This is a genomic window from Bacillus thuringiensis (assembly GCF_001182785.1).
In the GTDB taxonomy this organism is placed as follows: domain Bacteria; phylum Bacillota; class Bacilli; order Bacillales; family Bacillaceae_G; genus Bacillus_A; species Bacillus_A thuringiensis_S.
Window position 1 is genome coordinate 1 of sequence record NZ_CP012101.1, and the last position, 115,343, is coordinate 115,343.

The following is a 115,343-nucleotide window of genomic DNA, read 5'->3' on the forward strand; positions in this document are numbered from 1 at the left end:
TTTTTTCCGTACCCCATAACTACTGGAGATAGTAATTGGGAGTAGGAAAAACTAAATTACAACCATAAAGCAGTAAAATCAATAACCAGTTCCTTGACTTACAAGGAACTGGTTATTTTGTGTCCAAATTGTGTCTAAACGTACGATTTTCCCGAAATGGTATGGTGAGGCCATGCCCATCAACTTAAGGCTTTTTACTACCCCCAAGTACAAAAAAACGTTATTCTTTCTTACATAATATAAATGAGAAAGGGTGACGTTTTTTTATGAATCTCTCGATTCAAGAGGAGTTACAACCATTTGCGGAAGAATTACAGCGCTATATCACACCCTAATTTTTGGAAGAACTAGCAAGAGATATGAAGTTTATAAAGCGAAAACGCAAGTTTTCAGGATCAGATCTAGCTACCATTTGTATTTGGATCAGCCAAAGGGTAGCCAGTGATCCTTTAGTCAGATTATGTAGCAGGCTTCACGCAGTTACAGTTACAGTTACAGGTACTGTACTTAGCCCAGAGGGCTTAAATAAACGATTTAATGAAAAATCAGTGTTGTTTTTAAAGCATATCTTCTCTTTGTTGTTACAACAAAAAATCTGTGAACAAACTCACATTTCTAGCCAACTTTTTGCGCATTTTAAATGTATTCGCATCATGGATGCCACTATGTTTCAAGTACCCCATACTTTGGAACATATATATCCTGGTTCAGGTGGCTTTGCGCAAACAGCTGGGATCAAAATTCAATTAGGATATGATTTGCATAGTGGGCAATTTCTTAATTTTCAAGTGGGACCTGGAAAAAATAATGATAAAACATTCGGAACAGAATGTTTAGATACGTTACGGCCAGGCGATTTATGTATTCGTGATTTAGGGTATTTTTCATTAGCGGATTTAGATCAAATGGATCAACGGGGTACGTATTATATTTCGCGGTTAAAGTTAAATACAAACGTATATGTAAAAAATCCAGATCCGGAATATTTTAAAAATGGTTCCATTAAAAAACAATCAGAATACATACCAATCAATGTCATACAGATTTTGAATCAACTCCAACCAGGGGAAACGATAGAATATCAGCAAGCTTATATTGGAGATAAACAGCAGTTATTTTCACGTCTCGTTTTTCATCGTTTAACAGCGGCACAATTACAAAAACGCCTAGAGAAAATTGCAGAAAAAGAAAAGTCAAAACACAGAACCTATTCAGAGAAAAGTAAATTAGTAGCGGGATTAAATGTATATGTGACAAATGCACCTTGGGAGTGGGTTCCGATGGAACAAGTACATGAATTGTACACATTACGCTGGCAGATAGAAATTGTTTTTAAAACGTGGAAATCATTATTTGATATAGATCATTGTCGCACTGTCAAACAAGAAAGAATAGAGTGCCATTTATACGGAAAACTGATCGCTATTTTCTTATGTTCTTCTACCATGTTTAAAATGCGTCAACTTTTATTACAGAAGAAGCAAAAAGAATTAAGTGAATATAAAGCAATTGGGATGATTCAAGACCATCTATTTCTCCTCTATCAATCCATACAAAACACCCAAGAGATAACAAAGCTTCTAACCCGCCTGTTCCACCTTCTACAACAAAACGGACGGAAATCTCATCGATATGAGAAGAAAACGGTCTTTGATATGAAGTGAACCCGAATAGTGGTACATGAAAAAAACACCTCCTGAATTCGCATACTAAGTATGCAAATTCAATGGAGGTGTTTTTGGTTTGAAGACAAGAGTTCATTACCCAGAAGAAATAAAGTGGAAAGTGATTGAAATGAAAAAGGATGGATATTCCAATCGGACCATTATGGAGAAGTTTGGAATTAAAAATGTTTCCCAAATTAAGACATGGATGAAGTCGTATCGTACTGGTCAAACGTACCGTTTTCAACAACCTGTAGGAAAGCAATATTCTTATGGAAAAGGGCCAAAAGAGTTAAATGAATTGGAACAGCTACGTTTAGAAAATAAACAGTTAAAAACAAAATTACTGATATGGGGAAAGTATCTGGAAATCGAAAGGAGTTGAACCTGTAAACTGTAGTTACTTTATGGACCGATTTCAAAACAAAACTAACGGTAAAAGAATTGTGTAATGTATTAGAATTACCCCGGTCTACATTTTATCGTTGGTTACAACGAACAGTGGACCTAAGAGATGAGATAGAAGAGAAAATAAAAGATGTTTGTCTTCGGCATAAATTACGATATGGATATCGAAGAGTGACCGCAACTCTTCGGAAAATGGGACTGTGTGTGAATCATAAAAAAGTATTACGAATTATGAGACAAAATCAGATTCTCTCAAAAGTTCGTCGAAAGAAAAAGAAATATATCAGTGGTGCGGAGCCAGTAGTAGCCCCTCATCGATTGGAACGCCAATTCGATGCATCCGCACCAAATGAAAAGTGGTTTACGGATGTGACGTATCTATTATTTGGAGAGCGTACCTTGTATTTATCAACGATTATGGATGCCTTTAATCGTGAAATTATTAGTTATGTCATCAGCGAGTCCCAAGCACTGCCATTAGCAATGAAGACATTAAAACAAGCAATGAGAGGGCGAGAAGTAAAAGATGTCCTTCTTCACTCAGATCAAGGAAGTATTTATACAGCGAAGGAATTTCAAGCATATGCCAAAGAAAATGGCATTATCACCAGCATGTCCCGGAGAGGAAATTGCCATGATAATGCCGTCATGGAAAGCTTCTTTGGTCATTTGAAAAGTGAAGCCTTCTATTCACAAGAGATAACAAAAGTATCCAACACAACTGTGCGAAAGATTGTGCTAGAATACATTCATTACTACAATTGTGTGCGAATTCAAGAAAAATTAAACCACCTATCCCCTAAAGAATTTAGGGAACAAGTGGTTTAGGTGTTTTGATAGGTGTCCCGTTTTCAGGGTTCACTTCAATATCATGGGTGTTATCTATGAGTATAGTGATGCAGCAAGCAAAAGAAAGCTGCATAGTGAAAAAATGAAACCCGTTAGGGTTTATTTTGCATGCTTATTTTTAATAAATCCCCCCATTTGGAGAGATTTCAGGGTTCTGGTGCACAGAATGAACAGAGATTACATAAGACATGGCTTCCTAACGGAATCAGCTCTTATACGTTCAATCCAAACAAGTGCTGGATAAATATATTCTGATTTTTGACAGACTGCTCCCTTAATTTGAGTTGTCCTTTTTTGACCATATGCATGGCCTCTATTCCAGCAATCATTTTTGTAGCGGTTCGTAATGATTTTAATCCAAGCATGTTCCAGATTCGTTTTTTGATAAACCGATGGTCTTGCTCAATCATATTATTTAAATATTTTTTCACTCGAAGTGGCATACCATGTGGTATGCTTTTTTCATTTTTTAATTCCCGTATCGCAAAGGGATAGGCTTTATCACCATCCACAGTTATTACACGAGGTTTTGTGACATGATAAGAAGCCAATGTTTTCTTTAGAAAACGCTTGGCAGCCTGCGCATCTCGTTTATTACTCAAATAAAAATCAAGCGTGCCTCCCTTGGAATCAACAGCACGGTATAAGTACATGTTTTCACCTTTGATTTTGATATATGTTTCATCTACTCTCCAGGAATCATTTGTTCGTTTCAAATGTTTTCGAATACGCTCATTTAATTCAGGTCCATATTGATGAACCCATCGCATAATCGTTGTATGGACCAAGGATAATCCTCTTTCTTCGAACATTTCCACTAAATCACGAAGACTGAGGTTGTACCGTAGGTACCAACGTACCGCTAATACAATGATATCAGGCTGATAATGTTTCCATTTGAATATATTTTCTTTTTCCATACTGATCACACCTCTTTTTAAGTAGTAGTACCAGTATGGCCAAGTTTGAAAGAACATTTTCAAACCGTTTAGCTTTTTTGCACCAGAACCAACAAGACCATAGACATGTAAAAAGACGTTTTGCCAAATCCGTAGGATTTCAAAGCATTCGTCATGATTCACGTACTTTGAAAGGCATTGTAAAACCGTTCATGCTCTATATAATCGAACACGAAGTTTGCAACAACCAAGCTTCGTTTTTTCGACGTACAATGAGTTGCATCAATTACTAACGATTGCATAAAATCCATCTGCAACATACCAACTTTTTATCTCTTAAGAAACTTTGCAACAAAACCAAAAAACTAAACCTTCGTGAATGGACCTGTGCAGAATGCAACAACCATCATGATAGAGATATAAGAGAGTATAAACTTACTAAAATTAGCCGTGTCAGAGGCGGATATTTCCCCATCAGCCCCCGTTTCAAGCGAAGTTAGGTGGCTGCGGTTCGCTCTATTTAATCCAAGTCAAAGGCGGAAGGTGCTATTCTAATTCAAATAGTACGTGAACTATTTTTTCATTAACTTTAATTTTTAAAATTTTTAAGTGGATATTAGAATATTTTTTTAAAACTAGAATAATATATAGGAGAATTATAAAATACGAATGATACAACTAGAAATTATGAACTGTGTTTTGATGACAACTTAGAATCGAAATTTCGAATTTTTATAGAATTAATTGAAAAATTTATATTTGTAACAGGTGAAGTAATAACCTTAAATGACTAAAAGCCGAAAGGGAGGAGAATATTTCATGTTAAGTAAATTAAATAAGGGCGATTTCATTAAAGTATATTCCGCAGGAACATTAGAGGGACAAGGGAATTACATATACACTTTCCAAGATGAAAATTCATCATTTTTATCTTGGAAAAATGATCAAGGTAACGAAGTATTTACCAATATAAGCTCAATTAGTGTAGAAATACTAAAAAGAAGTAACAGCCATAAAATAAGTTTTCATCCTAACCATGATTCAAACTATCCTGATAATTACAACGCTCATCCTAACCATGATTCAAACTATCCTAATAATTACAACGCTCATCCTAACCATGATTCAAACTATCCTGACAATTACAACGCTCATCCTAACCATGATTCAAACTATCCTAATAATTACAACGCTCATCCTAACCATGATTCAAACTATCCTAATAATTACAACGCTCATCCTAACCATGATTCAAACTATCCTAATAATTACAACGCTCATCCTAACTATAATTCAAACTATCCTGATAATAAAAATTCTCACCCTAACCATGATTCAAGATATCCTGACAATTCCAATTCCAACTATCCTGAACAAATATAATCTTAAACAATAATATCAAATGTTACTATCGTCGACTCTGTTGCAAAATTTCTTAACAGATAAAAATTTAGGTTGAATACGATTAAAACGTATGCAATTGTAAGTGATTTTTGTAATTCATTGTAAGTTGAAAAACCGCGGTTTGTTCACAAATTGCGGTTTTGTTTTTAGATAGCATGAATAGTTTCGATTCCTTTCAATGTTCGTGAAGCATGGCGAAGACTTTGAAATCCTGCGGATTTGGAAAACGTCGCTTGAAATGTCTGTGATCCTGTTCTATAAGATTATTCAAGTGCTTGATTGTACAAATGAGTGACATGCTTATAAAAGCTTTGTTCTCTCAATTTATTGAGCGCGCAAAGTAACGCGGGAGCCTTGTCTGTTGTGAGAACCGTTAGTTCTCCAAATGTTTTCATTCGTCTTTTCATAAAGGCATATGCCACTTGATGATCTCATTTTTTGCGGAGGTGAATATCCAATGTGTGTCCATCTTTATCGATTGCTCTATAGAGATAACGCCATTCGCCTTTCATTATGATATAGTATTCTGATTTTGGACAGACTAATCCCGTAAATCAATTTGTTCTTTTTTGACCATAGGCATCGCTTCTACATCACTCAATATAGAGGCCGATGTTTTGTATGATGTAAATCCCAACATAGAGCGTATACGTTTTTTAATAAAACGATGATCTTGTTCTACTATATTGTTTAAATATTTTATCCTTCGGATTTGGGTACCTATGGGTATCTTTTTTTCTTTCTTCAACTGTTCGATGGAAATTGGATAAGCAGGGTTCTTATCAACCGTGATAATACGATGCTTTGAGACATGAAAAGACTGCAAAGCCTTCTTAAAAAAACGATTCGCAGTCTTTTTATCTCTTTTTTTACTATAGATAAAATCAATAATTTTTTCCTGCACAATCAGTATTTCGGAATAAGTACGCCCATTGTCCCTTCACTTTGATATATGTTTCACCGTCTCGCCAAGACTCAATGTTTTTTTAAAATAACTACGCGATTTTCTTATCTCATTCGGATCCATGTTGAAGCACCCAGTGCAAAATAGTTTGCATAAATTTCTAAGAGGTCAAAAGAGCTCAAGCCGTACCGCAGATAGGCAAATTACCGTTAGTAAAATAATATCTGGTTAATAATGTTTACGCTTTAATAGATTTAATTTTTTTATAATGATTGCATCTTTTTAGAGTATTAATACGTTCCAGTTTATAAGGTTTCTTACAGATATTTTGAAGTTTTTACATCGAAACCAATTTTATTGTGTTATTAAAAGATGTCCCTAGATTTCCCTTATCCTTAAATGACCATTTAAGTAAAAAAATATATATTTACTATGTTTCATTAATTTAACAAAACTAATTATCAATGATGATTGCATCAATTTGATCGCAACCGACAATAAATACTGCACCATTATCTTTCACAAATGTTATGATACCGGTCTTCTCATCAAAACTTACAAAGGCATCCACAGAATGGGATTTTCCACTAATAATTAGAGTATCTACATCATCGCCAGATTTTAATTTCTTAAAAAGATTACCTATAGGTGAAGAAAAACTATAATCATCCCTTCTATTACTTTCCTTTTTACGCCTTTCACCATAATCATAAAAGTAATCACGTTTTTCGTCATGTTCATTATCATAAAAGTAATTGCGCTTTTCGCCATGTTCAAAATTACCGTAAAAATAGCTGCCCATTTACGTATCCCACCTTTTCCATTTCCTAAACTTACTATATTCACAGATGAAAAAAATGAGAGTGTATTTATTCATAATATAAAAAATCCACTAATCTCACGGTTTTGAAACGGATTTTTTTAACTAATAAAGAAGTGAAGGAATTACGGATACAGGTTCTGTTGCAAAATTTTCAAAATCAAGATGAATATTCAAAAAATATGGTACAGGGTTTACCGAATGGAGAATTTAAAAAATTCAAACCAGAGAGCAATGTGGTAGCTGTGGACCGTTAATATTATTTCTACTTAGACTAACTTGAATTTTCTAACCTCCTAAAAGGGCGGGGGTATGGTATTCAGCCAAAACGATTATGCTTTGAGTTTATTTATGGATATAGCGATTGGAGTTATTGAATAAACATAAATTTCAAGTGTACTTTTGAAACCAGACGAGATTATATTAAAAGCGGAATGAAGTATATTACACAATAATGCTACAGGGTTTCAGGATCTTCGTCATGCTTCACGTACCTTACAAGAGATAGAAACTATTCATAATTTATACAAAGATACTTAATTAAACTCTTTCCATTTCGATAAAATCTCGGCTAGATCTTTCTATATAAAAAACTATTATCTAGGCGACTAACTAGATCGATAGTTAATCTTTAGCATATAAAAGACTAAGGGATGTAAAAAGGAGGTCGTTTATGAAAATCCGAAGGGCGATTATCCCGGCCGCAGGCCTCGGGACTAGATTTTTGCCTGCAACAAAAGCTCAGGCCAAGGAGATGCTGCCAATTGTTGATAAACCTACGATTCAATATATTGTAGAAGAAGCCGTAGCTTCAGGGATAGAGGAAATTATTATCATAATAGGTAGAGGGAAAAGATCAATAGAGGATCACTTTGATAAATCATATGAGTTAGAAGATGCACTTTTAAAAAAAGAAAAACTAGATGTTTTAAAGGAAGTTCAGCAAATATCTAGTTTAGCAACAATTTATTATGTTCGTCAAAAGGAACCGAAAGGGCTAGGGCACGCAATACTCTGCGCGCAAAGCTTTATTGGAAATGAACCTTTTGCTGTTTTATTAGGGGATGACATCGTTATGTCTGAAACGCCCTGTCTGAAGCAGATTATCGATGTTTTTGAGTATTGCAATAGCTCCGTCGTGGCCGTTCAGAGCGTACCAGAAAAGGATGTCAGTAAATATGGAATTGTTAAGCCAAAAGGGACGATGATTCAACCTAACCTTTTTAGTGTCGATTGTTTAGTGGAAAAACCCAAAAAGGAAATGGCTCCTTCCAGATATGCAATAATGGGGCGTTATGTCCTAAGACCTGAAATTTTTAAAATTCTAACAAAACTCCCAGTAGATCAAGCTAGTAATGAATTACAATTAACAGATGCTATAAATGAGTTGAATAAGGAGCAAGCTGTATTAGCATATAATTTTGAGGGGAATCGATATGATATTGGTGATAAAGTTGGATTTATAAAGGCAACAATAGACTTTGCTTTGCATAGGGATGATATAAGAAATGAAGTTCTTGCATATTTAAAGGACATAAACACACAAGAAAAACTTTAAATTACAAAGGAAGAGTTTGAATAATATGAAAATAACTATTTTGGGTACAGGGTATGTCGGTCTATCTACGGGGATTTGTTTGTCAGAAATAGGGCATAGTGTCATTTGTATCGATACAGATGAGCAAAAAATTAAGAGCTTGAATCAAGGGATTTCTCCAATATATGAACCAGGTCTGGAGATTTTACTTACTCAAAATGCTGCAGCTGGAAGATTGCAATTTACAACATCTCATCGAGAAGCATTAAATGGTGCTGAGATTATCATCATTGCCGTAGGAACACCACAAATGGAAGACGGGAGAGCAGATTTATCTTATCTTGAGCAAGCTGCAAAGGATATTGCTGCAAACCTAGTACAGAATGCTGTAATTGTATTAAAAAGTACAGTACCTGTGGGTACGAATGAGCTTATTAAAAAAATTATGGTGGATATATGTAACGAAAATGTGACCCTTGAAATGGTTTCAAACCCTGAGTTCTTAAGGCAAGGATCCGCCATTATGGATACGCTGAAACCAGATCGAATTATAATTGGATCTGAAAATGAAGAAGTGGCAAAAAGAGTACAAGAAATGTATCTTCCATTGAATGCCCCATTTTTATTAACAAGTATTAAAAGCGCAGAGATGATTAAGTACGCATCTAATGCTTATTTAGCTACTAAGATTAGTTTTATCAATGAAATTGCCAATTTATGCGAGGTAATAGGAGCAGATGTTAAAGACGTAGTAAAGGGAATGGGAAAAGATAAAAGGATTGGAGAAGCCTTTTTACAACCTGGTATTGGTTATGGCGGATCTTGTTTTCCAAAGGATGTTAAAGCTTTGCTTCATACCGCTAAGTTACACGGAATATCTTTTTCCCTGTTAAAAGAAACAGTAGCCATTAATGATTTTCAGCAGGAGCTTCTTGTAACGAAAGCAATAAATCGCTTGAAGGATTTAAAAGGGAAAAAGATTACGATACTGGGGCTTGCTTTCAAACCAGAGACAGACGATATGAGGGAAGCACCATCAATCAAAATTGCACATTTATTAGTCAAACTAGGGGCAGAAGTAGTAGCTTATGATCCAGCTGCAATTGATAATGCAAAAAAAATACTAGGGGATACAATCAAGTTTGCCACTTCAATTCTTGAAGCGACAGTCGATGCAGATGCAATATTTATTGTCACGGAATGGAATGAGTTTAGATGTTTAGAATTTGAGGAATTGATAAAAATAATGAGACAACCGATTATTTTTGATGGAAGAAATTGTATTGAAGAAAATCTAATCCGTGCCTGTAAAAAGATTGAATATTATCCAATAGGAAGACCAGCAATACTTATTTAAATGAATTGAACTACTCACCACTAAACGTCCTAACGGTGGCAGATTCCTAAGTATATAAACCTGACGATCTCTAATTGATTAGGCTATCCCTGTAGTTCCTATGGTTAGAGGGCGAATCACTTCGTTTCTAAACTTCATTCCTACGTTAATATCCCAATTATGATGTATGTCGAAAGAAAAGCCTTTCCACTCACAAAGCTTGAGATTTTTAACATATATATTTTGGTGACCACAATCCGAGCATAGCTGATTGGCAGCAAACATTTCAGATACAACCACAACTTGCTATATATTCCAATAGATTACGGAATCTCTACCGATATATCCCACTAATCATTTTGGGGGATTTACCATTTTGAGCATATTACTTATAGATTCTCAATACCAATTACATCTTGATTTTTAATGATTTCGGTAGAGATTTTATCCAGTAATTCTTTCTTGCATTTGTAATATAATCATAGATTCTTGCTACCTTTATACGTTGTTTATTCCAGTTCGAAGGGCCTTTCTTTCTTCTGCAAAGGATATTAACTTTTTTAATTTCTGGAATAATGTAGGTTCTTTATATGGAGTTCTATATAAAATAATAGCAAAATCCTTTCATTCCATATTAAGCTCAACAAAAAATTCTGTTTTCGGTAGCTTTTTCTTCTATCTCATTAACTAAGAGACAAAGTATTTACCATTTGAATTCCGTCTAGTAGTAGCACTTAAAATACAGTACCTTTACCTCAAGGTCCTTTGCAGACTTAACAAGTCCAATTTTAGGTAGTTTTATTCGATTGCCTATCACAGCAAGATCTCCATATGTTTATTGTGCTTGGACTTGGATCCTGGGGGATTGTTCTATTTCTTAAAAAAGTGTGAAAAAACATCAGCTAGTTGTTTTAATGTGGGTTAAAGCGCAATATTATCTAAATTTTTTAGCCACATCTTATTATCCTTTTTTTAATCTGATGAGATTGGAAGAGTAATAATGATAGGTTAATCCATTCCCTGTTTCTTTGTAAGTATTGTTCCACGTAGCGAGAGAGTGATTTATACAAGACGACTGCACCCATTCGTTTTCGCAAGCAAAGCATGTTGTTCTTGATACGGGTAGCTACGCAATTTATACGCTTCTTTGATTAACATGAATTGTACCTTACTCTATTGTATGGTCTCTATATCATACAAAGAATGTAGTCTTACGCCTACCGACATTCATATCCCACCTAAAATGATCATTTGATACCGCCGCCTTTTTGAAGATGGAGTCTTCTGTCGGCAAACATGTAAATGAAAGCATTCTGACTAAAGTTGATTGAAGAAATTTTCTATACAAGTATAATCCAACAGTTTCCCTCTAATACTTTGCAACAGAACCAGAAATTTATTGCCATTTAGTCCAGGTACGCATAAAAAATCGTACATAATATACATGAAAAGACTCAAAAATTTGCTTACTATAATTGAAGGGAGAACATTTGATTGCATACAACTTTACATTTGAATTTAAGGGTCGATCCGACCCAATACATCTCGCAGATTAGAGAAATTCCTAATTATAATTACATCCATATGGTACGACAACCACAATATATGGTAGATCTTTCTCTTTTGAATGAGAAAGTTCATTATTTTAGTGATATTTTCTCTCCAAAAGAATATGTAAAAAAAAATAATATCTCACTCTTACATGCTCATCATGGTCAATTAGGGATGTTATTATTTCCTTTTAAAATTGAAACAAACCTTCCATTGGTAACAAGTATTCGAGGAAGAGATGCGACGCTAGCTAATCAGCCTATTGGTTATCTTGAGAACATGAAAATGCTTTTTGATCAAGGGGAACGTTTTTTTCCAGTATGCCAGTATTTAGCTGATAGGCTAATTGCTTGGGGCTGTCCTCCAGAAAAAATTAGGGTGTTGTATGGTGGTGTTGACCTTAACCAATACAATTATCAAACTCTCCAGAAAGAGGGATCCCAAAACATTTTATCTGTTGGTAGATTAGTAGAAAAAAAAGGACACCACATCTTAATGAAAGCGTTTAAAAAGATCCAAGGTGAATTTCCAAAAGCTACCCTTACAATTATTGGGAGAGGAGAACTAGAAGAATATATAAAGTCCTTGGCAATTCAACTTAACTTAGGAAACTCTTTTCGTTTATTAAATCACCTACCTAAAGATCAAGTACGAGAACAAATGACCAATGCAGATATATTTTGCGCAGCTAGCTTAGAAGCCTCTAATGGAGATATAGAAGGTATACCTAATACATTAAAAGAAGCTATGGCGCTTGGGGTACCCGTGATCTCGACTGATCATGCTGGCATCCCTGAATTAATAACAAATAATAAAGAAGGCGTATTAGTACAAGAAAATAATGTAGATAAGTTGGCAAATGGTCTTGAATTTATGCTAAATAATAGAGATATATGGAAATCATATACATTAGCGGCTCGTAAAAAAATCGAACAAAGCTTTAGCCTCGTTCAACAGCTTCAACAGCAAGCTGACTTTTATGATGAACTAGTAGGTCCTTATAAAAAGTATAAAAAAGATTCAATATTACCTCGTAAAAAAAACAAAAAAATAACTAGCAATTATATTCAGCAGCTTCAACATCAGCCTAGAGATGAAGAAACAGTAGTTTCTCGTAAAAAAGATAAAGAACCACAAAAAATCCAAAACGTGAAAAAAGCTCTTAATTATATTCAGCAGCTTCAACATCAGCCTAGAGATGAAGAAACAGTAGTCTCTCGTAAAAAAGATAAAAAACCACAAAGAGCCCAAAATGTGAAAAAAGCTATTGGTTATATCCAACAGCTTCAATAGCAAGTGAAAGATGCGAGATTAGGAGGATAATCATGAAGGATTTCAAAGCAATTACTGTAGCCAAAGGTAAAAAAACTTTAGAAATTCACAATCCCACTACCTATCCACTGATAGGTATGGGAACTCAAGGTGCTGTATTTAAAATTGCAGAGGATAAATGTGTGAAAGTTTATTCAGACCCAGCACAAGCAAAAATAGAGGGGAAGGTCATTAAAGATGGAAAAAATTTCCCCTTTATGCCTGTAGTATATGATACTGGATCAAACTATATAGTCATGGAATATTTTAATGCTCCAACCTTAAAAGAATACCTTAAAGATTGTATGTATATGCCCAGTTTTATAGTAGAGAAACTTCTATCTATATTAAAGGAATTAAAACAAACAAAATTCACCATGGTAGACGCCTCTCTACACAATATTTTTGTAGTTGACAATGATGAACTTAAGGTGATTGGCCATGAGAATTCCTTCAAAAAAAAATACCCTGTGCCACAAAAATTATTAAGAGATTTAAAAACAATCCTGTTAAAGGACTCATTCTTAGCTCAGGTGAAAAATCTTGAACCGGATACTTTTAATGAGTGGAATAAATATTTAAATCGTAAAAATTTGGACTTTAGAAACATTGACGTCCTCCACGGAGGTCCAGGGAATGGTGTGAAAATAGATAGTACAATTACACAAGCACTAATTGGGAAAGGGCATCAAGGAGCTGTTTATAGGGTGTCTGAAGACCAATGCGTAAAGATATACGGGAAAACTGAACATGCAAATCGAGAAAAAAATGTTCTTTTATCAAGTCAACATTTGTCTTTTATCCCAAAAGTATTTGAAACCGGACCAAATTATGTTTTAATGGAATATCTTTCAGGACCAGATTTAAATACTTTTCTGAAAAAACAATCTGTATTTTCTGAAGACATAACAAGGCGATTACTCTATATATTAAAAAAGATGAAAAAATCAGGTTTCAAAAAAATCGATGCCCCATTACGACATATTATTGTAACCAATAATGGTTTTAAATTAGTCGATCATGTGTATTCATTTTCACATGATCAAAAAATACCCCTCGAATTATTTAGAAACCTAGGCGAAAGAAACTTTTTAGATACTTTTCTAGAACAAGTGAAAGCAATAGATCCTAAAATATACGCTAAATGGACGAAAGACAAAACTATCTATTAAATGATAATACACTTATAGAGCTAAGAATAGTTATAATTTTCTTGCAAATAAATAAAAAAATCAATCTTCTCAGAGAGAATGAAATTTCTGGTTGTTTTTTTCTAAAGTCCAACATAATGAACATGCTTTGTTTCTGTAAAATATTGAGAATAGCAGTGTGTGAATACAACTGAATATTCGGTATTTCAGAGAGCCTAAAAATTCTATTGAATAGAAAGGATCGGAATTAATACTATGAAAATCTTGGTGACAGGGGCGGGAGGTTTTATTGGTTTCCACCTATCAAAACGTTTGTTGGCTCAAGATATCAATGTTATAGGTGTAGATAGTTTAAATGATTATTATGATATTTTTTTAAAGAAAGATCGTCTTAAGATATTGAAAGAAAACGATAATTTCGAATTCCATAAAATGGATATATCAAATAAAAAAAAATTAAATAAAATATTTACAGAAAGAAAGATTAATATAGTCATTAATTTAGCCGCTCAAGCGGGAGTGCGTTATAGTATTGATAACCCAGATTCTTACATTAATGCCAATTTAGTTGGGTTTGTAAACATTTTAGAGGCATGCCGAAAATATAATGTAGAGCACTTAATTTATGCATCCTCAAGTTCTGTTTACGGAGCTAATACTAATATTCCTTTTTCAACAAAAGACTCAGTAAATCATCCAGTAAGTTTATATGCTGCTACAAAAAAGTCTAATGAACTGTTGGCTCATACTTATAGTCATTTATTTAATATACCAACCACTGGACTTAGATTCTTTACTGTATATGGTCCGTGGGGGAGACCTGATATGGCTTATTACTCATTTACTCGAAATATTATTGAAGAGAATACAATTAAGGTTTTTAATAACGGAGATATGAAAAGAGATTTTACTTATATTGATGATATTGTTGAGGCAATAATTCGATTACTTGATAATGCACCAATATATAACGGAAGATGGGATACAGCTAATCCTGATCCAAGTTCAAGCTTTGCCCCGTACAAAATCTATAACATTGGTAACAATAATCCTATTAAATTAATGGATTTTATTAACATATTAGAAAAATTAATTGGAAAAAAGGCGAAAATAGAGTTTTTACCTCTACAACCGGGCGATGTTAAGGAGACATATGCAGATATCTCCGATTTGCAGGCTGATGTAGGCTTCTATCCTTCAACAACAATAACAGATGGTTTAACTCAGTTTGTAAATTGGTACAATAAGTACTATGTAAAATGAAGTTCTGTTGAAAAGTTTGTTCATGTTTAACCACGAACAAACTAAAAAATGGAGCTGCCAGAGACAGCCTCCTTTTAAAAGTTATTCATTTTTATGATTACATTATTTTTTGAATTTGAAGTGATTGCAAACTTGTAAAATGTAGATTTTTCTCTCCATCTATCCATTTGACAAATGAATAATCCATCGCTAAAAAATTTCCCCATTTTTTTAACAAATAACCATATGAATACACTTTAATGGGATCTCCAACTTTTACTTTCCATTTTTGATATACGGCATGCCGTTTACAACGATTACATTCACATACCCTTTGTTGTATCACCTTTAAAAACCTCCTTACGAAGATTATATTCATTATATTTAACATTAATCATCGTGTCTATATTCTCCTTTACAATCATCATCGTGATGATGTTGTTCATCACGATGACTATATCCATAACGAATTTTTTCAATATTAATGGCATCTAAACTGGTATAACAATCGTTTCCATTTCGTTTAATCCAATAAATAAAATCCTCACATTTTTCTTCTGTAAACCGAATAAAGATTCCCTCTCCTTCATATCTTCCAGCAGAATACACCTTTATTCGATCTCCCTCACATAAATCAAAAAACGTTTTCTTGTCATATTAGCTGTCTCCCTTTTCTAAAATTATTCATTTCACAAATAGCATATGCTGTACATTAGCCTATTGATTGGGCGATTAATAAATTGGTTCTGTTGCAAAGTTCCTTAAACCAAGTAACACTCCTGAAAAAAGGAGCGAGGATAATCATAAATGCGATATTTTAAAGAAAAACAGTTCAAGAAAGGAATTATTTTAATAGCCGTCGGCTACTACTTTCGTCTTTTTTTAAGTTATCGCGACGTTTTTCCAAATGCGCAGGATTTCAAATCCTTAGCCACGCTTCACGTACTATAAAGGGGATTAAAACCATTTATACTATATTATAAACAAAACCGCAGTTTGCGACAAAACCGCGGTTTTTAAACGTACAATAAATTGAAAAAATTACTTGCAATTGCGTAAGGTTTAATCGTACGCAACCTAAATTTTTATATATGAAGAAGCTTTGCAACAAAACCATAAATATATCTTTTCGAATTTGGCCATACTAATACTTTAAAAAGGTGTGTGATCATTATGAAAATGAAAATATATTCTAATGAAAATATATTCTAATGGAAACATTATCAGCCAGATATTATTGTATTAACGGTACAACTTAAGTTTTCATGATTTAGTGGAACTGATAGAGGAACGAGTGCTATTTTTGTCCGGTACAGCCATCATGCGTTGTGTTCATTAATATGGGCCAGAATTAAATCAGCGGATTCGAAAGCATTTGAAGCCAACGAATGATTCTTGGAGAGTCGATAAAACGTACATCAAAATCAAAGGAGAGAAAATGTATTTATATCGTGCTAGTGATTCTGAAGGAAACACGATTAATTTTTCTTTGATTAGTAAAAAGGCTGCTAAGTATTTCTAAAAAATTCTTGTCTTCTTATCATGCAACAAAACCTCGTGTAATAATAGTCTATCCCGTTACGATAAGGGAATAGAAAGATGAAAAGCGCATACCACATGGTATGCTACTTCGTATAAAAAATATTTAAACAACATTATTGAACAGGACCATCGTTTTATCAAAAAACGAATCCAAAATATGCTTGGATTGAGATCATTGCAAACTGCTACCAAATGATTGCTGGAATAGAAGTCATGCATATAATCAATAAAGGATAAATCTAATTAAGGATGAAGTCTGTCAAAAATCAAATATATTTACCCATTAGCTGTTTGGATTGACTGCCTAAGAGTTGATTTTGCGAGAAGCGTACTGCTTTTTTACTTCTCGCTATCTTTTAGCATTATAATCCTTTTTTATCGGAGGAGATATAGGAGATATAGAAAATTATGAATATTTAGATTATAGTCAGTCATATATATGTTTAGGGACCTTTGTATCAAAAGTTGTGAGTATAAGGGAGGAATAAAAATGAATTTATATCAAAATGAAAATGAATATAAAATATTGGATGTTTTACCAAATTATTCGAACATGGTCAATGCTTATTCAAGTATCCATTAGCAAATAATCCACAAGTTCCCTTACAAAATACGAGTTATAAAGATTGGCTTAATATGTGTCAAACTATTACTCCACTTTGTACCACTATAGACTCTGACATTAATTCAGTCGCTGCCGCTATAGGGGTAATAGCTTCTATAATAGGTCTTATTCGTGGTCCAGGAGAAGCTATAGGATTAATTTTAGGAACTTTTTCATCAATAATACCTTTTCTTTGGCCAGAGAACAAAACTATTATATGGGAAGAGTTTACACATAGAGGGTTAAACCTTATTAGACCAGAACTGACACCAGCAGAAATAGAAATAATATTAAACCCTCTCAAAGGATCTTACAATGCATTACGTGAACAGCTGGTGAATTTTGAGAGAGAGTTTGCAATATGGGCCGGTGCAAAAAATCAAGCTACTACAGGGGATTTATTAAGAAGAATTTCAGCTATTGAAGGTGCTATTATACAACTTAAAAATCAATTAACAGTAAGCGAAGCTAATAAGCCTGCATTACTCAGTCTCTATGCACAAACCGCAAATATTGATTTAATATTATTCCAAAGAGGCGCCAAATATGGAGATGAATGGGCAAAATACGCTCGCAATCAACCCATACCTTTTAAAACATCACGAGAATATTATGCATCATTAATAGAAAAAATAAAAACTTATACTAATGATATTGCAGGAACATATAGAAATGGTTTAAATAAAATCAAAAATATACAAAATATCTCATGGGATACTTTCAATGAATATCGTAGAGAGATGACTCTAAGTGCATTAGATTTAGTTGCATTATTCCCAAATTACGATATATGTATTTATCCAATACAAACAAAAACAGAACTTACTAGAAAAATTTATATGCCATCATTCTATTTACAAGCACTTCAACAAAGCGGAAATCTAGAATCATTGGAAAACCAACTTACACATCCCCCATCATTATTTACTTGGTTAAACGAATTAAACCTTTATACAATAAGTGAAAATTTCAATCCGGCTATACTTCCTAATCCGGCTCAAGGAATTACAGGTGGCACACCAATACCAATAGGGTTAAATAACTTGTTTATTTATAAATTATCAATGTCACAATATCATGATCCAAATGGTTGTTATCCAATAGCTGGAATTTCTGATATGACCTTTTATAAAAGTGACTATAATGGTAATGCGTCCACAACTCAACCTTATCATGCAGGTAGAAACTCAAATAATGTCATAGATACATTTATGAATGGCCCACAAAATGCATCAAGCTCAAATAATATTTCTATTAAAGAAACAAAACATATACTATCTGATATTAAAATGGTATATTCGCGATCTGGCGTCTATAGTTTTGGATATTCATTTGCCTGGACATATACTAGTGTAGATCCTGATAATCTAATTGTTCCAAATAGAATTACACAAATTCCTGCTGTTAAAGCTAATCTTTTGAATTCGCCAGCTAGAGTAATTGCGGGCCCTGGTCATACAGGTGGAGACTTAGTTGCTCTTCTGAACAGTGGTACTCAATCCGGTAGAATGGAAATTAAATGTAAAACAGGTAGCTTTACTGAAACTTCCAGACGTTATGGTATACGCATGCGTTATGCTGCAAATAATGCATTTACAGTGAGTCTATCATATACATTACAGGGTGGGAATCCAATAGGTATAACATTTGGTACAGAACGTACATTTTTAAGAACTAATAATATAATACCAACAGATTTAAAATACGAGGAGTTTAAATATAAAGAATATAATCAAATTATTACAATGACTGCACCTCAAAATACAATAGTAACTATAGCTGTTTACCAATCAACTCCGAGTTTAAATAATCAATTAATTATTGACAGGATCGAATTCTATCCAATGGATCAAGGTGTAGAAGCTTGTAAAATGAACTAAAGTTTAGAAAGATCACAGACATTAGTTAATGATTTATGTATCGATTAACACAAAGTACTTACTAAATTAGATGGAATCGTTATTCAAAAAAGCGAAAAGGTTGTGAATTCTATGTTTACAAGTGGTACGAAAAATACGTTAAAAATAGAAACGACAGATTATGAAATAGATCAAGTGGCTATTTCTATAGAGTGTATGCCAGATGAAAATTCTCCCAAAGAAAAAATGATGTTATGGGATGAAGTGAAACATGCAAAATACCTCAGTCATTCTCGTAATTTACTTCAAAATGGTGACTTTGAAGATTCATTTAATGGGTGGAGTACAAGTAATAATATTTCCATTCAGAACAATAATTCAACTTTTAAAGGACAATATTTAAATATGTATGGGGCGAGGGATATTGACGGAACCTTATTCCCAACATATATATACCAGAAAATTGACGAATCCAAATTAAAACCGTATACACGTTATCAAATACGAGGATTTGTGGGAAGTAGTAAAGATCTAAAATTAATGGTAATTCGTTATGGAAAAGAAATAGATGCCATCATGAATGTACCAAATGATATATCATACGTACCTTCTATGCCTTCCTGTAATGAATTATACAACAGTGAACAATCACTGTACCAGAATAGAAATGTTGGCTATTACAATCTGATGCCAGAGTATACATCTAACACTTATCAGTGTATATCAGACCAAAAACAAGTAATCTGTCATGATTCTCATCAATTCAAGTTTCATATTGATACAGGTGAACTGGATTACAATACAAATTTAGGAATGTTGATTTTATTTAAAATTTCTTCTCCAGATGGTTACGCGACATTAGATAATTTAGAAGTGATTGAAGCAGGCCCACTAACAGACGAAGTATTGACACATGTGAAACGAAAGGAAAAGAAATGGAACCAACAAATGGAGAAAAAACGATTGGAAACACAACAAGCCTATGCCCCAGCAAAACAGGCAGTAGATGCATTATTCACAAATGCACAAGGAGAAGAGTTACACTATCATACTACTTTAGGTCATATTCAAAACGCCGATCAGTTGGCACAGTTGATTCCGTATGTACACCATGGGTGGTTACCTGATGTTCCAGGTATGAACTATGATGTATATACAGACTTAAATACGCGTATAACGCAAGCTAATTATTTATATAATGCACGAAATAGCATAACAAATGGTGACTTTACACAGGGACTAACGGGATGGCACGCAACAGGTAAAGTAGACGTACAACAAATAGATGGAGCTTCTATATTAGTTCTATCAAACTGGAGTGCGGGGGTATCTCAGAATCTGCATGCCCAAGATCATCATGGATATATGTTACGTGTGATTGCCAAAAAAGAAGGTCCTGGAAAAGGGTATGTAACGATGATGGATTGTAATGGAAAGCAAGAAACACTTAAGTTCACTTCTTGTGAAGAAGAATATATGACAAAAACAGTAGAGGTATTCCCGGAAAGCGATCGTGTACGAATAGAGATTGGAGAAACCGAGGGTACATTTTATATACAAAGCATCGAGTTGCTTTGTATCAAATGATAAATATTCTAAATATATAAAAAATATAGGGTGTAAAGGTTTTAAAAATAGGTTTGTTTAGTGTTTGTAATTGTAAATTTCAAATTGAGCCATTTACAATTGAAAACCCAGACATTCTTTTAAAACAAAACGTCATCATCATAAATGGCGTCTTTTTTTTATTCCAACAGAACCTTTTAAATAATAAAACAAATATATGCTTGTAAACCGCCCAATCAATAGGCTTATGTACAGCATATGCTATTTGTGAAATGAATAATTTTAGAAAAGGGAGACAGCTAATATGACAAGAAAACGTTTTTTTGATTTATGTGAGGGAGATCGAATAAAGGTGTATTCTGCTGGAAGATATGAAGGAGAGGGAATCTTTATTCGGTTTACAGAAGAAAAATGTGAGGATTTTATTTATTGGATTAAACGAAATGGAAACGATTGTTATACCAGTTTAGATGCCATTAATATTGAAAAAATTCGTTATGGATATAGTCATCGTGATGAAGACCATCATCATGATGGTGATCGTAAAGGGGAATATAGGCAAGACGATTAATGTTAAATATAATGAAAATATTCTTCTAAAGAAAAGTTTTTAAAGGTGACACAACAAGGGGTATGTGACTGTAATCGTTACAAACGACATACTGTATATCAAAGATAGAAAAGAAAAGTCGGGGGTTCCATTAAAGTGTATTCATATGGTTGTTTGTTAAAAAATGGGGAAATTTTTTAACAATGGATTATTCATTTGCAAAATGGATAGATAGGAAAAATCTACATGTTGCAAGTTTACAATTATTTTAATTTCAAAAATAATGTGAAGAGATTTTAAAAAAAAAGGGCCGAATATTAATTTAGACCCTTTGTAAAGGACATTTTGAAAAAAATCAGAAACATCAAGAAGGTGGTTTCTTTATCCTGATATGATCCCCTTATAGTAGACAGTTGAAAGAAAGTTACTTTACTGTTTATTATGGAGGGGATTTTTTATGGGGAAAATTAGAAGAACTTTTTCAATTGATTTTAAAATGAAAGCTATTGAATTGTACTTACATAGAGGAATTGGAAGCAAGTTAATTGGAAAGGAATTAGGAGTTACATATTCAGTTATAGATAGATGGATTAAAAAATATAAAAATGAGGGTATTCTGGGCCTACAAGAAAAACGTGGAAGATCCAAACAAACAAATGAAATAAGTCAAGATGCTAGAATACAACGATTAGAAGCGGAAAACGCATACTTAAAAAAGCTATTAGCTACGAAAAGGGGGATGAGTTCAAAAAAAGTAAATCAGTAGAATATGAGGTCATTCATACCTTAAAACAGAATTTTTCAATTGTATTGCTTTGTGAAATTGCAGGTGTTTCAAGAAGTGGATATTATAAGTGGGAAAAAAGAATCAACGATTCCACTGAAAAGATGAAAGAGGACCAATTTATCATGTCTAAAATAGGAGAATGCGAACGAGATCCAGATATAAATGGTAGCTATGGTTACCGAAGAATTTGTATATGGCTCAAAAAGTATTATGGTTTACAGGTAAATCACAAAAGAGTATATCGTTTAATGAGGAGAATGGGGCTACAAGCTAAGATTCGAAAGAAAAAGTGGAGGCATTTTGGTTTAAAAGAACAATGCGTCGTGTCGGAAAATCTGTTAAACAGAGAGTTTTCAACTACAAGACCAAATGAAAAATGGGTTACAGATATAACCTATCTTACCTTTAATACTAAGTGCATATATCTTTCAGTGATACTAGACCTTTACAATAACGAAGTTGTGGCCTATCGAATGAGCGAATACAACAATTTAAAATTAGTTACGGATACAGTCAATAAAGCCTTGAGAAAAAGAAAAGTCCACGAAACAGTATTACATAGCGACCGAGGTTATCAGTATACGTCAAAAAAATATAACCAATTACTTAAAAAGAATAAAATAACTGTAAGTATGTCTAGGAAGGGAAATTGTTACGATAATGCATGTAAGAGAGCTTTTTTAGTCATTTTAAGGCAGAATGCTTTTATAGACATACGTTTCATGAAAAGGCAGAAGTTTTTAAGGCTACTAAAAGATATATGAGCTATTACAATAACAAAAGATTTCAAAAAAGATTAAACAACCTTAGTCCTATTGAATTTGGAACTAAGGCTGCTTAATGAAAAGGCACCTAATCTATTACTGTCTACTTGACAGGGGTAAGACCATCCAACAGAAGTCATCTTCTTTAAATTCCATTGATATCTATAATAATTATAGTACATCATATATTTCTTAATCTCTTGTTTCAACTCAGTAAAAAAGTCGTGTGGTTCTCTTTTATCAAGAAACGGAGTTATAACTATTTACTCGTCAGGGAAACGTATGTTGACTTCACTAGAAGCAATGAGAGTGATTAAAAAAGGACAGACTTTAAGAAGATAGAAGTTTGTCAAAAACAAATTCATCTAATCAATAAACGCTTGGGTATCACTACTAGTTCTAATCTAAACATTATTTATACCAGAACCTAAAAGTTCATGGGAAATTCATAGTTTTTTAATTATTATTCATATTCAAAATAAAACTCCCCAGAAACTTTTACCATATTGCAATTTTCATCAAATACTTTTATTTCTAAGTGGTGTATTTGAACATGTTCATCATCAATAACATAATAGGGTAATTGTCCCACACTATATTTTACTACGTGGTCAACATGCAATGTTTCTTTATGAGATAAAGCGATAGAATCATCCCTAGAATTTTTTTTGTAGATTTTACTATCATGGATTGGTTCAATATATAGATTAAGTAAAAAAGATAAACAGCCCTTTATCTTTAACGCATGTAAGTCAACATCAACGTATCCACAATTATCCACTTCAACGGATTTTTTACATGTTTCTTTTATCATAGATAGATGATTTAAATCATACATTACTTTGGGGTTCTTATCCTTTTGTACCTGAAATCCATTTGGAATATTTAACACAATACTAAATGGTAATCGATGATTCTTATCTTTTACATTTGGATGTTGTTGTATTTTAGATTCAAAATTAGTTGCAAGGGGATTATCTTGTGATTCACTTTGGGTGTGGTCTTGATGCTTGTTGTCCATGACATACGCCTCCCTTTTGTTCTAAAAATTCGTTTTTATAGTTAGAAAAGCAAATTTACTCTCCTATATGTTTATGTCAAAATCTTTTCAATATGTTTTTTATTTATCTAATAGATATGTATACTAAATAGAATATCTATATGCAGAAGGAACTAAAGCAAAATAACCGAGGACAATTCTAATGTCAAGAAGGTATTTTTTGAGGCTCTGTTGCAAAGTTTCTTAACAGATAAAAAGTTGGTATGTTGCATATGGATTTTACGCAATCGTTAGTAATTGTTGTAATTCATTGTACGTCGAAAAAACGAAGCTTGGTTGTTGCAAACTTTGTTTTCATTTATATAGTGCATGAACGGTTTCAATGCCTTTCAAGGTACGTGAAGCATGACGAATGCTTTGACTTTGACGTAAGTCGCATCTAAATGCCAAGTACAATGTGCAAATTTATTTTTCTTCTTCCAAATTTGATTACCATATTCGTGACCCAACGCATGATTGTTGTTGGATGAGCTGAAATTCTTCGTTCTTTCATTATTTCAGATACATCACGATAACTTAAAGAAAAACAACAGTAATAGCCAACGGATACCAAAATAATATCTTTCTTGAATTGTTTTCCTTTAAAATACCTCATTTGTCATTCCCCCGCTCTATTTTTGAAAAATTTCAGCTTACTTTTAACAACTTTGCAACAGAACCATATGTAGGAACTGTCCACTTAACAAATCATACTCAAGTTGAATTTTTATCCCAGCAGTATGGCTACATCCTCCTGCACCTGGATAAACCGATGAAAATACATCCGGGAGTTGAAATGCAGTTGAATCTAAAATACGAATACGCTTGAAAACAAAAGTGTATGGAGAAGAAATCGGCATAGATGCGGCCATTTTTTTGCGTAGTAGTTCGGCTAGTAGCTGTTGTAAGAGTAGGACGGCCGACTTATTAAACCGTTGATTCAGTCCCTCAGGACTGATGAGTACTTCTGTTGATGCTTCTAAACAGCTAGATAACTGAGTTAAAGAAGTCATAGCTACATTTTGGTTCACCCATACACATAAAGCGACTAAATCTTTTGCTTGGTACTTACTGGTTCGTTGTACAAAGCCAACATCTCTAGCAAGATCTCGTAAGGCATTTGGAGATAGGGCACTTTGAATCTCTTGAGCAAATAGTTGTAATTCGTTAGACACAGAAACAGACATAAAAAACGCCATCCTTTCTCATCTAGCTTGTTAAGAAAGAATAACGTTTTTTTGCACTTGGAGGTATGAAAATTTTTAAGTTGATGGGCATGGGATATCAATACAAACTACTCCAAATTAGTAGTAGTTAACGTTTTAGATTATCTGGACCATTTGATGATGGTAAAACAACTTTATGTATGATAACAACGAGTTTTCTTAGTCCAATTGAAGGATTAACCTTACTAATCGATTTTGTAACATAAACATTCATTTTTGTTACATTTTCGCCGGAGGAAAAATTATTGATGGGCATGCGGTACTACCCATATGTTTATCAAATGTATAATTCACTTTAAGGATGTTCAATATAGCGCTATCATTATAAAATTAATACAATAATGTAACTAAATGATTCAAATTAATCTAATCAGGAAGGAGAATAGATGCGTAAACTCAAAGAATATGATTTAGCTTATATTTTCTATTATTCGGAGAGAATAGAGTTAGCACATATTGCAACTGGTTTTTCTCCTAAATTTACACAAAAAGAACTAACCAAGTTGATTCAAGATTTAAAAGGTCAGGAACTATTTAATTTTTACAAGAGTACCTACGAAGAAATGTTCGAAGAATGAAGAGGAGGATACTTATATGTTAATGAAATAGGAGTATGAACGCTTTGCATCAGATAAAGAATGTATCGAACTTGCGTTATCCATATGGAAAGAGTGGATGAGTAAACGGACTACATATACGTATGATCTAGCAGCTAAAGGTACGATGTACGTCGTCAACCACATGAAATTACATAATCCTCAAGTTTCTGTCATCTTTGATTTTTTTGATGAATATTTAAATTTATTAGATCCCGGAGAAGAACAAGCTGAAGCTTTTTATAAAACCATTATGAGGATGTAATAGTTATACCTATCACAGCATATACTGAAACATACACCGAGAGAAGTTTATATAAACCAGACGCTTTCAACTTAAGAAGGCGTCTTTTTATTTTTTAGTCATATAATATTTTTTGGCGCATATATTAAGAATGTCATCGGAGAATCCGCATGGGAGAAGACATCTTAGGGAGAAGGTGTCTTTTTTCTATTTTTGCGGAATGTTATATGTAAGGATCTCATAATTCAGTATGTTAACACATAAAATAAAATTACACGATGTCCTCTTATATAGTAATCACCCTATGTAACCAGAGCACTCATCAAGGGTACTCTGGTTTTTGTTATCAATTTTAATCAAACTATTCTTTTGTACTTTTTAAGAATTAATAAATGACATACACACTTACAGTAAATGGTTCCGATGCATTATTAGGATTCGCAATATACAATGATCTCGCTGATACTACACTTGTTCTATTACCGCTTAATACATCGTGAAAAACAACAGGATCTGTACCAGCAGATACATCTTTCATAACATTAAAGCTAACAAGATCTGGATTTCCTCCCCCTTCAACTTCCCACTTTAAATATTGTGTACCTGAAGGAAGGCTCTCCGTACTAAAATTCCCACTTGAGCGGTTTTTTTGTCAATCTAAAGGTTTCGGTTGAGATAATATCGTTGCTACTAATTGTTGTGCTTGTGTTCCATTAAAATTCCCCTTTTCTCAATTAAAATTTTTTAAGAAGGTTACACTAGTAACCCCCTGCCTAAAATATATCATTTGTGTAAATTAAAGGTATTGAGAAAATTCTTATTGATTTTTATTTCGTTAAATAACAATAGCATATACACTTACCTGAAGAAGAATCATAGAAACGAAGGTCGTCTACTATTAGAAAAAACACGTTTACCTTCCACAGAAAGACACTCCCATTTTTTCTGTTTGGGGTGTCTTATTTTCCTTAGCTTGATGAGCCGAAAATTCTCTCGTCTACAGGAGTGGGAGTGCTTTATTCACACTTGTTACAATTGGGAAGAAATATTGAACCTTTAATTGGAATAAGTGTATTTCCACAATCATCGGTCTTATAAGTACTGGTATATGCAGTAAAAGTAGATTCGCTTAAATCTGGACATGGATCTGAATTATCTAAATCTGTATAACAAATTACACGATCTACACAAAGAACTTCAGAGCCATTTACAGAACCTAGACCAGAGGATAAAAAAGGAGGACTTCCAGCAGGATTTGGAATATACCCGCCCTGTGGAATATCTCTACTTACCAGTGGGAAAAGCCCTGCGAATATTTGGATACAACCAACGATTCTTATCTGGTTTATTAGAGCTTTTGATGGAATACATTCTTTCGTATCACAGGGATCATCGACATGAACGGGAATTGAAATCGGCTCTATTATACATTGTAAGCAACTAACATCAAAAGTGAAATCTAAATATTCAATTTTAGAAGTATCTAGTTTCGAAGGCACCAAAATAGAAAAACAAAAAGGGATTTCAATGTTACACGGTTTTGGAACTTGTTTTGATATTTTCTTGTTTGATTTAGACATTTTGAACCATCCTATCTGTTATTGACTCCCAGGAGTTTTGAGGGAGAATTATAACCTTTTTGGTTATATTCTATGATTAATAAAACTCTAATGTTACTTCAAAATACTAATTCTTTCAAAATAAGTGACTGCCAATATGTGAAGTAGAAAAATCCATTTTCCCTACTTTACATACACATAGGCTTCATTTGCAGTTACATAGTATGTTGTGCCTTGACTGTTGTGTACCTTGTATTGCGGTGAACCATTAACGGATACTTTAGCATCAATAGTAAATCCAAGTCCTTCATCTACCGTTCCTGCTACATCTTTATCAGACTAAGAAGAGTTATAGAAACGAAGGTCGTCCACTTTAGAAAAAACACGTTTTCCTACTACAGAATTTGAAGTATTAATTTGTTCTCTTTTATATCGAATGTAAGAAGATTTGTTATAAATCCATTGGTTACCTCCAAGATTTAACCAATTACCTTGTTTTCCCCATACTTAATATGATTCTCCTTTATTTAATTGACGGATAGTACCATAAGCAACATATTTTGTATCAGCAATTTGAATTGTTTCATTCCAATATACAGCATAATGTACGAATGCATTTTTTCATGTTCTGGCTTCATAAATTCTAATGTTAATTGCTGGTGCTTCTGGTGTTAAAGTACTATGTGCAACAACGCCCTCATAAGCATCCACACCGTAGCGGTATGCTTGTTTTCGTAAATCTTAGATAATCTAAGTACTCTATCGGCAAAAGAAGCCGTAACAAACGAAAATAAGAGTAATAGAGTCATTAATAATGAGCTAAATAGTTTTTTTAGTGTGTATTTTCCCCTGTTTGCCTGGATTTCGAATGTTCCCTTAATTTGAGTTGTCCTTTTTTGACCATATGTATGGCTGCTATTCCAGCAATCATTTTTGTAGCGGTTCGTAATGATTTTAATCCAAGCATATTTCAGGTTCGTTTTTTGATAAACCGATGGTCTTGCTCAATCATATTATTTAAATATTTTTTCACTCGAAGTGGTATACTTTTTTCATTTTTTAATTCCCGTATCGCAACGGGATAGACTTTATCACCATCCACAGTTATTACACGAGGTTTTGTTACATAATAAGAAGCCAGGGTTTTCTTTAGAAAACGCTTGGCAGCCTTCGCATCTCGTTTATTACTCGAATAAAAATCAAGCGTGCTTCCCTTGGAATCAACAGCACGGTATAAGTACATTTTTTCGCCTTAAATTTTGATGTAGGTTTCATACACTCTCCAGGAAACATTTGTTTGTTTCAAATGTTTTCGAATCCGCTCATTTAATTCAGATTCATATTGGTGAACCCAGCGCATAATGGTTGTATGTGACAAAGACAACCCTCGTTCCTCCATCATTTCTACCAAATTATGAAAACTTAAGTTGTACCGCAGGTACCAACGTACTGTTAATAAAATGATATCTGATTGATAATGTTTCCACTTAAACAAGTTTTTTCAATACTGATCACACACCTTTTAAAGTAGTAGTACCAGTATGGCCAAGTTTGAAAAACACATTTCAAGCAATTGGGGATTTTTGCACCAGAACCCTATTACTCCATTTTTGCAAGTGAAATCAATATTTTGTTTGTTGATGCGCATAGATGTGTTTAACATTAAGAATATTCAGTATTAATAATATCAATTCACTATAGTTTACAATTATGTAAAACTATAACCAATACGAACTTTTCTTTAAAACTTACCCCTAATAAAGATTTAAAGAGATTTTTGTTGCAGTCATCATTAAGAAGGAAGCCATACTCTTTTTCATTTATAATTTCACCTAATTAACAATATTTGTATAATCATTAATTCCTAAAATTTGTACTAATTGACTCATTTTGATGAGGGGAACTGTAGGATTATTTGGGTGTAGGTTCAAAAAAGGATAGAATAATTCAAATCTATCAATTTTCGAAAACGCTGTCATTAACGGTATAATAAAGACAAATGTATATACCGAGGAGATTGGAATTATGAACAAAAGAGAAACGAGAATTCGCATTTTAGATTTGCAAGATCAGCATTGTATGGGGGGCTATTACCATAATAGTGTGCGCACATATTGTATTGATGATTGTAGGATTGGAAAAGAAATATATCAATTAGGAACTGGATTAATTTTTGATGAAAAGGAACCGAAAAGAAAAGTAAAAAGGAAGTGGGATCATATTTGCCAGCAAGCGCTCGATTTAAGAAGCAAAGGATATACATATAAAAAAATTGCACACCAATTAGGGTGTCATGTAAGTAGTTTGCGTAAACAGCTAAATCAGCGCGGCTTGTAAGTAGTAGGATAAAAGCTGTCATAGAAGGGATAAGAAATGGGAGCATCAATGGCCTTCTTTTAAGAATTATCTGAGAAACTAGCAGGGGTTGCAGATAATTCAGTAGGATGCGAACACATGTGGAATTTATTAAACGAAATGAGGTGAATGTAGCATGAGGGCAATTGCGAAAAGAGTACAAATGATGCGCTTACAGGAGGAGCATTTTGAGCGGCAAGTAAACGCAGAACAGTATGGTGCCGAGCAGTTTAAAATAGAAAGAGAGTGTATCAAACTAGAAAAAAATATAGCTAAAAAACGAACCAAAAAAGTACAAACGCCAGAAGAAAAATGGGATGAAAAATGCCAACAAGCAGTACAATTATTTAATCAAGGAATGGAATACCCAACTATTGCAAAAATAGTTGGGTGTAATGTGAGTAGCTTGTATAGAGAGCTCAAGAAACGTGGTGTTTTACAAATGCCAAAGCAAGTAGCGCCATCTAAATCAGTAAAGTCACCCATAATACCACCACAAACAAAAAAAACAAAGTTCGAACGATATAAAGAATATTATATGTATAAATAGGAGAATCAATGGCTATAAGATGATTTATCTAAATTGGGAATACTACTACTAGATACATACTCTGCCTATGACCAAAGGGGTTTAAACAAACGTTTTTTTTTAAAATACACTTAAATAGTAATTACATCTACAATGCGGCTTTTCTAAATGTACAACAAAATACACTTTTGAATATTATATTTATATTTTTTATGAATTAAGCTTATTCTCTTTTTGTGAGGCTGAGTAAAGATACCGAAATACCCAAAAATAAATTTGAAAAAAATCTTAAGAGATTTGTTAACATTTACTTCTTATTGTCCGCTAATTTTTAGTGATATAAAGCCTTTGAAATGTGTTATTCAAGCTATACAAGAAAAAGAGAAGTTTCAACTCCAAACTTCTCTTTTTCGACGTACAAGGAATTACAGCAATTATACATAGCTATTTAAAACTATAAGGCCTCACCATATATGCCCATCAACTTAAGAACGGAAATAAAATGAATATTTTTCATATAAACTAAAAAGCTCTTAAAATATTTGATTTTCTTAAAAATAGACATACTAAATAAACCCTAACGGGTTTCATTTTTTCACTATGCAGCTTTCTTTTGTTTTCTCAATCCATTATACTCATAGACAACACCCATAATATCAAAGACTGTCTTTTTCTCGTATCGATGAGATTTCCGTCCATTTTTCTGTAGTAGGGTAAACAGGCGGATTAGAACCTTTATTATCTCTTGGGTGTCTTTCTGCATGGCTTGATATAACAGAGATAGATGATCTTGGATCATTCCAATTGCTTTGTATTCACTTAATTCTTTTTTTCTTTTTTTGTAGAAGTAATTGCCGCATTTTAAACATAGTAGAGGAACATAAGAAAATGGTAATGAGTTTCCCATATAATTGGCACTCTAATCGTTCTTGCTTTACCGTAGAATAATGATTTCCACGTTTTAAAAATAATCTCTATTTGCCAACGTAATGTATATAATTCATGTACTTGTTCCATCGGAACCCATTCCCAAGGTGTATTCGTCACGTACACGTTTAACCCCGCTATCAATTTACTTTTTTCTGAGTACGTTCTATTTTTTGATTTTTCTTTTTCAGCTATCTTATCTCGTCGTTTTTGAAGTTGTTTTTCTGCTAATCGATTAAAAATGACGCGTGCAAACAGTTGTTGTTTATCACCGACATAAGCATTTTTTTATTCAAATGTTTCTCCTGGTTGTAATTGCTTCAAAATCTGTTTTACATCGATTTGTATGTATTCCGATTGTTTCTTAATTGCACCATTTTTAAAGTATTCTGGGTTTAGATTTTTCACATATACATTTGTGTTTAATTTCAATCGAGAAATATAATAGGTGCCACGTTGATCCATTTGATCTAAATCCTCTAATGAAAAATAGCCTAAATGACGAATACATAAATCTCCTGGTCGTAAGGTAGCTAAGCACTCCGTACCAAATGTTTTATCATTATTTTTTCCTGGTCCTATTTGAAAGTTTAAAAACTGTCCGCTATGTAGGTCATATTCTAATTAAATTTTGATTCCAGCTTTTTGGGCACATCCTCCAGAGCCGGGATATACATTCTCTAAAGCATTTGGTACTTGGAATACAGTAGCATCCAGGATACGAATGCGTTTAAAATAAGAAAAAAGTTGGTTAGAGATTTGAGTTTGTTCACATATTTTTTGTTGTAACAATAAAGAGAAAATATGTTGTAAAAACAAAACTGCCTTTGTATTTAAACGTTTATTTAAGCCCTCAGGGCTAAGAAGAGTACCAGTGACTGCATGAAGTCTACTACATAATCGGACTAAGGGATTGCTAACCACTCGATGACTAATCCAAATACAAATTGTAGCTAAATCTGAGCCAGAAAACTTACGTTTTCGTTTTATAAATCCAATTTCTCTTGCCAGTTCTTCTAAAAATACAGGTGTAATGTATCGTTTTAGTTCTTCCGCAAATGGTTGTAATTCATCTTGAATCGAGAGATTCATAAAAAACGTCATCCTTTCTTATCTAGCTTGTTAAGAAAGAATAACGTTTTTTTGTACTTGGGGGTAGTGGAAATTTTTAAGTTGATGGGCATGTATGGTGAGGCATGCCCATCAACTTAAGGATGGATACAAAACAAAATTTTGTTCATTTGAACTGAAATCTCCCCAAATGGGGGGGGGATTAAAAATAAGCACGCAAAATAAACCCTAACTTGCTTTCACTTTCGTACAGGCTGTCTTCTTCGGGGTAATGAGAACAAAGTATCTACTCTTATTTTGATTCAGTACTCGCCTCAAATCAAATCCTAAGAACCCGAAGGATTCTCCTTTTAAAACATTAACCACTCGAGTTTTCTCCAGATTCAGTTCAACTCCCAAAGGTTTTAATTGTTCCCACAGTCGGCGCAATGCCAATTCATTCCATCCCCGTTTACTAGAGTGTCCGCTTACAGTGATAACTATATCATCAGCAAAACGATGATAGTTTACAGCCTCGTAGTGATTTTCTGTTGTCCTACGTCGAATGGCATCAAATGTCCAATCTACTTCATTGAGATAGATGTTTGCGGCTAGGGGTGAAAATGGTCCCCCTTGCGGGACACCGATTTTTCCTGTCACCTTGATGACCTGTTTTACGAGATGCATAACTTGCTAATCTTGGACACGTTTTGCGATTTTCTCCAAAAGTATATGGTGTCGAATTGTAACAAAGTAGCGTGACAAGTCAACATCGATTACTACAGTCATCCGGCGCAATATGCTACGTCGTACTTCTGCCAGTGCTTGATGTGGGGAACATTTTGGTCGGAATCCATATGAATTTGGGCAAAAATCAGCTTCAAAGATGGCTTCCAATATGAGTTTTAGCGCTCCTTGGACCACACTGTCCCGTATACACGGGATTTGTAGTGTCCGCATTTTTCCATTTGCTTTTGGGATTTCTACTTTACGATTAGCTTGTGGTTGATATGTCCCAGCCTGTAGTTCTGCTTGGATATTCTTTAAAAACGGCATAACTCCCTCTAGCTCTATATCAGCGAAACTTTTCCCGTCGATGCCTGGGGCACCGTTGTTTTTCCTCGCTTGCTGATATGCTTCATGAAGGGTTGTTAGTTTGGTAATGTGGGAAAATAGTCCCCAAAACCGATGCGTAGGTTCAGACTTCGCCTTTTGATAGATTCGTCGCCTTAGTTCCTGCAAAGTAATAGGTGTTTTTATCATGGCCCCCTTGCCTCCTTTGGTCGTACGAAATATTTACAGGTTCGGACCCTTTCCTCCCCGCGTGTTTTGCTGCACACAGATCTCAGGTACTACAATCCGTTCCGCCACCCTGACACCTACCAAACTCACTTCCCGATCACGGTTATAAAGATGGTCTCTTCGATGAGATTTCTTCATCGGGTGTCGAGGGCTTCTCCAGTTTCCACATCATCTTTCCCTCCATGTCGCCGCTGATACCCCGCCGGTGAGAACTGCCGTTCCAGACTCGTTTCGGTCAGTTCTTGCTGCTTTCGCGCGTTATAGACCGTCTCAGCCACCGGAATTGCGTGTAACGAGGCTACGTCTACGTTCACTGTACGTTACAACCTGGAGTTTTGCCCATGCGCCTTTTGCGTATGATGTCAGAGGGCTTCACCATGTTACTTTCGCTTCATAGTGCCTCTCAGGCTACAGGAGTTGAGCCTTTTCTCCCGGTCGGACTTTCACCGACTAGATGATGTGTCCTTATCTGGACACGCCTATCTGCCAGCGTAATGTATACAATTCATGTACTTGTTCCATCGGAACCCACTCCCAAGGTGCATTTGTCACATATACATTTAATCCCGCTACTAATTTACTTTTCTCTGAATAGGTTCTTTGTTTTGACTTTTCTTTTTCTGCAATTTTCTCTAGACGTTTTTGTAATTGTGCCGCTGTTAAACGATGAAAAACGAGACGTGAAAATAACTGCTGTTTATCTCCAAGATAAGCTTGCTGATATTCTATCGTTTCCCCTAGTTGGAGTTGATTCAAAATCTGTATGACATTGATTTGTATGTATTCTGATTGTTTTTTAATGGAACCATTTTTAAAATATTCCGGATCTGGATTTTTTACATATACGTTTGTATTTAACTTTAACCGCGAAATATAATACGTACCCCGTTGATCCATTTGATCTAAATCCGCTAATGAAAAATACCCTAAATCACGAATACATAAATCGCCTGGCCGTAACGTATCTAAACATTCTGTTCCGAATGTTTTATCATTATTTTTTCCAGGTCCCACTTGAAAATTAAGAAATTGTCCACTATGCAAATCATATTCTAATTGAATTTTGATCCCAGCTGTTTGCGCACAGCCACCTGAACCAGGATATATATGTTCCAAAGTATGGGGTACTTGAAACATAGTGGCATCCATGATGCGAATACGTTTAAAATACGCAAAAAGTTGGCTAGAAATGTGAGTTTGTTCACAGATTTTTTGTTGTAACAACAAAGAAAAGATATGTTTTAAAAATAACACTGATTTTTCATTAAATCGTTTATTTAAGCCCTCCGGGCTAAGTACAGTACCTGTAACTGCGTGAAGTCTACTACATAATCGTACTAAAGGATCACTGGCCACCCTTTGACTAATCCAAATACAAATGGTAGCTAAATCTGATCCCGAAAATTTGCGTTTTCTCTTTACAAACTTCATCTCTCTTGCTAGTTCTTCCAAAAATTCAGGTGTGATATAGCGCTGTAATTCTTCTGCAAATGGTTGTAACTCCTCTTGAATCGAGAGATTCATAAAAAAACGTCACCCTTTCTCATTTATATTATGTAAGAAAGAATAACGTTTTTTTGTACTTGGGGGTAGTAAAAAGCCTTAAGTTGATGGGTATGGGATTTTTGCACCAGAACCAAAATAATGGGTTTATTTGTACAAACATTGTTACAGGAATACATTGGGGTACTACGAATATATAAAAAGAAATCGGTCAAAAAAAAATAAAAACCACATAAGGAGTGAAAAATATGAATTCATATCAAAGTGAAAATGAATATAAAATATTGGATACTTCAAAAAATACCTCTACTATGTCTAATCGTTATCCAAGATACCCACAAGCTTCTATAAAAAATACAACTTATAAAGATTGGTTAAATATGTGTACAAAAAACCAATCAAATGCTTTGCAAATTCCTGAGGCTACTCAGATATCACAAGGAGCAATTTCTGCTGCAATTTCTATTAGTACTTCAATTTTAGGTTTGTTAGGTGTTCCATTTGCATCACAGATAGGGCAACTTTGGCAATTTACACTCGAGAAGCTATGGCCTGCAGATAATAGTCAATGGGAAGAATTTATGAGACATGTAGAAGAACTCATTGATACTAAAATAGAAACATATGCAAGAGATACAGCAATTAGTGAATTAAAAGGTTTAGTTAATATTTTAAGACCATATGAACGCTCACTCGAAAATTGGAAAAAACACCCAACAGACACTGGACTGCAAAAAAGCGTAAGAGACGCCTTTAACCTTGTTAATGGTTTTTTTAAAGCAACCATGCCTAAATTTGCTATAAGAAACTATGAAGTACCGTTATTAACAGTGTATGCACTTGCAGCCAATATGCATTTACTTTTATTACGAGATTCCTCTATTTTTGGGAGAGAATGGGGGCTTCCTCAAAAGGATGTTGACGACAATTACTGTGATCAAAGAGCATTTGCAAACGAGTATGCAAATCATTGTACAAATTGGTTTAATAGTGGTTTACAAAGATTAAGAGGAACAAATGCTTCTAGTTGGATACGGTATAATAGATTCCGTAGAGAAATGACGTTGACTGTATTAGATATCTGCTCATTGTTTTCCAATTATGATTATTATCAATATCCAATTAAAGTAAAGTCAGAACTTACCAGAGAAATTTATACTGATCCAGTAGGTGTGGCAACGAGCACGATTCCTGGTCTCATTCCTAACTGGTTTGATTATGCACCATCATTTAATGAGTTAGAACTTGCACTCATTCCGAGTCCTCGTACAGTTACTTGGTTAAATAAAATAACAATTTCAACTGGTAGATTAAACGGCTGGAGCACATCACAGAACTATTGGCAAGGTCATAGACTAGAATATTCGGAAACAAGTGCAGGTAATAATATAATAAGTCCGACTTATGGGGATTTTAACGAATCAGTTGCTCTCCATAGAGATTTTAGTGTATTGAATAGGGATGTCTACACAATGGATTCATATGCAGTATCACAATTTTTTGGTATTAGTACAGCTACCCTTTTTGGAGTTTCTGATAATGATTTCCAATACCAAGACCTTAATAGTAATCGGCCAGGGGAAATAAGCTATACAAATCCACCTAGTTGGGGTGGCCTTCACATTTATTCTGAATTACCTGCGAAACCAACAATACCTGGGATAGAACCAGGAAGGCCAACTGCTAACGATTATAGTCACAGACTAACGTATTTGACAGCTTCTCGTGCAGGGACTGCTGGACATGTTTTATGTTACGGCTGGACATCTTCAACTGTTGACCGTAACAATAGAATTGATTACGATAAAATAACACAAATACCGGCTGTGAAAGGGCATTCTCTTCAAAATCATCGTCCTCATGCATATACCTATGTAATAAAAGGCAATCATACAGGTGGGAATTTAATCCGTTTTTTAAAAACAAGAGAGGCTTATAACGAATCAACCATTGGTGGTGGAATTCGATTGCATTTTTATAATTCAACTGCGGGACAAAGTTACCGCATTCGTTTTCGATATGCGGCAGATAAAGCTGCTTATTTTAGTGTATTTCTTCAAAAAAGCGGCTGGAATTCAAATCAGTTTGTAGAGCTTGAAAAAACTTTTTCTGGAAGTTATAACGATTTAAATTACAAAGATTTCCAATACGCTACACTCTCAATTATCACACCTCCATTACCCGGTGGTGAAAATCAGTTATATCTGGACATAGAGGCGAATAGTTTTCAATCCGATGTAAATGTGATTCTCGACAAAATTGAATTCATTCCAAGTAATATCCCAATTAAAAAATGTACATGTACATGCGACGGAATAAATTGTGAATTAGAATGTACAGAATTACAATCCGTAGCAACAGAAAAAGAGATTGTAAATAGTTTATTTAAAACAAAGTAGGTAATGAAGTAGGAGGTAAGGATGCTCGAAAAATAAGTAGAAAAGGTAGTGAATCATATGTATACCAATACTATGAAAAATACATTAAAACTAGAAACGACAGATTATGAAATAGATCAAGCGGCCATTTCTATAGAATGTATGTCAGATGAACAAAATCCCCAGGAAAAAAAGATGTTATGGGATGAAGTAAAACATGCCAAACAACTCAGTCAATCTCGTAATTTACTCTACAATGGTGACTTTGAAGATACATCAAACGGCTGGAAAACAAGCTATACGATTGAAATTCGAGAGAATAGTCCCATTTTTAAAGGGCATTATCTGCATATGTTTGGGGCAAGAGATATTAATGGAACGCTATTTCCAACCTATATCTATCAAAAAATAGATGAATCAAAATTAAAACCCTATACACGTTATCGAGTAAGAGGGTTTGTAGAAAGTAGTAAAGATTTAACATTAGTGGTAACACGTTATGGGAAAGATATTGATGCCCACATGGATGTCCCAAATGATTTGTCCTATATGCAGCCTAACCCTTCATGTGGAGATTATCGCTGTGAATCATCCCCCCAGTATGTGAGCCAAGGGTATTATACACCAACAGATGTATATGCTCCTGATAGGTATGCATGCCCGTCAAGTTCAGATAAAAAACATGTTATGTGTCACGATCGTCATCCCTTTGATTTTCATATTGACACCGGAGAAGTAGATACGAATACAAACGTAGGTATTGATGTCTTGTTTAAAATTTCTAATCCAGATGGATACGCTACATTAGGGAATCTAGAAGTGATTGAAGAAGGCCCACTAACAGATGAAGCATTAGCGCATGTGAAGCAAAAGGAAAAGAAATGGAAACAACACATGGAGAAAAAACGTTGGGAAACACAACAAGCCTATGACCCAGCAAAACAGGCGATAGATGCATTATTTACAAATGAACAAGAGTTACACTATCATATTACTTTAGATCATATTCAAAACGCCGATCAGTTGTTACAGGAAATCCCCTATGTATACCATGATTGGTTACCGAATGCTCCAGGTATGAACTATGATTTATTTAACAATTTAAAGGTACGTATAGAACAAGCACGCTATTTATATGATGCACGAAATGTCATAACAAATGGTGACTTTACACAGGGGTTAACGGGATGGCACGCAACAGGGAAGGCAACGGTACAACAGATGAATGGCGCTTCTGTATTAGTTCTATCAAATTGGAGTGCGGGGGTATCTCAAAACTTGCATGTCCAAGACCATCATGGATATGTGCTACGTGTGATTGCCAAAAAAGAAGGACCTGGAAAAGGGTATGTAACGATGATGGATTGTAATGGAAATCAGGAAACACTGAAGTTCACTTCTTGTGAAGAAGGATATATGACAAAAACAGTAGAGGTATTCCCAGAAAGTGATCGTGTACGAATAGAGATGGGAGAAACCGAAGGTACGTTTTATATAGATAGCATCGAGTTGCTTTGTATGCAAGGATATGCTACCAATAATAACTCGCACTCGGGTAATATGTATGAGCAAAGTTATAATGGGAATTATAATCAGAATATGAGCGATGTGTATCACCAAGGATATACAAACAACTATAACCAAGGGCATAACTCTGGCTGTACATGTAGTCAAGGATATAAACGTTAACGATGCTAAATAAGGATCAACATCATTGCGAAAAATAAAAACCTACTCACAAAATCTATTGCATATCATAACATAAGCTTTACAAATAACTGATATATTCTGGAAGAGGTCTCCTTAATTCTAAAATAAGGAGATCCTTTTCGTTTCCCAAATATTGATTAATGAAAATACTCCTTTACAGAACGATTTAGACTGATTGGATTTGAATGTTGTTGAATCTTGAATAGAAATTCGGTATTCAAATTTCTGAAGAGATATCTGTTCATACGATTCAAATTCAGATTGATTATATAAGTGAAAGTACAAATCAAATAAAAAAAAGAGTCCCGTTCTAGTACTAGAACGGGACTCTTTTTCCAGGCTGTGGAGAAAGTCTTCTCTACAGCCTGTTTTTGTGTCTGAACCTCTTTTTATGTGTCAACACTGATAAAAAAGAGGAAAAGGAGAGAGTTTTTATGATGGGTGCTTTAAAAAATCATCGTGATGAACGTGTATCTGTTTCTGTAGAAGAGTTGGTTCCACAAGATCATTTCCTTCGTGCGATTGAAGCGACAATTAGTTTTGATTTTATTGAAGAGAAATTACGCCCTTATTACTGTGAAAACAATGGACGTCCGTCAATCCATCCTATCGTTTTATTTAAAATGATGTTTATTGGATATTTTTACGGTATTCGTTCGGAGCGTCAATTGGAAAAAGAGATTAAAACGAATATCGCCTACCGTTGGTTTTTAGGGTTTTCTCTATCAGATACTATTCCAGATCATTCTACAATCAGTTGGAATCGCCGTACCCGCTTTATTCATACAAATATTTTCGAAGAAATTTTTGATGAGATCGTGAGGCAAGCGACAGAGCACCGGATGGTGGGAGGACGTGCGCTAATGACAGATTCTACGCACATTAAGGCCAATGCCAATAAGAATAAATTTGTACATAAATATAAAAAAGAAAAAGCAAAGTTTTATATAGATGAGCTAGAAGCTGCGGTAATCGAAGATCGTAAGGTACATGGAAAAAAGAATTAAAACCTAGAGAGGAAAGTGATACCCCTACCAAAAAAACTCGTATAAGTACCACGGATCCAGATAGTGGATTTTTAATGAGAGATGGAAAACCGAACGGTTTTCATTTCTTAGACCATCGTACGACTGATGCGAAGTACAATATTATTACAGATACCTATGTAACGGCTGGAAATATGGCAGATTCCGAGCCATATTTAGCACGCCTCCAAGCTCAAATTGATAAATTCGGGTTCAAAGTAGAAGCTGTAGCTCTTGATGCAGGCTATTTTACGAGCTATATCTGTAAGAAATTATCGGAGAGAAATATATTTATGGTGATGGGGTATCGCCGATTTGGAAAAAGAAATAAAGAAGTACCAAAAAGCCAATTTAAATATGTAGAAGAAATGAATACATTCGTTTGTCCGATGGGGTGTATTTTAGAGTATGCGACAACGGATCGTGAAGGATATCGTAAATATAAATCGAAGCCAGAAGACTGCGCTGTTTGTCCGCTACGTGAGGTATGTTTTTCAAAGAAACAAAAACAAAAAGTTATCACTCATCATATATGGGAGAAATATAAGGATATCGCTAGAAAAAACAAACTAACAGTTACAGGGAAAAAGTTGTACAAAGTACGCTGTTCAACTATAGAGCGAAGCTTTGCAGACGCCAAAGAACTACATGGCTATCGATATGCTCGATTTCGAGGGCTGAAGTCTGTCCAAATGCAGGCTTATCTCACCGCAGCTTGTCAAAACATGAAAAAAATAGCCCTCCATCTGACCAAAAAAGGTCTGGTGGAGGGCTATTTTTGGTTCTGGTGCAACAAAGCTAAACGATTTGAAAATGTTCTTTCAAACTTGGCCATACTGGTACTACTACTTAAAAAGGTGTGTGATCAGTATGGAAAAAGAAAATATATTCAAATGGAAACATTATCAGCCTGATATCATTGTATTAGCGGTACGTTGGTACCTACGGTACAACCTCAGTCTTCGTGATTTGGTGGAAATGATGGAAGAAAGAGGATTACCCTTGGTCCATACAACGATTATGCGATGGGTTCATCAATATGGACCTGAATTGAATGAGCGTATTCGAAAACATTTGAAACGAACAAATGATTCCTGGAGAGTAGATGAGATATACATCAAAATCAAAGGCGAAAAAATGTACTTATATCGTGCGATTGATTCCGAAGGAAACACAATTGATTTTTATTTGAGTAGTAAACGAGATGCCAAAGCCGCCAAGCGATTTCTAAAGAAAGCCTTGATTTCTTGTCATGCCACAGGACCTCGTTCTATAACTGTTGATGGAGATAAAGCCTATCCTGTTGCGATAAGGGATCTAAAAGACGAACAGTGCATACCACACGGTATGCCACTTCGTGTGAAAAAATATTTAAACAATATCATTGAACAAGACCACCGGTTTATCAAAAAACGGATTCGGAATATGCTTGGATTGAAATCATTGCATACAGCTACAAAAATGATTGCTGGAATAGAAGCTATGCATGTGGTCAAAAAAGGACAAACTATCCAAGGGGAGAAGTCTGTCCAAAGGCAGATATATCTTATCAATGAACTCTTTGGTTTAACAAACAGCATAACGTTCAATTCCGCTAGGAATCTTTTACTCTTCTTTCATATCCCACTATTTTTGCACCAGAACCTAAAAACGTGGTATATTTACATATATACAGTTTATGTGTGTAAAATGGTTGCTTTACTAGTTATCCATTCAGGAAAAAGAGGCCCGTTCTGATACTAGAACGGGTCTCTTCTTTTAGTAACTCACTTTTTTTAACTTGATTTGTATTTTCGCTTATATAATCAATTAGAGTTGGAATTGTATGAACAGATACCTCGTCAGGAATTTGAATACCAAATTCCTGTTCAAAATTCATAATGGATTCAACAACATCGAAATCCAATAAGCCTAAATCGTTCTGTAAAGGAGTTTGTTCATTAATCAATATCGGGGAAACAAAAAAATATCCTTATTTTAGAATTAAGGATATCCTTTTCCATAATATTTCAGTTATTTGTGAAGTTAATTGTATGATATGCAATAGACCTTGTGAGTAGTTTTTTATTTTTTTCGTAAATATGCTGATTCTTATTTAAAATCGTTAACGGCTGTATCCTTGATTACACGAACAATCGGCATGCTGGTCATAATTGTTGGTATCATTTTGATTATAGTTGCTATTATATCCTTGATTATACATATTGCTCGTATTCTGACTATAATCGCTAGTATAACTTTGCCCATACATAGTACCCGTATTTTGGTTGTAATTGCTAGTATAACCTTTCATACAGATCAATTCGATGCTTTCTACATAAAACGTACCTTCGGCTTCTCCAATTTCAATTCGTACACGATCGCTTTCCGGGAATATCTCTACTGTTTTTGTCATATATCCTTCTTCACAAGAAGTGAACTTCAGGGTTTCCTGATGTCCATTACAATCCATCATCGTTACATACCCTTTTCCAGGTCCTTCTTTTTTGGCAATCACACGTAACACATATCCATGATGATCTTGGGCATGCAGATTTTGAGATACCCCGGCACTCCAGTTTGATAGAACTAATACAGAAGCGCCATCCATTTGTTGTACCGCTACCTTTCCAGTTGCGTGCCATCCCAGTAATCCTTGTGTAAAGTCACCATTTTTTATGACATTTCGTGCATCATATAAATAGCGTGCTTGCACTATACGTACCTTTAAATTGGTATATAAATCATAGTTCATACCTGGAATATCTGATAACCACTCATGGTGTACATATGGAATCGACTGTACCAGCCGATCAGCGTTTTGAATATGATCTAAAGTAATATGATGGTGTAACTCTTGCTCATTTGTAAATAATGCATCTACTGCCAGTTTTGCTGGATCATAGGCTTCTTGTGTTTCCATTCGCTTTTTTTCCATGTGTTGATTCCATTTCTTTTCCTTATGTTTCACATGTGCCAATGCTTCGCCTGTTAGTGGTCCTTCTTCAATGACTTCTAAATTCCCTAATGTAGCGTATCCATCTGGATTGGAAATTTTAAATAAGATACAGATACCTAAGTTTGTATTTATATCTAATTCTCCAGTGTCAATATGGAAATCAAATGGATGACGATCGTGACACTTCACATGCTTTTTACCTTGATTGGACTGGCATGCATACCTATCAGGAGCATATCCATCTGTTGGTGTAGGATACCCTTGGGACGGTGATTCACAGCGATGAGCATCTCCACATGAAGGGCTAGGCTGCATATAGGCCAAATCATTTGGAACATCCATAATGGCATCAATTTCTTTCCCATAACGTGTTACCACTAATGTTAAATCTTTGCTACTTCCCACAAACCCTCTTACTCGATAACGTGTATATGGTTTTAATTTGGATTCATCTATTTTTTGATAGATATAAGTTGGGAATATGCTTCCATATATGTCTCGTGCTCCAAGTAACTGAAGAAAGTTCCCTTTAAAAATAGGATTATTGGATCCTATGATAATATCATTATTGAATGTCCAATCCTTTCCAGCTAAGTCCCCAAAGTCACCATTTTGGAGTAAATTTCGAGACTGACTAAGTTGTTTTGCATGTTTTACTTCATCCCATAACATCGTTTTTTCCTGTGGATTTTGTTCATCTGACATACATTCTATAGAATTTGCCACTTGATCTATTTCATAATCTGTCGTTTCTATTTTCAACGTATTTTTCGTGCCACTTGTAAACATATGATTCACTACCTTTTCTACTTATTTTTCGAACAGCCTTACCACCTAATTCAGTATATATTTTGTTTTATTTGACAAATAAACTATTTACAATCTCTTTTTCCAAGGATTGTACTTTTTCACATTTACATTCACATACGCCTGCGCTTGGGTTGTATTGACAATCAGTACATTTTTTAAGTTGGACATCACTTGGGATGAATTCAATTTTGTCGAGAATCACATTTACATCTGATTGAAAACTATTCGCTACCATGTCCAGATATAACTGATTTTCACCACCGGGTAATGGAGGTGTGATAATTGAGAGTACAGCAAATTGGAAATCATTATATTTTAAATCGTTATAATTTCCAGAGTAAGTTTTTTCAAGCTCTACAAACTGATTTGAATTCCAGCCGCTTTTTTGAAGAAATACACTAAAATAAGCAGCTTTATCTGCCGCATATCGAAAACGAATGCGGTAACTTTGTCCCTCAGTTGAATTATAAATATTCAATCGAATTCCGCCACCTGCACTTTCTCCGTTATAAGCCTCTCTTGGTTTTAAAAAATGGATTAAATCCCCACCGGTATTAGTGCCTTTTATTACATGGGAGCTATAAGTAGAAGAATTGCTAAGGTAATAACCTTTCACCGCCGGTATTTGTGAAATTCGATTGGCTTGAATTTCATTTCGAAACTGTGAACTTTTATGTCTCCAACCATATACGTTAATTCTGGAGCTGTCACTGTCAAATCGCACACATGCCGCATTAGATAATTCATGAGAGTAATCCAGAGGATTAGGTACTTGAGAACGAAAACCGGGTAACATAGATTCAAATGTCGTTAAGCCCTGCCCAACAGGACTATTTGCATTATACACATCAATAAAACGACTAGTCCCGTGAAATTCTGCACGTGAAACACGATACCGCCGAATTCCAGGGCCTACACCCGGACCCGCGTCTATTACCGCAACCCTTGCATCTGATTTAATTCTAAATGTATGACTGATTGAATTAAAATCATGTACATCATTACTCGTTGTTCCAGATATACGTTGCAAAATATCGGAACTCCCTGTATACCTTTCATAATGACGAGTTCCTCCCCAGCCGCTAAGATAATTCACAGGAGTCGCGCCTGTGTACGTTATCAAAGCATCACTAAATATATCTATATTATGGGAAAGATTAGTAACTAAACCAGGTCCCCGTGTTCCAGTAGCTTCTAGAGTATTAAAATAACTTGTAAAATTCCGATCCCAACCCGTATGTCCCACTGGATCTGTATAAATTTCCCTAGTTAACTCTGCATTTACTTTTTCAGGATATAAACGCGGATCATAGAATGGGAATAACATGACTAAATCTAATGCATTTATTGTTAAATTTGTACGGTAACTATTAAACTTTATCCACTGGCTAGAAGTTGAACCCCTAAGATTGTTTAAGCCCTCATGATATGTCGTTGCACAATAATCCGAATAATTCGCAATCCCAACTCGTAACCTTGCGTAATTACATTCAATAAGCTCTTGGCTATACCCCCACTCCTTCCCGTATATAATAGAATCTCTTAACAGACTTAAATGTAAAGTCGCTGCATAAACATATGACGGTAACAATATAGGTCTAACATTTGCTTGTTTAAACAACGATAAACTATCTATTAAAAAATTATCAGTTGTAGTAAACTGTGATGTTAATTCCCTTAGATCATCAGCATCACGAGTTTTCTCCCACGTCTTCAATCTCGTTATATATAAATCAAAAATGTTCTTCAAACTGTCTAATTTGGCCGCAGCTTGATTCCTTGTATTTGCATCTAATGTTTGATTTATAAGCTCTTCAACCATATCCCTCGAAGCATCCCATTGATTCCCAAATTCTCCCCATAAAAGACTTACTACTGGACCTCCAATAGCAGATATTATGCTTCCTATAGGTCCTCCCAGAGCTCCTATTAGTGCGAACCCTAATTCCAAAGAAATTTGCATAACAGATTCTATATTTGATGGCGATATGAGTGAATGACATTCATTATTAGTTCCTTCGCACTCATTTAGCCAATCTTTATAGTTCGTATTTCGCATAGGTATTTGTGGATTATTTGCTATTGGATACCGTGGATAACGATTAGACATATTAAAGTTTTTTTGTGAAGCATTCAATATTTTATATTCATTTTTATTTTCATATGAATTCACCTTTTTCACTCCTCATGTATTTTCTATTTTTAAGATACCTAGTAAGTGTATTCCAGATGTCTATTTATATGTTCGTTGCCCCTATGTATTCCTATAATAATGTTTCTACAAATAAACCCATTATATTTGGTGAGGTATTGAAATATAAAAAAGACGAAAAATTCCTAGACAGGGCTTAGCAATTAAAGGTGCATTTAATTAAAAGGATTCGCTATTTATAGCGAATCCTTCTGTTTTTGTGCAAATAATGACGAATCAAACGTTTGTTTAAAAATTAGGTTCTGGTGCAAAAATAGTGGGATATGAAAGAAGAGTAAAAGATTCCTAGCGGAATTGAACGTTATGCTGTTAAACCAAAGAGTTCATTGATAAGATATATCTGCCTTTGGGCAGACTTCTCCCCTTGGATAGTTTGTCCTTTTTTGACCATATGCATAGCTTCTATTCCAGCAATCATTTTTGTAGCTGTATGCAATGATTTTAATCCAAGCATATTCCGAATCCGTTTTTTGATAAACCGGTGGTCTTGTTCAATGATATTGTTTAAATATTTTTTCACACGAAGTGGCATACCGTGTGGGGTTCTGTTGCAAAGTTTTCTAAACGAAATTAAAATGTAAGAAAAATGATTCGAGGAGCATGATGCATGAGATATTTTAAAGGAAAACAGTTCAAGAAAGATATTATTTTGGTAGCCGTCGGCTACTACTGTCGTTTTTCTTTAAGTTATCGAGATGTATCTGAACTTTTGAGAGAACGTGGAATATCGGTTCATCCTACAACCATTATGCGTTGGGTGCATGAATATGGCAATTTGATCTATCAAATTTGGAAGAAGAAAAATAAATCAGCACATTTCGCATGGCATTTAGATGAAACCTACATCAAAGTCAAAGGAGAGTGGTGTTATCTTTATCGTGCGATTGATCGAAAAGGATACACCTTGGATATTCAACTTCGTAAAACAAGGGAACATCAAGCCGCTTATATGTTTATGAAAAGGTTAGTGAAAGCTTTTGGAGAACCAACAGTTCTCACAACAGACAAGGCTCCAGCTCTACTTTGTGCGCTCAAAAAACTGAAAAATAATGGTTTTTATGTGCATACGAAACATTGTACTGTTAAGCATTTCAATAATCTCATCGAACAAGATCATAGACATATCAAGCGACGTTTTGTCAAATCCGCAGGATTTCAAAACCTCCGCCATGCTTCACGTACAATCAAAGGAATCGAAACCATTCATGCCCTTTACAAACGAAGGCGAAGTTTTTCACAAGACTTCGCCTTTTCGGCATACCAGGAATTACAACAGTTAATGATGATGGCTTAAATTCTATCCCTAATGTATCGACCTATGTATACTTTTTTTAAACTTTGCAGCAGAACCCGGATGTTTATATCTGTAATTTTGTAATGTATGATATCAAAAAGTGAAGTAATAAGTTTTATCAATACTTGACAAGTTAAAAAATAGTGGATATGCTTTAACACGAAACGAACAAAAAATTTAAAATATTAATAACCTGTTAGGTGAGGCTCCTATACAAACACAGGCTATTGCCCAAAAATATCGAAAGATGCCAATGGGTAGAACAGGAATTGTCGGATTAAGGCTCTTCTTAAGATAGCTAAGTGATGAATGATTCATTCATCCTTTACGTTGTATAGTGCCAAAACTCAACTAGGGGGAATGAGCTTTATTTAGCTATGTCTTTTTTAAATCTACCTCCTTTAGTTGAATCACTAGAGGAGGTTTTTTATATACAAAATTTTATTTGTAATAAGTCTCTTATAAAAGGGGGGAAAACTAATGATTGATGATATTGATCCCATATTTATTAAGAAATATGTTTTCCCTGAAGTGGGAAATGATAACAAGTACCATTGTCCTTAAGGAGGATTTACGATGAAAAAATGTTTAAAACAATTATTAACGACAAAAGACATACACTTAGTGCAGGAGCTTATAAAAAACCAATCCTATGATATTGCAATGGAAATGAAAGGTTTTCAACATAAAGATCAGATATCTTTAATGAAATGTTTTCCTACTGAAAAAGGTGCGAAAATTCTCAGTTACCTTACACCAGAGGAGCAATATAATATTTGTACCAATTTGCCTGTGGATAAAGGAGAAGAGCTATTAGCTAGGCAATCTATTGATGACCTTGTTGATGTAATTCTTTCAATTCATCCACTTCAGGCTGAAAAACTTATACAACTTTTGTCTGAAGAATCTCAACAAAGAATTAGAAGTCTGCTGGTTTTTCAATCTGGAACAGCAGGCAGTTTGATGACAATTGACTATATTGCTGCTAGGGAAAATTGGAAAGTAAAAGATACGCTGTCGCATATTAGAAAAATTGGGGCAGGGGTTGAATCAATTTCGTATATTTATGTTCTGGATACACGTGGTCAGCTTAATGGAATTGTTTCTATTCGTGAATTATTGCTAGCTTCCGATGATAAGACTTTATCATCGATAATGGCATCAGATGTTATTTCAGTTTCAGTGAGCCTAGACCAACAGGAAGCCGTACAAAAACTAATGGATTATGATTTATCCGCTATACCTGTAACAACGATGGATAATCGGATGATAGGTATTATAACCTTCGATGATGCAATGGATGTTTTCGAAGAAGAAGCAACTGAAGATATTCAAAAATTAGGTGGGAGCACCCCCTTAGATAAGCCATATTTCGAAACCTCTATTTGGCAAATATACCGTAAACGTATAGGTTGGTTATTACTTCTGTTTGTAGCAGAAGCATATACTGGTTCTGTACTTCGACATTATGAAGAAACATTGACTCATGTAGTTGCACTGGCTTTCTTTATTCCGTTGTTAATTGGAACTGGTGGAAATACAGGTACACAGGTCGTAACTACATTGGTTCGAGCTGTAGCTCTAAATGAGGTAAAATTTAAAGATATATTTCGTGTTATGAAAAAAGAAGCATTAGTAGGCCTTTTACTAGGGCTTACATTAGCCGTGGCAGCATTAATTCGTGCGTACACTTTAGGAGTAGGTACAGAAGTCGCGCAAGTTGTAGCTATTACTGGATTGTTCATTGTTATTTGGTCGTCCATTGTTTCATCTGTATTACCCTTGATTTTAAATAAGTTAAAGTTGGATCCAGCTGTTATCTCAGGTCCGTTCATAACGACATTAGTCGATGGAACGGGGTTAATTCTGTACTTTACCATTGCAAAAATGTTACTAGGGTTATAAGAAATTTATATTAAGTTTTCTATACCTAAGTTCGTTCCCGCAAAGTTTGTAGACAAACTCGTTGGAAGTATAGAGAAAGAGAGAATAGAAATGAAAATAGTATTCAAGTTATTGGAATATCCGTTGGTGTTTTCGCTTATCATTACAATTGTATTTGGAATTTTGATGATGTATAGTGCTAGCTCAATTGTTGCGGTTAAAAATTATGGCTATAGTAGTTTTTGGTTGCTAATAAGAGGGAACTTATAAATAAAAATTACTGATTATGGTGAAAATAATACTATTTAAGTGCTATTGAACTTCTAAAAATTTGAAAATTGAGATTTATTATAAAGATGTAGTTTTAAAATTATTTTTTAAAAACAGGGGGATTCTATTTATTAGGATAGGGGGTAAATTTGTTGAGATCTAATAAAAAATATTTTTATAATCAGGAAATATTAAGCAAAAATTATAAAATGCTAATTGAAATTGCAAAAAGTGATGTTGAATCAACGTTAGATTTTTTTAAAACAACGTCTCAAGGGCTGTCTTACGAGGAAGCTACTAAGAGGCTTGAAGTGTATGGAGAAAATAAAGTAGTTTCTCAAAAAAGAATAAAATGGTATATAACATTATTTAATTCTTTTAGAAGTCCGTTTATTTCTCTTCTAATTATATTAGGGATGTTATCTTTTTTTACCAATGATATAAAAGGTACTATTATTGTGGGAATCATGGTGACGTTAAGCGTATTAATTCGGTTCATACAAGAAATTCATTCTCAGAAGTCTATAGAAAGATTAAAAAATCTTGTATATGAAAAGGTAACTGTTCTCAGGAAGGGAAATATTCCTTATAAAGAAAATAAGAGAACTTTATTGGAGGAAAGTGGAAAGGTACAAATTGGTCTTGAGGATCTTGTACCAGGGGATATTATAGAATTATCTGCTGGAAATATTGTGCCTGCAGATGTACGAATTATCTCATCAGAAAATTTACTGGTAAATCAATCATCCCTAACAGGAGAAGCATTGCCCGTTGAAAAATCAAATCAGTATTTCCATATGTACAAAAAACGTAAAATTAGAAAAATCCAAAATCTAATTGAATTAGAAAATCTCTGTTTTATGGGAACTCATATTATAAGTGGTACAGCAAAAGTAATAGTTGTAGGTACTGGAACAGATACTTACTTTGGTTCAATAGCAAAGAATCAGGTTAAGCTGAACAAGAAATCTGATTCTAAATTCGATAAAGGGGTAAGCAAAGTTAGTTGGCTATTAATTAAATTTATGATCATCATGCCTCCTATTGTCATGATAATCCATGGGGGTATTAATGGGAATTGGTATGAGGCTTTTTTATTTGCAATTGCTATAGCAATTGGACTCACTCCAGAAATGCTTCCAATGATTGTAACAGCTAATTTAGCTAAAGGCTCTATTAATATGAGTAAAAAAAAGGTACTGGTAAAACAACTATCTTCTATTCATAATCTTGGAGCTATGGATATTCTCTGTACTGACAAAACAGGCACGTTGACAGAAAATAAGATGGATTTGGTACGCCATACAGATACAAATGGAGAGAAGTCGGATGAGGTTTTAAGATTAGCGTATATAAATAGTTACTTCCATACAAATTATAAAAATGAAATTGATTTATCAGTTATACGTTATGTAAAAGATAGTAGTAAATATGATCTGTCTCAACACTCCAAAATAGATGAATGTCTATTTGATTTTGATAGAAGAAGAGTTTCAGTTGTTATAGAAAAAAAAGCTAACGAACGAATAATGCTTTGTAAAGGTGCAGTTAGAGAAGTTGTATCAATTTGTAGTTTTATAAAAGAAAATAATAAGATAATTCCTATTACAGATGAAATCCAGCGTAGAAATAAACATCTAATTGAACTCTGGCAAGAGCAGGGGATGCGAGTTGTTGCAGTTGCATATAAGCAATTAAATAATGATAAAGTGGGAAGTTATTCTATAAATGATGAATTAGATATGATACTCGTTGGATATGTAGGTTTTTTAAATCCACCCAAACAATCGGCTATCGCTGCACTTCATACTCTACAAAAGAAAGGAGTACAAGTGAAAATTTTAACAGGTGATAACGAGTCCGTGACAAGAAATGTATGTAGGAAAATGGGCTTGTATATAGGAGAACCAGTACTGGGTTATGAAATTGATAGTCTTCCTGATAAGGTATTAGGAAAACTTGCAAGTAAAACAAGTGTGTTCGCAAAACTAAATCCTAGTCAAAAATTCCGTATTATAAAGGCACTTCAAATGAATGGTCATACAGTTGGGTTTATGGGGGATGGAATTAACGATGTGTTTGCCTTAAAACAGTCTGACGTTGGTGTATCTATCCATACAGCAGATGATATTGTTAAAGAGAGTTCAGATATTATACTTATAGAAAAAGACTTACATGTTTTAGAAGATGCTATAGTGGAAGGACGGACAACGTTTGGAAATATACTGAAGTATATTAAGATGACAGCAAGTTCAAATTTTGGAAATGTATTAAGTTTATTAATTGCTAGTGCATTTCTTCCTTTTCTTCCAATGCTACCAATTCAAATATTATGTCAAAACTTACTATATAATCTATCCCAACTTTCAATTCCGTGGGATAAAGTAGACAATGAATTTTTAGTAAAACCAAGAAGTTGGGATACAAAAGATTTATTTCGTTTTATTATTTTTATTGGGCCGGTAAGTAGTGTTTTTGATATAATCATTTTTATCGTAATGTGGAATGTATTTGGTGCAAATATTCCTGAGATGCAATCCTTATTCCAAACGGGTTGGTTCGTAGTAGGGTTATTAACACAATTATTAATTGTGCATATGATTCGTACTCAACATATCCCTTTCCTACAAAGTACGGCTGCTAGGCCAGTTTTGATACTTACAGGCTTAGTTATGTTTATAGGGATTTCCCTTCCATTTACCAGTTTAAGTAATCAAATTGGTTTAACTCCACTTCCATTTTATTATTTTCTGTGGTTATTGGGAATTTTAACAATGTATGCTCTAGTTACTCAATTTATAAAGAGAATATACATTAGGAAGTTTAATCGGTGGCTATAAAACTAAAAAAGTCAATCAAAAACAAGTGTTACTAAATACTACATCTTTTATGGAAAAAGAGTTAAAGGTTAATTCTAATAGGGGTCAAAACTTAGAAGTTGTAATTATTATGTAAACAATTTAAAGGAATTATAAAAATCAAATTTCTCAGAATATAGAAATTTGATTTTTATTGACAAGATTTAATTGTAGAGTCTGTTTAGTCGTTGATTATTTTATCCCGAATTATCTGTATAAATTCGCTAAGATTTTTGCTTTGAATATTTCTGATGCCCACTCTTTCGTTTTTATTCCAAAAAAGTATACTGGGTACACTAAATAAATTCTTTTTTTCCTTCAGTTTTGATATATTTTCATAAAAATATTCATTAACCCATGGATCACCAACTAAATCAGGACCGTAAAAAAATAATCTTTTATTTGTAGCAATTAATACTCCAGGGCGTACAGGATGCCTAAATTCAAAAACGTCTAAAAATCCATGTAAAAAATCTAGAACTTTTTCATCTGAAGATAATATTGTCTGGGCTTGGTCTAAAATATTTTGCATTGTAGGACTCCTTTATTATCTAATATAAATTGATTATATCGGAAAATTTATAGGATTTAAATTAATTATCCATAATATGAAATTTTGTATTTTTTGAATATTTTTAACAAAAACAATTGATTGAATATTCGTCATAATTACATAATTCGAAATTAATCAATGAATAAATAGACTCTACAATTTAAAGTTAACGAAGAGGTCAATTTAGTTATTCAAAAAATAGTTCAATAACTATATGAAAATTTGTTGTGGTAAAAATCCTTGTTATTGTAGTAAATATGTTCATCTATCCTGTCCTTTTTACCTTATAAAATGTATGACATTATATTCAATCTTATAAATATAGGATTTCATTACTATTTCCTTGACTTTTAATAAAACGATAGGGTTTATTTGCTATGTGTATTATTAAGAGTATGCTTCTATTTTAGGAATGCTTTACCCCACAAAATGAAAGTACACTTTGTTTCCATTCTTAAGTTGATAGATGTGTGGTGCCCCCCTGTAAGAACGTAATTGTATTGTAGAAAAATAAAATAGAAGGATTACTTACCTTTAGTAAATATGAGAACTTTATATTATTTACGATTATGCAATATCAGACCTCAGATATACATTCGTTAAGTTGTACATTAGGATATATAATAATCACGCAAACTCCAGATGAACTCCACACTCGAATAGAAAATCCATTATATAATAACTATAGAATTTATTAATGTTACATTAATTTTTATCTATTGAGATATATAAAGTATAAAATTTTAATACGGAATACTAGGGTAAATAACTTCTTATAAGAAAGTAAAAAAGGAGAATAGCTATGACAAGCACCGTACTGGAATCAAAAAAAACTAATATTACTGAAGAAGATGTTGAAATTTTAAAAATAATGGCGCATCCAATTCGTTTACGTATTGTAAACGAGCTAAGCAAACATAATACTTTTAATGTTTCACAGCTAACAAAAATTTTAGAGATACCCCAATCATCTGTTTCACAACATTTATCGAAAATGAAGGGTAAAGTACTAAAAGCTGAACGTAAAGGCTTAGAAATTTATTATTCCATTCGTAATAACAAAGCAACTCAAATTGTCGGCATACTTGGATATTAAGCCATATATACAATTGCGTAAAGATAGAGTAGTACCTGAAAAGGGTGCTACTCTTTTTGGACTCTATAAACACAACATGACAAATGTTACTTTTCCATAAAAGAACAAGAACAAACTAGGAATTTAGGAATTATGTTTTCCTACATCGAATTTAAATGTACATGTCACTTAAAATAGATGCCAGACACCTGGATGTACATAGCTAAAAGCAACTCATCAAAAGCTGGAGGGGTACAATGTCTTATAAAACGATTCATACCGATTTTCGAAATGACTATACAAATGCTCGAGATGCCTTGTTAAATGAAGGGATCGTTGAAATTGGCCATGTCCAATATGAAAGTCAAAAAGGACTAATCATACGTCCTGCTTACGAAATAGAAGGAGCAATTTATTTTTTCTCGAGAATGAAATCATTGGGAAATACGATATACAGTGTACACTTACGCCCTTTTAATGAGCTAAAAGAGGCGGATTACATTCCACTAGAAGAAAAATCTTGTATCATTGTGTAAATGATATATATAGCTATCAGCTAGAAAGAGGGGGAGAGATGGATCAAGATGAGCAGTATTATATTTTACAAAAACGTGTAAGTTTGCAAACATACTTAGATTCCTTAAATCCGAACGTTTTTGACAACTACAACAAAGAACGAAGTATGAACGAGCTGCAAAATTAAAGCCTCAGTTGATAACATAAAACTGGTTTTGGTAAAATACTACCTAATCAGTATTCAGAAGGGAAGTAGCATGTATCTTGAGATAATGACCTCAAAAGAATATCAAAAATATTAGATACGTAAACTACATGATATATCAATTTAATTCTTTATATATAAGAAATACAATGTGAAATACTTGTACAAATATCAAAATTCCGTCTCATATCTCAAAACTCAAGAATACTTTTTATTTTGAGATATGAGAATTTTTTTTAATAGATTACTAAAAGTGTAGAGCTTAGCCTGATACATAGATAACTCTCGTGATAAGCGAAACATACTGTATTAACTCATATAATATGTAATATCTATTTGGGCTTATTACTGTTTAATTTTCGTCTCAATAACATAACATTACTTTTTAATTTGAGACGAAATATTTTCGTTTTAAATGACTACCTATAATAAAGGTTATGTAAACTAACTGAAAGTAAGTTGATATTATAGCTCTTATATCCTCTTTTTTGTCTGGCAACACAAACTTGGAAACTTTTTTATACTTGTGGGTAAAATACGCGATATGTTAAATAATATTTAATGATTCAGCACTATCCTTTAAATTTAATATGTTTTTTGATATATAGATTGGTGATTTTCTCTCATATATTAAGCGGTTAGTTTAAGATAGATTTCTAAAATTCTATTTAACATTAAGGAATGTCGAAGTAATAAATAGTAAAACAATAAAACACACACTTTTAAAAGTGTGTGTTTTATTGTTAGGAGTAATATTCATCGGGATCAATGTTTTCAATCGTTTTAGTGATTCTAGTAGTTTCAGGTTCACAGTAGTGTTCATCAGTATCATTATTCTCTACTGTAAATGTACGAATAGTTGTATCAGGCCCTAAGAGATATTCATCTGCATCTAGGTTTTCCACAATTGCTGTTTTCATAGTTGTATCAGGGACCAAGTATATTTCGTCTGGATCTCCGTTCTCGATGGTTTCGATGGTTTCGGTAAGACTAGTTTTGTCAGGTCCTAAATTAATTTTTTTTACGTTTTTTTCTTTGTTAATAAACGAAATTTGAGTAATGTCATCATAAACTAAGTTAGTAATAGGTTGTAAAGTTTGTTCTTCAACATATTTAGCTATATAAGGTTTATACATTATTTATTATCCCCTTTCAAAAGAATAATTTGTACTTCATTATTTTTGTTACTTTCTAATTTTATAATATCAGTATCTTTAGAACTATAAGTATTAATTAGATTTAAGATACGTTGATAATTATCATTCATAGTAGATTTATTATAGACAATAATAACTTTAGTAACATTATTTTTTAACAATTTATTTTCTATTTTTTCAAATACGTCTTTGTTAATATATATAAATTGTTTTGGATTACTAGATGTATCAAGAGTTAATATTTCAGAATGATTATCTTTACTTTTTTCTACAACACTATTTTTTACTGTAGATTTTTTAGTGTATTCAACTATATTAAAAGTCACTAAAAATAATATACTGATACTAATTATAGTAAGCATATACTTTTCGATGTTTTTAATAATAGTAACCTGAACTGTACTTTCTTCATCTGAAACTAACCAATCATAGTACAATCCTAGGGTTAGTGCCTTAGCAGGTGCCGATGAATTTCGAATAGAACTAAATGTTACTCTTGGTGCATTTTTAATTTTAATAAAACTACTTATAAAAAGTAATAGGTTAAAAGATGAATAGAGTAAAATAATTGTAAAAATAACTGTGTAATAATCTTTTAAATCATATAGTTTATTAAAAAAAGATGCATATAAGGGCAAGATAAGTGCAACTATGGCAATATATGCTAGATATTTATTAAAAGCTTTATTTTTGCGAGCCTCTATTTGTGATAGTTTATACTGAAGAGCATCTTTATGAATAACACAATCTTCATCTGAAAGAGTATTTACATGAATTTCATAATTATTATATTTTGTGTTTATGGCATTTATATTAGGTAAATTTTGAACCTCTTTTAACTTTAAAATTTTAATATAATTGAATGTTCGAGTATTATTATCTTTTATCGTGGTAAAAAAGTGAAAAATCCATTGACCGGTATTGAAACTAATAAAAGAAAACCTTAGCTTTGTACTACTTTCAGTAATTTCCCCAAATGTAGTATCATCTGTGAATCTCAATAAGGGGCTATAGGATAATAATTTAATTGAAAAATATTTAAGCTTAGAAATTAAGGGATTCATTAGACAGGTTCCCCTAACAAATAATTTATAATTTTATTCGATATATCGAATTCCAATATATCCTCTAGCCAAAGCCATTGACCATTGGCATTTAATTCAAGAAAAATACAGTCTCCATTTCGTATAATAAAATCGAAAGCTGCAAATTTTATTTCTAACTTTCCCATCATTTCTAAACACATTTTTGCGATTTTATCTGGTATATCGATTGGTTTATATTCTAATAAGGCATCATTTTTTCGCCAGTCAACTTGATTAGTTGATTTAATGTTTGCCCCAAATAATTTATTTCCAACTATAGTTAATCTTATTTCTGTATCTTTTGGTATATAATCTTGAAAATATGCTGGTGACAATTCTAAACCTTGAATATTTTCATTTGCTTCTACTAAGTTTGTTTGAATGATGCCGATTTTATTTTTTTCAATTATCCTTCCAGCAGATAAGGGTTTAACAATAGATGTATTATTTTCCTTACAAAAGGAGGTTGCTGCTTGATTTGAATTTGTAATCAAGGATTGAGGTAGTGTAAATCCAATTTCTTCTGCTAATTTCATTTGAACTATTTTATTATCTGCTTTACGTAATACTGAAGGTCTAGTCAAAGCGAAATTACCAGCTGTTTCTGCGATTCCTTCTACAATACTCAGCATTTCACGCTGCATTAGAGTCCAATACTTGCTTTCGTAGCTATCTAAATTAGGTAGAGTTATTTTTCTGTAATACAATGAATGAATTTCTTTAATATTTATAATTAGGTTGCTTTTTCTATTTCTAATCGAGGTGCCCCTATTTGTAATATTTATATCATAGTCAAAAAATCTATCTGTATTTAATCTGAAAATTGGATTCATAACAATATCCCCTTTGTTATTTTTTAATGTAACAATAACTTTAGACTTTATTAGCCCTCTTTTTACTTTAATTCCCTCTACATCTTCAATATCAATTATTATCTTTTTGCCATTAAACTTACCAGTTAACGGATTCAATTCAAGCATCATTATCCTCTTATTAGTAAAGCAAATCACTTGGTGTTGATTTTCTAAAAATGCACCAGGACCAAATTTAATATATTCTGATGTTGCCGCCATTTTCATAGTGTAAAAATAATAAAAATACGATTCATCTTCATATGCTACCTCATTAAATAGTTCATCTAATACATTATTGTTTAACATTTTTTATTCCCCCGATATGCTAATAATCCATTACCATTTCCCCTTTTTCTTCCTATCCGCATTTTGATTTTACCATAAATTAGAATTAGGTTAGAATTTGGTTCTGGTGCAAAAAAGCTAAACGGTTTGAAAATGTTCTTTCAAACTTGGCCATACTGGTACTACTACTTAAAAAGAGGTGTGATCAGTATGGAAAAAGAAAATATATTCAAATGGAAACATTATCAGCCTGATATCATTGTATTAGCGGTACGTTGGTACCTACGGGACAACCTCAGTCTTCGTGATTTAGTGGAAATGTTCGAAGAAAGAGGATTATCCTTGGTCCATACAACGATTATGCGATGGGTTCATCAATATGGACCTGAATTAAATGAGCGTATTCGAAAACATTTGAAACGAACAAATGATTCCTGGAGAGTAGATGAAACATATATCAAAATCAAAGGTGAAAACATGTACTTATACCGTGCTGTTGATTCCAAGGGAGGCACGCTTAATTTTTATTTGAGTAATAAACGAGATGCGCAGGCTACCAAGCGTTTTCTAAAGAAAACATTGGCTTCTTATCATGTCACAAAACCTCGTGTAATAACTGTGGATGGTGATAAAGCCTATCCCGTTGCGATACGGGAATTAAAAAATGAAAAAAGCATACCACATGGTATGCCACTTCGAGTGAAAAAATATTTAAATAATATGATTGAGCAAGACCATCGGTTTATCAAAAAACGAATCTGGAACATGCTTGGATTAAAATCATTACGAACCGCTACAAAAATGATTGCTGGAATAGAGGCCATGCATATGGTCAAAAAAGGACAACTCAAATTAAGGGAGCAGTCTGTCAAAAATCAGAATATATTTATCCAGCACTTGTTTGGATTGAACGTATAAGAGCTGATTCCGTTAGGAAGCCATGTCTTATGTAATCTCTGTTCATTCTTTGCACTAGAACCCTTTTTAGCCACTTCATTGTGTATTGCTGTAATAATTGATTATCTGTCAGCTTTTCTTTTTGATCGGATAACTTGTTCTTTGAAAAAGTTTTCACCAGACCCCATAAAAGTTTAGCCTTTCTTTATACCTATAACTTGAACATCATCAAATAATACATTAGATGTTCCATTTGAAGTTAGAATCCCAACATGGGTGTTTGCTAAATCATTGTTTGTAATAAATTCTAGTTTTATTTCTTGATAATCAGTCTTCCCTTTAAGCTCGACTGTTTTTGTTATTCGTTCATGCTTTAAGTTGTCTGTGAATATTGTTACCTTTTGTTTCTCATTTTCATTATTGGAATCTAATTTCACTTTCATACTCAAAGTATATTTAGAGTATGGCAGTAATTGGTCTTGAATATAAGTCCAAGTATCTCCACTTTTATCAATCATACCTGCTTTACCCATGAAACCTCCATTCACAATACCACCTATATTAATCCAATTTAACCTTTTGTTATCAAAATCATCTTGTGCTATCACTTCATTCTTCCCGAGCGGTTCTAACTCAATTCTATCAATTGCAAATTTTCCTTGTGTATTTTCTAGCTTTATTTCATTCTGTCCTTGGTTTAATTTAATGATAGGTCCTTCTATAACTTTATAATAACCGTATTCCCCCTTGACTGTATCTTTAGCATCTACTGTCTTTGAAATATTTGTGTCACCTATTTTTTCAAAATTGGTTCCTGATTTTTTGGAGAGACTGATTTTACTATTCTCGTTAGCAGCAACCCTGTATCTAATTTTGTATTCCTGCGTTTTATAAGAATTTACTTTATAAGTTAAGTAAGAATTAGTGTTATCTGTTTTCATAGCTTTTTGCTGTGCATTAATAGGCTCCATTTGAGGTTTGAAGTTACTCTTTTCCTGATACATCTCAGCTGGGATTGAACTTAGCATATTCCCCATCAAATCGTGCTTAGAGTCCAGATTTCTGTCGACAAATCCAAAGACCACTGCATCAATACCATCAAGTCCAGGTGTTGTACTTTTCCCAAATGCTTGAATATCAGAAATTTTTTGATTAGGAAACTCGAAAGTGCGCTTCTTCAATCTAGGATCGTCTTGACCAAATTGTGGGATAGCGCTTCCATTTTCATGTGTTAATTGGAAGTAGAAAGGTGTACGTTGATCGCCTATATTAACTTTCGTAAGTGGATTATTGTAATCAGCTGTAATTTTTCTCAATACTCCTCCACTCGTATTTCCAATCCAGCCAGTATTATAAGTGGTGCCACTATTTCTGTCGAACCACGGTGCAAGAGCGTCAATTCGGGCGTAAGATCTTATCTCGGCAGCTACTAGCTCGCCTTTATATTCCTGTGATGTTAAGCGATTATTAATGTCCTTCCATGTTTGGGTGCTTGGTGTTACTGTTCCACTAATAGAAGAATAAATTTGTCTAGAATTCTTTTGCATTGCCCCTGTAGAATAAGTGCTAGGATCCGTTGATGGGAATAATGCTACAAAATCTAAAACACTTAATGTATATTCCCTTATATATTCATTGATATAATTCCATCTATGTGTATTCGTGTAAGCTTCCCCTGGTCCCGGCTTAGCTGGAATGCCATAACCATCTTCAGGGCCATTAATTTTATCTGCTTCATTAATTCTTTTTTGCAACCCATCATTATATACCTTCATGGCATAATCAGTGTATGCTTTAATTAATTCTTTCTGTTGCTCCTTGTAGCCCTGCAATTGATTTTTATCAATTCCCCACTCATCACCAAATTGAATAATGTCTCTCAGTAGTAGAAGATGAACATTAGCAGCTTGTACAAAAATTGGAGCTGTTATCTGTTGGTATATAGAATCTGTTTCCTTTTCAGGTGTCTGAATAATCGTAATAAATTTCTTTAAATCTCGATCTGCTGCTCGAACAGCCTCTATTACAGGCGTTCCAGGTTCTTCAATCCTTGACATTTTTTTACTGTCGTTGTATATTTTTAAAACCCTCTGATATTCTTGTAACATTGCCATGGAACCCTTATATTCGGCACCCATAAGATATTGATGATAATCATTTATCTTACTATCTATTCTTTCATCAACGTATTTTTCAATCTGTAACCAGATATCGTTTTGAACGCTAGTCCCTGGAATAAATACATCCCAAATACTCGCTAATAGACTACCTGGTGGTGGTAATAAAGATAGTCCTGTTGTCATCATGCCTTTCAAAAAAGCTATAGTTCCTGATCCAGCATCCCCTTTATTATGAATATGTGTCAATAGAGGTTTCCATATATTACCATTGAATGCATCGAGAAACTGCCCTGTGCTTACACCTTGATAAGGGTTATAGATCCAAGCACGTGAATCTATCTGAGGATTTGTTTCTATGCTACCTCTGTTAATTGGTTCTTGCTCAGTTTCGGCCAACGCTGTTGAGGTAATAGGGATATATGTTCCAGTAAGGATCCCTACAGCTAATGTCATAGACAATATTTTTTTTGGTTTTTTATCCATAAAAGCACTCCTTTTAAATCTATTTTCAGGTTAGAAAAAAATCCAAAGCGCATATTAAATTCTGTAAAATCGGACTATCTATAAAACCTAACCTTCACTTTTATTATAAAACATGACACAATATTTAGTTAATTTATAATGAAAGTTATTTTTCAACTTTTATTATGTTTAAATAAATGTATATTGCGTTAGAAATTTAGTCTTAAACATATTAAAAATATGATAAATATATATAATTTATTAAAAATCATGAGTATAATCGATTGAAATTTCTTTTAATAGACATATTTACAGATTTATGTTTTTTAGATTCTATCAATGAGATTTTCGCCCGTTTTTCTGTAGGAGGTGGAATAGGCGGATTAGAATCTTTGTTAGTTCTTGGGTGTTTTGCTGTATAGCTTGATACAAAATGTATAAATGATCTTGAATCATTTCAATCGCTTTATATTCACTTAATTCTTTTTGTTTCTTTTGTAAAATGAGCTGTCGCATTTTAAACATGCTAGAGGACCATAGAAAAATGGTGATTAGTTTTCCATATACTTGGCACTCTAATCGTTCCTGTTTGACATCCCGACATTTCTCGATTTCAAAAAGGGACTTCCACGTCTTAAATAAAATTTGTCAGGTAAAGGACTGGCGCGGTATCAGTTATGGCCCATTTCCAGCCCCTCCCTATAAGAACTGCTCGTGAGGTTTTCCCCCCCCACAAACTTCATCAAAAGGGTTATAAGACCTATCAAATGGCAAATACTTTTATCAATATCTTCCTGAGCTTTCAAGAGAATGGACTTTCCAATCCCAATAGAGCCCTAGTACACCATAGAGATATTCATTACTCCATCTCTGCCATCCAATACTACGCTTTTGGCGCCGTTTCCTTCTCGTCAATAACGTACGGACTTTCATCTCTGTATAATCCCGCACTTGACTAAAGGATCGACTTGAATTCCCAACCCGGAAATAATTCACCCACCCAGTCAGTACTGTATTGATTTGTTTTACTAAATCCTGTGCAGGTTTGGCGCCTGCATTTCTGATTAATTCTCGAATTTTCGCTTTCACTTTCGTACAGGCTGTCTTCTTCGGGGTAATAGGAACAAAGTGTCTGCTCTTATTTCGATTCAGTATTTGCCTCAAATCAAACCCTAAAAACCCGAAGGGTTCTCCTTTTAAGACATTAACCATCCGAGTTTTCTCCAGATTCAGTTTAACTCCCAAAGGCTTTAATTGTTCCCACAGTCGTCGCAATGCCAATTCAACCCATCCTCGTTTACTAGAATGTCCGCTTACGGTGATAACTATATCATCAGCAAAACGGTGATAGTTTACAGCCTCGTAATGGTTTTCTTCTGTCTTACGTCGAATGGCATCAAATGTCCAATCTACTTCATTGAGGTAGATGTTTGCGGCTAGGGGAGAAAATAGCCCCCCTTGCAGGACACCGATTTTTCCTGTCACCTTGATAACCTGTTTTACGAGATGCATAACTTGCGAATCTTGGACATGTTTTGCGATTTTCTCCAAAAGTATGTGGTGTCGAATTGTATCAAAGCAGCGTGACAAGTCAACATGGATTACTACAGTCATCCGGCGCAAGGTTCTGTTGCAAAGTTAAAGAAATATAAAAAGAGGACGACAGATTCTTAAAACAGCCTAACAATTAAAGATGCATTCAATTAGAAGGATCCGCTATTTATAGCGAATCCTTTTGTTTTTGTGCAAATAATGACGAATTAAATGTTTGTTTAAAAATTACGGCATGGATGTATCCTGTTTGGCATTTATAATAATAACCCCGACCTATCAAGGGAATCCCCTTAACAGGTATCACGTCTTCGCCAAATTTTGTAGAACACGGCGATGGATGATAAGGTGCTAAATATGGTTCTTATATAAATTAGGAAGAAACTCAATCTTATCCTTTCTCAACATCATTCATTTTTCGCCATATGGTTTGTTTTTTCGTGCGCTTCGTACCCTTTTACTAGTTTATAAAAAGAAGAACGCTTTATATCATATTTTCTCATCGCTCCGACCTCTGTAATCTTTCCAGATTGCCATTCATCATATACCTCAATGAATTGCTTCGTAATTTGTGCCGGTAGTCTTCCTAAATGCTTTTCTTGTTTCTTTGCTAATGTAATCCCTTCTGCTTGTCGTTGTTTGATATCACTCCATTCTTTTTCTGCAAAGGCAAAAAAATGGTAAGGGGTCCTTTTTGTACAGCCTGCTGAATGACATCATTTGTACTTTCATCATTATAATTCACATTAATAAATGCTTCCTTAATAAATTATAAGTTAATTCGCTGTTGTTCGTAATATCTAAATTCTTCTAGCGCGTCATTCATACTACGCCCCAGCCTTGTTAAAGAATCAAAAGCAATTGTATCCTCTGTTCTAGCTAATCGTTTTAACATTTGATAATTTTCTCTTTTTATATTTTTCCCAGATTGTTTATGAATAAAATATCTCGATCTTCTATTCCTAGATACTTCATATTCTCAATCTGGCGTTCTTCGTTTTGGTCTTTACTGGAAACCCTGACATATCAAAATATTTTACGTTGCATTTTTTCACCTCATACATAATTATATCCCATTTCCACCTGTAAAAGTGTACGTTTACGAACGGGAGATTGATCATTTTCTCCCGAATCCCCGAAAAAGAAAGAATCGTTGCCAAGGGCAATGCATGGTGATGTCTATTAATATGTCTTTCATTATATACATAACTCATATAACAACTTCAACACTCTCCCTTCTTTTATAGAGCGTGATTATTGCATATATTTTTAAAATATCCATTCTTAATCAGCAATAATAAAGCAGGAAAAAATACACCCTATAAAAAATATATACATATACCTATACTAAGGAGTGAGATGCCTTTGAAAAACTTTAAAGAGACTTTAGAAAAAGGGGCAATACCTATCGGTCAATCTGACACATTAGGAAAATCGTTGCGGCAATTTGATGAAATACAATATGAAAATGAAACGTATCTCATTGTTTGGCATCCCATTAATAATGAATTTGTCGGTTCTCATGAATCAGGGAATTGGATTTCCCATACTGATTTACATAAATCTCTTTGGATAAAAAATTTAAAAGACTCTTTTGCTTCGAAAAAATAAGAGAAGGTTCTAACAAAAGAGTTAGAACCTTCTCCACATACTTTTTAGGGATTTCGTAAAATCGATAGAAAAGTGTATACTGTTTGATTTTCAAAATAGCACCTCCAAGATTTTTTAGATTTCTCTGTTGTTCTGGTGTAAAGAATGAACAGAGATTACATAAGACATGGCTTCCTAACGGAATCAGCTCTTATACGTTCAATCCAAACAAGTGCTGGATAAATATATTCTGATTTTTGACAGACTGCTCCCTTAATTTGAGTTGTCCTTTTTTGACCATATGCATGGCCTCTATTCCAGCAATCATTTTTGTAGCGGTTCGTAATGATTTTAATCCAAGCATGTTCCAGATTCGTTTTTTGATAAACCGATGGTCTTGCTCAATCATATTATTTAAATATTTTTTCACTCGAAGTGGCATACCATGTGGTATGCTTTTTTCATTTTTTAATTCCCGTATCGCAAAGGGATAGGCTTTATCACCATCCACAGTTATTACACGAGGTTTTGTGACATGATAAGAACCCAATGTTTTCTTTAGAAAACGCTTGGCAGCCTGCGCATCTCGTTTATTACTCAAATAAAAATCAAGCGTGCCTCCCTTGGAATCAACAGCACGGTATAAATACATGTTTTCACCTTTGATTTTGATATATGTTTCATCTACTCTCCAGGAATCATTTGTTCGTTTCAAATGTTTTCGAATACGCTCATTTAATTCAGGTCCATATTGATGAACCCATCGCATAATCGTTGTATGGACCAAGGATAATCCTCAGTCTTCGAGCATTTCCACTAAATCACGAAGACTGAGGTTGTACCGTAGGTACCAACGTACCGCTAATACAATGATATCAGGCTGATAATGTTTCCATTTGAATATATTTTCTTTTTCCATACTGATCACACCTCTTTTTAAGTAGTAGTACCAGTATGGCCAAGTTTGAAAGAACATTTTCAAACCGTTTAGCTTTTTTGCACCAGAACCGGCTGATAATGCTTCCAGTTGAACAAATTTTCCTTTTTCATACTGATCAACCACCTTTTCTAGAGTAGAAATATCAGTATGTCCAAGTTTTATAGTTTTTTTGCATCAAAACCCGTATTCTATATAGATTACTATATATATTCTATGTAATTGGTTCCTCTTTTTATGTTACAAATTCAAAAACATACATTAGTCATTGATAACATATAATAATTTATCTTTAAAATATAAAATGATAAACAAAATTACTTTATGTATCATCATTAGAAAAATCCAAGGGGGTTTTTAGTAAATGGGAACTCATAGTAATCGGGAAAGTTTCATTGATTCACCAGCTATTCGATCAGCATATCCTAATTACGTGGATATTAATGGACGATTAACAATAGATAGAAGTGGATTTAATGTGAATCAATCTGTTCAGTATACAAATAAAAATTGGATGAACTATATTGATAATTCGCGTACAATAAGTGAATTATCAATTCCAGGAACACATGGTTCAATGGCACTTTATGGTAGTGTATTAGGAGATATTCTTATTAATCAAACAATGAATCTTGATATTCAATTAAACTCAGGAATCCGATATATTGATATTCGCTGCAGACATTATTATAATACCTTCCCTATCCATCATGACCTTGCATTCCAAGATGCATATTTTGATGATGTTTTAGATTCAGTGATAAGTTTTTTAAATCAAAATCCCAGAGAAACTATTTTAATGAAAGTACAAGAAGAAACTGGATTCCAAACACCCCCAGTAGGTAATACAAGAACTTTTGGTGAAACTTTTAACTCCTATTTGAGAGGAAGGGAACATTATTTTTGGACTCCTACTAATAGTTCAAATCCAATAAATCCAACATTAGGGGAAGTTCGAGGGAAAATTATTCTACTGCAAAATTTTCCAGGTAGCAGACAATTTGGTATTGATTGGGGCTGGTTACATGTACATGATATGTGGGAGTTAGACGGTAGTAGTCAAATATACGCTAAATGGGAAAAAGTTAGAGAGCATTTTTTTAGTGCCATGCGAAATAGAAATCTAATATTTCTTACTCATTTAAGTGCCAATGGTCGTATTGATACTCTAGGGGATCCAAAGCCTTGGTTTGTAGCAAGTGGTTTTGCGGATCGAGAAAACAATAGTCTTGCATATCAATTAAGTAGCAATCCTTCTTCTAATTGGCCAGATAACCCACGTTATCATTCCACATCAGGTCCTATATTTTACGGAGGAACGAACGTTCTTACTACTAGAAGAATTAGAGATGGTAGATTTACTCATACAGGAATTATTGCAGCCGATTTTCCTGGGAAAGGATTAATTGATGGCACAATTGCGTTAAACTTCCCTGGAACTCTTTCTGGTGATTTTCAAATTGTAACAGCTTTAAATAATAGTAGTGTACTAGATTTAAATGGGATTAATAATGTTACACTATGGTCGAATAATGAAGGAAATCATCAAAGGTGGAATTTTACGTATGACCGATCAGAAAATGCATATGTAATACGTAGTGTAAGTAATTCAAATTTAGCCTTAGCTTGGGATACTTCAAGTTCTAATAGAAATGTATTTGCTACAACAATTGATTCACTAAGACAGAATGAATATTATTGGATTTTAGAAAAAAATGGGGATGGTTATGTATTTAAAAATAAATACAATTCCAATTCTAATATGGTGTTAACCGTTGTTGGAGGAAGTCATGAAGGTGCAAATATTCAGATGTCTGAAAGAGTCAGTGGAAATGCTCAAACATTTTTTAACAGACTTATTTAATTTATTGTTTTATGTAATCATTAAACTAACATATTCTTAAAGGTTCTGCTGCAAAGTTTAAAAAAAGTATACATAGGTCGATACATTAGGGATAGAATTTAAGCCATCATCATTAACTGTTGTAATTCCTGGTATGCCGAAAAGGCGAAGTCTTGTGAAAAACTTCGCCTTCGTTTGTAAAGGGCATGAATGGTTTCGATTCCTTTGATTGTACGTGAAGCATGGCGGAGGTTTTGAAATCCTGCGGATTTGACAAAACGTCGCTTGATATGTCTATGATCTTGTTCGATGAGATTATTGAAATGCTTAACAGTACAATGTTTCGTATGCACATAAAAACCATTATTTTTCAGTTTTTTGAGCGCACAAAGTAGAGCTGGAGCCTTGTCTGTTGTGAGAACTGTTGGTTCTCCAAAAGCTTTCACTAACCTTTTCATAAACATATAAGCGGCTTGATGTTCCCTTGTTTTACGAAGTTGAATATCCAAGGTGTATCCTTTTCGATCAATCGCACGATAAAGATAACACCACTCTCCTTTGACTTTGATGTAGGTTTCATCTAAATGCCATGCGAAATGTGCTGATTTATTTTTCTTCTTCCAAATTTGATAGATCAAATTGCCATATTCATGCACCCAACGCATAATGGTTGTAGGATGAACCGATATTCCACGTTCTCTCAAAAGTTCAGATACATCTCGATAACTTAAAGAAAAACGACAGTAGTAGCCGACGGCTACCAAAATAATATCTTTCTTGAACTGTTTTCCTTTAAAATATCTCATGCATCATGCTCCTCGAATCATTTTTCTTACATTTTAATTTCGTTTAGAAAACTTTGCAACAGAACCAACATCCGTATAATAATTTATATTTATACAACGAATTTTATAAGCTATTATGTTAATTTTTTTATTATTACACGTGTCCTGACGCTTTATTATTGAAGATTATTGTGGTGGGAAATTTTAAAAAGTATAAAAAGCCCGATAGATAACAAAAATTTCAACTTGCTTTCCTCTTACAGCTCGATATAACCTGTATCTTGAAAGAGATACTGAAAATTTAGAGGACAGAATTGAAATTGTTAGAAAGCTTCTTCATGCTTTCTCATGATTAAATTGATATTTCTAGAAGGGGTAGCTCCATAATCGATCATTTTTGTAATGGTGATTTGCATTTTACAATGAGTTATCTTTAAATGAACCAAATCTGTATATAGGGGGAATATGATTGAACTTATCTGAGAGAAAAAACTAAAATTAATGATGCATACTATTACTTTATTATCCTTCACCATTCTCATTTTATATAGCATTACAATTTTTTATGTATCATTTATTTTTTATTTCATATTTAAAGGAAAAGAGCTTCGTATAATTGCTATTGAAACAGCTTTTTATCAGCTATTTACTTGGATTATTGTATTGATTTACAACACTTTTGTTATTAGAATTTTAATATTTTCGGTGTTCCATTTCGATATGAATGCGAGTAATATGTCAATCATATTGTGGACAGCTCCATTATATATAATCCTAAATATTTTATTAGTTTTCGGGCCTCTTAAAGAAATTTTATATGTATTACAAACAAAAAAATTTCATATTATCGGTTATTTCTAAAAGGAATAACCAGTAAAAAATCACTATACTTCACACAAATTAATTAGCCCCTTTTAATCAGGTTCTAATTAATTTGTGTTAAAACGAAAAACTTATAATATATATATATAAAGATAAATAATTTTTATATACTTGAAGCAATACATATAGAGTTACCTACCAAATCGTATCCTCCAAAATAATTAGGTATTATAAAGTGGTCTCCTTTTTTAAATAAATAATGCTTACCTTCCTTAACTAGCGCACCTTCCCCCTTTATTACACTAACAAGAAGGAAGTCTTTTTGTTGTTCCAAACTAGCTGATCCATCTAACTCCCATTTTTCCACTGAAAAATACGGGCATTTAATAAAATTAGTTATACACAAATCATCTACTTTTTCATGTTTAATTGTTAACTGATTCGAAATATATGGAGTTTCTATTACATCAATACTCCTTTCAAGATGAAGATCACGTAAATTACCTTCTGAATCCCTTCTATCATAATCATACAATCTATAGGTTGTATCAGAGTTTTGTTGTGTTTCTAATACTAAAATCCCTTTACCAATTGCATGAACAGTTCCACTCGGCACATAGAAGAAATCTCCAGGTTTCACCTTCACACGATGTAACAGTTGGTTCCACTCTTTCTGTTCAATCATAGACATAAATTCTTCTTTTGTTTTCGCATGATGCCCATAGATAATCTCTGCGTCTTTTGTGGAATCGATTACATACCAACACTCTGTTTTTCCTAGCTCTCCATTCTCATGCACGCTAGCATACTCATCGTTGGGATGAACTTGAACAGATAGGTCTTGATTGGCATCCAAAATTTTTGTAAGAAGAGGGAAACGATCTCCCTCAACATTACCAAACAACCCTCGATGTTCTTCCCACAACTCCCCTAAAGATAATCCTTTATATTTCCCATTCTTAACAATACTTTGTCCATGTTGATGCGCTGCAAAAGCCCAACACTCTCCAGTTTGATTTGATGGAATCTCATATCCAAAAGCAGTTAAATGTGTCCCACCCCAAATTCTTTCTTTAAAAACAGGTGCAAAAAATAATGGTTCAGTCATGATTTGAATCCTCCGTTCTATGCAATTTCACCTAGTAATTTGTATGCTTCTTCTTTGGTTTGGACAGATAATAACCGCTCTCTATAACTGTCATCCATTAGTTTTCGAGAAAGCATTTGAAGGATTTTTAAATGTTGATTTCCCTCATTTTCTTTTGGTACGGCAATCATAAATATTAATTTCGCTTTAGTTCCATCAAGGCTCTTCCAATCTACCCCTGATTGTTTAATTCCAAATACCACGCTCGGTTTCCTAACAGCATCTGATTTTCCATGCGGAATCGCAATATTCACACCAATCCCTGTAGTACTTTCTTGTTCACGGTTCATAATAGCTTGTTTAAATTCTGTCACTGAATGCAATGCACCTACATGCTTTAATTTTTGAATCATCTCATCAATGATGTCATCTCGTGTTCCTCCTTTTAAATCCGTTTCAATTAATTCTAAATTTGTAATATCTGTTAGCTTTTTAATTTTCATCTTCTCTACTTGTGAGCTTTTGCTTTGTGCTTCTTGTTCCAGTTGTTGCACTTCTATTGTTGCTGATACTTCTTTTATTTGTTCAATTTCTTGTTTTTCTATCTTTGAAACGTCTTTTTTCAATACATTCACTAAAACAGCTGTCACAGTAGAACCTACTATTACAGCCACAAAAAACATAAATACATTATCTACTGCCCCTAATACAGCCACAATCGGACCACCATGTGCCACTCTGTCACCTACATGACCGATCATAGCAATCACAGCACCCGTCATCGAACCAGCCATTATACTCGGAATAACACGAAGTGGATCTTGTGCTGCAAAGGGAATTGCACCTTCCGTAATACCAAATAGCCCCATTGTGAATGATGCTTTACCCATTTCTCTCTCTGAATCTTGGAATTTCCCCTTACCTATGAAAGTAGCAAGTCCCATCCCGATTGGTGGAATACAAATTGCTGCAGCAATTGGACCCATAATTTCATAGTTTCCTTCTCCAATCATTGCTGAACCAAATAAGAATGCTACTTTATTGACCGGACCACCCATATCAAATGAAATCATTGCCCCTAAAATTAATGCTAAGAGAATTGAACTTGACCCTTGCATACCTGCTAACCAAGCTGTTAATGATACGAAAACTTGCGCGACAGGGGCACCAATAATAAATACAAATGCTAAACCTACAATAAGGGAAGTAAATACCGGAATAATAATAATCGGCATAATTGGTTGAATCGCTTTTGGAACTTTTAATTTTTTGATTCCTAACGCTATGTAACCAGCTAAGAAACCAGCGATAATTCCACCAAGAAAACCGGCACCACTTTCACTTCCGTAAAAGCTTCCTGTTGCTGCAATATATCCACCAATCATACCAGGAACAAGTCCAGGTTTATCCGCTATACTATATGCAATATATCCAGCCAGTATTGGAACCATGAACGTAAATGATGCACCACCAATTTGTTCAATGGTTTTCCAGAAAGAACCCTCCGGAATCACTAGACCCCCAGGTGTTTTTTCTCCCCCAAGTGTTAACGCAATTGCTATTAATAATCCCCCGACTACGATAAATGGGACCATAAATGATACACCATTCATTAAATGACGATATATCGGATTTTGCTTTCTTTCCTGTTGGTTACTTTCTACTATTTTTGACTGTGAATGATAAATAGGTACATTACCACTGATTACTTTCTGAATTAATTCTCCTGGTTTACGAATACCATCTTGTACTCCAACAACCAACAATTTTTTTCCTACAAATCTATCTTTATTTACGACTCTATCTGCAGCTATAATAATGCCGTCTGCTTCGCGAATATCTTGTTCAGTCAACTCATTTTCAACCCCTATTCCACCTTGGGTTTCAATTTTCATTTGGACTCCTAATTTATCCGCTGTTTTTTGCAAATTTTCAGCTGCCATATAAGTATGGGCAATCCCATTTGGACACGATGTAACCGCTAACAACTTCATTCTTAATCCTCCTCACACTTTTACTAACCGCCTACACTTACTATAAATCAATATTACGACGTCAAAAGTTTCATTTTTTACCGTAACTTCCGGAAAAATAAACCTTTTACCCAAGCAAACAACGGGTTATTTGATCTTCCACTTTTCGGTTAAGTATGTAAAAGGGACAAAAATTTCATTACGTTTGTTTCTTTCGCAAGCTTTTGAATAAAGGATGGTTGCTCACTTATAAAGGATAGTTCCTGAAACAATTGTTTCGTTACCTCTTGTCCATCACTTTTAACTGCTAGCATAAATACAAGTGATACCTTCTCTGCTCCCCAATCAATTGGTTCCTTTAATGTAGCAATTGCAATTACTGACTCTTGAATAAATTTCGGATTTCCATGAGGAATTGCGATTCCTGCCCCAATCGTTGTCGCTGACATTTTTTCTCTTATAATTGCGTTTTCTGCATACTCTTTATCTACATACCCCTTACTATGCAAAGCATACGCTAGCTTTTCAATTAGCTCATATGGGTGCTGTATATCCTGTTGTAAAAAAACTAAAAATGGAGATGTATAATTGAGCATAACAAAGTCTTTTTGTTCTTTATAACTTGTCTCATCACAATTTTGTATAAAGTCTCCTAACTTCTTTTCTTCCGGCCCCTCTAATAATGGGGATACTACTATATGAGGAATGTTTAATTTTGAAAGAGTAGTAGTTGAAATAACGAGATCTACATCACGATGTTTCATCATATAACTTTGTAAATCAGCTTTTGAAATACAGTCCATCACATGGATATGACGAAATTTACGCTCAATTTTTGTACGTAACAACTGAGACGTGCCAATTCCCATATGACAAACAATAATTACATTTTTAGATTTTCCCTGGTGATCTAACCGTTCAACAGATGCTTCAAAGTGTAGAGTAAGATAAGCCGCTTCTTCTTCCGGAATATATATATTGAGAGAATCATTTATTTCTTCTAATACTTGTATCAATACATTAAACACATAGGGATACATTCTTTTTATATCGTGTAACATTGGATTTGAGACGGAAAGATCATAGTTTAAGCGATTCAATGCAGTATATAGATGAATAGTTAACCCTTCAATTAAAATTTCGTCTTTACTGAAATCAATTTCATACAACTGCGACATACGTTTAACTAATTGCTGTATAACCATAGAAAGAATTGGATTACTTTCAGTAAGTGTGCTACCCTGCATTGGCTTATCTTGATAACGAATTTTCCCACCTAAAATATGAGCTGTTAAATACGTAACTTCTTCTTCTGTAAAATGAACAGAAAAAACACATTCCAACTGTTTTAAAAATTCCAATGTCCATATATATTCTTTTGTTTCTTTCAGTATTTTAATTTCATTTTCAGCATTTAAAATAGGTTGCTTAAGTTTCATTCTCCGTACCATAAGTAACGTATGCACTAATAAACTTTCAAATGTATCATCTGTAAAAAATAATGCATTTCGTTTTTGTAACGCTTTTAATTCGTTCGTAACAAATTCAACCTCATGATATTGAAATTGTTCTTTAATAAATTGATTCGTAAGATCAGAATTACGAATCAAATCTGATAATCTAGCCAATGCTCTTCTTTTTTTCTTTTCATTTCCATCAATAATAAGTCCAACTCGCTGTTTTGAAACAATGGTTAAATCAAAATGATGTAACCATTTTTCAATTCTATCTAGATCTTTTTTTATAGTCGTTCGACTTACAAAATGTTGGGATGCCATATCCTGTGCAGTAACTGCCTTTACATTCATTAATAAGTTGTATGCAATTTGTAGAATTCTTTCTTCATCTGATTCATACTTTGTGCGATTATTAATACAATAAAGTTTATTAAACAAGTCCACCTTCTCATATTCATCAATCTCTAAGTACACACCTAATCCCGGTTTCCTAACAAGAATCGCACTTGAATAATTCGCAAGGTGCTCCTCAATTATTTTAAAGTCATTACGAATTGTTTTTTCAGAGCAATTCACCTTATCAGCAAGGTCTTGTACTAATGAATAGTCGTTAGATTCAGATAATAGTAGAAATAAAATTTCTTTTTGTCTTGTATTCATAAATTTCACCTATCTCTTATATCTTTCTATGTTATATGCATTACTTTACAAGATACTTTTACCCTCTCTTATAACTAGCAATTTCAATTAATTATACTCATTTTCAAATTTTAGTTACCTTACGTTAAAAATTCTTATTTAAAATTAATTATTTTTCTCGATACTCCAACATCATTTCTATATTAAGTATCTTCAGCAACTAAGAAGACAATTAATTTCAATATACCGTAAAATATCCCAATTAAAAGTTTAATTTATTACCAAGGCTCCGGAAAAGCTGCTTTATTTCTGTACCGAAATAAAATCCTGTATTAGTAGTTTTTTTATCTACATAATTAATTTTAATCTCTCTTCTAGAATCTCCCTATCTGATTGTGATTTTGAAATTACAAGACATGTATCATTTCCACAAATACACCCTACTTTTTCTTTCCATTCTACAGAGTCTAATAACACACCTATAACATGTACATTACCCGGTAAAGTTTTGATAATGGTTAATTGATTTATATAATCAATCTTTACGACAACTTCTCCCAACTTTTTCTTTAACATCATATCAGTTTGTATATTATCTCCTGTGAAGTTTTTATATATTGTTAAACCGTTTGAAGAAACTGTCTTTATTATATTTAATTCGCGAATATCTCGCGAAATAGTAGCTTGTGTTACAATTTCCCCCTTTTTTGCTAACAGCTCTACTAACTTTTCTTGTGTATCTATTTCATGCTCTCTCACCGCTTGTTTAATTAGCCTTTGTCTTTTCTCTTTTCTCATAAAAGACGCCCCTTATATCGTTATACTTTTATTATATCTTGGCATAAATTTTATTCGAAAGAGGCGAAGGAGAATGTTGCGGAAACGTTCATAGTTTTGAGTACTTTACGCCCCTATAGAAGCACACCACACATCCATCAACTTAAGGATGTGAACTGCTTTTTATGAATCTGGATAACAAAAGAAATATCTTTATTCGCTGAAGAGCTATATTGATATATAAGTACTAACCTTCAATTACCAATCTATCCACTGCAATAAAATATGATAGGTTGTAACATCTACCAGTATTTAATTAACGAACATTGCTTAAATCATTTCAACTAATATTTAAGAGGAACATACAATGAATAAAATAAAAAGGTTACTAAAACGTAAAACGACTTGGATAATTCTTATTCTATTTGTAATTGTTTATGTAAATAACAGTTCTTTTTTTGCTGAGAGGGCCGATGGGACTCCTCTTCTTCTTGCTCACCGAGGGCTTTCGCAAACATTTAGCATGGAAGGGATTGAGGGTGATACATGTACAGCTGAACGTATAAATAAACCTGAATATCCTTATTTAAAAAATACAATTCCATCTATGGAAGCAGCATTTAAAGCTGGGGCTGATCTAGTAGAGTTTGATGTTCAACCAACTAAAGATAATAATTTTGTTATTTTTCATGACTGGACTCTTGATTGCCGTACTAATGGTAAAGGTGTCTAAGGCTTCATTATATAGAAAGCTATCAGAAGGGAAACAATAATCATTCCTTATTCCGTTAAAGGACTATATAACAGAATAAATTATTGTCAAAATTAGAATTTTTTGAAATAATCGTTATTAAGTTGAAGGTGAGCGATTGCAGAAAAAAGTGATACGACTTTCTCTTACTTAAGAATTGTGGAATAATTAAAAAATCCGATTAATTATATTCCGAAAGGGTGTGTGTAAAATCTTATCAACTAATGTTTTTACTTATAAATCTAAGGATGGAAAAACAATAATAATTAGAGAAGCTAAAGAACAGGATGCGGAAAGAATGCTAGATTCTGCTTCAAAAGCTTTAATAAACGCTCCATATATGCTAAGTACGGTTGAGGATATAAAAAAGGTGAGTATTGATGTTATTCAAAAAACGTTAAAAACTTATCATGAAAATCCAAATTATGTACAGTTTATTGCTGAAGTTGATGGTAAGTTAGTCGGTGCAATAGATTTTAAGAACGGAAACAAAGAAAAAATTAGTTATCAAGGGGCTTTTGCGATGAACATACTACCTAAATATCGAAATTATGGTATTGGAAGATCTCTTCTAGAAACGTTAATCAATTGGGCTAAAAATAACAGTAAGATTGAGAAAGTCTGTCTTGAGGTAATGGAAGATAATCTAGGTGCAATCCAGTTATATAAGAATCTAGGCTTTTTTGAAGAGGGTAGAAAAGCAAAGGGTGTAAAATTGGATGGCGGCTATCAAGATTTAATATTAATGGCTTTATTTGTTTGAAATTGAACATTATTCAACAATAGGGAGCTTTAATTGAGTAAGAAAAAAAGCCTAATTTCTTCACATTAAATTGAGAAATTAGGCTTTTTAATATTGAAATTTCCTTAACGTTGTAAATCCGCATTTTCCTGACGCTACCCCATGCCCATCAACTTAAGATTTTTATAATACCCCAAAACAAAAAAATTGCCCATTTTCGCCTGAAGATGTCAATTTTCTCGTTTTGGGGTATTTGTTTGTCTTATCTTGATGGATGTGTGGCTGTACCCCTTAAGAGTATCCTGATATTACAAAAAAGAACTAAGATGTTTCATCCTAGCTCTTTTTTAGCAATATCAACTTATTATATACATTCCTCAATCATTATTTTACTTCATTGGCAATAAAGAAATGCTCACATACACTTGAAATACGTTTTAAATCCACATTGCCACCTGAAATAACCGCTACTACTTTTTTACCCTGTACATATTTATCAACTTTGCCTGCAAGAAGAGCGGCTGTAGCTAACGCTCCTGCTCCTTCTACGACAGCCTTTCCGCGTTGCAATAAGTCTTTCATCGCTACTTCTAATTCTTCTTCCGATACAGTTACAATGTCATCTACTAGGTTTTTTACAATTTCAAAGGTTAAATTTCCAGGTATTTTAACTGCACAACCATCCGCTATTGTTGGAGCTTTATAATGTGATACAATTTCTCCAGCATCATAAGAAGCTTTCATACCGTGTACGTTTTCAGCTTGAACTCCAATAATATTAATGGAGGGATTAAATGATTTCAGTGCTACAGCAATCCCTGAAATAATTCCTCCTCCACCAATAGGTACAATAACAGTATCAACATCCCACATATTATCCAGAATATCTAACCCAATTGTCCCTTGGCCAGCCATTACTTCTACATCATCATATGGATGTAGGTATGTTTCGCCTATTTCTTTTATAATCTCTTCACATTTTGCTTTTGCATCATCAAATGTATCACCGTATAAAATAACTTCAGAACCATATCCTCTCGTCGCATCCACTTTAGCTTGCGGTGCAGAGGTTGGCATCACAATTTTACTTTTGATACCAAGTAAATGAGAAGATAATGCGACACCTTGTGCATGGTTTCCAGCTGAGCAGGCGATTACACCACGTTCTTTTTCTTCATTTGTAAGTTGAGAAATTTTATTAAATGCACCACGAAACTTGAATGAACCTGTTAACTGCATGTTTTCCAACTTTAAATAAATTTCTCCACCGGTTTTACTGGTTAAATAGAAAGATTTAACCAAAGGCGTTTTTCTAGCATTTCCATCTAAAATTTTTTGTGCATTTTTTATATTCCCAATGTTGAGTGGTAAAATTTCATTACTCATATTAACACTTCTTTCAATGGCTTATAATCTAACTCTAGTGTTGCGCCTAAATTCTCATAAGTTATCGTACCCTTGTAAATATTTATCCCCGTTGCTAAAGCCGGTTTATTTTGGATTGCATTCTCTAATCCATTTTTAGCTATTTCTAGTAAATACTCAATATTTCCATTTGCTAAGGCCATAGTAGAAGTACGTGGAGTAGCACCAGGCATATTTGGTACTGCATAATGGATTACATCATGTTTAATAAATACAGGATTATCATGAGTTGTATAATGATCGACTGTCTCTACCGTACCACCTTGATCTATTGCAATATCCACAATGACACTTCCTGGCTTCATAGATTGAACCATATACTCTTTAACAATTTTAGGAGGGCGAGATCCTGGTATTAAAATTGTTGAAATAAATAAATCTGCTTCTTTAATCGTTCGCTCTAGATTTTCAATATTAGATTCAATTATATTTACTTCTTCTGTTGTGTATTGCTTTCTTAAATATGCAATTCTTTCTTGATTAACCTCTAGGATTGTAACACTACATCCAATTCCAATTGCCATATCACAGGCATTAGTTGCAGCATTTCCTCCACCTAAAATAACTACATTTCCGGCAAGGATTCCCTCAATACCTGATAATAAGATCCCTTCTCCTTGATGTTGTTTTTCTAAATAATATGCTCCCATAAATACAGCACGACGCCCAGCAATTGCACTCATTGGCTTTAATAATGTCAAAACACCATCTTCGCTAATTGTTTCTCCTGCAATTGCAGTAGTACCAGCATTTCTCATTGCTTCTACGCATTCTTTCGACGCAGCCAAATGTAAAAAACCTCAGATTATAAGATTTTTTTTAAAGTAACGATATTCTTCAGGTAATGGTTCTTTTACTTTAACTACCATATCAACTTCCCAAGCTTCTCCTTGTGCTACTAAATTTGCACCTGCGCCTGTATATTCATCATTTGTATATCCTGATCCAATACCTGCATCTTTTTCTACTAAGATTTGATGCCCTTCTTCAACTAACTTCCGAACATTTTCAGGGGTCATTCCTACACGTGCTTCTCCCTTTTTTATCTCTTTAACTACTCCAATTCTCACTTCTAACACATCCTTTTATAAGCAATATAATACCTAGGATTAAAAAAGTAATACGCGAATTTACCAAACTTATTATGTCCATTCATGTTATTTTTATCGCCTAACTAGCTTTTAAGGTAGAAAACATTCAATATCAATTATTGTTATATGGATATGTAAACATTTTTGAAATCCTAGGTAATATTCCCCCTTCCAAAAATATGTGGAATTGATTCGGCGACTAAAGAGACGATGCACTGAAAGAATGTATGTACTGAAATTGTTGCGAAAACAGCATTGCTACTTGTATTAATAACAGAAACTGTATTAGAATTCACATTGGCAAAATAATATATTAACTAATTCAGTCAATGATGACCTCATAAACGTAGATTTAAATTAAGAAACCTCTTTAGAGAAAAAACCCTAATTAGGGGCTGTTACTGTGCTTTTACGACAAGGCTATTCAAGAAATTACTAATTGAAGAAGCTTGAAAAATACGTAGGCTAAAAGAGCTGATATTATAATACTTTTCAGTAATTATAAGTATTGATGGAAAGTATTTAGATTCTTTTGGCTGCCAAGATTCGTTATGCCATTCCTGACTGTGGAAGTATAATTCATACCTATTTATTTTATCTTGCATAACTTTTTTGCTGCAAACTGACCTCTGGACTTCAATGAAGAATGGAGATCTACGCCAAATTGTAAATGCATCAGGTTCCATGAATTCTTTACCGTACTTTGGCTCCACTTTAAACAGTTTAGGTTTTTCATAATAGATAAGCTGTTTATATACATCTAATATGCCTAGAAAGTGGGGAATCTTTTGGCTAGTTTTGCGAAGTGTGCTGGATTGAGGGAAGTAAATGTATGGCTGTTGCGAGATATTGGCATCCACATGACCATCTCTTCTTAATCGCTTCATCACCGTATTACAGCATGTAACCGCGTTCTTTAATCCTTGAAAATGCAAATCAATAATGTCATCACGAGACATACATCTAAAACGCTTCAAATTGTTTAGTATGGCTTTGTCTCTATTCCTCATAATCCAACACCCCGAATAATTGATTTTCTTCTTGTGGTAGGTTTTGCAACTTTATATTCTCTTTCGGAACGCGATAAGGTTCAACTATCTTCTTGGCTTTACTTAATTCTAAATAAGGAGATTGTACTTTCTTTAATCCATTTAACTTTAATATCATTTGGCCAGATTGCTCCAAGCGTTCTGAACCAGGAGTACCCATAATATTACTGTTAATTGTACTATCACATTTAAAGCCCATTCTAACCGTCATATTGAGCTTTAACTTACCATCCAGTACTTTTGCATCAGGGCGTTGCATACTTAGCATTAAAAAAACTCCAAGTGCCCTTCCGACTGCCGATATTTTTTCAACTATAGACATACATTCTTTTTCGTCTTGCAACATGACCACTTCGTCGATAGCAAGTAAGATATATGGTTTCTGATTATCAGGATTTAATTTGTTGTATTCGTCAATATGATCTACTTCATACTCTTCCATCAATTTTCTACGTTCGCGTATTTCCTTCCACACTTTCTGCAGCATAATCTTCATTTCTATTTCTTCCATGCAAACCTCTTTTACATGTTTCACCCTTCGCAAGAAATGAAATTCGGAATTCTTCAAATCACCCAGGTACAAATGTAATTTATCAGGAGACATATATTGAATGAGTGTGGACAGTACAACGCGTACCATACTACTTTTTCCGCTCCCTGTCTCTCCTGCAATTAGAAGATGCGGCGTGTTTGAAGCAATCATGTCATACGTAATCATATTTCCAAATTGGTCACGCCCTACAATTACGGGAAGATGATGTTGTATAAGTAATGGTTGCCACTTCTTATAACTGTAATTGTATGCTTGTAGCCCAGCATCCGAATGAAACACATTAAGAACAAACCTTTTAATATCACCTTCAATTGCTACATTACGCCCTAATATTTGTTGAAAGCAAAACCACTTCTTTTCAATGTTTTTCGGATCTAATCCGTTTGAAATGGTAAATATGTATCGAACCTTTTCTTTCGAGGAAAAAATGTCATGTATCTTCGGGTAAATGGGTACTTTTCCACCTCTTGTTTGATGGTCTACATATAAACCTGCCTTTACAAATACCTCTATAAGCCGATTCTTCAAACTTTGTTTATGAAGCCAATCCTTTAAAATCCCCATGTAATTTCCTCCCTAAAACATCTCCACAATTTGAATGAATACATAACCAATGAAACAAACTCCACCTATCCTCATTCCATAATATATTCCATCACTTAAAAGTTTCGCTGCTGCAACATGATCATTTTTCACAAGATGCTTTTCTAACAACGCCCCTCCAATTGTCGTTACTCCTAAAGCTCCTAAAGAGATAAATGTAGTTAACATATAAATCTCCCCTTTATAAACAGAATTTTGAATGTTGATGATACATGGGCTTACAAACTTAGAAATTTGGTAGAGTTACCTTGATAGCTAATTTGGTAGCAACCTTGATACATCTTATTGTGAATAGCTTGTACAATATGCAAATTTTTCTTTGCAATTGCGTATAGTTTTTTGCATTTTGGACAAGGATGATTAAAAAAGATTATGGAGGAGATTAGCGTGTGGGGTAGAGGTATTGGGAGACATAGAACAAAGCTAGCTAAATTTTTAGCTAGCTACGATTACTCAATTCAGGATTTTTCTAAAGCTAGTAAAGTAAACAGAAATACATTAGGCCAACTGTGTAATGACAAGGATTATGTACCATCACCAAATACAATGCAAAAAATAATGAAGATTGTTAGAAAACATGATTCTCGAAAACAAGTAACTGACTTTTGGCATATATAAAGAGAATAAACTCTTTATATATCATTCCTTATGCAAGCTTGATATTAATTTTTATAGGGATACGGTAACGATTCCTTATAGGCATTTCCTTACTGCCCTCTCGTTCTCGCACTAAGCCTTAATTAATTTTTTAGTAGTGGAAGATTGTTTTCTTTTATTAAATCATAAATGAATTTTTCTAATACACTTTCAGCTGCTTCTCGCATTTGATCCGGTGTTGAATCATTAAACACCTTTTCTATCTCCCTAAGTAGTTGTTTTAAAGAATGGTTTTCCTTGCTATTTTCCAGGAATTCTTCACCTAACCCTTGAACAAATGTACTAATAACAATTACCTTTTCCAATTTAGTTAGTTCCACCTCTATTCCTCCTAATCAGATTATCATTCTCATCAAACATGACCTCTCCCCTAATTAAAAAAGAGTTACAAAAAGTCTTGTTGTTATGACAAGATATGCATAGATATTGTCGATTCTCATGATTTAAGTATTATATATATCCTGCGGTCTAGTCTTAACGAAATGCTCAGGAACTTCCCTAAATCGTATAATTTTCATAATAGACCAGTAAAAGTCTCTAAAGGTATTACTTTAAATTCGAATCACACGTTTGTTAGGATCTATAAATCCACACTAGAGGTAAAAAGTGGATTTATAGATCCGTATTTTTGGACAAATTTACCGGATGAATTAGCAGAAACTTTGTGTTATTCTGAATTTGTTGGATATCCCAATACATTCAACAATGCTCAAAATTGCATATTTATTATGCAACCATCCATCCTGATACCTTAGCTAATACTTCTCCCTAATTGTCGTTATTGCTAAGGTATCTTTTTAGATGTCCTGTGTGCAGTGCGTTTTATCACAGTGATAAATCTATTTTCCCCATCATGTTATCAATACTTTTAGTACATATTCTTAATAAAATTAAATTCCATATTTTTACTTTGTGTATATAATTTTTACGTCTTTAAGATTTGTCCTTACCATTTTGAAATCTTATGTTAAAATCTAAACATATTTTTGGACCACTAAACTAATATATAAAGTTTAAGTAACAAACTTTATATATTAAATGGTTGCCATAAAGACAAGGCAAATATCCAAGTAGGATCTCCATTTCCTTGATAGCTTTGAACCGCTTCATAAAATTTCCCTTGATACTCTACTTTATCTCCTTTTGTATATGCCTTTTTGGGATCCCATTTTTCATACGTTACATTTTGACTCTTTGTTGTTACTGTAAGGATGTTGCTTTGAACCGAGATATTTCCAGCCGTATCTACAGCCTTTACAGTATATTTATATTCTTTATTAGCTGTAAGGTTTTGATCAGTAAACTTTGTTTCTTGTACAGTTTGAATTAATTGTCCATCACGTAACACTTGATACTCTTTTACACCCACATTGTCTGTAGAAGGATTCCATTTTAGCTCTACACTGTCTGATGCAACATTGCTTGCATATAATCCTTGTGGTTGTGTTGGAGCTTCTGTGTCCGGTTTCGGATTAACAATTTGATTTACTTTCTTCAGGCCATCCTTTGTAACTTCATATATTACTTTTTTATCAAAGCTTTCGCGTTTAATATTATCCAGATTTGTTAATGTCGCTCTCTCTCCACCTTCTAGGTGTATAAGTTCAATAAAATTGCCTACTTTTACTGGGACTGTTTTTGATTCAGCATTTTGTTGATTATTCCCATAAATCTCTTTGTTATATACCACTTTACCTGATGTATCCTGTACTTTAATACTTGCATACGTACTATCAAAATAATTGTGTGGTGTACCTGCTATTAAACTAACTTGCAATTCTTCTGTTGATTTATTTAAATCAAGTTTTGCAAATTCAAAATCTCCTATACCCTTCATCGACCATGCAAACCGATCCCCTTCTAAAATGTTTGGAGATTCATTTTTGATTTTCACCTTTTTTTCCACAGTTTGATCAAATATATCTGTTAATACAATTTTTGCATAAGTATTTGTTGGTAATGATATAGATTGACTGATTCCATTTTGGTAAGATTTAATATCATTAATTACGTTAATCGGTTGGCCCGTCATATTTTCATTATTATAAATTTCAATTTTCCCCTTAAATTGAGGTGTACTACTATCTTTTAATTGCCAAGTTATATTTAATTTTTCATTTTCATAATACATAGACTTTACATCATAATCTAGTTTTCCTATTTCAGGTTGGCTAGGTTGATTTAACGTAAATGTTTTTCCTGTTCCAATAGTTGATCGAGAGTCTCCCCCAGCCTTAAACCAAAGATATTCTGAAGTAGCTCCCCCATCCCAATTATTATTCAATGGCTCTTGCCCCTCTATTGATTGAGTATTCCAAGATGTCCATTTTTTATCTGAGATATTTCTTCCATATCCATTTTTTACACGTGCCTCTCTTACATCTTGTCCATTACCAAGCCAGTCTTCTTGAAACAGCGTTTGTCCATAGTTAAATGTAACGTTAGGAACTGGAAAGTCCATAATCCCAATAAGCTTCCATTGGTTTTTTGAAACATCTTTTAACCACTGTCCAAATTTTGTGTGTCCATTCTCTTGCCAAGAACGCATTGTCATGCGATACCAATTATAATTCTTCCAATCATATGTCGTCTGAATTTTAAGACCTGTTCCTTCTCCACCAAAATTACTTGCAACTGATGTAGGGGATACATATTCTGCTTTTATTGCCTCCTTAGAAGAAATAGGGTCCCAAACTGCAAAGTGTAAAGTACGCTTTCCATTTTCATCAAAACCGCTTTGTTGTTGGAATCCAGCATACCCACCAGCTTCTCCCCCCTGGTTCCAGTTATGTACAGCCCAATATGTATAAGGTGCTGTTTGAACAGGAGACCAGTCTATACTAATAATATCTGAAGAAACACTATTTTTAGGTGTAACATAAACTCCTGGAGCAGACGCCGCCTCTATGATAGAAATTGATGTTCCAAACATCGAAAACACCGTACTAGCTGCTGTAATTGCTAGGATTTTTTTGACGCCATTTCTTGTTCTTTGATTGAACATAATTTTCCCTCTCCTCTTTCGTTATTAATAACTATTTAAAATAATATCTCTCTATATGCAATTGAACAAATTTTCCATGAATGTAGTACTATTTTAATAAAATGGATATATTTGACGTTATTTTCACTGTTATTCAATAAGCATTTATAGTATTTCGTTATAAATTTAAGTTATATATCGCTGAATTTATCCTATTAACAATAGAAAAATTCATAAAAATAAAAATATTTCAGAACTTTTTAAGCACTTATTAATTAAAAACCCCCCATTTTTCTACAAATGAGGGCGTAATGCGTTGAAAATCTTATAGTTTACTTTCTACATCTTACTTATCTAAAAAATATTGAATTCATTTTTAAGTATTTGATGATATTGTTTCTCTGTTATTTCTTTTTTAATTTTCTTTCCATGCCGGGTTTCTGTAAAACTTCGCTTAGTAAGTGCAATATGCCCGTGTTCAATTAATTTGCAAATAATATTCGCCTTATTTACTGGTGATTCTGGATGCTCTATAACCATGTTTTGTATAGCATTCACTTTCTTTTCATTAATTGCATTTAAATAAAAAGCATAACCGATAGACCAGGTATCACTAAGATCAGAATCAAAAAAATGTGAAGTTTCTCCATTTTCCCCTTTTTTCATTTCTAATACATGCGTTCCTTTCTCCGTATTTTGTTTGCGAACACGATATTCGCCCGTTACAGAAGTCACGCTGTCACCGTGAAAAGGAACAGGATGTAAAGGGAGATAGGATGCAAAACCGGCGTCTATAATATAGTTTTCATATTTGTGTTGTAAAACGATAAGGGCATGGCCATCATCAGGGTTCCACTTTCTTGTTTTTGGATCATATAGAGTTCCAGCTATTCGATACACATTAAATCCACAATCACACAAAAAATAATATAATAAAGAATTAATTTCATAGCATAATCCGCCACGATTCTTTAAAAGCAGCTTTTCTTCAATATTTTCTCTAGAAAATTCTTTCGTATTTCCTTCCATGATGTCTATGTTTTCATAAGGTAATAAGTGCCCCATCTGCAAAAGAATTCTATGTAAATCTTCGAATTTCACATTTTCTCTTGGGGGAATTTTTAATTTTGAGAAAAACTTTTTTTGTAATTCAGTTAACATTATATATCTCCTCCATTTGCAGAAATTATATTTATTTACCTATATATTAAGACTACTAATTATATATGGTGTACAGCATGATTAATACATTTCATAAAAGTGTGTAGCACTAACCCTATTAGCGACAATTAAGGAGCAAGTGCTCAAAAATTCCTTAATATTTATTCAAATGTATGTTTTTGATATCTTTGCTAATTCCCCAAAACTGAGTTGATAAGAATTTTAAATGTAACGTATAAAAGTGTACTTTATGAAAAATCAAAAATAGAGAATCTAAGATGCAGTTATTATTCAGATAAATAACTATATAACCTTTAATCCTTCTACTTATACATATAATACTCTTTATATCGTTCAAACTTAGATTTTTTTGTTTTTGCTGGTATTATGGGTGACCTTAATGTTTTAGAGGGTGCCGCTTGCTTTGGCATTTCTAATACTCCACGTTTCTTGAGCTCTCTATACAAACTACTCACTTTGCACCCTACTATTTTCGCAATGTCTGGATATTCGGTCCCTTGATTAAATAATTGAACTGCTTGTTTGCATCTTTCATCCCATTTTTCTTCTGTCGTTCGATTTTTAACTGATTTTTTTTCTAGCTTGAAATACTCTCTTTCTATATTACACTTCTCCGCATTATACTGTTCTGCGTCCGCTTGAAGATTACAAAACTCCTCCCCCTCTAAGGGTATCATTTGTGCTTTTTTCGTAATTACTTTCATGTTTCATTCACCTCATTTTATTTGATAAATTCTCGCATCCTACTACGTTATCTACAATTCTTGCTAGTTTCTCAGATAATACTTATAATAAGGCCATTAATACTTCTATCCTTATCACTTCTATTACAACTTTTAATTAATTATTTACAAGCCACATTGATTTTGCTGTTTACGTAAACTACTTATTTGACATTCAAATTGATGTACATTTCTTATACATATCCATTCCTTCTTAACACCAGCGCATGCTAGCAAATGTAATCCCACTTCAGTTTTATTTTTCTTTTATCAGCCTTTTCATCAAAAATCAATTCCGTTCCTATTTGACATACTGCTTTTCCAATTTTTTAATCATCAATACAATATTTATGTACACTACTAGTATGATGATCTTGCAAATCTAAAATACAAATTCTCATTTCTCTATTATTCATAATTCCAATCTCTGCGGTATAATAGTTGCCAATATTACACCACTAATGACAGCGCTTTCTAATTCTAATAGATTTGATTCATCCCATTTGAACAAGTCTATCCATTTTTGAATCCAACTCCAAACAAGCCTACAATTCCATTCAAAACAACGGGTATTTTAGTCTGAATTTTAAAATTATTTTTCTGTACAAATGTTGCCGATGTGGTAAAATTATAAATGAAAAAGAGTATGGATTTAAAAGAAGCCAATGAATATAAAAATTGGCTTTTTTCTTGATGGAAAATGAAACAAAAACTTCTTTAAATCTTTATTAGTGATAAGTTTTAAAGAAAATCCATCCTGGCTATAGTTTTACACAATTGTAAACTATAGTAAATTGATATTATTAATATTGAATATTCTTAACATTAATCCCACCTATACACATCCACAAACAAAATATTACTATTAATTTCTACTAATTTTTTGTAAACATACTAAATTATCACCTTTCTATTAGATTTATTTATCATTAAATTTATATATTATTTTTTAATATAATTAATCCCTTTTTACATTTAATATTTACCTTACAAATAAAGGTAATCTATCACGTATAGTGAATCTGAATAAGGGATATGAAGTTTACACATCTTCTGTACCTACTACACCACTCACAAATAATCCTGTTCTTAAAAGTGTTGCTGCTAATAATGTTTTAATCATTTTTCATTACCTCCTTGTTTTGTTTGAGCATGCATTTAGCATAAAACAAGAATCTATAGTTGATATGGACTGTATCTGGAAATTATGTAAAGAAAAATAAGTGGTTTCTCGGTGCGTAGGCAAGAACATATTATTAAAATCTTTTTCAAGTTAAGACCCTAATAGGGATTCTACCACATCGTTATCAACTTAAGAAATTAAATGTACCTCGAATCTCCCTATACGTCGCTCAAAAAGGTAGATGTAGTGTAACTCGGGAGAAACTTCTCCCCTGCGGGACATCCATTGTTGTCACAAGCAATTATGGAATGAAACATAGGACGATAGCTACAAAAACCTTACAATTGTTAAATCGAGTATTCACAGATTAATTCAGGCAACCAAAGTGGAAATCATTAACCAACTACTCTTTGAGCTACAACTTAACGAGGAACAGTTAAACAAACTCAACAAATTGCGAAAACTAGTTAAAAACGAGGAAATCTGTATGAAATCACAAACTGAAGTGGAAACAAATAACGAAAAACTAGCGTTGTTTACTTAGAACTTATGATTATTGGTTGAGAAGAAAACTACAATATAGATAGAGCGCGGTATGCCATGAAAGTGGGACGTACTGTGCGGATCGGTGGAAAAGTTAGAAATAACCTTAAAGACTTACCTATCGACAATCATGCAGTTATGCAAGAGCAAAATTACTGGAAAGGTCAAAAACAGAAGTTTCGAAAAAAAATAAAAAGTTATTTATTACATTAGAACCGCATTTGTATGAAAGACTGGAAGAGTTCGCATTGTATAACGAAGATCTAAATCAAATCGCATCGGAGTTAGTAATAGAGGGCTTAGACTATATCTATAAAGAGGGCATACCTGTAATGTAATCTCATGCTTTTCAGCATTTTGTAAAAATTGAATTATCACCATTTCAACAAAAACTCTTACAACAATTAGCGCTCAAACGAGGATGTTCAACAAGAAAAACGGCATATCCAGTATTAAAATTCATGTTACAGACAAAGTAAAAGAATCCAACGTTTAACGAAGGATTCTTTTACCTGGTGTTCGTTGGCAAATAGCTTCACCAAAGGAATTGAGTCTAGCCACTCAATTCCTTTTTTATGTTATAAAAAAGTGTGTAATTTGTCAAAAAGCATTTGCTATAGAATAACAAATGCTTTTTGTTGAACTTGAATTGATCACTTTCAGAAAGTATTTATATTGTTTGCCTTTTTCTCTTGAAAAATTGTACCCTCAATCACTAATTTTACCATAAAATATAGAAAATGTAGCGTTTTAATATAGAAAAACTTATTAGTTTTATATGGATTTTTTCTTTATAATAATGAAAGGTAGTTCCCGATTATAGATAGGCTCGCATACTTTTCTTGTATGAGAGCCTATCTATATAAAAAAATTGGATATTTATGAGTTTTGCAACACCCTCAGTAGTAATATCGTAAAAAATTATTGTAAAAATATTTTTGAGTAGATTAATTTATGTAGCAACACTTAATGATCAATGGAGGTATTAAATGAGAGATTTTTTTGAGGAGAAATACTTAGATATAGAGCTACAAAGAGAACTGTTAAGTTTAATAAGTGAAATTAGTGAATACAAAGGAAAAATATCCGCTTATCAAGACAGAAACCCTGATATATTCAATAATTTGGAGAAAACCATCCCCCTTCGTTATATAAAAAACTTTAATACTGTTTTTATGGATATAAACATTCCGAATAAGAGGTTAAAAGAACTGATGTTGAACGAAATGTTACCCAAAACAATAGAAGAAGATGCCGTATATTGTTATTATCAATCAATGTCTCTTGTGCAAAAAAAGTTCCATAATTTACCCGTTAACTCAGAGACAATACAAGAATTACATTTTCAATTAATCCATTATATTACTTCTGACTGTGCAATGTGGCGTAAAAAACAATTTATTGTCCCAGGTGTTCCTGAATATGGGATGCATTCCAGTAGCTATCGTCCAGTAGCTCGGGAACTTATCCCCCAATCTGTAAAACAATTATGTGAGCAGTATAATACATTAGTGGAGAATAAGGAGTTTCATTCACTTATATTAATAGCTCAATTTATATTGAATTTTTATTGTATTCTCCCTTTTGACCAGGGAAATCGAAGACTCGCATTCATATTGATACAATTACTATTAATGAAGAGTGAACATACATTTATAAAGTATGTATGTTTAGATAAATATATAAAGAAACATGAATCAAAATACTATGATTCAATCTTTAAATCTTCAGTTAATTGGTACTGTCATGGGCACAATACCAGTTTTTGGATAAAAATATTCTTAACAATTATATTAGAAGCATATCAGGATTTGCATCTAACAGTTCAGGATTCTATATGTAGGGATACTAAAATTGAACGAATTAAAAATTATATAATTAGGCAAAAAAAACCTTTTACTAAAGAAAATATTCGTGACGTTTATCCAGATATTGCCGAAAGTACAATTAGTAAAGCATTAGCTTCCTTCCAGTCTCTTGGTCTTATAAAGCTAGCTTCACGAGGAAGAAATGCTCAATGGACACGGGTTTAATTCCTTTTTTTACGATTATCAAAAATTTATCGGCCAAAGAAAAATGTAATTCATTTATGACCATATAGGTCAAAGAAGGCTTAAATCCTGAGTAATAGATCACTTTTAGAAAAGAAAATGAGAAAAATCACAGATAGGATATTTGAAAGGTACTACAATTCAAGAAAGATAATTTTGTGATAGCCGTTGGCTATTACTTTTGTTTTTTTAGTTATCGAGGTGTATCTGAGGTCCTCAAAGAATCTGAAGATTTCATATTCATCCAAAAACGATTATGCGTTGGGTCCATGAATGTGATAATTTGGTCTATCAAATCTGGAAGAAGAAAAATAGAAAGATTCAATCAATCTAGAAATTAGATGCGATTTATATAAAAGCAAAAGAAAAATGTTGTTATTTATATCGTAAAATTTTTAATAATGGATGTGCGTTGGATATTCAACTTCAAAGAAATAGAGTTCATTAGACAGCCTATGCCTTTATGAAAAGATTGGTGAAGGCTTTTGGAGAGCCAACGGATCTCCAAACAGACAAGGCGCTAGCACTACTTTGCGCATTTAACAAATTAAAAGTACAAGTTTTTTATAAACAACTCATTATACAGTCAAACATTTGAACAATCTCGTCGGAAAAAACGAAGTTTGCAACAACCAAACTTCGTTTTTTTCGACGTATAATGAACTATATTAATTACAAACGATTGTTTGAACTACTCACCACTTAACGTCCTTACGGACTTTTTTGAAGTGGTAGAGCCTACGGTGAGAACACCAGTATCTTGTACGTTGACGCACCACACTCCTTACTTTAGCTTGTTTTTCGCAACTTCGGCAAGCATGGAGCGATAGAACGTTGAAGATTTTACGGTTGTAACGTTTTTCTGCAACCAACCTCATATCTTCAGTTTTCAAAGAGCAAACTGTACAAGTAAATGATAGCAAACATGTTTGCTTATGCCAACCTACATTCATCTCCCACCTAGGTTGGTCCAATTTAACCGTTGATTGTCAAAGTTATCCTGTACTATCCCCTGATCCTGTTCCACCGGTTCTAATTCAATTTAATCTAAGAAGAATTTACCTTGTGAATTTTCCAATTTCAAATCATGTGTACCTTTTGTTAACTTAACAGTAGGTCCTTCTACAATCTTATAAGAACCATATTCTCCTTTAACAGCATCTGCGAAATTTCCAGTAAGAGGAATGGTGGTGTCAGCTATTTTTGCATAGTTACCACCAGGCTTTCTATGTGAAAGACTGATTTTAGAATTATCATTAGCTGCAATCTTATATCTAATTTTATATTCCTGTTCTTTGGAAATTTCGACGCCATATGCTAAATAAGAATTAGTAGTATCAGTTTTCATAGCTTTTTGCTTAGCATGTATAGATTCCACTTGTGGTTGAAAATTGCTCATACCACGGTTATACTTCGCAGCTGGGATTGCTGTTATCAATCATATAATTAATATTACTTCTACTTCATAAAAAAAGATGCCCCATTCTTATAGATCATCTTTTGTGTTCTTTATATTATTTTATATGCAATCAGCTTTGTATATTTTTATTCTCAATTTTCCCAATATAGCATGAGGTATAAGCTTAGATACGTGTAAAAATCGGTCACAGGTTAAATTTTATTCCCCAACATAATTTAAGAGTATTTATTTTTACATTTTGGAAAAATAAGCACATTCAAAAATATTGTAGAATTTATGACAATTAACGTTGGATTTCTTAATTCATATATACCTTTTTATTATAAATATGACATTACCAAAAAAAATATATATATTTCAAATGGTATATATATAACAAAACATAAAAAAACTAGTCACTATTGTCTTATAGTGGCATATTAATCATAATATTGCGTATTTTCTGACGTTTATATATTCTAATAGGGGGTATCTTTTTCCATCGCCCGAAAAAGGAGAATAAGAAAGGATCTAGTCAATATCTATTGCTATTTTCTTTATAAAAATAGTAATTGTAACAGACTTAATCTAGAATCTCTCTTTAAAAAATAAGAAAAGGAGGAGTTCAAGTGAAAAAAACTTTAGTTACAGGATTAATGGTTACAGCAATATTAGCAAGTCCTTCCAACTATGTAAGTGCTTACACGGAGGGGGTGCAGTCTAAATCAGAGTCAACATATGTACAAAATGTCAAAAATGCGAATACATTATCACATTCGATTAGAACGTTAGGTTCACAATCACCTTTAGCGCAAGCATATGGATTAATTATTTTACAGCAACCAACCATTAAAGGGACTGGTATGAGCAGTTTAACGAATCACCAAGAATTTGTAAAAAATCATGTTCGCGAATGGTTAGATGAATATAATCCTAAGTTAGTTGATTTAAATCAAGATATGCAGCGTTTTAGTACAAGATTCAATGGTTATTATGGTACATTATATGATTTAGCGGGAACGGTAAATACAGATACGGAAACAAAAGTGAGTTTTGTAAATGCTTTTAATAGACTACAACAGGACGTACAAACTATCCAAGATAGTATGAACCAAACCTTATTGCAGCTAAATCGTTTTAATGATTTATTGCTTCAAGATAACAAAGGATTTTCTGAAAAAGCAAAAATAGCAATTCAATCCTTAGAGGGGTCAGATGGAACTGTTACACAGCTAAGAGCTGATATTAAAAGACTTCAAGAAGAGATACTGGTAGAACTCGCAAAAATTTTAAATAGACCAAATGAAGTTCGTAACGGCGTTATAAATATTGGGAAGCAAGTCTTTACGATTGCGGGCGGAGCAGCTCAGACTCAAACTATAGATTTTATCTCTATTTCATCTCTTGGTGGTGGAATTTTAGATCTTTTCGACAGCCAAACAGCTGCTTCTGCTAGGATTATTGAGCAGAAACAAAAAGAATTACTACCACTAATTCAGCAGTTAGCAGAAACCCAAATTCAAGTGACTGAAATGACTTTTATTGAGGATCAAATGAATGGGTTTACTGAGATGATTAAGAGGCAAATTATTACTTTTGAATATTTGATGAATGATTGGAAAGCGCTAAATGATACAATGATCCAAATCCAACTCAATCTGAGTGCAGGGGCACACATGGATAGTGTTGGATTGCAAAATCAATTAATTCAGCTCAAAGAATTCAGTGATGAACTGTATTTGCAAACAAAAAAGTTTGAAAATTTCATTTCAAATGTAACAATAAATTAAGTTTAAGCAAAGAGTGAAATATGATTATACTGAAAGTTAAAGGAGAAGACAAAAATGACAAAAAAGCCTTATAAAGTAATGGCTTTATCCGCATTAATAACGGTAATGGCAGCAGGTAGTATTATGCCAACATATGCTTCTGCAGCGGAAAGCACGGCAAAATCAACTCCTATTCACGCTAAAACAGGTACAACGGGAGATTACCCGGATTATTCATTAGGACCAGAGGGTCTTAAAGAGGCAATAACAAATACAGGGTCAAATGCTTTAGTAATGGACCTTTATGCTTTAACAATCATTAAACAAGCAAATGCTGATTTCAATGGGCTCAATTCAATTGATACATCTTTACGAACGAAAATAATTAATGATCAAAACATTGCCAGAATAAATGCAGGGCAATGGTTAGATAAACTTAAACCGCAAATGATTTCAACGAATCAAAATATTATTAATTATAATACTAAATTTCAAAATTACTATGATACGTTAATAACAGCTGTAAACAATAAGGACAAGGAAACATTATCAAATGGACTTACAAGGCTAAATAATGATGTTGTAGCAAATAAGGCGGAAGTGGACGAATTATTAGGAGAACTGCGAGAATTCCGAAAGAAAATGGCAACAGATACGCAAAACTTTAAACAAGATGCAACTCAAATAACGTCTATTTTAGCAAGTCAAGATGCTGGAATTCCGCTGCTGCAAAATCAACTCACAACGTATCATGCTACAATTGCTGAATATAATAAACTGCTTATTGCCTCAGCAGTTGCAACGGCTTTAGGCCCACTTGCTATTATAGGCGGAGCAGTTCTAATTGGTACTGGTTTAGGAGCTAAACTAGGAGTGGTGTTCATTGTAGGTGGTTTAGGAGCAACAGCAGGTGGTATAGCGGGAATTGTTATAGCAAAGCAAGAGATGGATAAGGCTCAGGAAGAGATTAAGAATATAACAGGACAAATAACCCAGGCTCAATTAGAAGTAGCTGGTTTAACCAATCTAAAAGAGCAAACTGAATCCTTAACAGAGACTATCGATATAGCAATTACTGCACTACAAAATCTTTCAACCAAATGGGATGTAGTTGGATCAAAATATAAATCTTTACTTAAAAATATTGCAGTTATGGACCCTAACGATCTATTTTTCATAAAAGAGGATCTCGATGTGGCTAAAGATAGTTGGAAAGAAGTTAGAGATACTGCTGCAAATCTTTATGAAACTGATATTAAATTAGTAGATACAAAATAATCAATTGATTTTATGTGATAAGGGTTCCCTGTTCAAACTTGAGCAGGGAACTTCCTCAATGCTCACTAAAAGATACGAATTCTTAAAAAGCGTAGGTGGGATAATATGAATAAGAAATTGTACAAGAAAATCCTATTATCAATGATGATTGCTGGAATGGTAACAAGTAATATAGTCCCACTTCATACTTTTGCGGCAGAACAAAAAATCCATACAACTATATCGCAAGAAACCATTCATAATTATTCACTTGGTCCTGAGGGCTTTCAAGATGTACTAGCACCAGCAATGTCTAATGTACTTGTTATGGATTCATATGCCAAAACAATACGCAATCAACAAGAGACAGACCTTAGTGGTATAAGTTCTCTTAATAGTTATTTACGAGCAAACATGTTGAAGCACCAGGACGATGCAAAAAAAAACGCGACCTATTGGTTAGATAATCTTAAACCACGTATTATGAATACGAATCAAAACATTGTAAATTATAATGATACATTTCAAACACACTATAGTATTTTACTAGATGCAATAGATCAAAAAGATACTGAAAAATTGAAAACTGAACTCGAAAAATTGTATCAAAGTATATTGACTAATAAAAGTGAAGTTAACGAGCTATTGGAACAGCTGAAAACATTCCGAAATAAAATGTCAGCAGATACGCAAAACTTTAAACAAGATACAAATCAATTAACGACTATTTTAGCTAGTACAACTGCAGGTATTCCATATTTAGAACAGCGAATTAATGGGTATAATGAGTCTATCAAAAAAAGCAATGATCAAATTATTGCAGGTTCAGTACTTTGCGCAACGTTAATAACGTGTATCATTGGTGGACCGCTGATCGCAACAGCAAAAAGTAATATTGCATCTGCTGAGCGAGAAATAGAAATTTTAAAAGCACAAATTTCTGGGGCACAAGCAGAAATAGCTATTATAACTGATGCAAAAAATAAGACTACGAATATGGCGGAAACAATTGACACAGCTATTACTTCTATACAGAAAATGTCTAATAGTTGGGATACTGTAGCAGCAAAATATAATAATTTAGTAAAAAATATCACATTTATTACCCCAGAAGAATTTGCTTTTATAAAAGCAGATCTTAATACAGCAAAAGATAGCTGGCAAGATCTTAAGAATTATGCTGATAAATTATATGAATCGGTGAAAATTGCGGAGAAAGAAGAGCAGGATCTTATGGATCGACTTCGTCCGTCAAGTGTTCAATATTTCTACAAACCGATACACAATGCCTATACATTTGAAATAAAAACGGGTGCAAACGCACCAAATGCGTCCTATAAAGTTATGAATTTAACAAAACGGACTACTCATAATATGTGGAGCGGAGGACCAAATGCAAGCATGTGGATTGACCAGCTTCCATTAAACTTAAAAGACCAATATGCGGTAATAGCAACGGTCAATGGAATGGATTATGTCATATATAAAGAAGTAGGAGAAAACATTCCTGGAGCTAATTTGAATGGTACCTATCAACTATTTTCTGCGTTAAATAATAGTAGCGTTATAGATATGGATCGATCAACGAATAATGTTACCTTATGGAGCAATAACGGCGGTAATCATCAAAAATGGAAGTTAGTATATGATTCAAATAAAAAGGCCTATCAACTTAAAAGTGGAACAAATCAAAATTTAATATTAGCTTGGAATGACTATCAAGGTTCTAACAATGTTTTTGCTACACCTAATCAATACTATGAAGAGCATTATTGGATAGTTGAAGATGCAGGAAATGGATATTTTTATTTAAAAAATAAGAAAAACTCCAGGTATTTAGATGTAACTGGTTCTGGTACTAAAGATGGAACAAATGTTATAGTATATCCATTTACAGCTAGTAATAATCAAAAATTTAAATTACAGAGACTAAATTAAATTATAAGATTCCGGTAGAAAAAATTTCATCTTGAATTTCAATTGTTGTAAAATAGGGCATCTCTCCTGCTTCGGAAAGATGCCTCTTTTCTATTCTAACGAATGTTGGGGTACAGCCGCATGCCCATCAACTTAAGAATTTTTAAAAAAGGCGTTATTCTTTCTTAATAATATAAAGGAGAAAGGGTACCGTTTTTTAGGTTCTGTTGCAAAAATAGTGGAATATGAAAGAAGGGTAATAGATTCCTAGCGGTATTGAACGTTATGTTGTTAAACCAAAGAGTTCATTGATAAGATATATCTGCCTTTGGACAGACTTCTCCCCCTGGAGAGTTTGTCCTTTTTTGACCATATTTGTGAAATTACCAATGTTTCAAGAGCTGCTTTATATAGAATACTACAAGACAAAACATAATAAAAAATACCCGCCCAAATTGAAAAATTTTCAGATGTGGCGGGTTATTCCTTGAATCGTTTCTATACCCAGTTTAACATTTTGTATGTTTTGTAAAACTATTTTTCTTTCGGAAGTACAATTCTTTTATACAATTGAATTGTAATCAAGTAGTAAATTAAGTAAATCACTACGAAAATGACAAGTGGCAACCAAATTCGGAAATACGGATCAATCAAAAGCGGACCGAACATGTTCATACCAACTAATATATGAGCAATACCCACAATTGCCGGTACTAAGAATATGAAGAACAACTCTTTATAAATCGATTGTGTTAATAACCCCTGGCGGACACCGATTTTACGAAGCATTTGATAACGTGTGCTGTCTTTCGATGCGCCAGATAGAATTTTAAACATAAGGCAACTTGCCATCATTGCTAAGAACGCAATTCCAACGAAGAAGCCCATAAACATGAATCCACTGGCCATACCATGACTAAAGTTATACATTTGATACGTACTATCTAATTCTTCCGCTTTCACATTTTTATATTTCGCTACCTGTAATTCATCAAGTTTTTTCCATTCTTTTAAGTGTGCTCCAAAATCATCTGTTTTCCCAATAAACACAGTATTTTCTTTATTCTTCATACTATCGTATATGTTTGGGTCTATAATTTTTATTTCATGATCAGGATACATATAAGTTGGCTGGATTGTGAAGAAAGCTTCTTTCCATTTTTTTGTTTTCGTATCATCGTTATACAGTTTATACAGTTGTTTTGGCAATGAAAATGCATCCTTAGGAAATTCCTCTGAAACTTTCATCTTCTTCCCATTTTCACTATCTTGTGCTAAAGGACGATTTTTCTCTATATCTTCTTTTATATAATACACATACTCATCATCTACTTTGTAGCGATATTCAAACTTCTCTTTAAATAAGATGCCACTTAAAATTTTCTTTTCTTCCGCTGTTGGATTATGAACGACTGAATCGTAAACTTTTTCTTTATCAGTCGTCTTTAGAACGTTATTTTTAAATGCCATACCACACGCAATTCCACCAGCGCCAAGAGCCACTAGGATTGCTACCGTTGCAAGTACCCGTGTTAGGCTATTAATTCGGAAATTCAATTGTGCAAAAGTAAAAGCATTCAGCCCTTTTTCACGACGTTTTTTATTACTCTTTATCTTGTTAAGCATAACTGGGAGAAGTGATCCAAATAACATGTAAGTACCAACTGTCGCTGTGATTAATCCAATACCCATGAATTTAGGTACGGCTATTAACTCTTTTTCCTGTAAATGCGCTATATGAATCAGTGATGCATACCCAATACCTAGCAAAATCAGACCAAGGAATGCAACTACACCTGTCATTTTTCCTTTTACAGCGATACGCTCTGTTTTTGCATCGGCATGTACAAGTTGTAATACAGAAATACGAGATATTTTCATACTATTCATGATTGCTGATACTATAAATAGTGCAAAGAAAAAGAGGCAAGTAACAGCCATAGATGGAATATAAAATGCTTTATAATTTTCACCAGAGAATTCCAACTGCTTCATTAATAACTGACCAATACCTTCTGCAAGCCCTATACCAACTGCGATTCCAATTGTAAGAGATGCAGTGCCTAATACGATTGTTTCGATAAACATAAGTGAGGTAACTTTATACCTTTTTGCCCCTAATATCATGTACATGCCAAATTCTTTTTGGCGAAGAGATAATAAGAAAGAATTTGCATATAAAACATAGAAAAACGTTACAATCGCTAATAAAACGGAACCGATTTGGAATGCAATTGCAACCGTATCAGCATGTGGATTGGATTCAAGGAACGCTTTATTTAGTGATAACGTTTGAAACATGTAAAAAGTTGAAATAGATACAATCAAACCAACAAGTAAAACAATGTAATCTTGCAACTTACTTTTTAGGCCTGACATAGAAAGCTTAAATAACATGATTGAACTTCCTTCCTTACGCTTTTTGTGTGCCTAAGTTTGCAAGCACGTCTAAAATTTCTTTATAGAATTCTTCACGGGTACCACCGCGATGAATTTCTTTATACAACTCACCATCTTGAATGAATAAAATACGCTGACAGTAACTTGCGCTGTAAGGATCATGCGTAACCATCATAATGGATACACCTTGTTCTTTATTTAAGCTTGTCATGGCATTAAGTAAACTCGTTGCATTTTTAGAATCTAGAGCTCCAGTCGGCTCGTCTCCCAAAATAATTGCTGGTTCATGAACTAACGCACGTGCTGCTGCGGACCGTTGCTTTTGTCCCCCAGATACCTCAGAAGGATACTTTTGAAGTATAGCTGTAATGCCTAACATATCAGCTACTTTTTCTACTTTCTTTCCAATATTACGAGATGCAACACCTTGAAGGGAAAGAGGTAGCGCGATATTTTCATATATAGATAAATTCTCTAATAAGTTAAAGTCTTGGAAAATGAATCCTAATTTTTGCGAGCGGAAATCAGAAAGCTCACCTTGCTTCATTTTCGTAATATCCGTTCCTGCAATTTCAACAACGCCGCCCGTTGCTGTGTCTAACGTTGAAATTACATTTAATAATGTTGTTTTACCAGAACCAGAAGGGCCCATAATACCAACAAATTCTCCCTCTTGAATTGTGAATGATACACCTTTTAACGCGTGTGATTGATTCTCACCTTTTTTACCATACAATTTTTGAATGTTTTTTACATCTACAACTGGTTTTAACATATATATCCTCCTACGTTTGTTTTTGATTTCAATAAACTAAGGGTTATTCATATTTGCTCCTAACAAAATAATCGTGTTGCAACTAACTTTTTCATGAGGTTGTCACGATCTATCCACTTGAAATCTGTAAAGAAAATTTTCCTTTTAATTTCTCCTCACTCCTCATCACTTTGAATACATACATGATACACTATGAAAATTAGGAAATACCCTGTAAAATCCTTAAGAATTCTTAAGTTTTATAAAAAAGCTTATGGAACCTGTAGTTCCATAAGCTCTCTATCTAATTGGATGTTCAACAATAAAGGACATCCAACCATCTTTATATTCTGCATATATATTACCATAATGAAGTTCAACGATCCTTTTGGAAATAGCAAGTCCCAGTCCATTTCCCTGGTCACCTTTTCTTGCCTTGTCCCCCCTAAAAAACCTTTCAAACAATTTATTGGGATCGCTAACAGGAGGTTTCTCAACTTTATTTGAAACTTTCAAAATCGCTTTGTTACCCATTAATTCAAGACATATGGATAATTCGGATGGTTTTATGCTGTACTTTATCGCATTCATAAAGAGATTTTCATATACACGTACCATTTTTTCTACATCTATGAAGATAGGTATTGTTTCTTCCGTGATAGATTTTTGAACGATTAAATTATCCTTTTCAAATATAGGAATGTATTCTCCAATTATTTGCTCCAACAAACCTGATAAATCAACTTCATTAAGATTTACCTTAGCATCTATGCCTGATAAACGAGTATATTCAAACAGCTCATCAATTAAATATTTCAATCTCTGTGACTTTGAATAAGTAGTTTCAAGGTATTCCTGTAATTGTGTGTTACTGTTGTATTGCCCTCTTTTTAATAAATCTATATAGCCGATAATAGATGTTAAAGGTGTGCGTAAATCGTGAGATACATTGGTGATAAGTTCATTTTTTGTACGTTCTAATCGTCTTTCTTGTTCAAATGTATTCTCCAATTCCTTGGACATATAGTTGATATTTTGAGCAAGTTGGGTCAATTCGTCCTTCCCCTTAATCCTAATTGTCAAACCGAGTTTTCCATTGGCAATATCATTCACATTTTCTGAAATGAGCTTCAAATATGCTATTTTCTTTCGAACCAATAGCAAAAAGATTAGTATAAAGTTTAAAATCGCGAACGTAAATAAGAACAACAATGCGAGTCTCACTTCAAATATGCCGTAATCTTTGTGTTTTACAAAGAATGGATCTATGATGTATTGCACAATGAGGATTGTTAAACCGAATGAAATAAAAAAACTAACTGCAACAGCACCAAGAAGTTTTATAATGATCCCATTTCTAAAACCAACATTCTTCATATTTTATACCCAATTCCCCAAACAGTTTTAATGTAAATGGGGTGTTTAGAATCTTCTTCAATTTTGTCTCTTATTTTTGTAATATGCACCATGACAGTATTATCTGATTTATAAAAAACCTCTTTCCAAACTGCTTCATATATTTTTGCAATACTCATGACAACCCCTTTGTTACGGACAAGTAGTTCGAGAATATCAAACTCTTTTGGTGTTAGTCTTGTTTCTTTTCTCCTTATCCATACTTGACGAGTATCTGTATTCATGGTCAAGTCACCAATTTCTAGTATGCTTTTATTATGTTCGATTGACGTATTGTATTTTTTAAACCTTCTTAATTGGGATTTTACCCTAGCGATTAATTCCAATGGGTTAAATGGCTTTGATAAATAATCATCAGCACCTGAGGCCAGTCCCTGAATTTTGTCTATATCCTCAGATTTAGCAGATAGCATAATGATAGGCATATTGCGTTCTTCCCTAATCTTCATACAAGCTTCAATACCATCCATATTTGGCATCATAATATCTAAAATAATCAAATCAAATTCCTTTTCTTCTAACAATTGTAAAGCTTCCAAAGCATCTTCTGCCTTTTGCGTTTTTAGACCCTCGTTTTCCAGGTATACTGAGATAAGATTTCTAATCTCTTTATCATCATCAACAATAAGAATGTTTGACTCCATATGATTCCTCCATATTTTTTCTCGTATTAAACAGCTAAAGATATATGCAGGTGAGATATTTGTATCTTCTTTTTTTCTAAAGACAAGAAATAACATAATGCATATACGTAATAGCGTTCTCCCTAATATATTGTTCAATACTTACTACTAATTCATATACAATAAATAAGCTCCCTTTTTCTTTTAATTAATTTTTCTGTGAATACATCTGTACTCAGTCCATATTTGACAATGTAATTTACTTTCTTCAAATCAATTCCTTGAATTATTTTGTCTCCAAGAAACCTTGAACTTGGAATGGCTGTACCAATTGCTTTTTAGTGCATTATATACAGAAATAAGAAAGCGAATTGTTTTCATACCTAATCATCCCACAAGTTTGAACTCATAATTATACTCTAGAATCCAAACCTTAAAAAAAAGGGGCAAAAGTTCTTAAGAATTCTTAAGCTTTCTACAGCATTTTGTCATAAGAATATATGAAGACTCTTGAAATGTTAGCTGTATCCCCAATAACACTTACTATTCGTCAATCCAAAGAACAAAAAGAACTTGTAAGAATCCCTACAAGTCCTTTTTCAGATAATGTATAAAAGATGAATTAAGCTATCTCATTACTCGTAACGGGGAAACCATCTATATGGATTGATTTCCTTATATAACAAATTTCACCAAAGGCACTTTTGATGTTTGAAAATCTAGTTAATTGATAAATAGGAATAAATAAACATTTTAAACCCCTAAAAATCCTAATCTAATATTTCGTGAAAAATATTTTAAATCAATATAAATTTAATAATAAATTAGTAAAAATGTATACATAGGTAAATAGAGAAGAATGTAGCGTTCTTACAAAAATCTGTATATTTATATTTAAATTTATAAATTCTAATACTCTTTCCAATATTAAAAATAATTATTTGTAATCCACTCCACATTTTGTTGATACTAATATAGTTACAAATATGCTAAAATTCATTTGAAACATTGTTTTTTGGAATACAATTGCTATCATAATCGCGATTTATTTTTTACAAACTGATTGGGTCCCAACCCAAATTGCGGTGTTATTCCGCAGTCCTTAATAAATTGTTAAGGACCTTTTTTATTTGTCCTTTAGCTGCGAAAATATAAAATTTTCATAATGGGGGTACTTCATAATTTTAGATTGATAGTAATCTAGCGGGAGTCCTTATTTAACATAAATATGACAATAACATAGTTAGTTTTTATAAAAAGAAATAATTAAAATATAAGATGATATAATAAAAATGAAATGAACACCCCTACTTATTTTTAAGGCAAGTAAGTAGATTATATTTCATTAGTTTAAAGCTATGTACAAAAAAATAACCCCTAGGGGTTATTTTTTTGTACATAGCTTTATTTTTCAAATTCTTTAAAAGTATCTTTTAAATCCTTATCTGTTATTTTTATATCTGCTTTCTTGAATAAATCTTTAAAGAATTGTTGTTGCCATTGTTGATCTTGTGAACGCTTCTGTTCTAGTTCCTTACGAATATTATCTTTTTCTTGATTAAAAGGTTTTAACTCTTTTTTCTCTGTTAATTTAATAATATGGTAACCATGAGAAGATTTTATTGGATCACTTACCTGTCCAGCTTCTAATTTATAAGCAGCTTCTTCAAATTTAGAATCCATTTCACCTGGACCAAACTCAGGTAACTCTCCACCTTTTTCTTTTGAACCAGGATCTTCTGAATATTGTTTTGCTAATGCTGCAAAATCTTCTCCATTATTTAATTTTTCTTTTATTTCTTTCGCTGTTTTTTCATCTTTTACTAGAATATGACTGGCCTTTAATTTTGGTTTATAGTAATCTTTCATTTCCTTTTCCGTTACTGAAGCTTTAACAGCTTTTTCAAAGGCTATTTGCGTTTTTATCTTTGTTTTAAGATCATCTTCATCTTTAGCACCAGCTTGTGTTAAATAGGCTTTAAAATTATCGCCCATTTGTTTTTTTAATTCTTCAACTTTTTTCTTTGCTTCATCATCTGAAACTTTATATTTATCTAATAAAATCTTGTCTAACATTACTTGTTGTAAAACAGGTTTTCCTGCTGTTTCTTTTAACTTTTTATTAAATTCTTCTTGTGTCAAATTTCCTGATTTCGATGTAACAAGATTATCAGAATTACCACATGCAGATAATAATAAAATACCGCTCATTGCAGCACCTATAAAAATATGTCGTTTATTCAATGTATTATACCTCATTCTATAAATTGATTTATAGTCTAGTATATTTCATTTCCTTAATAAAACAAAATTTTTATAAGAAAATTTTTTTGTTTATTTCCATTAAAAATGTAATATAGATTCACTAAAAACAAAGGTATTCACCCTGTTTTTAAGTATAAGCTAATAGCCGGATTAAGGTCTAACAAAGGGATTATGCCTTTTCCGTAGACTCAAAACGAATTTTGTGATAAATTTCTCAATATAGATATAATTGTTAATTATGGTTTTGATATTCAAAATTAACAAAAGGATAACTATAATAACAATATGATAGTTATCCTTTTGTTTACTCCTTGTGCTAAAGATAAGATTGTGTTCCCGATCTTATCTTTTTTCTTTGTATATTTTTGATACAAAAAAAGAATTACTTATTTTATAGTTTACATAGGGGTACCGCCACACATCCATCAACTTAAGGATTTAGACTATTTTTGAAGCTAAAAGCACGTTACTATTCTCTTATGTTAATGAGAAAGAGTGACGTGCTTTTTATGAATATGCATCAAAAACAAGAGTTATCTTTATTTGCCGAAGAGTTATATCGATATATGTCTCCCGCTACACTTAATCAATTAGCTACAGAAGCAGGCGGAATGAAACGAAAACGTAAGTGCCACGGGCACCACCTCTTATCTTTGTGTGTATGGTTAAATCAACAAATCGCTACTACCTCTCTTACTCAACTTTGTAGTCAATTAGAAACTTCAACAGGAATTTTATTAAGTCCTGAGGGACTTAATCGACGATTTAACTCGGCTTCTGTAGCCTTTTTCCGAACTGTATTTACTACACTTTTACAAGCTAAAATTGGAGGAGAATCTAAGATTTCTCATTCTCTTTCTTCTTATTTTGAGCGGATTCTCGTCCTTGATTCTACAACCTTCCAAGTTCCAGATCGATTCGCAACTACTTATCCTGGTGCCGGAGGATGTAGTCATACAGCTGGTGTGAAAATTCAACTAGAGTATGACTTGTTGAGTGGAAAATTTTCTGATGTGGAAATTGAACCAGGAAAACGAAGTGATCAGGCATATAGTGCAACTCGAACAGGCATGGCACAAAAGAATGAACTATATATTCGTGACTTAGGATATTTTCGTCTACAAGACTTTAAGTCTATTCAAGATAAGCAGGGATATTATTTATCACGTCTTAAGTTACCAACTAAAATATATAGAAAGAAATTTGAAACAGTAGTATTTAAAACAAAACCCGCTCAATTGAAACCGGTATATATACAAATTCATTTGGAAGACATCATGAAACAATTACAACCTGGCCAAGTATATGAATTACATGATGTATATGTAGGGAGTAAAGACAAACTGCCTACTCGCATTGTGGTTTATAGATGTACCGAGGAACAAAAACAGAAACGCCTACACGATCGAGCGATTCGCGAAAAGAAAAAAGGGATTACATATACAGAGCGTACGAAACTTTTACAAGGAATTACGGTATATATGACAAATATTCCTACGGAATGGGTACCAAAAGAGAAAATCTATGATTTATATTCACTACGCTGGCAAATTGAGCTGTTATTTAAAGTATGGAAATCTTGGTTTCAAATTCATCGTTGTAAATCTATTAAACAAGAGCGGTTAGAATGTCATCTTTATGGTCAACTCATTAGTATTCTATTATGTTCTTCTACTATGTTTAAAATGAGAGAACTTCTGTTACGTAAGAAACAGAAAGAATTAAGTGAATATAAAGCGATGTACATGATTAAAGATTATTTCTTACTTTTTCATCAAGCATTACACAAAAACACCCAAGAATTATCAAAGGTTCTCCTTCGTCTGTTTAACCTCCTACAGCACAACGGACGAAAATCTCATCGATATGAGAAAAAGACAGTCTTTGATATTTTGGGTGTTGTGTATGAGTATACCACTTCTACTCAACAGATAGCATAGTGAAAAAATTGAAACCCGTCAGGGGTTATTTGATATGCCCACTTTTATAATATCTATAAAATATAATAAAAAACTATATGGAAGGGCCGCATTTTGTATAAAAATATACCTTAAGTTGATGTATGTGGGGTACCGCCACATACAACTTTTCGGAAAATCTAATAACAAAAGTGAAACCTAAGGCTGCACCAGAATAGGAATGTATAGAAAAATGCATAGATTCATAGAACAAAAAAAGCAACCATACCCTTGCAAGGGTATGGTTGCTTTTTTTTCGCTACCGATAATTATGTAGATAAGCTGTCCATATGGACAGCTTATCTCAATTTTTTTGCTTAGCGTGTATTTCGAAATTCTGGAAGTTCCCCTAATAAAAAAAACAGAGTAGCAAATGCTACTCTGTTTTTTTCCCCAATATGAGATACAAACTAGTGGTGAGCGTCTTTATATAAATTATCTAGGGTGAATAATGATTTCTGACGAACGTAATTCTCCGGCAAGTTCGGTATGTGCTGCATTTTTGAAAAGTTGAACATGTACAAATGTATATTCCTTATTATCCTTCCATGCGTGACCTATATTTAGTGATTTTAGTGGTGTACTAGAAGAAAAATATCCACTGGTCATATCATGAGAAGCAGAATTTAAACCAGCATACGGAAGATCCATATCATAATATAATTTACTACATGTTCCACGCGTTTCAATTTTAGCGTTCACCGTTTTATGAGTTTTTGCATACTCGGTGTGATCGGTAGAAACTCTGGCCTGACAATTAGTTCCTCCCGCTGTTACTTTATACCAACCTCCTTCTGCTGCTTCAGTTTTACTAGATGTAATAAAAAACCCACTACACATTAAACCTAATACCAATACTAATTTTGTTAAATGTTTCAAAGTCTCACTCCCCTTTATGTATTTATTTAAATATTATCATATCCACCTCTTTATATGGGTAATATTGGTATATTTATCAAGTTTATTCTGAATATTCCTTATTTTATATAATCAAAAAACTAAATCGAGATGTCATCACATCATCATGTGATACTGCTAATATTACTCAATGACCGACATTACTTAACATAGTGAAATAATATTCAGATGGGGACCCAATACATATTATTAAAATTAAAGTGGTTCAAGTCGGAGGAAGGCACCTTAGGGTGTCTTTTTTATTGCGGACAAAATATTAAAAATGCATTATACAAATAATAAGATTAAAAAGAAGGTAAGTGAATATCATCATTAATTTTGAACCGTTTAACCCAACTATAAATGACATCGCAATCAAAGTCGCTATGGTACTGTTTATACCATACACCAAGTGTACAAGTAAAAGAAGACATCTTAATCGATGTCTTCTTTTGTTATTATCACATTTGTATCTGTTGTTGATACGAAATAATTAAAAAAAATTATTTTACAAGTCGTCCTTCATAAATAGCCCTTCCATTACTATTAAGACCTTTAAAATACCAATACATTGTTCCTCCACAAACTTGCTCATCATATGAATTAGGATAAATTCCATTATCACGATATTCAGTTTTTCCATACTTATTATCCCCGAGATAAGTAATATGATCAAAAGCCCAACATTCATTAGCAAGTGTTGCACTTGCTGTATTCTCTGTACTTGCTGACGCAGCCCCAATTCCTCCAGTCAATGCAATGCCAGCTGCTAATGCTCCAACTACTAATTTCTTGAACATAAAAATTCCCCCTCAAATATTTTTTATAACTTGCATCTTAAATGTACCACTTTTGTAACTTTTGTTAATATTTTGAATTTGTAGAAATATTTATTTATATATTGTTAATATACTTTATCAAATGGAAAATAGAGGGATTTATGATGATATGTAATAATGCATGTTCATTCAGCAAAAAATCGTGATAAAATCTAAGCACCTGTTCTATTTTTTTCAATTAAAATGGAAACCTTACTTCTTATTTACCCAAATGGGAGGCGCTTTATGGCGTCTTTTTTTATTTTCAAAAGGCCATGCTCATTTAATCCATAAAAACATAAAGTAATTTGAATCCATTAAAATACATGAGTGACTCCTTATTTTTCTCCTACTATTTAAAGGAGGAATTATTATGGGCTTTGGTGGTAGCTGCGGTGGCGGCTGTGGCTTTGCAGAAGGATTTGCTTTATTAGTTGTATTATTTATTTTATTAATTATTGTTGGAGCTTCTTGCTTCTGCTAAAAAACTATCGAAAAAGGCACTCTTATATGGGGGTCTTTTCTTTATAAAATTTACATTAAATTAATTAAACTTTATAAAGAGATGTAGTAAAATATAAATTGGGTGGAACCCAGATATATTTGTGCTGTAAGAAAAGTCTTATGTAGATTGAGTAGAGGAAGGCACCTTAGGGTGTCTTTTCTTTTGTCCATTATATCCATTACGTACGCATTGATTTTTTATGTGCATTTGATATAATTACTGTATTAGTATTACAGTAATACAGTATGTATATAATAAAAGAAGAGATGCGCTAACATCTCTTCAAGTAACTGCTACCGCAAGGTGAGTGGTTGCGACTAAATACTACTTTTTAGATTTAGAAGACTTCCCACGCTTGCGAGGCTGACGGGTGGTCTTCTTCTTTTTATTTTTAGAAGTAATTTTCTTAACCACGAAAACTACAAGTTCTCGTACAATCGTCTTAATTACCTCTAATACTATTTGAAGAAATAGATCCATTGGCTACACCTCCTTTCCTCATTAAATGAGAAAAGGACAGTCGTAACCGCCCACCCTACAATATACAGTTGTTCTTATTCTATCATACTAGTACAATCTCACCAATATAAAAGAACCACCATTACTGGCAGTCCTTTTTGGGTAGTTTTAGAGAACTTAATTTTACTATATTTATATTATAATTAACAAATGAAAATTTCTAGGAGGGGAATTTTTACATAACATGTGATTTTTTATACCATGCTTTGTTGATACATTTAACCTTCTTATGTGTTGATTGTTTAAAATTATCCCTTGGTGTAGCCATATCGTTAGAACATCCTGCGATATTTAAACAAAATGTAGCCAATAAAAACAATAATATTAATTTATTCAAATAATCACTTCTAATTCTTTTTTATTTTCGAACCTTTCATCTAATTCTACATTAGATGAAAGGTTCGAAAATATTCTTATAATCATAAGTTGTTAAATTAGTTTACAACGAGATAGAACTACCAAAACAAGCCCACCTATTTCCGTAGGTGGGCTATATCTTTATTACACAATACCAAAGTATACTCTCATTTTTTCATATACTTTATGCAATTATACATATTCATAAAAAATACACCAAATAAATATTACATGTAGTAAAATATAAATTGTGGATACATTCTATAAAGCAGATTCTTTTAAAAGACGTAACATATTGATCTCAAATCTCTTGATATTTTGTGAACTAACAATCTGGTGTATATAGACGATTCTGTTTTATAGGATGTGTTTACACGTATAACAAAGGGGTAATACGGATAGATTTATACTAAATGAACGTGGTTAAAGTCGGAGGAAGGCACCTTAGGGTGTCTTTTTTTGTGTATAAAAACTTCACCACCTTATAAACACGGTAAGACCTTTACACAAAACAATAATTGAAATTATATTAATCTTACTTTACATTAAGTTTAAAGAATACTCTTATACTAATACAGTGCTAACTAGTAGGTGAGAAAATGGAATTTTACGATTTAGGTATTACCATTAAAGAGCTTAGAATTAAAAAAAATATATCACAATCCGAATTATGTCATGGAATATGTTCGCAAAGTCAAATTAGCAAAATAGAAAAAGGTGTGATTTATCCATCTAGTATATTGTTATATCAATTATCAGAAAGACTTGGTATTGATCCAAATAATATATTTGCACTAACTCAAAACAAAAAAATAAAATATGTAGAAAATGTAAAATGTGTAATGAAAGATTGCTTAAAGCAAAAACAATATAAAGAACTTTATGAAATAGTGAAAAAAGAGAAAGATGAAAAAAATTTCCAAACAAAAGAAGATAAACAATTTCTACTATGGCATGAAGCAATTGCTATATTTGTGGTAGATCAATCAATAAAAGCGGCTTTAGATTTTTTAAATAACGCATTAAAACTAACTGTAACTAATGTTGATTGTTTATCAGAAAGAGAAATAGATATTATGCAGACAAAGGCTATATTTTATGGGGCAAATAAAGAATATGAGAAAAGTATTAATATATTAAGAAAATGTTTAACTAACTATAATAAGTTAGATTTCCCTAAAGATAAAGAAATTAAATTAAAAATCATTTTCAATTTAGCAAAAAATTTAGGTCATGCAAATCAACACGAAGAGGCAATAAAATACAATGATATGGGCATCAAACTAGCTATAAATCTAAATACTTTATATTTATTAGGTGAATTATAATATGGAAAAGCTTGGAATTTATTAAAACTTAAACAATATAATGAAGAAGATGTTGATAATAATATGAAAAAAGCGTTATTTATATTTGAACTAACAGAAAAAGAAAATCTTATAACAATCGTTAAAAAAGAATATTATGAAAAACAAAATAAAAAAACATAATTGCTAAATAACTACTTATAAACTTAATTTTTTAAATTTTATTATTTAATAGGAATTTTTGAATGAAAGTTTACTTAACGTATTGTTGATTTTGAAATCTGCATCCCTATTAATACTTTCTACTTCTTTTCACTGCCATATTAAAATTAAAGTGGTTCAAGTCGGAAGAAGGCACCTTAGGGTGTCTTTTTTTCTACCTATAACCGTTTAATTGTTATATAATAATATCATTGTATTTTAGGAGGAACATAAATGAACAAAAAACTAATCATTGGAATTATCGCTGTACTAGTAGCTATCATTGCTTCCGTAGCTATTTTTAAAGGTTCCAAATCAGAAGATATGAAACCTAAGTATTCACAAAAAGATATGGATAAACTTATCGAACAACACTTTAATGAACAGCAAGAATTAAAAACACAAATCAAAGAGTTGAAATCTAAAGTAGACTCCTATGAAAAAGAGCAAACTAGGTCACTTCAAAAGACTACACAACCGAGTCAAGAAAAAAATGAACCAGCTGAAAATGCTGATAAGGTTACATACGAAAAGGAAATTAAGCCTACTATTGATGAAATGTTAAAGGAATATGATAAAATTTGGAATCAGGATTGGAAAACTATTTGGGGAGACGGAAGCAAGGACCCTGAATCTCTTGACAAGAACGCTTTAAAAGAAAAAATGGAGTCAGTTGCAAATCGATATGATGCACTTTCCAAGAAAAATACAGAATTTAAAAGCGGCTCAAAGTTAACTGATCCTGTATTAAAAGAAAAGATTGAGAAATTCAGAGTAGAGTTTGGACTAGCAACTAACTATAGAAGTAATGCTGGAAAAGCTGTAACTCAAGGGGTAAAAGGAGTAGCTCCGTTGAAAGGAAGAATGGAAGAAGCTCAAAAATCAATCAAGCTTTCCGATCAAAAACTAAGTAACGCTCTAGCTAGCTTAAATGAAATTGAATCAAAATTGGGTGTTAGCCGCAATTAAAAATCATAACAAAATATAACATAACATGGTAAAATAATACTTGGATTGGCGTCCAATACATATTATTAAAATTAAGATGGTTCAAGTCGGAAGGCAGCTTTGGGTGTCTTTTTTGTACATTAAAAAACTCACCATCCAACAGAAATGGCGAGATCCTTGTATATTATTTAATATCTTGTTTTATCTAATACTTTTCTTCTTAGTTAAAAATTTATTAGCGTCATAAACCAATAACCAAAAATTATTACAGAAACTACAAGTCCCATAGCAGCACCTACCAACATTTTCCCCTCAGGACCATTAATAAGCTCTTTTAAAACTTCTTTTGCAATTCGCTGACCTTTACCACTTAAAGATATAGAAAGAATAAAGAATACTACCACTAATACAAATGAAGAAATTATTAACTCCATGACTTATGTACCTCCCTAATATATGTGCGCTATTAACTTCCTTATACCTTTTAAACTAAGATATCTGAAATCATAATGTTAATAAATATATCCCCCCGATTAAAAGTGCCGCAGCAAAGACTAATATTATTATTCCATCAGGACTATTAAGAATTTCTTTTATATGTTTTTTTGCTATTTGCTTGGTTTCTCCACTTGAAAAGAGATAAACAATGGAATGGAGAATTAGTAAGAAAAACGCCGTAACTAACTCTATCATGGTTTATGTACCTCCTAATATATATGTACCTTTAATTAACCAGTAATTTTCTTGCACCTTGTATCAGCCTGAGTAACTGGAATGCTTAGTTCAATAAAAACCAAATGATAAAAATTACTCCTATAACTGCTAAAGTTCCAAAAAAACCTACCAACATTTTTCCCTCAGGACCATTAATAAGCTCTTTTAAAACTTCTTTTGCTATTCGCTGACCTTTACCACTTAAAGATATAGAAAGAATAAAGAATACTACCACTAATACAAATGAAGAAATTATTAGCTCCATGACTTATGTACCTCCCTCATATATGTGAACCATTAATTAACCAATAATTGCCTTATACATTATATCAGCTAGGGTACATGGAAGTATAACAAATTATTTTTATAATTTAATTTATTAATCGATATGGCATTAATACAGGATAGTTCAAGTCGGAGGAATGCACCTTAAGGTATCTTTTCTTTATGCATTAAAAATGCCTACATGATGTGTAGGGCCCAAAATTACTTTTTATGAAATTTCAATATTTTAAGAGAAACTCCACCACATTCCACCCTTACCATAGAAATAAGGTCGTAATCCAAGCGCAATTGGCATTGGACGTAAGAAATCATAAGGATGTACAATGTAAAAATTGCTTACTGGGAATAAATCTACCCCTGCTCCATCTCTGAATGATAAGTAAACTAATTTAGAACAATATGTTTTATAATCGTTACTCTTTGCAGAAGTTCCGAAAATATCATATCGATATTTAGACCCATTCTGATAAAAATGATTATACGCATAATCAGCAGCTCTAAATGCAGCTCCCTTATCCTTTTTATACCTTAAATATACAAAAAAACATACAAAAATATTAAACCCACACGAACAAGTGATGGCATATGTTTTTCCATGGTATTACTGTTTTTTTTCGTGAATTCATCTAATATGAACCATGATAGTACACCAAAAATCACATTAAAATACATTGGAATTAACAAAGAAGAAAAAGACAACGTACTTGATAAATTTCACATTTAATATAATTATCTATAACAAACAAAAGGTTGATTCCTGTAATAATTGGAATCAACCTTTCTCTATTAATTAGAAATAAAATCTAACTTCCTTAATACAAATTTCCAAATTGGTTCTTCTCCTGTTATGACAGAAGCTTTTCCTACCATTCCTGTATTTAAGTCACCTTGATTAGATATATCAATTGTCGCTTCTAATTCATACATATAAGACTTAGAATCTTTTTCAAAAATAGGATGAGTAGATACATAGGTAACTACTCCTACTTGTTTATCCATTTTCTTTAATTGTAAAGAATATTGTACCCTATCTCCCTTTTTAATTCCTTTTACTTCTTGAGCTGAAAATAGCATTTTTATTTTTTTCTCGTCGCTCTTTGGAATAATAGAAACTACTTCTTGTCCAGAATCAATTAAATTACCAGACTGCAACATTACTGGGAATTGTACAATACCATCTTTTACCGCTTTAACAACAGTAGTTTCACTTTGACTATTTAATCCATCAAATTCTTGTTTTTTTTCAAAAATACTATGTTCTAAAGATTGAATTCGCTGGTTAATAGAAACAATTGTATTTTCTTCATATTGATTTAATTTATATTTCTTTTCTTCTTGTTTTCCTTCTTTAACTGTTTCAACTTTCTTTCTTTCATTTTCTAATACTATTTTTCTTTGTTCTATTCTCTTTTCTATACTATTTTTTTGAGCTTCAAGCAATAATACTTTATCATTCAATATTTCTTTCTCTTCTTCAGAAACATCAGCCTTTATTTTTTGTTTATTAATAGATTCACTCTCTCTTTTAAGATTTTCTTTCTCCATAATCAAACCTTGCAAAACATCATCTTGTTCATTAGACATTTTACTATTATCTAATGTCCTCATCTCATTTTCCTTTTCATTCTGTAAAGATTTATAACCTTGTTCATAAGCCTTATATTCATCTCTTATTTTTTCATCTACTCCATCAGAAAAAGATAATTTCTTAAGTCGAATACTATTTTTCAACTCTTCTAACATTCCTTTTTGTTTCTCTAAATGTTTAACAATTTGATCAGATTGATTCTGTTTATAAGTCAACTCTGTATTTTTTAATTGAACTAAAACATCTCCTTGTTTCACTTCATCACCAGAAACAACCAAAACATCTTCAACAACTCCCGTAATCTGAGTACGAATTACACTCACCTCAGATTTACCTTGTACAATTGCTGTTCCTTCACTAACGATATCCATTTTCCCGAAATATGCCAAAATCGAAAAAAATAAAAAAACTAAAGAAAAAAACCCTAATAACCAAGTAATAAAACGAGGGGGTCTTCTTTCTAGTAATTCCGTACTATCAGTTAACTGATCAAAAGAATATATCTTATTCATCTTGATTTCCCCACATTGCATAAGATTGTGATTCTATATGTTCTGCATGAACAGTTTGGTTTTTCCATAAACGATAATATTCACCTTTTTCAAATAATAACTTTTCATGAGAACCTTGTTCTATGATTGTTCCTTTTTCCATAACAAAAATCTTATTAGCATGTTGAATTGTACTTAATCTATGGGCAATCATAATCACTGTTATTCCTTTATTTCTTAATTCTCTCAACATGTCTATAATATGTTTCTCGGTTGTAGAATCTAAATTACTTGTTGCCTCATCTAAAATTAAAATATCCGGTTTCTTTAATAATGCTCTTGCAATTGCTAGA

78 protein-coding genes, 34 pseudogenes and 1 riboswitch (1 of these 113 running past the window's edge) are annotated in these 115,343 nt (G+C 33.1%); of the genes and pseudogenes, 51 read left to right on the top strand and 61 right to left on the bottom strand.

Annotated features, from left to right (window positions below; all coding sequences use genetic code 11):
• Positions 1-266: 266 nt before the first annotated feature.
• Both AC241_RS29540 and AC241_RS29550 read left to right on the top strand, forming a co-directional pair.
• A pseudogene (locus AC241_RS29540) lies at positions 267-1,664 on the top strand (IS4 family transposase).
• A gap of 79 nt (positions 1,665-1,743) precedes the next feature.
• Positions 1,744-2,900: pseudogene (locus AC241_RS29550) on the top strand (IS3 family transposase).
• A gap of 233 nt (positions 2,901-3,133) precedes the next feature.
• Here the strand turns inward: AC241_RS29550 and AC241_RS29555 are convergent.
• On the bottom strand, positions 3,134-3,841 hold the full coding sequence (locus AC241_RS29555) for an IS6 family transposase (RefSeq protein ID WP_050845400.1): 708 nt from the start codon (positions 3,839-3,841) through the stop codon (positions 3,134-3,136).
• A gap of 89 nt (positions 3,842-3,930) precedes the next feature.
• Here AC241_RS29555 and AC241_RS33795 point away from each other — a divergent pair.
• Positions 3,931-4,124 (top strand): annotated as a pseudogene (locus AC241_RS33795) (IS6 family transposase); the annotation flags it as partial.
• Between the two features lie 515 nt (positions 4,125-4,639).
• The gene (locus tag AC241_RS29560) at positions 4,640-5,203 is read left to right on the top strand and encodes a hypothetical protein (protein WP_050845401.1); all 564 of its coding nucleotides are present in this window, start codon (positions 4,640-4,642) and stop codon (positions 5,201-5,203) included.
• Between the two features lie 146 nt (positions 5,204-5,349).
• On the opposite strand, the pseudogene AC241_RS29565 reads toward AC241_RS29560, so the two are convergent.
• The 3 genes and pseudogenes from AC241_RS29565 to AC241_RS29575 all read right to left on the bottom strand — a co-directional run.
• Positions 5,350-5,751 (bottom strand): annotated as a pseudogene (locus AC241_RS29565) (IS6 family transposase); the annotation flags it as partial.
• 14 nt (positions 5,752-5,765) lie between these two features.
• A pseudogene (locus AC241_RS33800) lies at positions 5,766-6,350 on the bottom strand (IS6 family transposase).
• 232 nt (positions 6,351-6,582) lie between these two features.
• Positions 6,583-6,930, bottom strand: a complete 348-nt coding sequence (locus AC241_RS29575) for a hypothetical protein (protein WP_050845402.1) — start codon at positions 6,928-6,930, stop codon at positions 6,583-6,585.
• Positions 6,931-7,621: 691 nt separating this feature from the next.
• On the opposite strand from AC241_RS29575, the gene galU reads away from it, so the two are divergent.
• On the top strand, positions 7,622-8,506 hold the full coding sequence (gene galU, locus AC241_RS29580) for a UTP--glucose-1-phosphate uridylyltransferase GalU (protein WP_050845403.1): 885 nt from the start codon (positions 7,622-7,624) through the stop codon (positions 8,504-8,506).
• Positions 8,507-8,531: 25 nt separating this feature from the next.
• A complete protein-coding gene (locus AC241_RS29585) occupies positions 8,532-9,842 on the top strand; it encodes a UDP-glucose dehydrogenase family protein (protein WP_050845404.1) in 1,311 nt (436 codons plus the stop codon).
• Between the two features lie 78 nt (positions 9,843-9,920).
• Here AC241_RS29585 and AC241_RS29590 read toward each other — a convergent pair.
• Positions 9,921-10,979 (bottom strand): annotated as a pseudogene (locus AC241_RS29590) (RNA-guided endonuclease TnpB family protein).
• Positions 10,980-11,405: 426 nt separating this feature from the next.
• Here AC241_RS29590 and AC241_RS29595 point away from each other — a divergent pair.
• The 3 genes from AC241_RS29595 (at position 11,406) to AC241_RS29605 (ending at position 15,097) form a co-directional block, all read left to right on the top strand.
• On the top strand, positions 11,406-12,665 hold the full coding sequence (locus tag AC241_RS29595; RefSeq protein WP_230690639.1) for a glycosyltransferase: 1,260 nt from the start codon (positions 11,406-11,408) through the stop codon (positions 12,663-12,665).
• A gap of 32 nt (positions 12,666-12,697) precedes the next feature.
• Complete coding sequence (locus tag AC241_RS29600; protein ID WP_050845405.1) at positions 12,698-13,855, top strand: hypothetical protein; 1,158 nt, start codon at positions 12,698-12,700, stop codon at positions 13,853-13,855.
• Positions 13,856-14,089: 234 nt separating this feature from the next.
• Positions 14,090-15,097 carry an NAD-dependent epimerase gene (locus tag AC241_RS29605; protein WP_050845406.1) on the top strand — a complete coding sequence of 336 codons (1,008 nt, stop codon included), beginning with the start codon at positions 14,090-14,092 and terminating at the stop codon, positions 15,095-15,097.
• Positions 15,098-15,194: 97 nt separating this feature from the next.
• Here AC241_RS29605 and AC241_RS29610 read toward each other — a convergent pair whose 3' ends face one another.
• A complete protein-coding gene (locus tag AC241_RS29610; protein ID WP_050845407.1) occupies positions 15,195-15,422 on the bottom strand; it encodes a hypothetical protein in 228 nt (75 codons plus the stop codon).
• Positions 15,423-15,466: 44 nt separating this feature from the next.
• On the bottom strand, positions 15,467-15,685 hold the full coding sequence (locus tag AC241_RS29615) for a hypothetical protein (RefSeq protein ID WP_050845408.1): 219 nt from the start codon (positions 15,683-15,685) through the stop codon (positions 15,467-15,469).
• Between the two features lie 198 nt (positions 15,686-15,883).
• Here AC241_RS29615 and AC241_RS35385 point away from each other — a divergent pair.
• The 8 genes and pseudogenes from AC241_RS35385 to AC241_RS36090 form a co-directional block, all read left to right on the top strand.
• A pseudogene (locus tag AC241_RS35385) lies at positions 15,884-15,976 on the top strand (IS6 family transposase); the annotation flags it as partial.
• A gap of 333 nt (positions 15,977-16,309) precedes the next feature.
• A pseudogene (locus tag AC241_RS33805) lies at positions 16,310-16,905 on the top strand (IS6 family transposase).
• Positions 16,906-17,254: 349 nt separating this feature from the next.
• The gene (locus AC241_RS35000) at positions 17,255-19,102 is read left to right on the top strand and encodes an insecticidal delta-endotoxin Cry8Ea1 family protein (RefSeq protein ID WP_050845409.1); all 1,848 of its coding nucleotides are present in this window, start codon (positions 17,255-17,257) and stop codon (positions 19,100-19,102) included.
• Positions 19,103-19,213: 111 nt separating this feature from the next.
• The gene (locus tag AC241_RS35005) at positions 19,214-20,668 is read left to right on the top strand and encodes a hypothetical protein (RefSeq protein ID WP_050845410.1); all 1,455 of its coding nucleotides are present in this window, start codon (positions 19,214-19,216) and stop codon (positions 20,666-20,668) included.
• Between the two features lie 283 nt (positions 20,669-20,951).
• Positions 20,952-21,218, top strand: coding sequence for a hypothetical protein (locus AC241_RS29630; protein ID WP_050845411.1), 267 nt, complete (start codon positions 20,952-20,954; stop codon positions 21,216-21,218).
• 436 nt (positions 21,219-21,654) lie between these two features.
• Positions 21,655-21,963 (top strand): helix-turn-helix domain-containing protein, encoded by a 309-nt coding sequence (locus tag AC241_RS29635; RefSeq protein WP_050845412.1) that lies wholly within the window; start codon positions 21,655-21,657, stop codon positions 21,961-21,963.
• Positions 21,918-22,748 (top strand): IS3 family transposase, encoded by an 831-nt coding sequence (locus tag AC241_RS29640; protein WP_230690647.1) that lies wholly within the window; start codon positions 21,918-21,920, stop codon positions 22,746-22,748. The genes AC241_RS29635 and AC241_RS29640 overlap by 46 nt, the downstream gene beginning before the upstream one ends.
• Positions 22,715-22,825, top strand: a pseudogene (locus AC241_RS36090) (IS3 family transposase); the annotation flags it as partial. The gene AC241_RS29640 and the pseudogene AC241_RS36090, both read left to right, overlap by 34 nt.
• A 45-nt stretch (positions 22,826-22,870) precedes the next feature.
• Here the strand turns inward: AC241_RS36090 and AC241_RS34450 are convergent.
• From AC241_RS34450 to AC241_RS35780, 5 genes and pseudogenes are all read right to left on the bottom strand, one after another.
• Positions 22,871-22,969: pseudogene (locus tag AC241_RS34450) on the bottom strand (IS3 family transposase); the annotation flags it as partial.
• 242 nt (positions 22,970-23,211) lie between these two features.
• Positions 23,212-23,769, bottom strand: coding sequence for a hypothetical protein (locus tag AC241_RS29645; protein ID WP_050845413.1), 558 nt, complete (start codon positions 23,767-23,769; stop codon positions 23,212-23,214).
• A 395-nt stretch (positions 23,770-24,164) separates the two neighbouring features.
• A pseudogene (locus tag AC241_RS29650) lies at positions 24,165-24,403 on the bottom strand (IS6 family transposase); the annotation flags it as partial.
• A gap of 64 nt (positions 24,404-24,467) precedes the next feature.
• Positions 24,468-24,974 (bottom strand): annotated as a pseudogene (locus AC241_RS29655) (IS4 family transposase); the annotation flags it as partial.
• A gap of 127 nt (positions 24,975-25,101) precedes the next feature.
• On the bottom strand, positions 25,102-25,227 hold the full coding sequence (locus AC241_RS35780; RefSeq protein ID WP_268998442.1) for a hypothetical protein: 126 nt from the start codon (positions 25,225-25,227) through the stop codon (positions 25,102-25,104).
• A gap of 172 nt (positions 25,228-25,399) precedes the next feature.
• On the opposite strand from AC241_RS35780, the gene AC241_RS29660 reads away from it, so the two are divergent.
• Positions 25,400-25,591, top strand: a complete 192-nt coding sequence (locus tag AC241_RS29660; protein ID WP_050845414.1) for a hypothetical protein — start codon at positions 25,400-25,402, stop codon at positions 25,589-25,591.
• 97 nt (positions 25,592-25,688) lie between these two features.
• A complete protein-coding gene (locus AC241_RS29665; RefSeq protein WP_230690640.1) occupies positions 25,689-25,874 on the top strand; it encodes a hypothetical protein in 186 nt (61 codons plus the stop codon).
• Positions 25,875-26,238: 364 nt separating this feature from the next.
• Here the strand turns inward: AC241_RS29665 and AC241_RS29670 are convergent.
• The 4 genes and pseudogenes from AC241_RS29670 to AC241_RS29680 form a co-directional block, all read right to left on the bottom strand.
• A pseudogene (locus tag AC241_RS29670) lies at positions 26,239-26,535 on the bottom strand (DeoR family transcriptional regulator).
• A gap of 334 nt (positions 26,536-26,869) precedes the next feature.
• Positions 26,870-27,433 (bottom strand): hypothetical protein, encoded by a 564-nt coding sequence (locus AC241_RS29675; RefSeq protein WP_050845415.1) that lies wholly within the window; start codon positions 27,431-27,433, stop codon positions 26,870-26,872.
• A 162-nt stretch (positions 27,434-27,595) separates the two neighbouring features.
• Positions 27,596-28,221, bottom strand: a pseudogene (locus AC241_RS35395) (N-acetylmuramoyl-L-alanine amidase).
• 23 nt (positions 28,222-28,244) lie between these two features.
• A pseudogene (locus tag AC241_RS29680) lies at positions 28,245-28,907 on the bottom strand (IS6 family transposase).
• Between the two features lie 530 nt (positions 28,908-29,437).
• Here AC241_RS29680 and AC241_RS29685 point away from each other — a divergent pair.
• Both AC241_RS29685 and AC241_RS29690 read left to right on the top strand, forming a co-directional pair.
• On the top strand, positions 29,438-29,749 hold the full coding sequence (locus AC241_RS29685; RefSeq protein ID WP_050845416.1) for a hypothetical protein: 312 nt from the start codon (positions 29,438-29,440) through the stop codon (positions 29,747-29,749).
• A 154-nt stretch (positions 29,750-29,903) separates the two neighbouring features.
• Positions 29,904-30,317, top strand: coding sequence for a helix-turn-helix domain-containing protein (locus AC241_RS29690; protein WP_050845417.1), 414 nt, complete (start codon positions 29,904-29,906; stop codon positions 30,315-30,317).
• Positions 30,318-30,894: 577 nt separating this feature from the next.
• Here AC241_RS29690 and AC241_RS29695 read toward each other — a convergent pair.
• The 3 pseudogenes from AC241_RS29695 to AC241_RS29710 form a co-directional block, all read right to left on the bottom strand.
• Positions 30,895-32,315 (bottom strand): annotated as a pseudogene (locus AC241_RS29695) (IS4 family transposase).
• 213 nt (positions 32,316-32,528) lie between these two features.
• Positions 32,529-33,536, bottom strand: a pseudogene (locus AC241_RS29700) (reverse transcriptase domain-containing protein); the annotation flags it as partial.
• Positions 33,537-34,049: 513 nt separating this feature from the next.
• Positions 34,050-35,099 (bottom strand): annotated as a pseudogene (locus tag AC241_RS29710) (IS4 family transposase); the annotation flags it as partial.
• 227 nt (positions 35,100-35,326) lie between these two features.
• On the opposite strand from AC241_RS29710, the gene AC241_RS29715 reads away from it, so the two are divergent.
• From AC241_RS29715 to AC241_RS29735, 4 genes and pseudogenes are all read left to right on the top strand, one after another.
• Positions 35,327-37,477: an insecticidal delta-endotoxin Cry8Ea1 family protein gene (locus tag AC241_RS29715; RefSeq protein ID WP_050845419.1), complete on the top strand. Its 2,151-nt coding sequence runs from the start codon at positions 35,327-35,329 to the stop codon at positions 37,475-37,477.
• Positions 37,478-37,549: 72 nt separating this feature from the next.
• Positions 37,550-39,145 carry a pesticidial crystal protein gene (locus AC241_RS29720; RefSeq protein WP_230690641.1) on the top strand — a complete coding sequence of 532 codons (1,596 nt, stop codon included), beginning with the start codon at positions 37,550-37,552 and terminating at the stop codon, positions 39,143-39,145.
• 455 nt (positions 39,146-39,600) lie between these two features.
• Positions 39,601-40,973: pseudogene (locus tag AC241_RS33825) on the top strand (IS1182 family transposase); the annotation flags it as partial.
• A gap of 88 nt (positions 40,974-41,061) precedes the next feature.
• Positions 41,062-41,763 (top strand): annotated as a pseudogene (locus tag AC241_RS29735) (IS6 family transposase); the annotation flags it as partial.
• Between the two features lie 532 nt (positions 41,764-42,295).
• Here the strand turns inward: AC241_RS29735 and AC241_RS29740 are convergent.
• The 3 genes and pseudogenes from AC241_RS29740 to AC241_RS33830 form a co-directional block, all read right to left on the bottom strand.
• Positions 42,296-43,918 (bottom strand): hypothetical protein, encoded by a 1,623-nt coding sequence (locus AC241_RS29740; protein WP_050845420.1) that lies wholly within the window; start codon positions 43,916-43,918, stop codon positions 42,296-42,298.
• 67 nt (positions 43,919-43,985) lie between these two features.
• On the bottom strand, positions 43,986-46,112 hold the full coding sequence (locus AC241_RS29745) for an insecticidal delta-endotoxin Cry8Ea1 family protein (protein ID WP_050845421.1): 2,127 nt from the start codon (positions 46,110-46,112) through the stop codon (positions 43,986-43,988).
• 340 nt (positions 46,113-46,452) lie between these two features.
• Positions 46,453-46,692: pseudogene (locus tag AC241_RS33830) on the bottom strand (DDE-type integrase/transposase/recombinase); the annotation flags it as partial.
• Between the two features lie 66 nt (positions 46,693-46,758).
• On the opposite strand from AC241_RS33830, the gene AC241_RS29750 reads away from it, so the two are divergent.
• From AC241_RS29750 to mgtA, 3 genes are all read left to right on the top strand, one after another.
• Positions 46,759-47,445, top strand: a complete 687-nt coding sequence (locus AC241_RS29750; RefSeq protein WP_050845422.1) for an IS6 family transposase — start codon at positions 46,759-46,761, stop codon at positions 47,443-47,445.
• Positions 47,446-47,630: 185 nt separating this feature from the next.
• A riboswitch (M-box (ykoK) riboswitch) is annotated at positions 47,631-47,811 on the top strand.
• A gap of 210 nt (positions 47,812-48,021) precedes the next feature.
• Positions 48,022-49,350, top strand: a complete 1,329-nt coding sequence (gene mgtE, locus AC241_RS29755; protein ID WP_050845423.1) for a magnesium transporter — start codon at positions 48,022-48,024, stop codon at positions 49,348-49,350.
• A 398-nt stretch (positions 49,351-49,748) separates the two neighbouring features.
• Positions 49,749-52,439 (top strand): magnesium-translocating P-type ATPase, encoded by a 2,691-nt coding sequence (gene mgtA / locus AC241_RS29760; protein ID WP_050845424.1) that lies wholly within the window; start codon positions 49,749-49,751, stop codon positions 52,437-52,439.
• 199 nt (positions 52,440-52,638) lie between these two features.
• On the opposite strand, the gene AC241_RS29765 is transcribed toward mgtA, so the two are convergent.
• On the bottom strand, positions 52,639-52,989 hold the full coding sequence (locus tag AC241_RS29765) for a PH domain-containing protein (protein WP_050845425.1): 351 nt from the start codon (positions 52,987-52,989) through the stop codon (positions 52,639-52,641).
• 823 nt (positions 52,990-53,812) lie between these two features.
• Here AC241_RS29765 and AC241_RS29770 point away from each other — a divergent pair.
• The 3 genes from AC241_RS29770 (at position 53,813) to AC241_RS35785 (ending at position 54,788) form a co-directional block, all read left to right on the top strand.
• Complete coding sequence (locus tag AC241_RS29770) at positions 53,813-54,106, top strand: ArsR/SmtB family transcription factor (protein ID WP_000204906.1); 294 nt, start codon at positions 53,813-53,815, stop codon at positions 54,104-54,106.
• Positions 54,107-54,342: 236 nt separating this feature from the next.
• Complete coding sequence (locus tag AC241_RS29775) at positions 54,343-54,621, top strand: hypothetical protein (RefSeq protein WP_050845426.1); 279 nt, start codon at positions 54,343-54,345, stop codon at positions 54,619-54,621.
• Positions 54,622-54,659: 38 nt separating this feature from the next.
• Positions 54,660-54,788, top strand: a complete 129-nt coding sequence (locus tag AC241_RS35785; RefSeq protein ID WP_263480675.1) for a hypothetical protein — start codon at positions 54,660-54,662, stop codon at positions 54,786-54,788.
• A 761-nt stretch (positions 54,789-55,549) separates the two neighbouring features.
• On the opposite strand, the gene AC241_RS29780 is transcribed toward AC241_RS35785, so the two are convergent.
• The 3 genes from AC241_RS29780 to AC241_RS35400 are packed head-to-tail and all read right to left on the bottom strand — an operon-like array spanning position 55,550 to position 58,208.
• On the bottom strand, positions 55,550-55,942 hold the full coding sequence (locus AC241_RS29780) for a hypothetical protein (RefSeq protein WP_050845427.1): 393 nt from the start codon (positions 55,940-55,942) through the stop codon (positions 55,550-55,552).
• Positions 55,942-57,027, bottom strand: coding sequence for a hypothetical protein (locus AC241_RS29785; protein ID WP_050845428.1), 1,086 nt, complete (start codon positions 57,025-57,027; stop codon positions 55,942-55,944). Before AC241_RS29785 ends, AC241_RS29780 begins: the two co-directional genes overlap by 1 nt.
• Positions 57,027-58,208, bottom strand: coding sequence for a PH domain-containing protein (locus AC241_RS35400; RefSeq protein ID WP_230690642.1), 1,182 nt, complete (start codon positions 58,206-58,208; stop codon positions 57,027-57,029). Before AC241_RS35400 ends, AC241_RS29785 begins: the two co-directional genes overlap by 1 nt.
• 189 nt (positions 58,209-58,397) lie before the next feature.
• Here AC241_RS35400 and AC241_RS29800 point away from each other — a divergent pair, with 189 nt between their 5' ends.
• The gene (locus AC241_RS29800; RefSeq protein ID WP_050845429.1) at positions 58,398-59,105 is read left to right on the top strand and encodes an IS6 family transposase; all 708 of its coding nucleotides are present in this window, start codon (positions 58,398-58,400) and stop codon (positions 59,103-59,105) included.
• A 173-nt stretch (positions 59,106-59,278) separates the two neighbouring features.
• Here AC241_RS29800 and AC241_RS29805 read toward each other — a convergent pair whose 3' ends face one another.
• The 4 genes and pseudogenes from AC241_RS29805 to AC241_RS29815 all read right to left on the bottom strand — a co-directional run.
• Entirely contained in the window at positions 59,279-61,687 is a 2,409-nt protein-coding gene (locus tag AC241_RS29805) for an insecticidal delta-endotoxin Cry8Ea1 family protein (RefSeq protein ID WP_050845430.1), read from the bottom strand.
• A gap of 318 nt (positions 61,688-62,005) precedes the next feature.
• A pseudogene (locus AC241_RS33835) lies at positions 62,006-62,314 on the bottom strand (IS4 family transposase); the annotation flags it as partial.
• Positions 62,315-62,449: 135 nt separating this feature from the next.
• Positions 62,450-63,289 (bottom strand): annotated as a pseudogene (locus AC241_RS29810) (reverse transcriptase domain-containing protein); the annotation flags it as partial.
• Between the two features lie 335 nt (positions 63,290-63,624).
• A pseudogene (locus AC241_RS29815) lies at positions 63,625-64,243 on the bottom strand (recombinase family protein); the annotation flags it as partial.
• A gap of 333 nt (positions 64,244-64,576) precedes the next feature.
• Between AC241_RS29815 and AC241_RS29820 the strand changes: the two are divergent.
• On the top strand, positions 64,577-64,828 hold the full coding sequence (locus AC241_RS29820) for a hypothetical protein (protein WP_050845432.1): 252 nt from the start codon (positions 64,577-64,579) through the stop codon (positions 64,826-64,828).
• Positions 64,829-65,018: 190 nt separating this feature from the next.
• On the opposite strand, the pseudogene AC241_RS29825 reads toward AC241_RS29820, so the two are convergent.
• Positions 65,019-65,726 (bottom strand): annotated as a pseudogene (locus AC241_RS29825) (IS6 family transposase).
• Positions 65,727-66,108: 382 nt separating this feature from the next.
• Between AC241_RS29825 and AC241_RS29830 the strand changes: the two are divergent.
• Positions 66,109-67,608, top strand: a complete 1,500-nt coding sequence (locus tag AC241_RS29830) for a phosphatidylinositol-specific phospholipase C domain-containing protein (protein WP_050845433.1) — start codon at positions 66,109-66,111, stop codon at positions 67,606-67,608.
• 98 nt (positions 67,609-67,706) lie between these two features.
• Here the strand turns inward: AC241_RS29830 and AC241_RS29835 are convergent, their stop codons facing one another.
• On the bottom strand, positions 67,707-68,393 hold the full coding sequence (locus AC241_RS29835; RefSeq protein ID WP_050845422.1) for an IS6 family transposase: 687 nt from the start codon (positions 68,391-68,393) through the stop codon (positions 67,707-67,709).
• A 480-nt stretch (positions 68,394-68,873) separates the two neighbouring features.
• On the opposite strand from AC241_RS29835, the gene AC241_RS35930 reads away from it, so the two are divergent.
• Positions 68,874-69,233, top strand: a complete 360-nt coding sequence (locus AC241_RS35930; RefSeq protein WP_050845434.1) for a hypothetical protein — start codon at positions 68,874-68,876, stop codon at positions 69,231-69,233.
• A gap of 124 nt (positions 69,234-69,357) precedes the next feature.
• On the opposite strand, the gene manA is transcribed toward AC241_RS35930, so the two are convergent.
• The 4 genes from manA to AC241_RS29860 form a co-directional block, all read right to left on the bottom strand.
• On the bottom strand, positions 69,358-70,302 hold the full coding sequence (gene manA / locus AC241_RS29845; protein WP_050845435.1) for a mannose-6-phosphate isomerase, class I: 945 nt from the start codon (positions 70,300-70,302) through the stop codon (positions 69,358-69,360).
• Between the two features lie 17 nt (positions 70,303-70,319).
• A complete protein-coding gene (locus tag AC241_RS29850) occupies positions 70,320-72,275 on the bottom strand; it encodes a PTS fructose transporter subunit IIABC (RefSeq protein ID WP_050845436.1) in 1,956 nt (651 codons plus the stop codon).
• Between the two features lie 149 nt (positions 72,276-72,424).
• Entirely contained in the window at positions 72,425-74,371 is a 1,947-nt protein-coding gene (locus AC241_RS29855) for a BglG family transcription antiterminator (protein WP_050845437.1), read from the bottom strand.
• 327 nt (positions 74,372-74,698) lie between these two features.
• Positions 74,699-75,148 (bottom strand): arginine repressor, encoded by a 450-nt coding sequence (locus AC241_RS29860; protein WP_050845438.1) that lies wholly within the window; start codon positions 75,146-75,148, stop codon positions 74,699-74,701.
• Positions 75,149-75,494: 346 nt separating this feature from the next.
• Here AC241_RS29860 and AC241_RS29865 point away from each other — a divergent pair.
• Both AC241_RS29865 and AC241_RS29870 read left to right on the top strand, forming a co-directional pair.
• Positions 75,495-75,857 (top strand): annotated as a pseudogene (locus tag AC241_RS29865) (glycerophosphodiester phosphodiesterase family protein); the annotation flags it as partial.
• Positions 75,858-76,080: 223 nt separating this feature from the next.
• Complete coding sequence (locus AC241_RS29870; RefSeq protein ID WP_080990938.1) at positions 76,081-76,641, top strand: GNAT family N-acetyltransferase; 561 nt, start codon at positions 76,081-76,083, stop codon at positions 76,639-76,641.
• Positions 76,642-77,004: 363 nt separating this feature from the next.
• Here the strand turns inward: AC241_RS29870 and tdcB are convergent, their stop codons facing one another.
• The 6 genes and pseudogenes from tdcB to AC241_RS29895 all read right to left on the bottom strand — a co-directional run bounded on the left by tdcB (position 77,005) and on the right by AC241_RS29895 (position 81,509).
• Positions 77,005-78,006 (bottom strand): bifunctional threonine ammonia-lyase/L-serine ammonia-lyase TdcB, encoded by a 1,002-nt coding sequence (tdcB, locus tag AC241_RS29875; RefSeq protein WP_050845440.1) that lies wholly within the window; start codon positions 78,004-78,006, stop codon positions 77,005-77,007.
• Positions 78,003-79,115, bottom strand: a pseudogene (gene ald / locus AC241_RS29880) (alanine dehydrogenase). The gene tdcB and the pseudogene ald overlap by 4 nt, the downstream one beginning before the upstream one ends.
• Before the next feature lie 173 nt (positions 79,116-79,288).
• On the bottom strand, positions 79,289-79,432 hold the full coding sequence (locus AC241_RS36095; protein ID WP_196303447.1) for a hypothetical protein: 144 nt from the start codon (positions 79,430-79,432) through the stop codon (positions 79,289-79,291).
• 102 nt (positions 79,433-79,534) lie between these two features.
• The gene (locus tag AC241_RS29885) at positions 79,535-80,146 is read right to left on the bottom strand and encodes a replication-relaxation family protein (RefSeq protein WP_050845441.1); all 612 of its coding nucleotides are present in this window, start codon (positions 80,144-80,146) and stop codon (positions 79,535-79,537) included.
• Positions 80,136-81,302 carry an FtsK/SpoIIIE domain-containing protein gene (locus AC241_RS29890; protein WP_050845442.1) on the bottom strand — a complete coding sequence of 389 codons (1,167 nt, stop codon included), beginning with the start codon at positions 81,300-81,302 and terminating at the stop codon, positions 80,136-80,138. The genes AC241_RS29885 and AC241_RS29890 overlap by 11 nt, the downstream gene beginning before the upstream one ends.
• A gap of 12 nt (positions 81,303-81,314) precedes the next feature.
• Entirely contained in the window at positions 81,315-81,509 is a 195-nt protein-coding gene (locus tag AC241_RS29895; RefSeq protein ID WP_000958230.1) for a hypothetical protein, read from the bottom strand.
• Positions 81,510-81,728: 219 nt separating this feature from the next.
• Here AC241_RS29895 and AC241_RS29900 point away from each other — a divergent pair, with 219 nt between their 5' ends.
• Positions 81,729-81,959 carry a helix-turn-helix domain-containing protein gene (locus tag AC241_RS29900; RefSeq protein ID WP_000264559.1) on the top strand — a complete coding sequence of 77 codons (231 nt, stop codon included), beginning with the start codon at positions 81,729-81,731 and terminating at the stop codon, positions 81,957-81,959.
• A gap of 122 nt (positions 81,960-82,081) precedes the next feature.
• Here AC241_RS29900 and AC241_RS29905 read toward each other — a convergent pair whose 3' ends face one another.
• The 4 genes from AC241_RS29905 to AC241_RS29920 all read right to left on the bottom strand — a co-directional run bounded on the left by AC241_RS29905 (position 82,082) and on the right by AC241_RS29920 (position 86,867).
• On the bottom strand, positions 82,082-82,318 hold the full coding sequence (locus tag AC241_RS29905) for a hypothetical protein (protein ID WP_000424048.1): 237 nt from the start codon (positions 82,316-82,318) through the stop codon (positions 82,082-82,084).
• Positions 82,319-83,025: 707 nt separating this feature from the next.
• Positions 83,026-85,002 carry a DUF3472 domain-containing protein gene (locus AC241_RS29910; protein WP_050845443.1) on the bottom strand — a complete coding sequence of 659 codons (1,977 nt, stop codon included), beginning with the start codon at positions 85,000-85,002 and terminating at the stop codon, positions 83,026-83,028.
• 333 nt (positions 85,003-85,335) lie between these two features.
• The gene (locus tag AC241_RS29915) at positions 85,336-86,142 is read right to left on the bottom strand and encodes an arylamine N-acetyltransferase family protein (RefSeq protein ID WP_050845444.1); all 807 of its coding nucleotides are present in this window, start codon (positions 86,140-86,142) and stop codon (positions 85,336-85,338) included.
• A gap of 323 nt (positions 86,143-86,465) precedes the next feature.
• Positions 86,466-86,867 carry a hypothetical protein gene (locus AC241_RS29920; RefSeq protein WP_000864835.1) on the bottom strand — a complete coding sequence of 134 codons (402 nt, stop codon included), beginning with the start codon at positions 86,865-86,867 and terminating at the stop codon, positions 86,466-86,468.
• 1,341 nt (positions 86,868-88,208) lie between these two features.
• On the opposite strand from AC241_RS29920, the pseudogene AC241_RS35405 reads away from it, so the two are divergent.
• The 4 genes and pseudogenes from AC241_RS35405 to AC241_RS33845 all read left to right on the top strand — a co-directional run.
• A pseudogene (locus AC241_RS35405) lies at positions 88,209-88,552 on the top strand (group II intron reverse transcriptase/maturase); the annotation flags it as partial.
• 137 nt (positions 88,553-88,689) lie between these two features.
• Positions 88,690-89,030 (top strand): annotated as a pseudogene (locus AC241_RS35410) (hypothetical protein).
• Between the two features lie 510 nt (positions 89,031-89,540).
• Complete coding sequence (locus tag AC241_RS29930) at positions 89,541-90,584, top strand: Fic family protein (protein WP_050845445.1); 1,044 nt, start codon at positions 89,541-89,543, stop codon at positions 90,582-90,584.
• A 176-nt stretch (positions 90,585-90,760) separates the two neighbouring features.
• Positions 90,761-91,211, top strand: a pseudogene (locus tag AC241_RS33845) (DDE-type integrase/transposase/recombinase); the annotation flags it as partial.
• A gap of 433 nt (positions 91,212-91,644) precedes the next feature.
• On the opposite strand, the gene AC241_RS29935 reads toward AC241_RS33845, so the two are convergent.
• Complete coding sequence (locus AC241_RS29935; RefSeq protein ID WP_050845446.1) at positions 91,645-92,040, bottom strand: delta endotoxin C-terminal domain-containing protein; 396 nt, start codon at positions 92,038-92,040, stop codon at positions 91,645-91,647.
• A 590-nt stretch (positions 92,041-92,630) separates the two neighbouring features.
• Between AC241_RS29935 and nheA the strand changes: the two genes are divergently transcribed.
• The 4 genes and pseudogenes from nheA (at position 92,631) to AC241_RS35420 (ending at position 96,965) form a co-directional block, all read left to right on the top strand.
• Positions 92,631-93,791: a non-hemolytic enterotoxin subunit A gene (gene nheA, locus AC241_RS29940; protein ID WP_050845447.1), complete on the top strand. Its 1,161-nt coding sequence runs from the start codon at positions 92,631-92,633 to the stop codon at positions 93,789-93,791.
• Between the two features lie 54 nt (positions 93,792-93,845).
• Positions 93,846-95,048, top strand: coding sequence for a non-hemolytic enterotoxin subunit B (gene nheB, locus AC241_RS29945; protein WP_050845448.1), 1,203 nt, complete (start codon positions 93,846-93,848; stop codon positions 95,046-95,048).
• A 105-nt stretch (positions 95,049-95,153) separates the two neighbouring features.
• Positions 95,154-96,230 (top strand): annotated as a pseudogene (gene nheC, locus AC241_RS35415) (non-hemolytic enterotoxin subunit C); the annotation flags it as partial.
• Positions 96,231-96,599: 369 nt separating this feature from the next.
• Entirely contained in the window at positions 96,600-96,965 is a 366-nt protein-coding gene (locus AC241_RS35420) for an RICIN domain-containing protein (protein ID WP_224414194.1), read from the top strand.
• Positions 96,966-97,227: 262 nt separating this feature from the next.
• Here AC241_RS35420 and AC241_RS35425 read toward each other — a convergent pair.
• The 6 genes and pseudogenes from AC241_RS35425 to AC241_RS29975 all read right to left on the bottom strand — a co-directional run.
• Positions 97,228-97,317, bottom strand: a pseudogene (locus tag AC241_RS35425) (IS6 family transposase); the annotation flags it as partial.
• A 161-nt stretch (positions 97,318-97,478) separates the two neighbouring features.
• Positions 97,479-99,341, bottom strand: a complete 1,863-nt coding sequence (locus AC241_RS29955; protein ID WP_050845450.1) for an FtsX-like permease family protein — start codon at positions 99,339-99,341, stop codon at positions 97,479-97,481.
• A 16-nt stretch (positions 99,342-99,357) separates the two neighbouring features.
• Positions 99,358-100,119: an ABC transporter ATP-binding protein gene (locus tag AC241_RS29960; protein ID WP_050845451.1), complete on the bottom strand. Its 762-nt coding sequence runs from the start codon at positions 100,117-100,119 to the stop codon at positions 99,358-99,360.
• A 279-nt stretch (positions 100,120-100,398) separates the two neighbouring features.
• Complete coding sequence (locus tag AC241_RS29965) at positions 100,399-101,475, bottom strand: HAMP domain-containing sensor histidine kinase (RefSeq protein ID WP_050845452.1); 1,077 nt, start codon at positions 101,473-101,475, stop codon at positions 100,399-100,401.
• On the bottom strand, positions 101,472-102,158 hold the full coding sequence (locus tag AC241_RS29970) for a response regulator transcription factor (RefSeq protein ID WP_050845453.1): 687 nt from the start codon (positions 102,156-102,158) through the stop codon (positions 101,472-101,474). Before AC241_RS29970 ends, AC241_RS29965 begins: the two co-directional genes overlap by 4 nt.
• Before the next feature lie 1,383 nt (positions 102,159-103,541).
• On the bottom strand, positions 103,542-104,381 hold the full coding sequence (locus AC241_RS29975) for a peptidylprolyl isomerase (RefSeq protein ID WP_050845454.1): 840 nt from the start codon (positions 104,379-104,381) through the stop codon (positions 103,542-103,544).
• A gap of 530 nt (positions 104,382-104,911) precedes the next feature.
• Between AC241_RS29975 and AC241_RS29980 the strand changes: the two genes are divergently transcribed.
• The gene (locus AC241_RS29980; RefSeq protein WP_050845455.1) at positions 104,912-106,342 is read left to right on the top strand and encodes an IS4 family transposase; all 1,431 of its coding nucleotides are present in this window, start codon (positions 104,912-104,914) and stop codon (positions 106,340-106,342) included.
• 453 nt (positions 106,343-106,795) lie between these two features.
• Here AC241_RS29980 and AC241_RS29985 read toward each other — a convergent pair whose 3' ends face one another.
• Positions 106,796-107,239 (bottom strand): hypothetical protein, encoded by a 444-nt coding sequence (locus AC241_RS29985; RefSeq protein WP_224414215.1) that lies wholly within the window; start codon positions 107,237-107,239, stop codon positions 106,796-106,798.
• 521 nt (positions 107,240-107,760) lie between these two features.
• A complete protein-coding gene (locus AC241_RS29990; protein WP_050845456.1) occupies positions 107,761-108,057 on the bottom strand; it encodes a hypothetical protein in 297 nt (98 codons plus the stop codon).
• Between the two features lie 391 nt (positions 108,058-108,448).
• On the opposite strand from AC241_RS29990, the gene AC241_RS33865 reads away from it, so the two are divergent.
• Positions 108,449-108,559, top strand: a complete 111-nt coding sequence (locus AC241_RS33865; protein WP_080990940.1) for a YjcZ family sporulation protein — start codon at positions 108,449-108,451, stop codon at positions 108,557-108,559.
• Positions 108,560-108,904: 345 nt separating this feature from the next.
• On the opposite strand, the gene AC241_RS35015 is transcribed toward AC241_RS33865, so the two are convergent.
• On the bottom strand, positions 108,905-109,060 hold the full coding sequence (locus AC241_RS35015) for a hypothetical protein (RefSeq protein WP_016513728.1): 156 nt from the start codon (positions 109,058-109,060) through the stop codon (positions 108,905-108,907).
• Positions 109,061-110,055: 995 nt separating this feature from the next.
• On the opposite strand from AC241_RS35015, the pseudogene AC241_RS30000 reads away from it, so the two are divergent.
• Positions 110,056-110,946: pseudogene (locus AC241_RS30000) on the top strand (helix-turn-helix domain-containing protein).
• Positions 110,947-111,198: 252 nt separating this feature from the next.
• Entirely contained in the window at positions 111,199-111,933 is a 735-nt protein-coding gene (locus tag AC241_RS30005) for a ribonuclease (RefSeq protein ID WP_050845457.1), read from the top strand.
• Positions 111,934-112,136: 203 nt separating this feature from the next.
• Here AC241_RS30005 and AC241_RS30010 read toward each other — a convergent pair whose 3' ends face one another.
• The 3 genes from AC241_RS30010 to AC241_RS30020 all read right to left on the bottom strand — a co-directional run bounded on the left by AC241_RS30010 (position 112,137) and on the right by AC241_RS30020 (position 112,891).
• Positions 112,137-112,346, bottom strand: a complete 210-nt coding sequence (locus tag AC241_RS30010; RefSeq protein ID WP_048565606.1) for a hypothetical protein — start codon at positions 112,344-112,346, stop codon at positions 112,137-112,139.
• A 70-nt stretch (positions 112,347-112,416) separates the two neighbouring features.
• Complete coding sequence (locus AC241_RS30015) at positions 112,417-112,605, bottom strand: hypothetical protein (protein WP_000571721.1); 189 nt, start codon at positions 112,603-112,605, stop codon at positions 112,417-112,419.
• 85 nt (positions 112,606-112,690) lie between these two features.
• Positions 112,691-112,891, bottom strand: a complete 201-nt coding sequence (locus tag AC241_RS30020) for a hypothetical protein (RefSeq protein WP_050845458.1) — start codon at positions 112,889-112,891, stop codon at positions 112,691-112,693.
• Positions 112,892-113,542: 651 nt separating this feature from the next.
• On the opposite strand from AC241_RS30020, the pseudogene AC241_RS35430 reads away from it, so the two are divergent.
• Positions 113,543-113,635 (top strand): annotated as a pseudogene (locus AC241_RS35430) (tyrosine-type recombinase/integrase); the annotation flags it as partial.
• 62 nt (positions 113,636-113,697) lie between these two features.
• Here AC241_RS35430 and AC241_RS30025 read toward each other — a convergent pair.
• Together AC241_RS30025 and AC241_RS30030 are read right to left on the bottom strand one after the other, a co-directional pair.
• Positions 113,698-115,011 (bottom strand): HlyD family secretion protein, encoded by a 1,314-nt coding sequence (locus tag AC241_RS30025; protein ID WP_050845459.1) that lies wholly within the window; start codon positions 115,009-115,011, stop codon positions 113,698-113,700.
• Positions 115,004-115,343: the end of a peptidase domain-containing ABC transporter gene (locus AC241_RS30030; protein ID WP_050845460.1), read on the bottom strand. Its footprint extends 1,877 nt past the window's final position; the window shows 340 of its 2,217 coding nt (coding positions 1,878-2,217); its start codon lies beyond the right edge, outside the window — the gene reads right to left on this strand; it ends in the stop codon at positions 115,004-115,006. Before AC241_RS30030 ends, AC241_RS30025 begins: the two co-directional genes overlap by 8 nt.

Coding starts and splice junctions, on each gene's coding strand:
- AC241_RS29555 (WP_050845400.1), bottom strand. CDS start 3,841: ATGGAAAAAGAAAATATATTCAAATGGAAACATTATCAGCCTGATATC.
- AC241_RS29560 (WP_050845401.1), top strand. CDS start 4,640: ATGTTAAGTAAATTAAATAAGGGCGATTTCATTAAAGTATATTCCGCA.
- AC241_RS29575 (WP_050845402.1), bottom strand. CDS start 6,930: ATGGGCAGCTATTTTTACGGTAATTTTGAACATGGCGAAAAGCGCAAT.
- galU (WP_050845403.1), top strand. CDS start 7,622: ATGAAAATCCGAAGGGCGATTATCCCGGCCGCAGGCCTCGGGACTAGA.
- AC241_RS29585 (WP_050845404.1), top strand. CDS start 8,532: ATGAAAATAACTATTTTGGGTACAGGGTATGTCGGTCTATCTACGGGG.
- AC241_RS29595 (WP_230690639.1), top strand. CDS start 11,406: ATGGTACGACAACCACAATATATGGTAGATCTTTCTCTTTTGAATGAG.
- AC241_RS29600 (WP_050845405.1), top strand. CDS start 12,698: ATGAAGGATTTCAAAGCAATTACTGTAGCCAAAGGTAAAAAAACTTTA.
- AC241_RS29605 (WP_050845406.1), top strand. CDS start 14,090: ATGAAAATCTTGGTGACAGGGGCGGGAGGTTTTATTGGTTTCCACCTA.
- AC241_RS35000 (WP_050845409.1), top strand. CDS start 17,255: ATGTGTCAAACTATTACTCCACTTTGTACCACTATAGACTCTGACATT.
- AC241_RS35005 (WP_050845410.1), top strand. CDS start 19,214: ATGTTTACAAGTGGTACGAAAAATACGTTAAAAATAGAAACGACAGAT.
- AC241_RS29630 (WP_050845411.1), top strand. CDS start 20,952: ATGACAAGAAAACGTTTTTTTGATTTATGTGAGGGAGATCGAATAAAG.
- AC241_RS29635 (WP_050845412.1), top strand. CDS start 21,655: ATGGGGAAAATTAGAAGAACTTTTTCAATTGATTTTAAAATGAAAGCT.
- AC241_RS29645 (WP_050845413.1), bottom strand. CDS start 23,769: ATGGACAACAAGCATCAAGACCACACCCAAAGTGAATCACAAGATAAT.
- AC241_RS35780 (WP_268998442.1), bottom strand. CDS start 25,227: ATGAATGTTTATGTTACAAAATCGATTAGTAAGGTTAATCCTTCAATT.
- AC241_RS29660 (WP_050845414.1), top strand. CDS start 25,400: ATGCGTAAACTCAAAGAATATGATTTAGCTTATATTTTCTATTATTCG.
- AC241_RS29665 (WP_230690640.1), top strand. CDS start 25,689: ATGAGTAAACGGACTACATATACGTATGATCTAGCAGCTAAAGGTACG.
- AC241_RS29675 (WP_050845415.1), bottom strand. CDS start 27,433: ATGTCTAAATCAAACAAGAAAATATCAAAACAAGTTCCAAAACCGTGT.
- AC241_RS29685 (WP_050845416.1), top strand. CDS start 29,438: ATGAACAAAAGAGAAACGAGAATTCGCATTTTAGATTTGCAAGATCAG.
- AC241_RS29690 (WP_050845417.1), top strand. CDS start 29,904: ATGAGGGCAATTGCGAAAAGAGTACAAATGATGCGCTTACAGGAGGAG.
- AC241_RS29715 (WP_050845419.1), top strand. CDS start 35,327: ATGAATTCATATCAAAGTGAAAATGAATATAAAATATTGGATACTTCA.
- AC241_RS29720 (WP_230690641.1), top strand. CDS start 37,550: ATGAAAAATACATTAAAACTAGAAACGACAGATTATGAAATAGATCAA.
- AC241_RS29740 (WP_050845420.1), bottom strand. CDS start 43,918: ATGTTTACAAGTGGCACGAAAAATACGTTGAAAATAGAAACGACAGAT.
- AC241_RS29750 (WP_050845422.1), top strand. CDS start 46,759: ATGAGATATTTTAAAGGAAAACAGTTCAAGAAAGATATTATTTTGGTA.
- mgtE (WP_050845423.1), top strand. CDS start 48,022: ATGAAAAAATGTTTAAAACAATTATTAACGACAAAAGACATACACTTA.
- AC241_RS29765 (WP_050845425.1), bottom strand. CDS start 52,989: ATGCAAAATATTTTAGACCAAGCCCAGACAATATTATCTTCAGATGAA.
- AC241_RS29770 (WP_000204906.1), top strand. CDS start 53,813: ATGACAAGCACCGTACTGGAATCAAAAAAAACTAATATTACTGAAGAA.
- AC241_RS29775 (WP_050845426.1), top strand. CDS start 54,343: ATGTCTTATAAAACGATTCATACCGATTTTCGAAATGACTATACAAAT.
- AC241_RS35785 (WP_263480675.1), top strand. CDS start 54,660: ATGGATCAAGATGAGCAGTATTATATTTTACAAAAACGTGTAAGTTTG.
- AC241_RS29780 (WP_050845427.1), bottom strand. CDS start 55,942: ATGTATAAACCTTATATAGCTAAATATGTTGAAGAACAAACTTTACAA.
- AC241_RS29785 (WP_050845428.1), bottom strand. CDS start 57,027: ATGAATCCCTTAATTTCTAAGCTTAAATATTTTTCAATTAAATTATTA.
- AC241_RS35400 (WP_230690642.1), bottom strand. CDS start 58,208: ATGTTAAACAATAATGTATTAGATGAACTATTTAATGAGGTAGCATAT.
- AC241_RS29800 (WP_050845429.1), top strand. CDS start 58,398: ATGGAAAAAGAAAATATATTCAAATGGAAACATTATCAGCCTGATATC.
- AC241_RS29805 (WP_050845430.1), bottom strand. CDS start 61,687: ATGGATAAAAAACCAAAAAAAATATTGTCTATGACATTAGCTGTAGGG.
- AC241_RS29820 (WP_050845432.1), top strand. CDS start 64,577: ATGCCTTTGAAAAACTTTAAAGAGACTTTAGAAAAAGGGGCAATACCT.
- AC241_RS29830 (WP_050845433.1), top strand. CDS start 66,109: ATGGGAACTCATAGTAATCGGGAAAGTTTCATTGATTCACCAGCTATT.
- AC241_RS29835 (WP_050845422.1), bottom strand. CDS start 68,393: ATGAGATATTTTAAAGGAAAACAGTTCAAGAAAGATATTATTTTGGTA.
- AC241_RS35930 (WP_050845434.1), top strand. CDS start 68,874: ATGATGCATACTATTACTTTATTATCCTTCACCATTCTCATTTTATAT.
- manA (WP_050845435.1), bottom strand. CDS start 70,302: ATGACTGAACCATTATTTTTTGCACCTGTTTTTAAAGAAAGAATTTGG.
- AC241_RS29850 (WP_050845436.1), bottom strand. CDS start 72,275: ATGAAGTTGTTAGCGGTTACATCGTGTCCAAATGGGATTGCCCATACT.
- AC241_RS29855 (WP_050845437.1), bottom strand. CDS start 74,371: ATGAATACAAGACAAAAAGAAATTTTATTTCTACTATTATCTGAATCT.
- AC241_RS29860 (WP_050845438.1), bottom strand. CDS start 75,148: ATGAGAAAAGAGAAAAGACAAAGGCTAATTAAACAAGCGGTGAGAGAG.
- tdcB (WP_050845440.1), bottom strand. CDS start 78,006: ATGAGTAATGAAATTTTACCACTCAACATTGGGAATATAAAAAATGCA.
- AC241_RS29885 (WP_050845441.1), bottom strand. CDS start 80,146: ATGAGGAATAGAGACAAAGCCATACTAAACAATTTGAAGCGTTTTAGA.
- AC241_RS29890 (WP_050845442.1), bottom strand. CDS start 81,302: ATGGGGATTTTAAAGGATTGGCTTCATAAACAAAGTTTGAAGAATCGG.
- AC241_RS29895 (WP_000958230.1), bottom strand. CDS start 81,509: ATGTTAACTACATTTATCTCTTTAGGAGCTTTAGGAGTAACGACAATT.
- AC241_RS29910 (WP_050845443.1), bottom strand. CDS start 85,002: ATGTTCAATCAAAGAACAAGAAATGGCGTCAAAAAAATCCTAGCAATT.
- AC241_RS29915 (WP_050845444.1), bottom strand. CDS start 86,142: ATGTTAACTGAATTACAAAAAAAGTTTTTCTCAAAATTAAAAATTCCC.
- AC241_RS29920 (WP_000864835.1), bottom strand. CDS start 86,867: ATGAAAGTAATTACGAAAAAAGCACAAATGATACCCTTAGAGGGGGAG.
- AC241_RS29930 (WP_050845445.1), top strand. CDS start 89,541: ATGAGAGATTTTTTTGAGGAGAAATACTTAGATATAGAGCTACAAAGA.
- nheB (WP_050845448.1), top strand. CDS start 93,846: ATGACAAAAAAGCCTTATAAAGTAATGGCTTTATCCGCATTAATAACG.
- AC241_RS35420 (WP_224414194.1), top strand. CDS start 96,600: ATGGATCGATCAACGAATAATGTTACCTTATGGAGCAATAACGGCGGT.
- AC241_RS29955 (WP_050845450.1), bottom strand. CDS start 99,341: ATGTTATTTAAGCTTTCTATGTCAGGCCTAAAAAGTAAGTTGCAAGAT.
- AC241_RS29960 (WP_050845451.1), bottom strand. CDS start 100,119: ATGTTAAAACCAGTTGTAGATGTAAAAAACATTCAAAAATTGTATGGT.
- AC241_RS29965 (WP_050845452.1), bottom strand. CDS start 101,475: ATGAAGAATGTTGGTTTTAGAAATGGGATCATTATAAAACTTCTTGGT.
- AC241_RS29970 (WP_050845453.1), bottom strand. CDS start 102,158: ATGGAGTCAAACATTCTTATTGTTGATGATGATAAAGAGATTAGAAAT.
- AC241_RS29980 (WP_050845455.1), top strand. CDS start 104,912: ATGAATATGCATCAAAAACAAGAGTTATCTTTATTTGCCGAAGAGTTA.
- AC241_RS29990 (WP_050845456.1), bottom strand. CDS start 108,057: ATGTTCAAGAAATTAGTAGTTGGAGCATTAGCAGCTGGCATTGCATTG.
- AC241_RS33865 (WP_080990940.1), top strand. CDS start 108,449: ATGGGCTTTGGTGGTAGCTGCGGTGGCGGCTGTGGCTTTGCAGAAGGA.
- AC241_RS35015 (WP_016513728.1), bottom strand. CDS start 109,060: ATGGATCTATTTCTTCAAATAGTATTAGAGGTAATTAAGACGATTGTA.
- AC241_RS30005 (WP_050845457.1), top strand. CDS start 111,199: ATGAACAAAAAACTAATCATTGGAATTATCGCTGTACTAGTAGCTATC.
- AC241_RS30010 (WP_048565606.1), bottom strand. CDS start 112,346: ATGGAGTTAATAATTTCTTCATTTGTATTAGTGGTAGTATTCTTTATT.
- AC241_RS30015 (WP_000571721.1), bottom strand. CDS start 112,605: ATGATAGAGTTAGTTACGGCGTTTTTCTTACTAATTCTCCATTCCATT.
- AC241_RS30020 (WP_050845458.1), bottom strand. CDS start 112,891: ATGGAGCTAATAATTTCTTCATTTGTATTAGTGGTAGTATTCTTTATT.
- AC241_RS30025 (WP_050845459.1), bottom strand. CDS start 115,011: ATGAATAAGATATATTCTTTTGATCAGTTAACTGATAGTACGGAATTA.